This is a genomic window from Streptomyces sp. NPDC048462 (genome assembly GCF_043200175.1).
Taxonomy (GTDB): domain Bacteria; phylum Actinomycetota; class Actinomycetes; order Streptomycetales; family Streptomycetaceae; genus Streptomyces.
In genome coordinates, this window is the sequence record NZ_JBICXG010000024.1 from 1 (window position 1) to 112,639 (window position 112,639).

The 112,639-nt window shown below is 72.0% G+C and carries 99 protein-coding genes, 2 tRNA genes and 2 riboswitches (1 of these 103 cut by a window edge); of the genes, 44 read left to right on the forward strand and 57 right to left on the reverse strand.

The features are described 5' to 3' along the window. Nucleotides 1-262: 262 nt before the first annotated feature. The 4 genes from ACGFU6_RS30350 to ACGFU6_RS30365 all read left to right on the forward strand — a co-directional run bounded on the left by ACGFU6_RS30350 (nt 263) and on the right by ACGFU6_RS30365 (nt 3,305). Nucleotides 263-1,276, forward strand: a complete 1,014-nt coding sequence (locus ACGFU6_RS30350; protein ID WP_393615518.1) for an SPFH domain-containing protein — start codon at nt 263-265, stop codon at nt 1,274-1,276. Further along, nucleotides 1,273-2,172: a hypothetical protein gene (locus tag ACGFU6_RS30355; protein ID WP_393615519.1), complete on the forward strand. Its 900-nt coding sequence runs from the start codon at nt 1,273-1,275 to the stop codon at nt 2,170-2,172. Before ACGFU6_RS30350 ends, ACGFU6_RS30355 begins: the two co-directional genes overlap by 4 nt. Nucleotides 2,173-2,254: 82 nt before the next feature. After that, a complete protein-coding gene (locus ACGFU6_RS30360) occupies nt 2,255-2,761 on the forward strand; it encodes an NUDIX hydrolase (protein WP_393615520.1) in 507 nt (168 codons plus the stop codon). 49 nt (nt 2,762-2,810) lie between these two features. Beyond that, nucleotides 2,811-3,305: an FBP domain-containing protein gene (locus tag ACGFU6_RS30365; protein WP_393615522.1), complete on the forward strand. Its 495-nt coding sequence runs from the start codon at nt 2,811-2,813 to the stop codon at nt 3,303-3,305. Between the two features lie 96 nt (nt 3,306-3,401). On the opposite strand, the gene ACGFU6_RS30370 is transcribed toward ACGFU6_RS30365, so the two are convergent. The 5 genes from ACGFU6_RS30370 to ACGFU6_RS30390 are packed head-to-tail and all read right to left on the reverse strand — an operon-like array spanning nt 3,402 to nt 9,901. After that, nucleotides 3,402-5,729, reverse strand: a complete 2,328-nt coding sequence (locus tag ACGFU6_RS30370) for a DUF4838 domain-containing protein (protein ID WP_393615524.1) — start codon at nt 5,727-5,729, stop codon at nt 3,402-3,404. Continuing rightward, the gene (locus ACGFU6_RS30375; protein ID WP_393615526.1) at nt 5,726-6,757 is read right to left on the reverse strand and encodes an aliphatic sulfonate ABC transporter substrate-binding protein; all 1,032 of its coding nucleotides are present in this window, start codon (nt 6,755-6,757) and stop codon (nt 5,726-5,728) included. The genes ACGFU6_RS30370 and ACGFU6_RS30375 overlap by 4 nt, the downstream gene beginning before the upstream one ends. Beyond that, nucleotides 6,754-7,536: an ABC transporter ATP-binding protein gene (locus ACGFU6_RS30380; protein WP_393615528.1), complete on the reverse strand. Its 783-nt coding sequence runs from the start codon at nt 7,534-7,536 to the stop codon at nt 6,754-6,756. Before ACGFU6_RS30380 ends, ACGFU6_RS30375 begins: the two co-directional genes overlap by 4 nt. 2 nt (nt 7,537-7,538) lie before the next feature. Then, on the reverse strand, nt 7,539-8,405 hold the full coding sequence (locus ACGFU6_RS30385; protein WP_393615530.1) for an ABC transporter permease: 867 nt from the start codon (nt 8,403-8,405) through the stop codon (nt 7,539-7,541). Then, nucleotides 8,402-9,901 (reverse strand): sulfatase-like hydrolase/transferase, encoded by a 1,500-nt coding sequence (locus ACGFU6_RS30390; protein WP_393615532.1) that lies wholly within the window; start codon nt 9,899-9,901, stop codon nt 8,402-8,404. Before ACGFU6_RS30390 ends, ACGFU6_RS30385 begins: the two co-directional genes overlap by 4 nt. Nucleotides 9,902-10,105: 204 nt before the next feature. Between ACGFU6_RS30390 and ACGFU6_RS30395 the strand changes: the two genes are divergently transcribed. The 3 genes from ACGFU6_RS30395 to ACGFU6_RS30405 all read left to right on the forward strand — a co-directional run bounded on the left by ACGFU6_RS30395 (nt 10,106) and on the right by ACGFU6_RS30405 (nt 13,821). Beyond that, entirely contained in the window at nt 10,106-11,329 is a 1,224-nt protein-coding gene (locus tag ACGFU6_RS30395) for an ROK family transcriptional regulator (RefSeq protein ID WP_393615534.1), read from the forward strand. Further along, a complete protein-coding gene (locus ACGFU6_RS30400) occupies nt 11,326-12,291 on the forward strand; it encodes a formylglycine-generating enzyme family protein (protein WP_393615536.1) in 966 nt (321 codons plus the stop codon). The genes ACGFU6_RS30395 and ACGFU6_RS30400 overlap by 4 nt, the downstream gene beginning before the upstream one ends. Before the next feature lie 44 nt (nt 12,292-12,335). Then, nucleotides 12,336-12,430, forward strand: a riboswitch (TPP riboswitch). Beyond that, a complete protein-coding gene (locus tag ACGFU6_RS30405) occupies nt 12,421-13,821 on the forward strand; it encodes a purine-cytosine permease family protein (RefSeq protein ID WP_393615538.1) in 1,401 nt (466 codons plus the stop codon). (Overlaps the previous riboswitch by 10 nt.) A 24-nt stretch (nt 13,822-13,845) precedes the next feature. On the opposite strand, the gene ACGFU6_RS30410 is transcribed toward ACGFU6_RS30405, so the two are convergent. The 6 genes from ACGFU6_RS30410 to ACGFU6_RS30435 all read right to left on the reverse strand — a co-directional run bounded on the left by ACGFU6_RS30410 (nt 13,846) and on the right by ACGFU6_RS30435 (nt 20,451). Further along, entirely contained in the window at nt 13,846-15,561 is a 1,716-nt protein-coding gene (locus tag ACGFU6_RS30410; protein WP_393615540.1) for an MFS transporter, read from the reverse strand. A 117-nt stretch (nt 15,562-15,678) separates the two neighbouring features. Next, a complete protein-coding gene (locus ACGFU6_RS30415; protein WP_393615541.1) occupies nt 15,679-17,211 on the reverse strand; it encodes an ArnT family glycosyltransferase in 1,533 nt (510 codons plus the stop codon). Between the two features lie 168 nt (nt 17,212-17,379). Continuing rightward, nucleotides 17,380-18,066: a TetR/AcrR family transcriptional regulator gene (locus tag ACGFU6_RS30420; RefSeq protein ID WP_393615542.1), complete on the reverse strand. Its 687-nt coding sequence runs from the start codon at nt 18,064-18,066 to the stop codon at nt 17,380-17,382. Nucleotides 18,067-18,201: 135 nt separating this feature from the next. After that, the gene (locus ACGFU6_RS30425; RefSeq protein WP_393615544.1) at nt 18,202-18,636 is read right to left on the reverse strand and encodes a hypothetical protein; all 435 of its coding nucleotides are present in this window, start codon (nt 18,634-18,636) and stop codon (nt 18,202-18,204) included. Nucleotides 18,637-18,862: 226 nt separating this feature from the next. Beyond that, nucleotides 18,863-19,552, reverse strand: coding sequence for an SDR family NAD(P)-dependent oxidoreductase (locus ACGFU6_RS30430; RefSeq protein WP_393615546.1), 690 nt, complete (start codon nt 19,550-19,552; stop codon nt 18,863-18,865). Continuing rightward, a complete protein-coding gene (locus tag ACGFU6_RS30435) occupies nt 19,549-20,451 on the reverse strand; it encodes an NAD(P)H-binding protein (RefSeq protein WP_393615548.1) in 903 nt (300 codons plus the stop codon). The genes ACGFU6_RS30430 and ACGFU6_RS30435 overlap by 4 nt, the downstream gene beginning before the upstream one ends. Before the next feature lie 68 nt (nt 20,452-20,519). Between ACGFU6_RS30435 and ACGFU6_RS30440 the strand changes: the two genes are divergently transcribed. Next, the gene (locus tag ACGFU6_RS30440; protein ID WP_393615550.1) at nt 20,520-21,329 is read left to right on the forward strand and encodes a LysR family transcriptional regulator; all 810 of its coding nucleotides are present in this window, start codon (nt 20,520-20,522) and stop codon (nt 21,327-21,329) included. A 133-nt stretch (nt 21,330-21,462) separates the two neighbouring features. Here ACGFU6_RS30440 and ACGFU6_RS30445 read toward each other — a convergent pair whose 3' ends face one another. Beyond that, complete coding sequence (locus ACGFU6_RS30445) at nt 21,463-22,380, reverse strand: LysR family transcriptional regulator (RefSeq protein ID WP_393615552.1); 918 nt, start codon at nt 22,378-22,380, stop codon at nt 21,463-21,465. A 118-nt stretch (nt 22,381-22,498) separates the two neighbouring features. On the opposite strand from ACGFU6_RS30445, the gene ACGFU6_RS30450 reads away from it, so the two are divergent. Then, the gene (locus ACGFU6_RS30450) at nt 22,499-22,930 is read left to right on the forward strand and encodes a tautomerase family protein (RefSeq protein ID WP_393615554.1); all 432 of its coding nucleotides are present in this window, start codon (nt 22,499-22,501) and stop codon (nt 22,928-22,930) included. A gap of 367 nt (nt 22,931-23,297) precedes the next feature. Here the strand turns inward: ACGFU6_RS30450 and ACGFU6_RS30455 are convergent, their stop codons facing one another. From ACGFU6_RS30455 to ACGFU6_RS30465, 3 genes are all read right to left on the reverse strand, one after another. Beyond that, nucleotides 23,298-23,810, reverse strand: coding sequence for a hypothetical protein (locus tag ACGFU6_RS30455; RefSeq protein ID WP_393615556.1), 513 nt, complete (start codon nt 23,808-23,810; stop codon nt 23,298-23,300). A gap of 330 nt (nt 23,811-24,140) precedes the next feature. Further along, nucleotides 24,141-24,214, reverse strand: a tRNA-Pro gene (locus ACGFU6_RS30460). Between the two features lie 49 nt (nt 24,215-24,263). Then, entirely contained in the window at nt 24,264-26,897 is a 2,634-nt protein-coding gene (locus tag ACGFU6_RS30465) for an ATP-binding protein (RefSeq protein WP_393615557.1), read from the reverse strand. Between the two features lie 109 nt (nt 26,898-27,006). On the opposite strand from ACGFU6_RS30465, the gene ACGFU6_RS30470 reads away from it, so the two are divergent. Next, a complete protein-coding gene (locus ACGFU6_RS30470) occupies nt 27,007-27,549 on the forward strand; it encodes a DUF309 domain-containing protein (RefSeq protein WP_393615559.1) in 543 nt (180 codons plus the stop codon). A 93-nt stretch (nt 27,550-27,642) separates the two neighbouring features. Continuing rightward, a complete protein-coding gene (locus tag ACGFU6_RS30475) occupies nt 27,643-27,963 on the forward strand; it encodes a hypothetical protein (RefSeq protein WP_393615561.1) in 321 nt (106 codons plus the stop codon). Nucleotides 27,964-27,990: 27 nt separating this feature from the next. On the opposite strand, the gene ACGFU6_RS30480 is transcribed toward ACGFU6_RS30475, so the two are convergent. The 3 genes from ACGFU6_RS30480 to ACGFU6_RS30490 form a co-directional block, all read right to left on the reverse strand. After that, on the reverse strand, nt 27,991-29,217 hold the full coding sequence (locus ACGFU6_RS30480; protein WP_393615563.1) for an FAD-dependent oxidoreductase: 1,227 nt from the start codon (nt 29,215-29,217) through the stop codon (nt 27,991-27,993). Then, nucleotides 29,214-30,656 carry an NAD(P)/FAD-dependent oxidoreductase gene (locus tag ACGFU6_RS30485; protein WP_393615565.1) on the reverse strand — a complete coding sequence of 481 codons (1,443 nt, stop codon included), beginning with the start codon at nt 30,654-30,656 and terminating at the stop codon, nt 29,214-29,216. The genes ACGFU6_RS30480 and ACGFU6_RS30485 overlap by 4 nt, the downstream gene beginning before the upstream one ends. Nucleotides 30,657-30,737: 81 nt before the next feature. Next, nucleotides 30,738-32,171 (reverse strand): FGGY family carbohydrate kinase, encoded by a 1,434-nt coding sequence (locus ACGFU6_RS30490; RefSeq protein ID WP_393615567.1) that lies wholly within the window; start codon nt 32,169-32,171, stop codon nt 30,738-30,740. Nucleotides 32,172-32,492: 321 nt separating this feature from the next. Here ACGFU6_RS30490 and ACGFU6_RS30495 point away from each other — a divergent pair, with 321 nt between their 5' ends. After that, nucleotides 32,493-33,500 carry a hypothetical protein gene (locus ACGFU6_RS30495; RefSeq protein WP_393615569.1) on the forward strand — a complete coding sequence of 336 codons (1,008 nt, stop codon included), beginning with the start codon at nt 32,493-32,495 and terminating at the stop codon, nt 33,498-33,500. A gap of 54 nt (nt 33,501-33,554) precedes the next feature. Beyond that, entirely contained in the window at nt 33,555-35,084 is a 1,530-nt protein-coding gene (locus tag ACGFU6_RS30500) for an amino acid permease (protein ID WP_393615571.1), read from the forward strand. A gap of 90 nt (nt 35,085-35,174) precedes the next feature. Here the strand turns inward: ACGFU6_RS30500 and ACGFU6_RS30505 are convergent, their stop codons facing one another. Beyond that, a complete protein-coding gene (locus ACGFU6_RS30505) occupies nt 35,175-35,942 on the reverse strand; it encodes a sulfite exporter TauE/SafE family protein (protein ID WP_393615573.1) in 768 nt (255 codons plus the stop codon). A gap of 138 nt (nt 35,943-36,080) precedes the next feature. Between ACGFU6_RS30505 and ACGFU6_RS30510 the strand changes: the two genes are divergently transcribed. From ACGFU6_RS30510 to ACGFU6_RS30535, 6 genes are all read left to right on the forward strand, one after another. Then, on the forward strand, nt 36,081-37,238 hold the full coding sequence (locus tag ACGFU6_RS30510) for a substrate-binding domain-containing protein (protein ID WP_393615575.1): 1,158 nt from the start codon (nt 36,081-36,083) through the stop codon (nt 37,236-37,238). A gap of 102 nt (nt 37,239-37,340) precedes the next feature. Continuing rightward, entirely contained in the window at nt 37,341-38,699 is a 1,359-nt protein-coding gene (locus tag ACGFU6_RS30515; protein ID WP_393615577.1) for an ABC transporter substrate-binding protein, read from the forward strand. 85 nt (nt 38,700-38,784) lie between these two features. Continuing rightward, nucleotides 38,785-39,786, forward strand: a complete 1,002-nt coding sequence (locus ACGFU6_RS30520; RefSeq protein WP_393615579.1) for a carbohydrate ABC transporter permease — start codon at nt 38,785-38,787, stop codon at nt 39,784-39,786. After that, entirely contained in the window at nt 39,783-40,658 is an 876-nt protein-coding gene (locus tag ACGFU6_RS30525; RefSeq protein WP_393615581.1) for a carbohydrate ABC transporter permease, read from the forward strand. The genes ACGFU6_RS30520 and ACGFU6_RS30525 overlap by 4 nt, the downstream gene beginning before the upstream one ends. A 37-nt stretch (nt 40,659-40,695) precedes the next feature. After that, nucleotides 40,696-41,736, forward strand: a complete 1,041-nt coding sequence (locus ACGFU6_RS30530) for a hydroxyacid dehydrogenase (protein WP_393615583.1) — start codon at nt 40,696-40,698, stop codon at nt 41,734-41,736. Next, nucleotides 41,733-43,634 carry a DUF2264 domain-containing protein gene (locus ACGFU6_RS30535; protein ID WP_393615585.1) on the forward strand — a complete coding sequence of 634 codons (1,902 nt, stop codon included), beginning with the start codon at nt 41,733-41,735 and terminating at the stop codon, nt 43,632-43,634. The genes ACGFU6_RS30530 and ACGFU6_RS30535 overlap by 4 nt, the downstream gene beginning before the upstream one ends. A 40-nt stretch (nt 43,635-43,674) precedes the next feature. Here the strand turns inward: ACGFU6_RS30535 and ACGFU6_RS30540 are convergent, their stop codons facing one another. The 6 genes from ACGFU6_RS30540 to ACGFU6_RS30565 all read right to left on the reverse strand — a co-directional run bounded on the left by ACGFU6_RS30540 (nt 43,675) and on the right by ACGFU6_RS30565 (nt 49,134). Beyond that, the gene (locus tag ACGFU6_RS30540) at nt 43,675-44,307 is read right to left on the reverse strand and encodes a lactate utilization protein C (protein ID WP_393615587.1); all 633 of its coding nucleotides are present in this window, start codon (nt 44,305-44,307) and stop codon (nt 43,675-43,677) included. Beyond that, complete coding sequence (locus ACGFU6_RS30545; protein WP_393615589.1) at nt 44,304-45,848, reverse strand: LutB/LldF family L-lactate oxidation iron-sulfur protein; 1,545 nt, start codon at nt 45,846-45,848, stop codon at nt 44,304-44,306. The genes ACGFU6_RS30540 and ACGFU6_RS30545 overlap by 4 nt, the downstream gene beginning before the upstream one ends. Beyond that, on the reverse strand, nt 45,845-46,612 hold the full coding sequence (locus ACGFU6_RS30550; protein ID WP_393615591.1) for a (Fe-S)-binding protein: 768 nt from the start codon (nt 46,610-46,612) through the stop codon (nt 45,845-45,847). The genes ACGFU6_RS30545 and ACGFU6_RS30550 overlap by 4 nt, the downstream gene beginning before the upstream one ends. Nucleotides 46,613-46,790: 178 nt before the next feature. Beyond that, nucleotides 46,791-47,522 (reverse strand): FadR/GntR family transcriptional regulator, encoded by a 732-nt coding sequence (locus ACGFU6_RS30555; RefSeq protein ID WP_393615593.1) that lies wholly within the window; start codon nt 47,520-47,522, stop codon nt 46,791-46,793. 140 nt (nt 47,523-47,662) lie between these two features. Further along, nucleotides 47,663-48,706, reverse strand: coding sequence for a S66 peptidase family protein (locus ACGFU6_RS30560; protein ID WP_393615595.1), 1,044 nt, complete (start codon nt 48,704-48,706; stop codon nt 47,663-47,665). Nucleotides 48,707-48,756: 50 nt separating this feature from the next. After that, nucleotides 48,757-49,134, reverse strand: coding sequence for a DUF4440 domain-containing protein (locus ACGFU6_RS30565; RefSeq protein WP_393615597.1), 378 nt, complete (start codon nt 49,132-49,134; stop codon nt 48,757-48,759). A gap of 104 nt (nt 49,135-49,238) precedes the next feature. Here ACGFU6_RS30565 and ACGFU6_RS30570 point away from each other — a divergent pair, with 104 nt between their 5' ends. Next, nucleotides 49,239-49,937, forward strand: a complete 699-nt coding sequence (locus tag ACGFU6_RS30570) for a VOC family protein (RefSeq protein WP_393615599.1) — start codon at nt 49,239-49,241, stop codon at nt 49,935-49,937. A gap of 48 nt (nt 49,938-49,985) precedes the next feature. On the opposite strand, the gene ACGFU6_RS30575 is transcribed toward ACGFU6_RS30570, so the two are convergent. Beyond that, nucleotides 49,986-50,726, reverse strand: coding sequence for a class I SAM-dependent methyltransferase (locus tag ACGFU6_RS30575; RefSeq protein WP_393615601.1), 741 nt, complete (start codon nt 50,724-50,726; stop codon nt 49,986-49,988). A gap of 212 nt (nt 50,727-50,938) precedes the next feature. On the opposite strand from ACGFU6_RS30575, the gene ACGFU6_RS30580 reads away from it, so the two are divergent. From ACGFU6_RS30580 to fusA, 3 genes are all read left to right on the forward strand, one after another. Further along, entirely contained in the window at nt 50,939-51,874 is a 936-nt protein-coding gene (locus tag ACGFU6_RS30580) for a DUF2510 domain-containing protein (RefSeq protein ID WP_393615603.1), read from the forward strand. Between the two features lie 103 nt (nt 51,875-51,977). After that, on the forward strand, nt 51,978-52,343 hold the full coding sequence (locus tag ACGFU6_RS30585; RefSeq protein ID WP_393615605.1) for a hypothetical protein: 366 nt from the start codon (nt 51,978-51,980) through the stop codon (nt 52,341-52,343). A gap of 331 nt (nt 52,344-52,674) precedes the next feature. Continuing rightward, nucleotides 52,675-54,774 carry an elongation factor G gene (fusA, locus tag ACGFU6_RS30590; protein ID WP_393615607.1) on the forward strand — a complete coding sequence of 700 codons (2,100 nt, stop codon included), beginning with the start codon at nt 52,675-52,677 and terminating at the stop codon, nt 54,772-54,774. A gap of 68 nt (nt 54,775-54,842) precedes the next feature. Here the strand turns inward: fusA and ACGFU6_RS30595 are convergent, their stop codons facing one another. Then, nucleotides 54,843-56,288 carry a glyceraldehyde-3-phosphate dehydrogenase gene (locus ACGFU6_RS30595; protein WP_393615609.1) on the reverse strand — a complete coding sequence of 482 codons (1,446 nt, stop codon included), beginning with the start codon at nt 56,286-56,288 and terminating at the stop codon, nt 54,843-54,845. A 197-nt stretch (nt 56,289-56,485) separates the two neighbouring features. On the opposite strand from ACGFU6_RS30595, the gene ACGFU6_RS30600 reads away from it, so the two are divergent. Continuing rightward, the gene (locus tag ACGFU6_RS30600) at nt 56,486-57,229 is read left to right on the forward strand and encodes a GntR family transcriptional regulator (protein ID WP_393615698.1); all 744 of its coding nucleotides are present in this window, start codon (nt 56,486-56,488) and stop codon (nt 57,227-57,229) included. A gap of 16 nt (nt 57,230-57,245) precedes the next feature. Here ACGFU6_RS30600 and ACGFU6_RS30605 read toward each other — a convergent pair whose 3' ends face one another. Together ACGFU6_RS30605 and ACGFU6_RS30610 are read right to left on the reverse strand one after the other, a co-directional pair. Next, complete coding sequence (locus ACGFU6_RS30605; RefSeq protein ID WP_393615611.1) at nt 57,246-58,430, reverse strand: RNA polymerase sigma factor; 1,185 nt, start codon at nt 58,428-58,430, stop codon at nt 57,246-57,248. A 7-nt stretch (nt 58,431-58,437) separates the two neighbouring features. Beyond that, nucleotides 58,438-58,845 carry a YciI family protein gene (locus ACGFU6_RS30610; RefSeq protein ID WP_393615613.1) on the reverse strand — a complete coding sequence of 136 codons (408 nt, stop codon included), beginning with the start codon at nt 58,843-58,845 and terminating at the stop codon, nt 58,438-58,440. A gap of 319 nt (nt 58,846-59,164) precedes the next feature. Here ACGFU6_RS30610 and ACGFU6_RS30615 point away from each other — a divergent pair, with 319 nt between their 5' ends. After that, nucleotides 59,165-60,481, forward strand: a complete 1,317-nt coding sequence (locus tag ACGFU6_RS30615; protein WP_393615614.1) for a DEAD/DEAH box helicase — start codon at nt 59,165-59,167, stop codon at nt 60,479-60,481. Nucleotides 60,482-60,919: 438 nt separating this feature from the next. Here ACGFU6_RS30615 and ACGFU6_RS30620 read toward each other — a convergent pair. Further along, nucleotides 60,920-60,993 (reverse strand) — tRNA-Pro (locus ACGFU6_RS30620). 128 nt (nt 60,994-61,121) lie between these two features. Between ACGFU6_RS30620 and ACGFU6_RS30625 the strand changes: the two genes are divergently transcribed. Both ACGFU6_RS30625 and ACGFU6_RS30630 read left to right on the forward strand, forming a co-directional pair. Continuing rightward, nucleotides 61,122-61,823, forward strand: coding sequence for a transketolase (locus tag ACGFU6_RS30625; RefSeq protein ID WP_393615616.1), 702 nt, complete (start codon nt 61,122-61,124; stop codon nt 61,821-61,823). A 63-nt stretch (nt 61,824-61,886) separates the two neighbouring features. Then, on the forward strand, nt 61,887-62,789 hold the full coding sequence (locus ACGFU6_RS30630) for a transketolase family protein (protein WP_393615618.1): 903 nt from the start codon (nt 61,887-61,889) through the stop codon (nt 62,787-62,789). Between the two features lie 39 nt (nt 62,790-62,828). Here ACGFU6_RS30630 and ACGFU6_RS30635 read toward each other — a convergent pair whose 3' ends face one another. Continuing rightward, nucleotides 62,829-63,776 carry an NAD-dependent epimerase/dehydratase family protein gene (locus ACGFU6_RS30635; RefSeq protein WP_393615620.1) on the reverse strand — a complete coding sequence of 316 codons (948 nt, stop codon included), beginning with the start codon at nt 63,774-63,776 and terminating at the stop codon, nt 62,829-62,831. 181 nt (nt 63,777-63,957) lie between these two features. Between ACGFU6_RS30635 and ACGFU6_RS30640 the strand changes: the two genes are divergently transcribed. Beyond that, the gene (locus ACGFU6_RS30640) at nt 63,958-64,683 is read left to right on the forward strand and encodes a TetR/AcrR family transcriptional regulator (RefSeq protein WP_393615622.1); all 726 of its coding nucleotides are present in this window, start codon (nt 63,958-63,960) and stop codon (nt 64,681-64,683) included. A 95-nt stretch (nt 64,684-64,778) separates the two neighbouring features. Here ACGFU6_RS30640 and ACGFU6_RS30645 read toward each other — a convergent pair whose 3' ends face one another. The 5 genes from ACGFU6_RS30645 to ACGFU6_RS30665 all read right to left on the reverse strand — a co-directional run bounded on the left by ACGFU6_RS30645 (nt 64,779) and on the right by ACGFU6_RS30665 (nt 72,170). Further along, nucleotides 64,779-66,977: a right-handed parallel beta-helix repeat-containing protein gene (locus ACGFU6_RS30645; RefSeq protein ID WP_393615624.1), complete on the reverse strand. Its 2,199-nt coding sequence runs from the start codon at nt 66,975-66,977 to the stop codon at nt 64,779-64,781. Continuing rightward, nucleotides 66,974-68,440, reverse strand: a complete 1,467-nt coding sequence (locus tag ACGFU6_RS30650; RefSeq protein ID WP_393615626.1) for a M1 family metallopeptidase — start codon at nt 68,438-68,440, stop codon at nt 66,974-66,976. The genes ACGFU6_RS30645 and ACGFU6_RS30650 overlap by 4 nt, the downstream gene beginning before the upstream one ends. Further along, entirely contained in the window at nt 68,437-70,110 is a 1,674-nt protein-coding gene (locus ACGFU6_RS30655; protein ID WP_393615628.1) for an extracellular solute-binding protein, read from the reverse strand. Before ACGFU6_RS30655 ends, ACGFU6_RS30650 begins: the two co-directional genes overlap by 4 nt. 103 nt (nt 70,111-70,213) lie before the next feature. Continuing rightward, nucleotides 70,214-71,074: a carbohydrate ABC transporter permease gene (locus ACGFU6_RS30660; protein WP_393615630.1), complete on the reverse strand. Its 861-nt coding sequence runs from the start codon at nt 71,072-71,074 to the stop codon at nt 70,214-70,216. An 82-nt stretch (nt 71,075-71,156) separates the two neighbouring features. Beyond that, nucleotides 71,157-72,170, reverse strand: a complete 1,014-nt coding sequence (locus ACGFU6_RS30665; protein ID WP_393615632.1) for an ABC transporter permease — start codon at nt 72,168-72,170, stop codon at nt 71,157-71,159. Between the two features lie 339 nt (nt 72,171-72,509). Here ACGFU6_RS30665 and ACGFU6_RS30670 point away from each other — a divergent pair, with 339 nt between their 5' ends. From ACGFU6_RS30670 to ACGFU6_RS30690, 5 genes are all read left to right on the forward strand, one after another. Further along, entirely contained in the window at nt 72,510-73,496 is a 987-nt protein-coding gene (locus ACGFU6_RS30670; protein WP_393615633.1) for a hydroxyacid dehydrogenase, read from the forward strand. A gap of 62 nt (nt 73,497-73,558) precedes the next feature. Continuing rightward, on the forward strand, nt 73,559-74,653 hold the full coding sequence (locus ACGFU6_RS30675; RefSeq protein WP_393615635.1) for a LacI family DNA-binding transcriptional regulator: 1,095 nt from the start codon (nt 73,559-73,561) through the stop codon (nt 74,651-74,653). 158 nt (nt 74,654-74,811) lie between these two features. Beyond that, nucleotides 74,812-76,167 carry a M60 family metallopeptidase gene (locus tag ACGFU6_RS30680; RefSeq protein ID WP_393615637.1) on the forward strand — a complete coding sequence of 452 codons (1,356 nt, stop codon included), beginning with the start codon at nt 74,812-74,814 and terminating at the stop codon, nt 76,165-76,167. Nucleotides 76,168-76,213: 46 nt separating this feature from the next. After that, a complete protein-coding gene (locus ACGFU6_RS30685; RefSeq protein WP_393615639.1) occupies nt 76,214-78,625 on the forward strand; it encodes a polysaccharide lyase 8 family protein in 2,412 nt (803 codons plus the stop codon). A gap of 40 nt (nt 78,626-78,665) precedes the next feature. Further along, complete coding sequence (locus tag ACGFU6_RS30690) at nt 78,666-80,597, forward strand: DUF2264 domain-containing protein (protein ID WP_393615641.1); 1,932 nt, start codon at nt 78,666-78,668, stop codon at nt 80,595-80,597. Nucleotides 80,598-80,637: 40 nt separating this feature from the next. On the opposite strand, the gene ACGFU6_RS30695 is transcribed toward ACGFU6_RS30690, so the two are convergent. The 9 genes from ACGFU6_RS30695 to ACGFU6_RS30735 all read right to left on the reverse strand — a co-directional run bounded on the left by ACGFU6_RS30695 (nt 80,638) and on the right by ACGFU6_RS30735 (nt 89,095). Then, the gene (locus tag ACGFU6_RS30695; protein ID WP_393615643.1) at nt 80,638-81,225 is read right to left on the reverse strand and encodes a GAF domain-containing protein; all 588 of its coding nucleotides are present in this window, start codon (nt 81,223-81,225) and stop codon (nt 80,638-80,640) included. Next, nucleotides 81,222-81,998 (reverse strand): ATP/GTP-binding protein, encoded by a 777-nt coding sequence (locus ACGFU6_RS30700; RefSeq protein ID WP_393615645.1) that lies wholly within the window; start codon nt 81,996-81,998, stop codon nt 81,222-81,224. The genes ACGFU6_RS30695 and ACGFU6_RS30700 overlap by 4 nt, the downstream gene beginning before the upstream one ends. Next, the gene (locus ACGFU6_RS30705; RefSeq protein ID WP_185092623.1) at nt 81,976-82,347 is read right to left on the reverse strand and encodes a DUF742 domain-containing protein; all 372 of its coding nucleotides are present in this window, start codon (nt 82,345-82,347) and stop codon (nt 81,976-81,978) included. Before ACGFU6_RS30705 ends, ACGFU6_RS30700 begins: the two co-directional genes overlap by 23 nt. Before the next feature lie 2 nt (nt 82,348-82,349). Next, the gene (locus ACGFU6_RS30710) at nt 82,350-82,784 is read right to left on the reverse strand and encodes a roadblock/LC7 domain-containing protein (RefSeq protein WP_393615647.1); all 435 of its coding nucleotides are present in this window, start codon (nt 82,782-82,784) and stop codon (nt 82,350-82,352) included. Between the two features lie 7 nt (nt 82,785-82,791). Beyond that, the gene (locus tag ACGFU6_RS30715) at nt 82,792-84,687 is read right to left on the reverse strand and encodes an ATP-binding protein (protein WP_393615649.1); all 1,896 of its coding nucleotides are present in this window, start codon (nt 84,685-84,687) and stop codon (nt 82,792-82,794) included. Nucleotides 84,688-85,110: 423 nt separating this feature from the next. Then, the gene (locus ACGFU6_RS30720; RefSeq protein ID WP_393615651.1) at nt 85,111-86,127 is read right to left on the reverse strand and encodes an alpha/beta hydrolase; all 1,017 of its coding nucleotides are present in this window, start codon (nt 86,125-86,127) and stop codon (nt 85,111-85,113) included. Nucleotides 86,128-86,155: 28 nt separating this feature from the next. Continuing rightward, nucleotides 86,156-86,869, reverse strand: a complete 714-nt coding sequence (locus ACGFU6_RS30725; RefSeq protein WP_393615653.1) for a C39 family peptidase — start codon at nt 86,867-86,869, stop codon at nt 86,156-86,158. Nucleotides 86,870-87,054: 185 nt separating this feature from the next. Next, nucleotides 87,055-88,044 (reverse strand): ArsR/SmtB family transcription factor, encoded by a 990-nt coding sequence (locus ACGFU6_RS30730; protein WP_393615655.1) that lies wholly within the window; start codon nt 88,042-88,044, stop codon nt 87,055-87,057. A 184-nt stretch (nt 88,045-88,228) separates the two neighbouring features. Then, nucleotides 88,229-89,095, reverse strand: coding sequence for a class I SAM-dependent methyltransferase (locus ACGFU6_RS30735; protein ID WP_393615657.1), 867 nt, complete (start codon nt 89,093-89,095; stop codon nt 88,229-88,231). Nucleotides 89,096-89,142: 47 nt separating this feature from the next. Between ACGFU6_RS30735 and ACGFU6_RS30740 the strand changes: the two genes are divergently transcribed. Further along, nucleotides 89,143-89,721: a helix-turn-helix domain-containing protein gene (locus ACGFU6_RS30740; protein WP_393615659.1), complete on the forward strand. Its 579-nt coding sequence runs from the start codon at nt 89,143-89,145 to the stop codon at nt 89,719-89,721. An 83-nt stretch (nt 89,722-89,804) separates the two neighbouring features. Here ACGFU6_RS30740 and ACGFU6_RS30745 read toward each other — a convergent pair whose 3' ends face one another. Then, complete coding sequence (locus ACGFU6_RS30745) at nt 89,805-91,067, reverse strand: MBL fold metallo-hydrolase (RefSeq protein WP_393615661.1); 1,263 nt, start codon at nt 91,065-91,067, stop codon at nt 89,805-89,807. Between the two features lie 99 nt (nt 91,068-91,166). Next, entirely contained in the window at nt 91,167-91,607 is a 441-nt protein-coding gene (locus ACGFU6_RS30750) for a TIGR03618 family F420-dependent PPOX class oxidoreductase (RefSeq protein WP_393615662.1), read from the reverse strand. A 250-nt stretch (nt 91,608-91,857) separates the two neighbouring features. Here ACGFU6_RS30750 and ACGFU6_RS30755 point away from each other — a divergent pair, with 250 nt between their 5' ends. Then, entirely contained in the window at nt 91,858-93,066 is a 1,209-nt protein-coding gene (locus tag ACGFU6_RS30755) for a Glu/Leu/Phe/Val dehydrogenase dimerization domain-containing protein (RefSeq protein ID WP_393615664.1), read from the forward strand. 125 nt (nt 93,067-93,191) lie between these two features. After that, entirely contained in the window at nt 93,192-93,782 is a 591-nt protein-coding gene (locus tag ACGFU6_RS30760) for a TetR/AcrR family transcriptional regulator (RefSeq protein WP_123530502.1), read from the forward strand. Nucleotides 93,783-93,826: 44 nt separating this feature from the next. Here ACGFU6_RS30760 and ACGFU6_RS30765 read toward each other — a convergent pair whose 3' ends face one another. Beyond that, nucleotides 93,827-94,828 carry a DUF6745 domain-containing protein gene (locus tag ACGFU6_RS30765; protein WP_393615666.1) on the reverse strand — a complete coding sequence of 334 codons (1,002 nt, stop codon included), beginning with the start codon at nt 94,826-94,828 and terminating at the stop codon, nt 93,827-93,829. 99 nt (nt 94,829-94,927) lie between these two features. Next, a complete protein-coding gene (locus ACGFU6_RS30770) occupies nt 94,928-95,254 on the reverse strand; it encodes a hypothetical protein (RefSeq protein WP_393615668.1) in 327 nt (108 codons plus the stop codon). A 175-nt stretch (nt 95,255-95,429) separates the two neighbouring features. Between ACGFU6_RS30770 and ACGFU6_RS30775 the strand changes: the two genes are divergently transcribed. The 7 genes from ACGFU6_RS30775 to ACGFU6_RS30805 all read left to right on the forward strand — a co-directional run bounded on the left by ACGFU6_RS30775 (nt 95,430) and on the right by ACGFU6_RS30805 (nt 103,303). Continuing rightward, nucleotides 95,430-96,380 carry an STM4015 family protein gene (locus ACGFU6_RS30775; protein WP_393615670.1) on the forward strand — a complete coding sequence of 317 codons (951 nt, stop codon included), beginning with the start codon at nt 95,430-95,432 and terminating at the stop codon, nt 96,378-96,380. Nucleotides 96,381-96,387: 7 nt separating this feature from the next. After that, entirely contained in the window at nt 96,388-97,356 is a 969-nt protein-coding gene (locus ACGFU6_RS30780) for an STM4015 family protein (protein WP_393615672.1), read from the forward strand. Continuing rightward, on the forward strand, nt 97,337-98,494 hold the full coding sequence (locus ACGFU6_RS30785) for an STM4014 family protein (protein WP_393615674.1): 1,158 nt from the start codon (nt 97,337-97,339) through the stop codon (nt 98,492-98,494). The genes ACGFU6_RS30780 and ACGFU6_RS30785 overlap by 20 nt, the downstream gene beginning before the upstream one ends. A 37-nt stretch (nt 98,495-98,531) precedes the next feature. Further along, on the forward strand, nt 98,532-99,347 hold the full coding sequence (locus ACGFU6_RS30790) for an STM4013/SEN3800 family hydrolase (RefSeq protein ID WP_393615701.1): 816 nt from the start codon (nt 98,532-98,534) through the stop codon (nt 99,345-99,347). Then, nucleotides 99,344-100,705, forward strand: a complete 1,362-nt coding sequence (locus ACGFU6_RS30795) for an STM4012 family radical SAM protein (protein ID WP_393615676.1) — start codon at nt 99,344-99,346, stop codon at nt 100,703-100,705. The genes ACGFU6_RS30790 and ACGFU6_RS30795 overlap by 4 nt, the downstream gene beginning before the upstream one ends. A gap of 7 nt (nt 100,706-100,712) precedes the next feature. Continuing rightward, nucleotides 100,713-101,594: an STM4011 family radical SAM protein gene (locus ACGFU6_RS30800; RefSeq protein WP_393615678.1), complete on the forward strand. Its 882-nt coding sequence runs from the start codon at nt 100,713-100,715 to the stop codon at nt 101,592-101,594. 155 nt (nt 101,595-101,749) lie between these two features. Beyond that, a complete protein-coding gene (locus ACGFU6_RS30805) occupies nt 101,750-103,303 on the forward strand; it encodes an alpha/beta hydrolase (protein ID WP_393615680.1) in 1,554 nt (517 codons plus the stop codon). A 78-nt stretch (nt 103,304-103,381) separates the two neighbouring features. Here ACGFU6_RS30805 and ACGFU6_RS30810 read toward each other — a convergent pair whose 3' ends face one another. Beyond that, on the reverse strand, nt 103,382-104,227 hold the full coding sequence (locus ACGFU6_RS30810) for an SGNH/GDSL hydrolase family protein (RefSeq protein WP_393615682.1): 846 nt from the start codon (nt 104,225-104,227) through the stop codon (nt 103,382-103,384). A 218-nt stretch (nt 104,228-104,445) separates the two neighbouring features. Further along, on the reverse strand, nt 104,446-105,381 hold the full coding sequence (locus ACGFU6_RS30815) for a peptidoglycan DD-metalloendopeptidase family protein (RefSeq protein ID WP_393615684.1): 936 nt from the start codon (nt 105,379-105,381) through the stop codon (nt 104,446-104,448). Between the two features lie 3 nt (nt 105,382-105,384). Continuing rightward, nucleotides 105,385-105,574: riboswitch (cyclic di-AMP (ydaO/yuaA leader) on the reverse strand. Between the two features lie 412 nt (nt 105,575-105,986). On the opposite strand from ACGFU6_RS30815, the gene ACGFU6_RS30820 reads away from it, so the two are divergent. Further along, entirely contained in the window at nt 105,987-106,799 is an 813-nt protein-coding gene (locus tag ACGFU6_RS30820; protein WP_393615686.1) for a tyrosine-protein phosphatase, read from the forward strand. Between the two features lie 34 nt (nt 106,800-106,833). Here the strand turns inward: ACGFU6_RS30820 and ACGFU6_RS30825 are convergent, their stop codons facing one another. From ACGFU6_RS30825 to ACGFU6_RS30850, 6 genes are all read right to left on the reverse strand, one after another. Further along, nucleotides 106,834-107,010: a DUF6126 family protein gene (locus tag ACGFU6_RS30825; RefSeq protein WP_393615688.1), complete on the reverse strand. Its 177-nt coding sequence runs from the start codon at nt 107,008-107,010 to the stop codon at nt 106,834-106,836. A 47-nt stretch (nt 107,011-107,057) separates the two neighbouring features. Further along, entirely contained in the window at nt 107,058-107,666 is a 609-nt protein-coding gene (locus ACGFU6_RS30830; RefSeq protein ID WP_123530526.1) for a helix-turn-helix domain-containing protein, read from the reverse strand. Between the two features lie 67 nt (nt 107,667-107,733). After that, the gene (locus ACGFU6_RS30835) at nt 107,734-109,128 is read right to left on the reverse strand and encodes an aspartate aminotransferase family protein (RefSeq protein WP_393615690.1); all 1,395 of its coding nucleotides are present in this window, start codon (nt 109,126-109,128) and stop codon (nt 107,734-107,736) included. Further along, nucleotides 109,125-111,086, reverse strand: a complete 1,962-nt coding sequence (gene dxs / locus ACGFU6_RS30840; RefSeq protein WP_393615692.1) for a 1-deoxy-D-xylulose-5-phosphate synthase — start codon at nt 111,084-111,086, stop codon at nt 109,125-109,127. Before dxs ends, ACGFU6_RS30835 begins: the two co-directional genes overlap by 4 nt. 218 nt (nt 111,087-111,304) lie before the next feature. Next, nucleotides 111,305-112,324, reverse strand: coding sequence for an adenosyl-hopene transferase HpnH (gene hpnH / locus ACGFU6_RS30845; protein WP_311301975.1), 1,020 nt, complete (start codon nt 112,322-112,324; stop codon nt 111,305-111,307). Nucleotides 112,325-112,329: 5 nt separating this feature from the next. Further along, nucleotides 112,330-112,639, reverse strand: the 3' end of a protein-coding gene (locus ACGFU6_RS30850) for a 1-hydroxy-2-methyl-2-butenyl 4-diphosphate reductase (protein ID WP_393615695.1). Its footprint extends 350 nt past the window's final position; only the last 310 of its 660 coding nucleotides appear in the window; the start codon falls outside the window, past its right edge — the gene reads right to left on this strand; its stop codon occupies nt 112,330-112,332.

Sequence of the window (112,639 nt, forward strand, 5' to 3'; positions counted from 1 at the left end):
CCCGCCGGCGGCCGGGCCGCCCCCGCGCCCGGGTCCTGACTGCGGGGGGCCGCCCCCCCCGGGGATCAGGCCGGCCCGCCCGCGCCCCCCGGGGGGGCGGGGGGGGGCCCACCTCCGGGCGGCCGGTGACTTCTTCGGGAGTCACCGGCCGCCCGCTTTCGCACGCCGAACGCCACCGACACGGGACCCCTCCTTCTCGTCCTCTTGACGATATGACCCACTCCCTTTATCGTCTCAATGACGAGAACGAGGGGGTCCCATCATGGCCGACATCACCAGGCGCTTCGGCTGGCGCCATCTGCGCTCCGCGCCCACGGCCCACATCCGCCACCACAAGCGCGGTCTGCTCGCCCACGACGGGGCAGGGCTGAGCTTCTGGTACCGGTCGCTCAGCGCCGCGCTCTCCGAGGTTCCGGTCAACGACCGCGAGCTGGCCATGGCCTTCCACGCCCGCACCGCCGACTTCCAGGACGTCACCGTGCAGGCCACCGTGACGTACCGCATCAGTGATCCGGCCGAGGCCGCCGCGCGCCTGGACTTCTCCGTCGACCCGGACACCGGCGTCTGGCGCGGCGCACCGCTGGAGCAGATCGCGACCCTGCTCACCGAGACGGCCCAGCAGCACACCCTGGACGTGCTGGCCCGCACCCCGCTGGCCGGCGCGCTGGTCGACGGCGTCGCCGCCGTGCGCGAGCGGGTCGCCACGGGCCTGGCCTCCGAGCCCCGGCTGCCCGCCACCGGGATCGAGGTGGTGGCCGTGCGCGTCGTCGCCATCCGGCCCGAGGCCGAGGTGGAGCGGGCCCTGCGCACCCCCGCCCGTGAGCAGATCCAGCAGGAGGCCGACCGCGCGACGTACGAGCGGCGGGCCGTGGCCGTCGAGCGCGAGCGGACCATCGCGGAGAACGAGCTGGCCAGCCAGATCGAGCTCGCCCGCCGCGAGGAGCAGCTGGTCGAGCAGCGCGGTACGAACACCCGGCGCGAAGCCGAGGAGAACGCGGCGGCCGACGGCGTGCGCGCGGAGGCCGAGGCCGCGCGCACGGTGCGCCTCGCCCGCGCCGAGGCCGAATCGGCACGCGAGGTCGGCGCGGCGCGTGCCGAGTCCCAGGCGGCCTGGCTGCGGGTGCACGCAGAGGTGGAGGCCGCGACACTGCACGCCCTGGCCGTCACCCGGCTCGCGGAGAACCTGCCGCGCATCGACAGCCTCACACTCTCGCCCGACGTCCTCACCGGCCTGCTCACCAAGCTCGGCCGGCCCGCCCCGGAGAGCCGGGCGTGAGCCTGGCGCCGCGAGCGGTCCTGGTCCACCGCACCACCGAGTACGAGGAGCTGCTCGCGCGGCACGGCACCCACGGCCAGGCGGCGTTCTTCCTGACGAGCCGGGGCCGGTCCATCGAGGAGGTCGCCCGGCGGCACGAGCGGACCCGGCAGGCGCTCAGCGATGTGACGGCGGCCGTTCCGCTGCAGTGGCGGCAGTCCCGGGTGGAGCGCCAGGACCTGGACCGGTTCCTGTTCGCACCCGAGGACGTGGTGGTCGTGGTCGGCCAGGACGGCCTGGTCGCCAACGCCGCCAAGTACCTCTCCGGCCAGCCCGTCGTCGGCATCGACACCGATCCCGGGCGCAACCCCGGGGTCCTGGTCCGCCACCGGACCGCCGACGCGGCGGCGCTGCTGCGGGCGGCCGTGGCGCCGGGCGGCGCGGTGGACGAGCTGACCATGGTGGAGGCGGTGGCCGACGACACCCAGCGGCTGCTGGCGCTCAACGAGATCTACCTCGGCCCGCCGGGGCACCAGACGGCCCGCTACCGGCTCGGCCCCGACACGGCCGACTCCCCCGCAGAGTCCCAGGCGTCCTCCGGCGTCCTGGTCGGGACCGGCACCGGCGCCACCGGCTGGCTGCGCTCCCTGTGGCAGGAACGCCGCAGCCCGCTCACCCTGCCGGCGCCCACCGACTCCCGGCTGCTCTGGTTCGTCCGGGAGGCCTGGCCGTCCCCGGTCACCGGCACCTCACTGGTCTCGGGCGAGCTGGGGCGCGGGCAGGGGCTGCGGCTGACCGTGGAGTCGGACCGGGTGGTGGTCTTCGGTGACGGGATGGAGGCGGACGCGCTGGAGCTGACCTGGGGGCAGACGGTACGGCTGGGCATCTCACCCACGTCCCTGCGGCTGACCGGCTGACCGCAGCACTCCGGTCCCCGCCCGTAGGCTCGGCGCCTCACGGCGGTCACCGGCCGCCGACCAGCCCGAGGAGCAGACAGACATGGACAGCGAGACGGCGCGCATCCCGGACCGCAACTCCCGGCCGCCACAGGCGCAGGCCGCCCTGGGGGTGGGCGTGATCGTGCGGGACACGCAGGGGCGCGTCCTGCTCGGCCGGCACCACAGCGGCAGCTGGGAACTGCCGGGCGGGAAGGTCGATCCGACGCACGAGTCGATCGCGGCGGCGGCCGTGCGCGAGCTCCGCGAGGAGACGGGTCTGGAGGTTCGGGAGGACGACATGGGCGTCTTCGCGATGCTGCACGACGTGGCCGGCGGCATCAACCGGGTGACCATGGCCGCCCTGGTCACGGTGGAGTCGGGCAGCCCACAGGTCACCGAACCCCATCTCATCAGCGACTGGCGGTGGACCCGGCCCGAGGAGCTGCCGACGCCGTTGTTCGACCCCTCGGCACAGATCCTCGCGGCCTGGCGCCCCGATCTCGGCATCGAGCACCCGCCCGCCCACCGGCTGGCCGTACTGCCCGAGGCCACGCAGGTGAAACCCTAAACACTTATTCATTTGCCTAGGGGTCATAGGCAGAGTTAGCGTCGATGTCATGAAGGCCGTGACCGAGCAGGACATCCGCACATCGTTCGTCAACTGCTCCAAGGGGGAAGCCAAGCGTCTGCCGCTCCCCCGCGATCTCGAGGAGCTGCCGTGGGAGGATCTGGACTTCCTCGGCTGGCGTGACCTGTCCGCTCCCGGGCGCAGCTACATCGTCACCGAGCACGAGGGCAGGACGGCCGGCATCACGCTCCGCTTCCCCTCCCAGCAGCGCGGCTTCCTGCACCGGAGCATGTGCTCGCTCTGTCTGACCACACACCCCGGCAGCGGGGTATCCCTGATGACCGCCCGCAAGACCGGGCAGGCCGGGCGCGAGGGAAATTCGGTCGGCCTGTACATGTGCACCGATCTGGCCTGCTCGCTCTACGTCCGGGGGAAGAAGGCCGTGCCCTCGGGCGCCCGGTTCAAGGAGTCACTGACGGTGGAGGAGCAGATCGCCCGCGCCTCGGCCAACCTCTCCGCTTTCGTGGCCAAGCTCTACAGCTGAGCCGGGGATACGCGGCACCGGCCGGGGCGGCGGACGGCTGCCCCGTCCCCCTCGGCCGGATGCCGGGGCGGGACGGGCGCCGGGCCGCCGTGCCTGTCAGCGGATTTCGGTCTCCACCCTGGAGGGGACCAGCCGGGTCCCGTCGGCAAGGCGGAACTCCAGCGTGACCGGGTGTGCGCCGGCCGGCGCGTCCGCGGTGGCCCGTACGGCGACCCGGGCGGCGGCGCCCCGGGTGCCGCGCACCTTCAGCGTGCCGCTCGACGGCGCCAGGACGACGCCGTCGGGCGCGGTCGCCGTCCAGTGGACGGTGTGGCCGGCGAAGTCGGCGTCCTGGGCCTCCACGTCGAGCGGCACCGGGGCACCGCCCCGTTCGAGCACCAGGAACCCCGGGTCGCCGAACCCGGCCGCAGGGCTCGCGTACGTGTCGACGACGTCCTGGCGGATGCGGGCGTCGTCGTACGGCGACTGGCTGTCGGGGCCGTTCCAGCGCCCCCACGCCTGCATGTTGGGCAGGCACACGCCGTTGAACCGGTTGCGGTGCACGAGTGCCCGGTACTCCCGCCGCGCCGCGTCCAGTTCGGCGCTGCCCGCCGGTGCCAGGCCGATCCTCATGTCGGCCAGCGCGATGTCCAGGTTGCGGGTCAGCCGGTCGAGCAGGGTGCGGGGCGCGGGGTCCTCCGCCCGGCCGGCCGCCTCCTGGAGGGCGGCCCGCGCCTGCCCGTAGTTCGTGGTGAGCACACCGGGCCCGTGGGTGTCGGGGTCCAGGGCCGTCAGCTCGTAGTAGCGCCCCATCGCGTCGGCCCCGGCGGCGCCGAACCGGGCCTCCAGGTAGCCGTCCAGGTAGCCGCCGGCGTCAAGTGAGCTGTCCCAGGCCAGCGCGGCGACCAGGGACTGGACGTGCTCGTAGGTGATCCAGTCGCCCGGCTCGCTGTACATGCCGATGCCGTTCAGACCGAGCCCCGACTCGAAGACGGCGTCGGCCGCGATGGTGGTGAGCGGGTGGACCGGAAGGCTGCGCCAGCGGTACCGCCGGTAGTACTCGTACATCGCGAGCGGGCCCCGGTGCGTCGAGCGCCAGCCCCGCAGCGCCTTCGCCAGAGCGGTGTTGGCGCCCACCGAGGGGTCGCCCAGGTGGCCGTCGTAATTCCGGCCGTACGGGGCGAAGTCCACCACCACCTCGGGGTCGCAGGGGTACTGGGGGCCGGGGGGCTGCACGGTGGAGGCGTACGCGATCCGTTCGACCCGGACCCCGGGCAGTTCCTCGCGCAGCACCCGGGCGAGCTCGTTGACCACGACCGACTCGGCGTTGGACGCGGTGCCGTACCGGTCGAGGACGGGCTTCTGGAAGGCGCCGACGTCCGGTGGCCAGCAGCCGAAGAGCGTGATCTCGGGGCGCTCCCGCAGGAAGGCGACGACCTCGCTCACGTACGCGTCCAGGGCCTGCGGGTTGTAGATGTCGAAGACCGGGCCGCCGGACTCGTAGAACTGCGGGTAGTCGGCCTTCGGCAGGAAGCTGTCATAGCCGTGCCCGCCGGTCTCGACGCGGAGGGAGCGCTTGGCCGCCTCGCGGACCAGGACATCGCGCACCCCGTCGTACGTGGTGACGCCGAGGCCCAGGTAGTCCGTCGGGTAGACGAAGGTGTTCAGCCGGTTCTTGGCCATCCAGTCGAGCAGCGGGGGCAGGCTCGCGGCGGTGTGGCTGAACCCCTCCTCGGCGTACTGGCGCCGCAGGTCGGTGCCCGGCCGGCCGGTGAGGCGCACGGCCGGGAATTCGAGGGTGCGGCTGCTCGGTATCCGCTCGTGGTGGCCCTCGTACGCGGGGAAGGCCGGGGCGAAGAAGCGCACCCCGGCGCGCTCCAGGAGGGCGTACACGGCGTACAGCGGCGCGCGGTCGCCGCGCCCCGTCAGCAGGAGCAGGGCGTCGTCGCCCAGCAGGGTGAAGGAGTCCTCCGGCGCACCGTCGAGTTCCCGTCCGGCGTCCGCCAGCCGGCCGGCGCCGATGCCGCCCGTGCTGCCGGTGCCCGCGCCCAGGGCCACCAGGCCGGTGACACCGCCGGGTACGGGCGCGCCGGGGTCGGTCACGGCGCGCAGCGGCAGCCGGACCCCGGTGATCCGCCGGATGTAGTCGCGCAGTTCGGTGGCGGCGAACTCGGCGCTGCCCTCGCCCCACCAGAGCACGGTGGCCCGTGCCCGGCCGCCGGAGACCGCCCGGAGCGGGGCGCCGGCCGCCGCCGGGGTGCCGGCGGCGGCCCCGGTGGCGGTGATGGCGGGCAGCAGGGTCGCACCGGCCAGACCGGCCGCCCCCGCGAGGAATCCGCGCCGTCTCAGGACGCCGGATCTCAGGGCGCCCGGCTCGGTGGCGCCAGTGGTGGCGGCGAAGTCGCCGCGGTCCTCGGAGTCGCTGGAGCGGTTGGAGTCGTTCATGATCGGTCCGCCTTTCCGGCTTCGGCGTACAGGTCACCGAGGTAGTAGTCCTCGGCCTTGCCCGGATCGGGCAGTTTCCCCATCCGGCCGAAGACGGCGGCGAGTTCGTCGAACCAGCCGTCGACCGTGCCGTCCTTGCCGAGCTTCGTCAGCTCGGCGGAGGGAAGGATCTTCACGTAGTCGGTGGAGCCCTTGAGCTGCCCGGCCGGCAGCTTCAGGAAGCCGGCGGTGACGGTCTCCGACTCCCTGGGGTGTGCCTCGGTCCAGTCACCGGCCTCCTTGAGCACCCCGGTCACCTTCTTGACGAGTTCCGGGTCCCCGGAGGCCAGCTTCGGCTGGGTCACGAAGACATTCGGGAAGGTCAGCTTCGGGTAGTAGTCCTGGGTCCGGCTGATCTCCTTGAGACCGGGGACCTTCTTCTTCATCGTGTCGATCAGCGGGTACCAGGTGGCCGCCGCGTCGACCTGACCGGACGAGAACGCCGTGACGACGGTCGAGGCGTCCATGACGACCTTCTTGACGTCGCTCTGCTTCAGACCGGCCTCGCGCAGCGCCAGGTTGAGGATCATGTCGCCCGAGGTGCCCTCCGCGACGGCCACCTTCCGGCCCTTGAGGTCGGCGGGCTTCTCGATGCCCGAGCCTGGCCGGGCGATGACCCGGTCGGCCAGGCCCAGCATGTTGACGGAGACGATGGACGCGCGGCCCGAGGCGGGCAGCCACAGTGCGCCGGGACCGAGGTAGCCGAAGTCCAGGTCGCCGGAGCCGAGTGCCTGGACCTGGAGCGGGCCGTTGGTGAAGACCTTCAGCTCGGGGGTGAGACCCGCCTTCTTCCACAGTCCGCGCTTCTGGGCGACGGCCAGCGCGACGGAGCCGCTGTAGTCGGCGATGTAGCCGAACCTCACCTTCCGCGGTCCGCCGTCCGCGGCATCCGACGAGGAGTCGCCCCCGCAGCCGGTGGTGACGGACACGAGTGCCAGGGCCAGGAACAGGCCGGCCGTACGGCGGCCGACGGCACGGATCGACTTCATGACGCGATTCCTTCGAGCGGGGCGGGCTGGTGGTGGACGGCGTGCCACACCCGGGCACGCAACTCGGCGAACTCCGCGGACAGCCGCTGCTCCTCGGTACGCGGATAGGGCAGCGTGACCGGGACGACCGTGTGGATGCGGCCGGGGCGGGCCGCCATGACGACGACGCGGTTGGCGAGGAAGACCGCCTCGTCCACGTCGTGGGTGATGAACATGACGGTGCGCCGGTCCCGGCCCCAGGTGTCCAGGAGCGACTCCTGCATCCGGACCCGGGTGAGGGAGTCGAGGGCGCCGAAGGGTTCGTCCATCAGGAGGACCTTCGGGTCCACGGCGTAGGCGCGGGCGATGGCGCAGCGCTGCTTCATGCCTCCGGAGAGGGTCTTGGGCAGCGAGTCCGCGAAGTCGGTGAGGCCGACGAGTTCGATGACCTCGCGGGCCCGGCGGCGGCGCTCGGCCCTCCTGACACCGGCGACCTTGAGTCCGTACTCGACGTTGGCCGCGACGGTCATCCACGGGAAGAGCGCGTACTGCTGGAAGATGACGCCTCGTTCGGGGGCTGGGCCGCGTACGGGGACGCCGTCGACGGTGACCTCGCCGCCGGTGGCGTCGAGGAGTCCGGCGGCGATGTTCATCAGGGTGCTCTTGCCGCAGCCGGAGGGTCCGACGACGGTGACGAACTCGCCGTCGTCGATGTCGAGGGAGACCCGGTCAAGGGCCAGGAAGTCGCCGTCCTTGACCGCGAAGTCCCGGCTCACGTCACGGAAGTTGATGGTGGGCATGGTTACCGCCGTTCCTGCCAGTGGGTGAGCCGGCGCTCGGCGAGGAGCAGCAGCCGGTCCATGGCGAGGCCGATCGCGCCGATCGCGATGAGCTGGACGAAGATGGTCGGCAGGTCGTAGTAGAGCTGTGCCTGCTGCATCCGGAAGCCCAGTCCGCCCTGGGCCGCGATGAGTTCGGCGGCGACGACGGTCGCCCAGGAGGCGCCGAGCCCGATCCGCATGCCGACCAGGATGAACGGGGTGGAGGCGGGCACGACGACGCCGATGAAGACCTGCGGGTCACGGGCGCCGAGCACCCGGGCGGCGTTGACGAGGGTGACGTCGACGGCGACGACGCCCTGGAAGGTGGAGACGACGGACGACAGGAAGGAGGCCAGGAAGATCACGAAGATCTTCGGGGTCTCGTCGATGCCCATGAGGACGATGGCGAGCGGGATGATCGCGAGCGGCGGCACCATGCGGAAGAACTGCAGCCACGGTTCGATCAGCCTGCGGACGACCGGATACCAGCCCATCAGGAAGCCGACCGGGACCGCCAGGACGACGCCCAGCACGTAGCCGGTGAGGACGCGCTTGAGGCTGGCGCCCGCATCGGCGAACAGGGTTCCGTCCGCGCTGAGTTCACCCGCGCGGCGGGCCACGGCCACAGGCCCGGGGAAGCCGTCGATGCCGCTGTTGGCGAGGATGGCCCAGGCGAGCAGGCCGAGCGCCGCGGATGCGAGGCCGAGCAGCGCGGCGGTGAGCCGGCCGGTCCCGCGCGCCTTCCTTCCGGGGTTGCGGGCGGCCTTCGGAGCGGGGGGACCGCTCGTGCCCGCCGCGTCCGGGCGCCGATCCCGCTGCGGGGCGGGAGCTTCCGCCGGTGTCTTCATGCCACTTCCTCCGCTACCCCGTCGACGTCCGCCGCCCGGTCGCCGCCGATGTCGGCCATGTAGCTCATCCACGTGTAGGCGGGGTCGCCGCGGCGCAGCAGTTCGCGGTAGAGCCGCACGGTGAGGTCGCGCCTGATGTCCGCGTAGGCGGGCGCGTCGTACACGTTGTGCAGTTCGTGCGGGTCGGTCACCAGGTCGTACAGCTCGTGCACGCTCTCCGGGTTGTGGACCAGCTTGTGGCGCCGGTCGCGGAGCATGCGCTGCGAGTAGGGGAAGTGGTGGCCGTGGAACTCGGCGACGACCTCGTCGCGGGCACCCCCGGACGCGGCCCCGGCCCCCGTCCCGGTCAGCAGGGGCAGCAGGCTGATGCCGTCGCACTGGTCGGGCACGGGTGCTCCGGCCAGTTCGAGAATGGTCGGGTTGAGGTCGATGAGCCCGGCGAAGTCGTCACTGACCTGGGGCGGTGCGCCGGGAATCCGGGCGATGCCGGGGATCCGGTAGATGTCCTCGTACATCGCCGGGCCCTTGTCGTTGAGCCGGTGGGCGCCGGTGAACTCACCGTGGTCGGCGGTGAAGAAGACCGCCGTGTCGTCCCACAGGCCGTGTCCCTTGAGCGCCTCGATCAGCCGCCCGGCCTGGTGGTCGATCATCGTGACGTAGCCCCAGTAGACGGCGATCAGCTTGCGCCAGGCGGCGGCGTTGAATCCGTCCGACGACCAGTACGCGCTGTACTGGCGCTGCACCTCGGGCTTCCCGGCGAAGGTCTCGGCCATCGAGGCGGGCAGCGGGACGTCGTCGGGGTCGTACAGGTCGTAGTAGCTGTCGGGGATCAGATACGGCAGGTGCGGGCCGTACCAGTGGCAGGACAGCATGAACGGCTTGCGGTTCGCCTTCCATTCGCCGGCGTAGCGGTCCAGCAGGCCGAGTGTGCGGTCGGTGAGGTAGGCCTCCATGGTGGCCTCGGCCGGCTGCTGCAGCCGGCCCGCGATGAGGTGCCCGCGCCCCGTGCCGTTGGCGGCGGTCCCGAAGACGGCTTCGCGTACCGCGAAGGGCGGGAAGCCGTTGTCCCGGAGCCACTTCTCGTACGAGGGGTGGTGTACGGGGTTGAGGGCGCCGGGCAGGTGCTCGCCGTCCAGGCCGTAGAACTCGGGGCCCCGGTCACGGCCGATGTGCCACTTGCCGACATGGCCCACCGAGTAGCCCCGGTCCGCCAACTGCCCCCAGAGCGTGGGGTCGTCGTCGGAGAGCTCGTCCTTGCTCCCGCCGTTGCGCTCGGGGTTGTTCAGCATCCCGTGGCGGAAGGGGTGGAGGCCGGTGGCCAGCGAGGCACGGGCCGGGGTACAGATCGCGGTCGGGGTGTAGAAGCGGTCGAAGCGGGTCCCTCCGGCCGCGAGGGCGTCGAGGGCCGGGGTGTCGACGATTGGGTTGCCGTAACAGCCCAGGGTGTCGACCCGGTGCTGGTCGGTCATCAGGAACAGGACGTTGCGCGGAGCCACTCGGGCCGCCCTTTCGGTGGTCGCTCGGTGTGCTGCCGGGAACCCGGCCGATGCCGGTCCGCGGCGCTTCGGCAGGTGCCGGTGCAGTCGGCTGACCGGAACTGTAGGGACGCCGACTTTTTTACGTCAACCCTCGGGAATAAACATTGTGTGAATTCGTCCGGCGCATTGACAGAAAGCCCTGACCCGATCGACCATGCGTCCATGACGGAACGCACCGACGCCCTGCAACGCCTGCGCAGGGCCAATGAAGCCGCCGTACTCGGTGAACTGCGCAGGTCGGGCGCGCTGAGCCGAGGCGAGCTGAAGGAGCGGGTCGGGCTCTCCCGTACCACCCTGTTCGCGATCGTCTCCGATCTGCTGGAGCGCAAGGCCGTCGTCGAACAGCCGGCCCCCGACCCGGAGCAGCCGCGCGGCCGGGGCAGGCCGGCCCTGGAGATCTCCCTCAACTCCCGCGGGGCCGAGCTGATCGGCATCGACCTCCAGCGCCACCGCGTCCATGTCGTCGTGGCCAACTGCGCCCATGAGATCGTCGGCCGCTACAGTGCCCCCGTCCCCGCCGACAGCGGCGCCGCCGAGCGGGCCGCGCAGGCGATCCGCGGCGTCGAGGAGCTGGTGCGGCGCGAGAACATCAGCCTCGCCCCGGTCGAGGGCATCGGCCTCGGCCTCCCCGGCTTCGTACAGAACCCGGCCTCCGGCGACCCGCGCACGATGACGCCGTTCGCCGGCCACGTCGCCGCCGAACTGGGCAGGCACTTCGACGCCCCCGTGCTCACGGACAACAACTCCCGGCTCGCCGCACTCGCCGAGGTGACCTGGGGCGCCGCCCGAGGCTTCGACAACGCTGTCTATCTGCGCTGGTCGGAAGGGGTCGGTGGCGGACTCGTCGTCAACGGCTCACTCGTGCACGGCGCCCACGGCGCGGCCGGCGAGATCGGCCACACCAGCTGCGACCCCGAGGGAAAACCCTGCCACTGCGGCGGCCGCGGCTGCCTGGAGGGGCTCATCTCCGTCCCCGCGATGCTCACCGCCTGCGCCGATCGCGGGGTCACCGCGCACGACGCCGCGGAGCTGGTCGCGCTCGCCGCCGGGGGCCAGCCGGACGCCGCCGACGTGATCCGGACCGCGGCCCTCGTCGCCGGCCGGGTGCTCGCCGCCCTCGCCGCGCAGGTGGACCCCGAGTGCATCGTCGTCTACGGCGAACCGGCGGCCCTGGACGGTCTCGTCCTCGCCCCCATCCGGCAACAGCTCGCCGCGCTCTCCCTGCCGTCCGCCCCCCGCACCATCGAGGTGCGCGGCTCCACCCTCGGCGGTGAGGCCGCCGCGCTCGGCGGGGTCGCCCTGCTGCTGCGCACCACCGGCCAGGACCTGGCGGAGCTGCTCGACCGCCCGGCACCCGGCACGCCCGGCGGCGGGACCGCCCGGTGAGCGCCTGCTGCGGGCCCGCCCGCGAGGGCGCCCAGGCCGTGACCGCCGCTCCCCCGGCGGAGTTCGCCGTCCCCGTGCGCGGCCGGGCCGAGCTGCTGCGCGGCATGGTCGCCGTACCCGGCGGACCGTTCCTGATGGGCGGCGAGGACCAGGACGCGTTCCCGGACGACGGCGAGGGACCGGTGCGGGAGGTCACGACCGGGCCGTTCCACATCGACGCGGCCTGCGTCAGCAACGCCCGGTTCGCCGTCTTCGTCAAGGCCACCGGCTATCGCACCGAGGCCGAACTCATCGGCTGGTCGTATGTGTTCGGCGCCTTCGTCCCCCCGTCGGCGCGCCGTGCCGTACTGCCGGGCACCGTGCCCGGCGCCCCCTGGTGGCGGGCGGTGACCGGGGCGCACTGGCGGGCACCCGAGGGGCCCGGCACCTCGATCGGCGACCGCCGGGACCACCCGGTGGTCCATGTGTCGTGGAACGACGCGACGGCCTACGCCCGGTGGGCCGGCAAGCGGCTGCCCACCGAGGCCGAGTGGGAGAAGGCGGCACGCGGCGGCCTCGTCCGGGCCCGGTTCCCCTGGGGCGACGAGCTGACCCCGAACGGCCGGCACCGCTGCAACATCTGGCAGGGCGACTTCCCGGTACGCAACACCCGCGAGGACGGTTACGCGGGCACCGCCCCCGTCAAGGCCTACGCGCCCAACGGCTTCGGCCTGTACAACGTCTCCGGCAACGTGTGGGAGTGGTGCGCCGACCTGTTCAGCGCCGACTGGCACACCAACGGCCGCGCCGAGACCCGCACCGACCCCGCAGGGCCGCCGCACGGCGAGTACCGGGTACTGCGCGGCGGCTCGCACCTGTGCCACCGCTCCTACTGCAACCGCTACCGCGTCGCCGCCCGCACCTCGAACAGCCCGGACAGCACGACCGGCCACGGCGGCTTCCGCTGCGCGCTCGCCGTCTGACCCCCCGCACCGCGGCCCGCAGCCGCCCGGCTATCCTGGCCGCCGCACCGGACACGGGGTGCCCCTCGCAGGGGCTGAGAACACACCCGTCGAACCTGAACCAGTTAGCACTGGCGGAGGGATGTCTTCATGTCATTGCCGTATGCCCAGGACGAGCGCGCCGCCACGGACCGGCGGCCCGCGTTCGACGGGCGGATGCCCACCGCCCCCGGTGATCTGCGCGTGGAGGCGCACGGGATAGCGCCCGTTCCGGAGGACCGCCGCTACGGCGGGCCCGGCCGGCTGTTCACCGTCTGGTTCGCCCCCAACCTGACCATGACCGGGGTCTTCACCGGCACCGTCGGCATCGCGCTCGGCCTGGACTTCGCGACCGCACTCACCGCCGTCGTGCTCGGCACGCTCGTGGGCGCCGTGCCCACCGCGTATCTGGGCACCTGGGGCAGCCAGACCGGGGCCGGGCAACTTCCGCTCGCCAGGCTGGCGTTCGGGCGCGGTGTGGTGCTTCCGGGCACGCTCCAGTGGCTGTCGTCCATCGCCTGGGACGCGCTGATCGGGCTGTTCGGCGGGGAGGCGCTGGCCCAGTTGTGCGGCTGGCCCTTCTGGCTGGGGGTGCTGGTCATGATGGCCGCCCAGGGCGCGCTCGGCGTGCTGGGGTACGAGGTGATCCACCGGCTCCAGACCGTGATGACCTTCGTCCTCGCCGCCGCGTTCGCGGTGCTCGCCACCAAGCTCCTGCACGGGGTCCACCCCGCCGCGACCGGCACCGCGCACGGCGCCGACCGGGCCGGCGCGTTCGTCCTGACGTGCACCATCGCCCTGAGCCTGGCGCTGTCCTGGGCGCCGTACGCCAGCGACTTCAGCCGCTATCTGCCGCGCACCGCTTCGCGGCCCCGGATGTTCTGGTGCACGCTGCTCGGTGTCAGCGTCTCGTTCGTGGCGGTCCAGACGCTCGGCCTGTGGGGTGCGTCCGTCTTCACCGACCAGACCGCGCACGGCGTCGACGCCCTGCTGGGCGGTGGCGCGCTCGGAGCGTTCGGGCTGCTCGCCATCGCGCTCGCCGCGCTGTGCAGCAACGCCATGAACGACTACAGCGGATCGCTGGCGCTGCAGACCATGGGCGTCCGCCTGCCGCGCCCCGTCGCCGCCGCGCTCGCCGCAGCCCTCGGCTTCCCCCTCGTCCTGTGGATGCACGCGGCCGACACCACCGCCCGCTTCCAGAACGTGCTGCTGCTCGTCGGCTACTGGATCCCCGGGTTCGTCGCCATCGTGGCCGTCGACTGGCTCGTCCGCGCGCGGACCCGCGGCGGCTCCCCCGTCGACCTGGCCGCCGAGAGCTCCCGCGCTCAGCCGTGGTGGCCGGCGCTCACCGCCTTCGTCGCCGCGTTCGCCGCCGCGGTGCCGTTCATGAACACCAGCCTGTACGTGGGCCCGGTGGCGAAGGCGCTGCACGGGGCGGACCTCGCCTACGGGGTGGCGTTCCTCGCGGCCCTCGCCGTCTACGCACCGCTGCGGCTGCGCCGCCGCGCCTGACGGCTCCGGGGCGGACCTCGGGTGTCACGCCTTCGCGGTCACCGTCTCGCCGTGGACGTAGCGCCCGCCTCGGAGCAGCGAGACGACTGCGGCCACCAGGCACGCCGCGATGGCGAAGTCGAAGGCCACGGAGAGGCCCTGCTCGAACGGTCCGGAGATCAGCGTCGGGAAGAACGCCCGCCCGGTGAGGTAATCGGCGTGAGCGGTGGGCAGCTGCGCCAGGGTCTCCGGGCCCAGCAGGCTGCGTACCGGGTTGTATCCCAGGAGCGCCGCGAACAGCACGCCGACCGGTGGCAGGGCCGCGACGCGTGCCGCGTCGGCGGACGGCACGCCCTGCTCGGTGAGTCCGTGGGCCAGCGTGTGGGGCAGCGAGCTCGCCAGGCCGGCGATCATCAGCGAGAAGAAGATGCCGATGGAAAGCACCGTGGCCGAGTTCTGGAACGTGGTGCTGATCCCCGCGCCCACACCGCGCTGGTCCGGCGGCAGACTGTTCATGATCGCGGCCCGGTTGGGCGAGGCGAAGAGTCCCATGGCCAGCCCGTTGACGAGCAGGATCAGGGCGAAGAGCGGGTAGTCGAAATCGACCGGCAGTTCCTTGAGCGCCACGAAGGTCGCGGCTGCCAGGACCATGCCGCCGGAGGTGAAGAGCCGGGCGCCGTAGCGGTCCGAGGCCCATCCGGAGAAGGGCCCGGCGATCAGGAACCCGATCGTCAGCGGCAGCATGTAGATACCGGCCCACAGCGGGGTCTGCTCGAAGCCGTAGCCGTGCCGGGGCAGCCAGATGCCCTGGAGCCAGATGATCAGGATGAACATCAGGCCACCACGCCCCAGGGACGCCAGGAGACTGGCCACGTTCCCCGCGGTGAAGGCCCGGATGCGGAACAGCGCCAGGTGGAACATCGGCTGGGCGACCCGGGTCTCGATCAGGCAGAAGAGGCCCAGCACGGCCAGCCCGCCGGCGATCGCGGTGATGACCCAGGGGTTGGTCCATCCCATGGTGTCCCCACCGTAGGGCTGGATGCCGTACGTGATGCCGCAGAGCACGGCGATCAGGCCGACGGCGAAGGTCAGGTTGCCCCACCGGTCGATCCGGGCCGGGGTGCGGACGCCGGTGTCGTGCAGTTTCAGATAGGCCCAGACCGTGCCGAACAGCCCGATCGGTACGGAGACCAGGAACACCAGGTGCCAGTCGAAGGGGCCGAGCACTCCGCCGAGCACCAGACCCACGAACGACCCCGCGATGGCCGCGACCTGGTTGAGCCCCAGGGCGAGCCCGCGCTGCCGCGGCGGGAAGGCGTCGGTGAGGATCGCGTTCGAATTGGCCATCAGCATCGCGCCGCCCACACCCTGGAGGACCCGCATCCCGATCAGCCACAGGGCACCGGCGGTGCCGTGCATCCAGGTCACCGAGAGGAGTACGGAGAAGAGCGTGAAGACCGCGAAGCCCAGGTTGTACATCCGCACCCGGCCGTACATGTCGCCCAGCCGGCCGAAGCTCACCACCAGCACCGCGGTGACGACCATGTAGCTCATGATCAGCCAGAGCAGCAGGCTCGTGTTGCCCGGCTGCAGGGGGTCCACTCCGATGCCGCGGAAGATGTCCGGCAGCGCGATGAGGATGATCGACAGGTTGATCGTCGCGATCAGCACACCCAGCGTGGTGTTCGACAGGGCGATCCACTTGTAGCCGGGACCGAGTGGGTTGTCGGCGCCGCCGATGCGTGCGGCTGTGCTCTGCATCGGACCATCCCGCCCGTCGGAGGTGTCTCGGCCGCGTACGGGAGCCAAGCTATTGCCGGACCCCCTTGACGGCCAGCCCGGATACTCCGGTGAAGCGGGTGTTCGTCCGGACAGGCGTCACCCGTAGTGGCGCAGCTCCGGCCACATCTCTCCCCAGGGGCGGCGGGGGCCCGTAAGGACGTAGACGTGGCCGCCCCGTTCGACGTTGTGCACGCCGTAGGGGTTGGAGAGGGTGGCGGCCACCCGGACGTGCCGGAAGTACTCGTGCAGCCGGGCGGTGTACCCGGGGGCGTGGTCGGGTCCGGGGGCGATGGCCACCACGGTCGTGGCGTCCGGGTTGCCCGGACCCCACCACCAGTCGGTGTTCTGGGCGCTCACGGCGGTGGGCAGCCCGGTGCCCCGGCCGAGTTCGTTGACTGCGCCGGCCTCGCCGTAGTCCGCCGCGAAGATCACCGCGTTCGCGCGCTGCCCGGCCGGGAGCCCGTTCCACACCTGGCGCACGGTACCGACCAGTTGGGGCCAGCCCAGGGTCTCCCCCGAATTCGTGCTGATGCCGTACGTCCAGGCCACGCCGGACGGTGGCAGCACCGGCAGCACGATCATGGCGAACAGCGCGGTCGAGGCGGCGGTGCCGATCATCAGGTCGCGCAGCCGGCCCGGACGGGCGTACAGCCACCCGTCGAGTCCCACGGCCCCGGCCGCCAGCAGGCAGACGTACAGTCCGCCCAGGTAGTACACCTGGGCTCCGGTCGTCACGGCGAACAGCACGAACAGCACGGCGTACGCGGCTACCAGGCACTGCCACAGCGGCCGGCCGGAGCGCCACAGGAACCGCAGGCCCGCCGTCCACAGCACGGCCATCGCCAGGCAGGACATGCCGAGCTGCCCCACGATCCAGGTGGGAATGTTCCCCGGGCCCCCGTTCTCGCCGTTCAGCGCCCGTGTCATCTCGAACATGGCCCAGCCGTGCCGGGCCTGCCACCACAGGTCCGGCAGCACGAGCAGTACGGCGATGGCGGCGCCCGCGAGCAGCCGGCGGTCGGCCGCGGTGCGGCGGGCCGGGCCGAGGAGCACGGCGGCCAGCAGGACGGTGCCGAAGATGCCGGCGAGATGGTTGAACTCGGCGCCGAGGCCGACCAGCGCACCCACGGCGAGCCACCACCGCGTGTCGCCGGTGCGGCCGATCCGGACGACCACGAGGGCGATGGCCGCCCAGGCCAGCACTTCGTACGAGGTGGTGTTGGCGATGTGCGCGCCGCCGAGCAGCACGGGCATGGTGCCGGTCGCGAGGGCCGCGAGCAGCTGGGCCCGCCGCGCGCCGCCGAGCTCCCGCGCCGTCATGCCGCCCACGATCACCGTGCCCGCCGCGGCCAGCGCGGGCCACAGCCGCAGACCCGCCTCCGAGACCCCGAACAGCGCCAGCGAGACCCGGGCCAGCAGCGGCGCAAGCACCGGCTGGTCCACGTAGCTCGCCTGGAGGTGCCGGGCGGAGTCCAGGAAGTACAACTCGTCGATATGGAAGCCGTAGCGCGGGGACAGCGCCATCAGCAGGGCGAAGACCAGCCCCGCTACGGCGAACACCCTCCGGTCCGGCGGCGCCGTCCGCTCCCCGGCCTCGTCGGCCGCCGTGCCGCCCGCCCTGTCCGCCATCTCCGCAGCCCCCCGGTCTCGGCCCCCGGTCGCCTCGTCCGCGCCCGGCGCGACCCGGTGCGCACGGCTCCCGGGCCGCTCGTACCCTACGCACCCGGGCGGTGGGCGGCGAGGGCCCGGGTCGACAAGCGGCGAACAACACCGAGGGCTTGAGCGGTGCCGGGGTGATCAGAGGCCCACTGTGTCCGCCAGGCCGTCGGTGTGGGCACGGAGGAACTCTTCGGGATCGCTCAGCGTATCCGCCGCGTACTGGCCGAAGGTTTCGAAGAGGATGGCCCCGATGACCGCCGACCACAGTCCGTAGACCCGGGAGACGTTGCCCACCGGCATCTCGAACCCGAATGCTCCGCGCAGTCGCTCCATATCGGCACGCGCGGTCGGACTGAGCCGCGCCTCCACCGTTCTCAGCTCGCCCGCTCGCCAGGCGTCCTCGACCAGTCCGGCGAGAGCGAGGGCGAGTCGCGTGCCGGGCTCCACGGTCCGGTCACCGGGAGCCGAGTAGCCGGGCACCGGTGTGCCGTAGAGCATCGCGAACCTGGACGGTTCACGGACGGCCCACGCGCGGGCCGCGAGTACTGCCGCCTGAAGCCGCTCGCGGTGCGACAGACCCGAGGCCGCCGCGAGGGCCGAGTCGACCCTGTCGGCGAGTTCGTCGTACGCGTCGATGATCAGCAGAGTGATGAGGGCTTCGCGGTCGCGGACATAGCGGTAGAGCGCCGACGGTACGACTCCGATGTCCCGGGCCACCGCCCGCAGGGACAGGTCGGCCGGAGGTACGGTCGCCAGGTGCTCGCGTCCCACGCGCACGATGTCACGCATCATCCGCTCGCGCGCTGCTTGCCGTGAAGTGACCATGAACCCACCCTATAAGTCAACGATATTCCCTCCTGGACCAGCAGCGCCCCGTCCGGGAGCCGGATCGAATCCGCAGCGCGGGCCCGCCGAGGTGCCCCGGTCGGCCCGCAGACGGGGCGGCTCCCGACCGCGGCTTCAGGACACGTTCGCCGGGGTGTCCCCGAGCTGGACGACCCGCCACGACTGCCATCCGCGGCAGGCGATGTAGGCGAAGACCGTGAGCGCCGCGACCGAGGAATCGGTGATTGAGGACTGCGCACCCTCGGTGGTGTCCAGGATGGTGAAGGCAAGCACCGTTGCCGCAACCTTGTGGAGGATCACCAGCTCCCAGATCGCCGGAACGTGACGCGGCCGGTACGCGAGCATGGCCCACATCGCGCTGAACACGAAGTACCCGAAGGTTCGCCAGCCCTCCACCATCAAGCGGTCGTCGCTCGCGGCCGCCATCAGGAAGAACCCGTTGATGAACACCGCGAACGTGACTGCGGAGTTGAGGGCCATGAGACCTCGGCCGACAAGATCCCAGGGCCGGGACGGGGCACTGTGAGGCGTGATGATCGCTGTGCTCATGACGGACATCCTTTGCTGAGGCGGACGAGAAACGAGAACACTGTTCTCTGTCAAGGAAGAGCATGCCTCGCCGCCCCGGCAGAGTCAAGAACAGTGTTCTCTTCAGTGGTCGCCCCATGTGACCGCGAGCTTCGGCCCTACAGCCGGAGCGGCGCCCGAAGCCACCCCTCATGGCTTCGGGCGCCGCTCCTCGTGACGCGGTGTCGGGATGTCACTCCGGCGGCCGCTACCAGGGCACGGTCCGGTTTTGGTAGTTGACGAACCGCAGGCCCGGTTCACCGCTGTGGCGGTCGATCGTGTCCGCAACACCCGGAATGGACTGGCCGATGGCCAGCGGCGCGTCCGGCCCGCCCAGTTCGGTGCGGACATGGCCCGGGCAGATGAGCAGGAGCGTGTGCCCGGCGTCTGCGTACCGGGCGGCGTAGCTGCGCATCAACTGGTTGAGTGCGGACTTGGCGGCGCGGTAGACGTCCTGGCCACCGTTGGTGTTCAAACTGATGCTGCCCTGGCGTGAGGACATGACGCCGATGGTTCCGGTCGGCCCGACCAGTGAGCGGAGGGCCTCGACGACGCGCATGGGGCTGAGCGCGTTCGTGACCATGACCTCGGTGAACACCCCCTCCGGGACGTCGTGGATCGGGATGTCGCCTCTCGTGATGGCGGCGTTGACGAACAGCAGGTCGAGGGTGGACCGCGCGAGGCGCTCGCGCAGGGCGGCGAGCTGATCCGGCTCGGTCGTGTCCAGGTTCTCGACCGTGACCCCGCCCCCGGACGCCTCGGCCAGGTCGTGCAGAGCGGTGCGGCGACTGTCCCGGACGGTTGCGATGACCTCCCAGCCTCGGTGCGCGTACTCGGTGGCGAGTGCGAGCCCGAGGCCGCGGGACGCCCCGACGACGAGAGCGGTCCCGGCGCTCACGCCCGGCTCCGGACCGCCGGCTTCAGGACTTCCTCGCACCAGGTGCGGAACGTGGTCGGACTCGCGGTGCCAGGGGTACGCCGTACGCCGTCGTCGAGACCGTTGTCCTTGGCACGCATCATGTCGACGAAGCCTTCGATGATCGCGTCACCGAAAACGTGTCCGGTGAGCGCGGCACGGAAGTCGTCGAGCGACTGCCGCTCGTAGCGGACCGGCCGACGGAGCACTTCGGACATGACGCGCGCCATATCGTTCGCCGAAAGATCCTCGGGGCCCAGCACGGGGACCTCGCCCGCCCCCGCCCACGAGCGGTCGAGCAGCAGGCCGGCGGCGGCCGCGGCGATGTCGCCGGCGGCGGCCGCCGGTGCCACGCGGTCGGCGGCGACGGTGTCGGTGAACACGCCGTCATCGCGGATGGAGGCCACCTGCCGTAGCAGGTTGTCCATGAAACTGGGGTTCGCGAGCCCCCGGTAGGCCACGCCCGTACTCACGATCAGGTCGTCCATGGCCAGCGAAGCCGTGACATGTCCGGCCCGGCCGGCGACGGGTGTGCCGCGGCCGAGCGCCGAGACGCCGACCACGTGCCCCACCGCGTGAGCCGTGAACGCCTTCGCGGCAGCGCGGGTGAACCCGAGGTACGCGGCGTCCAGGCTCGGCGCCCGCGGGTCCGGCGGAACCAGCCAGAAGACGGCGTCCGCGCCGGCGAAGGCCCGGTCGACCACCTCGGGGTCGTCGTGCGAGCCGGTGACGACGTCGGCCCGGGCGCGGACCGGGCCGGGGAGTTTCCCGGGGTCACGCACGATGACGCGCAGTTCTTCCCCGCGAGCCGGAGCCTCGTCGAGCAGGATGTCCAGGAGCCGGCTGCCGATCCGGCCGGTGGGTGCGGTGATGACGATCATTCTTCGAGTCTCGGGGCGGCCGCCCGTGGGGTCCAATACCCTTCTCGGGGCGTTGATACCGTCAAGGCATGGATCTCGATCTGCGTAAGCTCCGCTACTTCGTCGCGGTGGCCGAGCACCGGCACTTCGGCCGGGCGGCCGGACAGCTCTACATCGCCCAGCCGGTCCTCAGCCGTCAGATCATGGCATTCGAGCGGGAGTTGGGGTGCGCACTACTGGTGCGCACCACTCGAAGTGTGGAGCTGACCGACGCCGGAAGACAGCTCCATGAGGAGGCGCGGGCGGTCCTCGGGGCCGTCGACACAGCCGTACGACGTGTGCGGGACGTCGACCGGGGTATCCCGAGGCTGACGGTCGCCTTCTCCCCCGGGCTGCACGTGTCGGACGCGATCCGGGCGTTCGCCGCGCGTCACCCTGCCATCGAGACCGACGTCGTCCCGGCGCACTGGTGGGAGCAGGACGCGCCACTGCGGGACGGCCGGGCACAGGTCGGCCACCTGCGGCTGCCGTTCGACGAATCGGGACTGCACACCATCCCCATCGGCCACGAGCCCCGGGTCGCCTGCCTGCCCGCGGCACACCCGCTGGCGCACCGCGCCGAACTCACCTCCGCAGACCTGGCCGACCAGCGGATGCTCGACACACCGGCCCGACGGACATCCTCGCTGGAAGAGAAGTTCGAACTCGTCGCCTCCGGGCAGGGCATCGCGCTCGTCCCGCTGAGCGTCGCGCGCTCCTACTCCCGCCCCGACCTCGTCCACCTGCCCGTCACGGACGCCCCGGGGAGCGAGACGTGCCTGGCCGTCCTCGCCGACCGGGACGAGGAACTGGTGCGCGACTTCCTGGAGATCGCCACCGCCGCACTGCTGCACAACTGATTGATCATCGGGCAGGCCCGCGGACGACTCCGAGTCCGTCCACGGTGGGCCGATCCGGCCGGGTGGCCCCCTCCCGTTCCAGGCGAGTGCCGGCTGCGGGGAACGGCGCGGCCGCGCATCGTTCCGGAACCGTTCAGTCGGGCCGACGGGCCGCTTCACGGTGCAGGACCTGGATGACTTGGGCGAAGACCGGCGGCAGCGGGCCGGGAAAACGGGCCAGAACGACCCGCCGGCGTTCGGCGGGTCCACCGCGGACCTCGACCAGGCGCACGCCCGTGGGAACCGCGTCGGCCAGGCCCGGCGGCACGGTGGTGATGCCGCAGCCCGCTGCGACCAGGTGAAGTTTGGTCAGCCAGTCGCGGGCGGTGTGGGTGATGCGTGGGCGCCCAGGCAAACCTGGCCAGACTCCCATCATCGGCTCGGCGGGGTTGGAGGTACTGGCGATCCATTCCTGATCGGCCAGTTCTTCCAGGCCCACCGCCGCTCTGTTGCCCAGCGCGCCGTCGGCGGGCACCGCGAGCAGCAGCTCTGTCTCCAGGAGGGTCTCGCACGCCAGACGTGGCGTCTGGTCGTCCAGGGGCCGGTAGGGCGGCCGGACCGCGAGGACGGCCAGATCTACCGTGCGTGCCCGCAGCGCGCGCACCAGCGCCGGGGTGGTGGCCTCGCGTGTCGTGACGCGGATGCCGGGTTGCGTGCGGCGCAGCACGGCGAGCGTGCGCGGCAGAATGAGCGCTCCGGCGCTGGCGAAGGTGCCTAGCCGCACCACGCTGCGTTCGGGTGCCAGTCCCTTCAGCTCGCGCTCGGCTTCGGCGAGCGCGTCCAGTGCGACAACCGCGTGCCGGAGCAGGGTCAAGCCCGGCCCGGTGAGGGCAACGCCACCGGGGCGGCGGTCGAACAGCTTCACCCCGGCCGCGCGTTCGAGGGCGGCGACCTGTCGCGAGACGGCGGACTGGGTATAGCCGAGGCCCGCGGCGGCGGCGGTGAAGCTGCCGCGTTCGGCGATCTCACGCAGGACCCGCAAGCCGGTCAACGAGGGCTCCATGACATTCATGCATACCCACCATGCCAGAGTTTCGCTGGCCGCATGGGCCGGGGCCACCTAGCGTTGGCCGTATCAGCCGCGCCGAACCACGCGGACTCCCAGCCCACTTCCGCCAAGGAGCACCCCCATGCCATTCGTCGAGATCTACCTGCGCAAGGGCAGGACACCGGAATTCCGCCAGGCTCTCTCCGCGGCGGTCCACGCCTCGATGCGGGAGGTGTTCCAGATCCCGGAGGACGACTTCTTCCATGTCGTCCACGACATGGAGCCCGGTGACATCCTGCACCCGTCGACGTTCTTCGGCATCGAGCGCAGCACCGACTCGGTGATCATCCGCATGACGTTCAACCACCGGCCTCCGGCCCAGAAGACAGCGCTCTTCGAAGCCGTCGCCGACCGCATTACGGCCACCACGGGGATGCGCCGGGCGGACGTCCTGATGACTGTTCTGGAGACCGCTTCGGAGAACTGGTGGGTGCACGGCCGGACCACCGATCCCGATACCGGGTTCGACACCCGGATGAGTCCCGAGGCCATGCGGGCCGGCCGGATCGCCTGACACTGACGCCCCGGGCGGCCATCGCCGACCAGGGCGGACGCGTCTCCACCGAGGTCCGTCGCGACGCAGCCCGGTGGGCCGGATTCGTCCCGGGGTTCCAGTCCGACCCCAGAAATGATCAAGGTCGGTCCGGAGCTGCTCCGAACCGGCCCTGGTTCACGACCGCCTTCCCATCCGGCCTCCTCGTCTCCGTGGAGGAGCAGTTCGGTGATCCTGGTCGATGGCCGGTCAGAACGACCGGCTCCGGGTCAACCCCGGCTGCGGCCCGATGGCCCGCGGCCGGCACGAATCCCGTGCCGCACCGGAAGGCCTCGTGACCGCCGCACGCCGCATCCGCACGGAGCCGGCCGTCGGCCACTCCTCACGGTCAGGCGCCCGGGCCGGACGCCTCACCTGACCGGCCCCTGCCCGCAGGCGCGTGGCCGTCCTCATCGGCCGGCGTGCCCGGTTCGTCCGCGGACGCGGAAGGCGCCCGCGCATCCGACCGGAGTTCGCGGCGCAGCGCGCGCACCGCTGCACGTTCGGTGCCGCGCCGCCGCAGCCGGGCCCGCCACCGTTTGCGGGTGGCGACGAGGACGGTGACCAGCACCGCCAGGCAGAGCGCGACGATGATGACGAGGAGCCAGGGGACGTACGTGCGCCGGACGGTGTTGCTGCTGAGCGTCTTCACCTCGCCGCCGGGCACGGTCGCCGTGACGGAGGCCGTGATCCGGTGGCGGCCGATGAGGGGGAGGTCGGTGAGTCGTCCGGTGACCGTGGCCGAGCCGCCCGGTATGACGTAGAGCCCCTTCGGGCTCAGCCGCACCGTCCGCGTTCCGCCGCCCGCGACGGCGAGGTGGCCGCTGAAGGTGTCCCGGCCCGAAGGGGCCGGGGTGGGCACCGCCCGAACCTGAGGTGCCGGGCCCCCGACCGTCAGGAGCAGGACCGCCGGCGCCGTGAGCGCCCGGGTCACCCATGCGGCCCGCATCAGCCGGTGATCGTGTACGTCGCAGTGCCCACGGCGGTTCGGGGGCGGCTCGGGTGCCGTGTCACAGACTCGGGGGCGGCTCGGTACCGTGCCGGAGACTCGGGGGGGGCGACTCGGGTGCCGTGCCGGAGACGTGGACACCGTCCGGTGGATACGGACCCACTGGCCCCTGCCGGCCCCTGGAAATGATCAAGGGCCGGTTTCGGATCTCCGAAACCGGCCCTGACCTGCGACTCTATCGAGTCGGGACGACAGGATTTGAACCTGCGACCCCTTGACCCCCAGTCAAGTGCGCTACCAAGCTGCGCCACGTCCCGTTGCGATTCCTCCCGGTGTCCCGGGCGGCTGCGCAGGACAAACATTACCTCACTCGGTGGACCGCATCGACGCCCGTGCCTGCTGGGCGCGGGTCGCCAGGGATTCCGCGCCGCAGGCCGTCGCCAGCTTGTGCGCCCGCGCGAGCTCTCGCGGGGAGCGGGCCGCGATGCCGTACTCGTAGAGGGCGAGGGCGAACTCGTAGCCGGAGGGGGATGCCTCCAGGTGGCGGACGGCCTCGCCCAGCAGCTGTGCGGCCTCCTCCGGACCGGCGAACAGCGCGACGCAGCGCAGTGCCTCGCCGATCGCGGTCTCCGTGCCGAAGCGCTCGGCGTGCACCCGGGCCGAGTTGGCGATCCGGGCGGCGCGGCCGGAGTCCTCGTCGGCCAGTGCGCGTGCCAGGTCGCCGGCCCAGGGGCCCCAGATGCCGTTGAACCTGCCGCGCGGTTCGAGGGCCTGTCCGGCGGCTTCCAGCTCGGTGACGGCTTCCTTCATACGGCCTTCGGCCAGCAGCAGGCGGCCCCGGACGCACGGCCCGTCGGGCAGCACCATGGCGCTGGGGTAGGGCGTGCCGAAGTCGTACTGGTCCGCGATCTTGCGGGCCTCGGTGACCCGGCCGCGGGCCAGCAGTGTGTCGATGAGCAGGCAGGCGGCGTCCCAGTGGACGGGCAGTCCGCTGCCGACGCGGTCGGCGAGGCGGAGCCCCTCGCGCAGGAAGCCCTCCGCCTCCGCGAGGCGGCCGCGACGGCGGTTGACCAGGCCGAGGAGCGTATGGGCGAAGGCCAGGTGGGCGCCGCTCCAGCCGGAGATCTCGAAGGCGCGCACCGCTTCGCCGAAGAGCTCCTCGGCTCGGTCGAGCCGGTCGGTGAAGGCGTAGGTGATGCCGAGCAGGGTGGGGAGCTCGAAGCCCCACTCCGAATCGGTCCAGCCGAGGCCCCGGGCGGGATGGCCGTTGACCAGGGCGCGTTCGCAGAGGTCGACGATCAGCTGGGAGTTCTCACCGCGCAGCATGGCGTCGAAGGCGCGCAGCGTGAGCAGGGCCCGCTCGGCGTTGTCCCGGCCGGTGAGGTGGTCGGCGTTGGCGGCGAGCCGGCGGGAGCGGCCCGGACCGTCGTCCTCGGTGGCCTGCATGCCCTCCCAGAGGAAGTGCGCGGCCTGGAGGCGCATCAGGCCGGGGCCTGGCGCCGTGCGCTCCGCCTCGGCCGCGAGGGCGAGCGCGGCCTCCTTCAGCTGGTTGTTGTGGGACAGCGCGGCGGCGAGCCGGAACGTGGCGTCGACCCGCAGGTTGTCGGCGAGACCCGGAGGGTCGAGCGCGGCACGCAGATGCCGAACCGTGGTGGGCGGCGAGCTGAGCAGCGTGGCGCAGCCCAGTTCGTAGAGCAGGGTGGCGCGCACGTCCTGGTGCGGCGGTTCCTGGAGGGCCCGTTCCAGACAGCGGCGGGCCGCCTCGGGGGCGCCGACCGCGAGGTGCTGTGCCGCGGCTGCCCGCAGTTGCTCGACCAGCTCCTGGTCGTCGTCCGGGTGGACCTCGAGCAGATGCCGGGAGGCCGCGGCGGGGCCGAGACCGGCCCGGGTGATGGCCCAGGCCGCCCGGCCGTGCATGGCGGTGCGGGTGGCGGGCGGAATCGAGCGGTAGACGGCGGTGGCGATCAGCGGGTGCACGAACTCCAGCGGGTCGAAGCCGCTGACGATACGGGCCTCGCGCAGCCGGGCCGTGCAGTCCGCCGCCTCCGCGGGGCTCATTCCGGCCAGCGTCGCGGCGAGGTCCTGGGAGATGTCGGTGCCGAGCACGGCGGCGGCCCAGGCGAAGCGGTTGGCGTTGGTGCCGAGCCGTTCGAGCCTGGCGACGAGTCCGCTGCCGCGTGCCGATGCGCCGAGTTCACGCAGCAGCCCGGCGGAGTCCTCCAGCGGGGCCAGCTCGCGGTCCTGGACCTTGGCGACGAGTTCGACCGCCTCGTACGGGTTGCCGCCGGTGACGGCCCAGACCTCGCGGCAGAACGGGTCGTCGGCGTGTTCTCCGAGGCCCGCGCGGACCAGTTCGGCGGTGGCGTCCGGGGTGAGGGCCCGCAGCGCGACCCGCACCTGTGCCGGATGTCCGCCCACGGCGGCGCGCGCCGGCTCCCGGGCGGCGAGTTCCTCGGGCCGGTGCGCCTGGACGACCAGGACGCGCAGCTCGCCGAGCCTGGCGGTGAACGAGGCCAGCCAGGCGAGGGATTCGCCGTCGGCCCAGTGCGCGTCGTCGATGAGGAGCAGCAGCGGGCGGTGGCTCAGCCGGGAGGCGAGCCGTGAGACGACCCAGTCGAGGCCGTCGCGCACACCCTGCGGGTCGGGCTGTGGACCGGTCGGCTCCACGAGGCCGAGGGCGGGCGCGGCGATCTCGTACCAGGACCCGAACAGGGCGCGTACGTCGTCGGCGGGGAGCTGTTCGAGTTCGGGCTGCAGCAGTTGGCGTACGACGTGGAACGGCACGGAGGTCACTGTCTCGCCGCCGCGTGCGGACCAGACGGTGCACCGGTCGGCCGCCATGGCCTGGATCTCGGCCAGCAGTGCTGTCTTGCCGATGCCGGCCTCTCCGCTGAAGATCAGCAGCCCGCCGGACGCCTGTGCGCCGCAGAGTGCGTCGACGGCTTGTGCGGCAGCGGCGATCTCCGGTTCGCGCTCGTACAGCGGCCGGGACGGTTGCATGCCTACCCTCCCCCAAAGTGGTGCGGACAACTGTCGAGAGTAGTCGTGCGCGGGGGCCCACCAACAGTGCTTCGGGGAGTTCGCCGCAGGTGCGGGGCACAATCGAGGGGTGGACGAGACACGTAGGGACCGCGACACCGAAGGCCGGGCGCACAACGCGCGCCCCCGGGACGGGCTGGGGCGCCCCCTGCCGTACGGCTCGCCGGGGGTGGAGCGGCAGCCCGAGGGTGTGGTCCGCGCCCCGGAGGAGACCGTGCGGGAGGCGCAGCGGCTGCTGGACGCCGGGATGCCGTTCCACGCCCATGAGGTATTCGAGGACGCGTGGAAGTCCGGGCCCGTGGCGGAACGGGAGTTGTGGCGTGGGCTGGCCCAGCTGGCGGTCGGGCTGACCCATGCCGCCCGGGGCAATGCGACGGGCGGGGCGCGGCTGCTGCGGCGGGGCGCTGCGGCGCTCACGGAGTTCACGGAGTTCACGCAGTCCGTGGAGCCCGCGGGGTTCACGGGGCGGGGCGGCGGGCCCCCGGCGCACGGGGTCGATGTCGGTGCGCTGGCCGGCTGGGGGCGGGAGCTCGCCGGACGGGTGGAGGCGCCGGACGCGGAGCCCGTCGATGCCGCTGCCGAGGCGCCGAGGCTGCGGGGCGGCGGCCGGTAGCGCGGACGGGGCGGGCGCCGCGGGCGCGTCCTTTCCCTGTCCTTGACCGAGAGCGGTGAACAGGGCCGCGCGAAGCTATTACCATCCCGCGTCATGAGCACTTCTGACCAGGACCAGGCCGTGGACACCCCGATAGCCGCACCCGACACCGGGGAACGTCGGCTGACCCCGCGTCAGGCGAGACGGCTGCGCATCGCCCTGTCCTCCGTCGGCATGGCCGCGATGGCGGTCGTCCTGGGCCTGCGGATCGCGAGCCGGTCCTCCGTCCTGGTGGTCGGGGTGTACGGGCTGGCGCTGATCCTGTGCGGGATCGTGATCGAGCTCAGCCGGAACGGCCGTACTCGGCTGGGCAGTTGGCTGCTGGGGATCGGGCTGGTCGCGGCGATCGGTTCGGACTGGCTGCTGATTCCGTGATCTGCGGGGCGCTGCCGCCAAGATCGGTCAGCGCAGCCGGATCCGTACGGTGGCGCCGTGCGGGTCCGCCCGGTCCAGCCAGTCCGCGGACAGATGGACGGGCAGGCCCGGCCTGGCGGGCAGCAGGAGCCGTTGCCGGTGCAGCAGCCGCCCGTTCTGCCGGACCTCGAACAGCGGGGTGGCCAGGCGCCGCCCGGTGCGCAGGACGAAGCGGTTGCCCAGCGGCCGGTCGTCGTCGGGGCCGATGAGATTGGGCGCGATCCACGTCAGCGGCGCCGCGACCACGAGCGCAGCCCGTCCTGCGGGCCAGGACCCGGTGACCAGATGGCGCAGTACGGGGGCGGCGACGGCCCGGCCCTCGGCGGCGGCTGTGCCCGCGCTCTCCACCGCGTGCAGCAGGTTGCCGATGGCGAAGACACCCCGTTCGCCGGTCCGGTACGAGGCGTCGTGGGCGGGTCCGCGGGTGCCGGGGTCAAGGGCGAGCGCGCCTCGCCGGGCCAGTTCGTGGTCGGGGATCCAGTCGCCCGTGAAGACCACGGTGTCGCAGCGCAGGGTCGTGCTCCGGCCGTCCTCGTGGCGAACCTTGACTCCGGCGAGCCTGCCGCGCCCGGTCAGGCCGGTCACGGTGGTGCGGCTGAGCACGGGCGCGCCGGGGCCCCGGCGCAGCACGGCGAGGGGCTGCGGCGGACGGCCGGTCACCAGGGCGGCGACCTCGACCCCGGCGACGCGCAGGGTGTCGGCCGCCGCGTGGCTCACGGGTTCGTCGCCGACGACCACCGCGCGGGTACCGATGTGCTGGTGGTGGAGGTGGACGGCCTGCTGGAGCTCCCCGGTGGTGAAGACGCCCGCGGGGCGGGTGCCGGGGACGAGCCGGGCGCTGCGGGGGCGTTCCCGGGCGCCGGTGGCGAGGAGGACCGCGCGGGCGGTGATCCGTTCCAGACCGCCCGGCCCGGTGGCGTCGAGCGTGCGGGGTCCGGCCCAGCCGGTGGCGGTGATGCCGGTGCGCAGGGTGGCACCGGCCCGTTCGGCGGCGGCCGTGCACCGCCTGGCGTACTCGGGCCCGCTCAGGCCGCCGGTGGTCCGGCGGCCGCCGAAGCCGTCGTGGTGGCAGTGGCGGGGGACGCCGCCCGCGTCCTGCTCGCGCTCCAGGACCTCCACCCGTACCCCGGACGCGGCGAGTTCGGCCGCCGCGCCGAGTCCGGCCGGGCCCGCACCGACGACCAGTACGTCGACCGTGCGCTCGTGGCGGATCATCCCGGGGCCCTCTCGGTCAGTGCGCGGAGCCGGGCCCCGCAGTAAAAGCCCTGGCAGCGCCCGTTGCCGGCCCGTGTCCTGCGGGCGAGGCCCTCGATCGAGGCGGGCGGCAGCACGGAGGCCAGGGCGTCGCGGATCTCGCCCTCGGTGACGCGTTCGCAGTGGCAGACCACGGTGCCGTAGGCGGGGTCCTGGGCGATGAGTCCGGCGTCCAGGTAGGGGCGGTCGGCCGCCTCCCCCAGGGCCGGCACGGTGACGGGCGGCAGCTCGGCCGGTGTGCCCAGGCCGAGCCCGGTCCGGGCGAGCAGATCGGTGACGTGCGCGGCGATGGCCATGGAGGCGGTCAGCCCGGTGGAGCGGATGCCGCCCACGGCGACGTAGCGCTGGTCCGGGTACGCCCTGATCCGGTAGTCCTCGTGGGCGGTGGCCGCCCGCAGCCCCGCGTAGACGGCGGTGACCTCCTCGTCGATCAGCCGGGGCAGGATCCTGCGGCCCTTCTCGCGCAACAGCGCGAGTCCTTCCCCGGTCGACTCGGTGGCGGCCCTGTCGTCGAGGTCCTCGGCGGTGGGGCCGAGCAGCACGTTGCCGAAGACGGTCGGTGCCACCAGGACGCCCTTGCCGGCCGGGGTGGGTACGGGGAGCAGGATGTGGTGGACGAGATCGCGGGCGAGTTTGTCGTAGACGATGAGCTGTCCGCGGCGCGGGGTGACGGTGAAGGCGTCGTGGCCGAGCAGGCGGTCGATCACGTCGGCGTGCAGTCCGGCGGCGTTGATCAGCCCCCGGGTGCGGAGCGTGCCTCGGGTGGTGGTCAGGGTATGGACGCCGGTGCCGGGCCCGTCGCCCGAGCCGGGCCCGTCGTCCGGCTCGATGGCCGTGACGCGGCAGTCCAGGTGCAGGTGGACGCCGGCCAGGACCGCCTGGGTGGCGAACGCGAGCGGGGTGGTCCAGGGACAGATGACGGACTCGTCGGGAATCTCCAGCGCGCCGAGCGCACCCGGGCCCAGGTGCGGTTCCAGCTCGGCGAGCCGGCCGGCGTCCAGCAGCCGGGCCGCGTGGTAGCCGTTCTTCTCCGCCTTCGCCAGCAGGCCCGGAAGCGCGTCGAGTTGTTCCTGGTCCCAGGCCACGAGGAGGGCTCCGACACGTTCTACGGAGATACCCGTCTCGGCGGCGTACGCGGCGAGCCTGCGCTGCCCGTCGCGGACCAGCCGGGCCTCGAGCGAACCGGGCACGGCGTCGAAGCCGGTGTGCAGGATCGCGGTGTTGGCCTTGGACGTGCCGTTGCCGATGTCGTCCGACGCCTCGACGACCGCGATTCGGACGGGGTGGCGGGCCAGTTCCCGGGCGATCGCGGTGCCGACCACTCCGGCGCCGATGACCGTGACGTCGTAGGGCGGGCCGTCGGGCAGCGGCTGTCCGGCCCTTGTGACCGTCCGGTTCATCGGCCGGCCCGGTTCATCGGACGGCCCCGGCAGCGGTCACGACCACTCCGGCCGGATAGCGACGGCGGGCCCGCACAACGGTCACGACCGCTCCAGCAGCGCGCCGACGGCCGCGCGGAATCCGGCGAGGCGCTCGGCGGCCTCGTCGGGGCCGATCCTCGGCTCGTACACCGCGGCCGGTGCCCAGTCCGGCACGGCCTGGCGGAGCGAGAGCCCGGGATCGAGGCCGAGCCGTGCCAAGGCTCCGACGCCGAGCGCGGTGACATCGGGCAGGGCGGACACCTCGACGGGGCGTTGCAGCAGGTCGGCCTGGGTCTGCATGAGCAGCGCGGAGCGGGTCAGCCCGCCGTCCACGCGCAGCACCCCGGGCCGCTCCCCCAAGTCGGCCGCCACCGCCTCGGCCAGCTCGACCACCTGTGCGGCGATGCCCTCGCACAGGGCCCGCACCAGGTGCCCCGCGGTGGTGTCCAGGCCGAGCCCGGTCACCGAACCCCGGAGGTCGCCGCGCCACCAGGGGGCGGCGAGCCCGGCGAGTGCCGGTACGAAGGTGACGCCCCCGGAGTCGGGGACCGAGCCGCCGACCGGGTCGAGGTCGGCGGCGCCGGAGATCACCTTGAGGTCGGTGAGCCAGCGCACGGCGGAGGCGGCCGTGTAGACCTGGCCGTCCAGGCAGTAGCTGGTCCGTCCGCCGAGCCGCCAGGCCACGCAGCTGACCAGTCCGGTGGAGCTGCGGCGGGGCACCGGGCCCGTCTGGGCCAGCAGGAACGCACCCGTGCCGTAGGTGCACTTGGCGGCCCCGGGTTCCAGCGCGCTCTGGGCGAGCAGGGCTGCCTGCTGGTCGACGAGGAGGCCGGTCAGCGGGAGCTCGCCCCCGAACGCGGTCGTCGTTCCGAACGAGCCGGCCGCGTCGACCACCGAAGGCAGTCGTTCGCCGCCCAGACCGAAGATGTCCAGTGCGTCGGGTGACCAGCCGACCCGGTCGAGATCGAGCAGTTGGGTGCGTCCGGCCGTCGCGGCGTCCGTGACGAATTCTCCCGTGAGCCGGTGGACGAGCCAGGAGTCGCTGGTGGTGACGACTCCCTCGCGGGTCAGTTCGCGGCGGATCCAGGCCATCTTCGGGGCCGCGAAATAGGGATCGAGGGGAAGTCCGGTGAGTTCCTTCAACTCGTCTTCGCGTTCGGCGATTTCGGCACACACACCGGCCGACCGCCGGTCCTGCCACACGATGGCGTCGGTGAGCGGCCGCCCGGTGTCCGGATCCCAGGCGAGCACGGTCTCGCCCTGATTGGCGAGGCCGACGGCGACGACCGGCTCGCCCGCCTCGGCCAGCGCCCGCCGCCCGGCGTCGACGACCGAACCGAACAGCTCGCCGGGGTCCGACTCGACCGCCCCGCCGGAGTGGAACCTCGGGCTCACCGGAGCCGAAGCGGAACCGATCACACCCCGCTCCGGACAGATCACCAGCGCCTTGGTGCCGGAGGTCCCCTGGTCCACGGCGAGTACCGGACCTGTCATCGGCTCTCCAGTGGTACGCAAGCTCCGGCGCTTGAACGGAATCGTGATCTTCGGTGGCGGCACCCAAGAGTGGTGCAGCCCAGCGGTTCCGTCAAGCACCGGTAAAGCGTATGTCCGGAACCCCCCTTTGACGCCCAACCTCCCATTTGCTGGAGCTACTTGAATACGATCCATGATTCATTCGGGGCTTGGGCGCAATGGGCTCTACACTCACCGCCGAGCAACAAGCGGACGCTTTACAGCAGTTCACATTTCAACAGCTGATTCACCCCCCACGTCCTTGAGGATCGATGAGACCGACACGACGCCCGGAGCACGTCCATGGCCAACAGTGATTTCCGGCCGGTCTACCACCCGGCCGGCCACGACAACGACCTCCGTACCGCGTTACAGGACTTACGGACAGGACGCTGGCTGTCCATGCGCAATCTGCTGGAGAGCACGCCGGACTGGACCCTGTGGACCCAGCGCACCCAGGTGCTCGGAGCGGTCGCCGCTGGTTCGGACGCCGTACAGGCCTGGCTGACCGAGGAGCCCAGGAGCGTCGCGGCCGCCGTGATGCATGCCCGGGTCGTCGTGGAGCGGGCCGTCCGGGCCCACCGCGAGGGGCACGCTCGCGCGCAGGAGCTGTGGCAGCAGGCCTGGGAGGCCTGCCGGTCGGCCGCCCACGCCTCGCCCGCGGACCCGGTGCCCTGGGTGTGCCTGCTGGCCCTCTCCCAGCTGGACGAGCGCCAGCGGCTGGAGGAGCACCGGCTGCACCCGCCGGGGCCCATGCTCTTTCCCGGCCCGTGGGGGCTCCTGGCGGAGGCGGACAAGCGCGATCCGTACAACCGCGAGGCATACCACCGGATGCTCCAGTTCGTCTACGCGCGCAAGGCCGGCGGCTCCCTCTCCGAAGCGGTCAACTTCGTGCAGTGGGCGGCCTCCTCGGCGCCGCAGGGGTCCGCACTCCATGTGCTTCCGCTGTATGTGCGGGTCGAGCGCTACCGGCGTGAACGCGGCCACGAGAAGGCCCTGGACCTTCACTGGGTCACCGAGGACGCCGAGCGCGACGCCGTCCGCGCTCTGGAGATCTGGTTCCTGCGCACCTCCGCGCCCAGCCACACGCTGCTCGACCTCAACCACCTGGCACACGCCCTGTGGGGAGCGCTGAAGTTCGCCGACGCCGCACCGGTGTTCAAGGAGCTCGGCCCCTATTTCACATCGGTGCCCTGGGCGTACCGCACCCGCACCCCCAAGGACCCCGGCGGCGCCGAGGAAGTGTTCCTGCGCGCCCGCACCCGCGCACTGGCCGCGGCCCGCGACCCCGCCAGGGGACCGCACGGCTGATCCGGCGCCCCCTCTCTGTCCCCCGCACCGTCACCGCTCACGGAGGTCCCCCGCATGTCCATATCCACCTCGCCCCACACGGGTTCCGAGGCCAACACGCCCAAGGACGAGGAGCAGCGGCTGCGCGAGCTCGGCTACCAGCCGGTGCTCGCACGCAGGATGGGCGGCTTCGGCAACTTCGCCATCAGCTTCTCCGTCATCTCGATCCTGTCCGGCTGCATGACCCTGTACGGCTTCGGCATGTCGACCGGCGGGCCCGCGGTGATGCTGTGGGGCTGGGCGGGCGTCGGTCTGTTCGTGCTCTGCGTGGGCATGGCGCTCGCCGAGGTCACCAGCGCGTACCCGACATCCGGGGCGCTGTACTACATGGCGGACCGGCTCGGCGGCCGCAAGTGGGGCTGGTACACGGGCTGGCTGAATCTGCTCGGGCTGCTCGGTGCGATCGCGGGCATCGACTACGGTGCCGCGCTGTTCACCGGTGCGCTGATGAACCTGCAGTGGGGGTTCACCCCCACGCCGGGCAAGACGATGGCCATCTTCCTGTGCATCCTGCTGCTGCACGCCGTGCTGAACCTGTTCGGCGTGCGCCTGGTCAGCGTGCTCAACTCGATCAGTGTGTGGTGGCACCTGGCCGGCGTCGCGGTGATCGTCTCGGTGCTGGCGATCGTGCCCTCGCACCACCAGTCGCCGACGTTCGTCTTCACCGAGTTCGTCAACGACACCGGCTGGGAGAACCCGCTCTACGTGGCGGCGATCGGTCTGCTGCTGGCCCAGTACACCTTCTGCGGCTACGACGCCTCCGCCCACCTGTCCGAGGAGACCTCGGACGCCTCGGTCTCGGCGCCGCGTGGCATCGTCCGTTCGATCTGGGTCTCCTGGGTGGCCGGTTTCGTCCTGCTGGCCGGGCTGACGTTCGCGATCCAGGACTACGCGGGCACCCAGGACAGTGCCACCGGAGTGCCGCCGGCCCAGATCCTGATCGACGCGCTGGGCACCTCGGGCGCCACGGCCATGCTGCTGATCGTGATCGCGGCGCAGCTGTTCTGCGGCAACGCCGAGGTCGCCGCGGCCAGCCGGATGGTGTTCGCCTTCAGCCGGGACAACGCGCTGCCCGGCTCCGCGCTGTGGCGCAAGGTGAGCGCCCGGACGCAGACGCCGGTGAACGCCGTGTGGCTGTCGGTCGTCGTCGCCGGGCTGCTGGCCGTTCCGTCGCTGTACTCCGCGACCGCGTACGGTGCGGTGACCGCGATCAACGTCATCGGCATCACGCCCGCCTACGCGATCCCGATCTTCCTGAAGCTGCGCGCCGGTGACCGCTTCGAGCGCGGGCCCTGGCACCTGGGCCGCTGGTCGAAGCCGGTGGGCTGGATCGCCGTGGTGTGGGTCTCGATCGTCACCGTGCTGTTCCTGCTGCCGCAGTCGTCCCCGGTCACGATCGACTCGATGAACTACGCCTCGATCGCCCTGGTCGCCGTGCTGGTCCTGGCCACCGTGTGGTGGTTCGTCGCGCGGGGTTCATACAGCACGCCGTCGGCGTACGGCAACGCCCGTGAGCAGGCGGAGATCGAGGAAGGCATCATCTGACCACTCGGCCGACCCGCCCGTCCTCGGCCTGTCCGGCCGCTGCCGTGTCCACCGGCCCTTCCGGATCACCGCGATCCGGGAGGGCCGCCGTCAGTTCAGCAGCAGTTGGAGGCCACCCAGTACGGTCGCCCCGATGACGAGGCGTTCGAAGAGGGTCTGGTTGATGCGGTCCACGCAGGTGCGGCCGATCCAGGCGCCGGGAAGCACGAACAGCAGCATGCAGGCGTCGAGCAGCAGGGACCGGGCGTCGATCAGTCCGAGGCCCACGCTGAACGGCACCTTGGACGTGTTGACGATCAGGAAGAACCACGCGGAGGTGCCGAGGAAGCCGAGCTTCCGGAATCCTGCGGACAGCAGGTAGAGCGACATGACCGGGCCGCCCGCGTTGGCGACCATGGTGGTGAAGCCGCCGAGCACCCCGTACGAGCGGGCCATGAGCCGCTCGCCGGCGGCCGGCGGACCCGCGTCCACGGCCGCCTCCTCGCTCCCGGCGGCACCGCGGCGCCGCCAGACAGTGACGCCCGCCATGAAGATCAGGATCGCGCCGATCGAGGTGCGTACGGCGGCGTCGCCGGCCCACATCATGAACAGCGTGCCCGCCAGCACACCGACGGCGACGGCGGGAAAGAGCCGCAGCAGCGTCGGCCAGTGAGCGTGGCGGCGGTAGGTCAGCACGGCGAGCACATCGCCGGCGATGAGGATCGGGAGCAGCACTCCGGTGGATTCGCGAGCCGGGAGGACGGCCGCGAAGACCGCGAGACTGATCGTATTGGCACCGCTGACGGCCGTCTTGGAGAAGCCGACGAGTGCGGATGCCGCGGCCAGTGCCGCCAATTGCCAGAGGGTGAGAGTGTCCATGCCAGGGAGAGATCGTAATCTGCCATGATTTCCGGCCTTCACCCAGCCGGGGAAGCTGCATGGCTATGCTGCGCTCCAAACGCTCGGACGAAGCGTTCAAACGCACAATGCGCAGCGGTACGGGCAGGGGGCCAGCACATGCGGGAGCCGGTTGAGCTCAGGCGTCAGCGGATCATGTCGGTGGTGGAGTCGCGGGGGGCGGTCAAGGTCAGCGTCCTCGCCGCCGAACTGGACGTCTCCGTGGTGACGGTGCGGCGCGACGTCGAGGAGCTGACCCGGGCCGGGCGGCTGCGGCGCGGTCACGGCGTGGCCAGGCCGTTGCGGGAACCGGCGGGCGCCGCGCCCGTGCCAGCCGCACGCGGCGGCGAACCGCCCGGTGAGGGCGGGGCGGTGGCGCTGGTCGTGCCGGAGCGGCACTCGTACCTGTACGAGACGCTGCACGGCGCGCGGAGCGTGCTGGAGGAGGCCGGGATCAGGATCGCGCTGCACATCGCACCGCAGTCGGCCGGCGCCGAACGACCGCTGGTGGAGCGGGCGCTGGCGGACGGGGCGCGCGGGCTGCTGATCGCCCCGCGATGGCGTCACGCGCTCTCCGAGGAGATGGACTACGGCTGGCTGGCGGACGTGGACGTGCCGACCGTGCTGATGGAGCGGCGGCCCCGGCCGGGCAGCGCGCTGCACGCCCTGGACTCCGTCTGTTCCGATCACTGGTACGGGGTGCACCTGGCCGTGGAGCACCTGGTGGCACTGGGCCACCGCAGGATCGTGCTGGCCGCCCGCGACGACAGCCCGACGGCCCGCACGGTGCGCGCCGCGTTCGCCCAGATCGCGGACGGGCACCCCGGGGTGGCGGACTGGACGGTGGTGCTGAGCTCGCCGGACGCGGTGCCCGGCCCCGGCCCGGACGAGGCGGGGCCGGCACCGGCCGCCTCCCCCGGAAGCGCCGGCTCCGCGCTCGACCTCGCCGCCCTGCTGCGCGAGCGGGGCGCGACGGCGGCGGTGCTGCACGGCGACGTGGACGCCCTGATGCTGGTGCAACGCCTGGCCGAGAACGGTGTGCAGGTGCCCCGGGACTGCTCGGTGGTGGCGTACGACGATGTGGTCGCGGCCCTCGGCAGCACGCCGCTGACCGCGGTGTCGCCGCCCAAGGCGGAGATCGGCAGGGCGGCCGCCGAGCTGCTCCTGCACCGGCTCTCCGGTACGGCCGGGGCGGCCGGACCGGTGCGCCGGACGGAGCTGCTGCCGGAGTTGAAGGTCCGCGGATCGGCCCAGGCGATCACCGTCACCACGGACTGATCGTTTGACCGCTTCAATTTTCTTCTGAGCGATCTATTGACCGTTACCGATCAGCCGAACAGGATTCCCCGTGTCCTCAATCAGGAGCCACGGGAGGCGCCCATGCCCGGTCGACAGAGCCGTCGATCCATGCTCGCCACGATGGCCGCAGTACCGCTGGCGGGCGCGCTGAGCGCGTGCAGCGGTGGCACATCGGGGTCGAACAGCACGAGCAGGTCCAGCACCGCCGGCAACAGGGCCGGCCGCAACGCCACGAACATCACCTTCTGGTCCGCCCTGCGTGGCAGCCAGGAGGTGGTGGACGCGTTCAACCGGACGCACGACACGATCCAGGTCGACTTCCAGCAGATCCCGTCCGGGGGCCAGGGCGGATACGCGAAGCTCAGCAACGCCTCACGGGCAGGCAACGCGCCGGATGTCGCGACGATCGAGTATCCCCAGATCCCCGGCTTCGCCATCGACGGGGTCGCCCTGGATCTCACCGACCTGATGAGCGCGAAGCTGCGGTCGGCACTGCTGCCGCAGGCCCTGGGCCTGACCACCTTCGAGAAGCGCGTCCTGAGCGTTCCGCTGGACGTCGAGCCGATGATGATGCACTACCGCACCGACCTCTTCGCCGAGTACGGCCTCGAAGTCCCGCGCACCTGGGACGAGTTCGAGGCGGCTTCCCGTACCGTCGTCAAGAAGACGCCGGGCCGGCGGCTGACGGCCTTCGCGACGGACGGCGGACCGCAGTTCGCCTCCTTCGCCTGGCAGGCGGGCGCCCGGTGGTTCGACACCGGCGGCGGCGCCTGGAACGTGTCGCTCGGCGACGCGCCGACCCGCCGGGTGGCGGCCTACTGGCAGCGGCTGATCGACGAGGACCTGGTCTTCGTGAACGCCGTGGACAGCCGGCAGTACGACGCCCAGGTCGGCGGCGACCAGGTCCTCGTCCGGCTCAGCGGCGCCTGGGACGCCGGGGCGCAGATGAACGCGCGCCCCGGCCAGAAGGGCAAGTGGGCCATCGCGCCGCTCCCCCGGTGGAGGGCGGGCGACGCCGCGCTCGGCACCCACGGCGGATCGACGTTCGCGGTCACCCGGGACAGCGAGAAGCCGGAAGCCGCGCTGGAGTTCATCGAGTGGCAGGTCTCCCACCCCGACGCGCTGCGCGCCCGGCTCTCCAGCGGGGCCAGCAGCCAGTACCCGGCCGTCCCCGGGCTCCTGCCCGTCTACCGCAAGGCCTTCGACCGCGCCTACTACAGCGGCCAGGACATCTACACCCTCTTCGACCAGGAGGCACGCACGATCCGGGACTGGACCTGGGGGCCCCGCATGACCGCCACCCTGAAGGTCATGCAGGACGGCTTCGCCCGGGTGGGCGGCGGCCAGGGCTCGCTGATCGAATCCGTGCGCGCGGCCCAGCGGGGCACCATGCCCGACCTCAGGGCGCTGGGCCTGTCCACCACCGAGCACAGCAGCTGACCGTGCCCCCGCCCCCGTCTCCACCGTCCCCGCAGCAGATCCCCCGGCAAGCAGACTCCCCAGCAGCAGAGAGGCAGGTGACACCATGACCAGCCCCCTGACCACACCGACGACCGCCCCCGTCAGCACCTCCGCGGCCGCCCCGGCGGCACGGCCCAGCACGTCCCCGCGCTCCACGCGCAAGTCCGCGCAGCGGCGTGAACTGGGCGCGTGCGGCGCGCTGATGACCCCCTTCTTCATCCTCCTGGTGACGGTCTTCCTGATCCCGGTCGGAACCGCCGTCTGGCTCAGCTTCTTCAGCGACGACCAGCCGGGCCTGGGCTTCGGCCCGGAGCGCCGGGTCTTCGTCGGTCTGCGCAGCTACACCGCCGTACTGACCGACCCGACGTTCCTCAGCGGGCTGGGCACCGTCGTCCTGTACTGCGTGATCTACATCCCGCTGATGGTGATCGGCGCGCTCGCGCTGGCCCTGCTGCTGGACTCGGGCGTGGTTCGGCTGCGCTCCTGGGCCCAGCTCGGGCTGTTCCTGCCGCACGCCGTGCCCGGGATCATCGCCGCCGTCATCTGGCTCTACCTCTACACACCGGGACTGAGCCCGGTCGTCGACCTGCTCGGCAAGGCCGACATCACGATCGACTTCCTCGGTGTGCACACGGTCGTTCCCTCGATCGTCAACATCGCCCTGTGGAGCAACCTCGGATACAACATGGTGGTCTTCTACGCCGCGTTGCAGGCCGTGCCGCGCGAGGTCATCGAGGCGTCCGTCGTCGACGGTGCCGGACCCGTCCGCACCGCGCTCCAGGTCAAGACACCCCTGGTGCGCTCCTCGATCGTGATGGTCGCGATGTTCACCCTGATCTTCGCGCTCCAGCTCTTCACCGAGCCGATGCTGCTGAGCCAGTCGACCCCGATGATCAGCTCACGCTTCTCGCCCAGCATGTACATCTACGACGCCGCGTTCACCCGTAACAACTACGGCCTGGCCGCCGCCGCATCGGTCGTCCTGCTGGTCTGCACCGTCGCGCTCTCCTACGGCGTGACCCGCTGGACCAATCGTTCCAACGCCGCCGAGGAGGAAGCCCGATGAGTGCGACGAGTCCCACCCGCACCACCGCCGTACTGCGGCCCCGGCTGCTGGGCCGCTCCGTGGTCAACCTGGTCGTCGGCATCTCCGTGCTGTACACGCTGCTGCCGGTGCTGTGGCTGGTGCTCGCCGCGTCGAAGGACCGGGACGCGCTGTTCGGCAGCGATGTGCTGTCGCTCGACCACTTCTCCTTCACGCAGAACCTCAAGGACCTGTTCGCGATGGACGGCGGCCTGTACGCGCGCTGGTACGGCAACAGCCTGCTGTACGCGGTCCTCGGCGCCGCCCTCGGGGCGCTGATCAGCATCGCCTGCGGGTACGCCTTCGACAAGTACCGCTTCGCGCACAAGGAGAAGCTGTTCGGCCTGGTGCTCGCCGCGGTCATGGTGCCGCAGACCGTGCTGGCGCTGCCGCTGTACCTGATGGCGTCCGGCACCGGTCTGGTCAACACCTTCTGGTCGGTGTTCATCCCGGTGCTCTTCAACCCGTTCGGTGTGTACCTGGGGCGGATATTCAGCCAGGGCTACGTGCCGAACGAGGTGCTCGAAGCGGCCCGGGTGGACGGGGCCGGCGAGCTGACCACGTACTTCCGGGTCGCGCTGCGGATGCTCGGGCCGGGGCTTGTCACCGTGTTCCTCTTCCAGCTCACCGCGATCTGGAACAACTTCTTCCTGCCCATGGTGATGCTCTCCGACCAGGACCTGTATCCCGTCAGCCTCGGGCTCTACACCTGGAACAGCGCCGCCACCGTCTCACCGGAGTACTACCCCGTGGTGATCATGGGTTCGCTGCTGGCGGTCCTGCCGCTGATCCTCGCCTTCGCGCTGCTCCAGCGCTTCTGGAAGTCGGGGCTCACCGCGGGCGCCGTCAAGTAGCCGGACCGGTCACACATCGTCGAGGACCAGGAGAAAGATGCCCAGCACCACCCCCACCACCCCTGCCGCACACCGCCGGCCGCGTGCCGCCGTCGCGATGAAACCGGATGCCTCGGACGCCTTGCTTGACGCCGCGTCGCTGGCGGCGCTCTCGCAGGTGTGCGACCTCGCGCCGCCGCCCGTGCTCGACGACTTCACCACCGGCCGGGCCCGCGCCGTGCTCGCCGAGACGGAACTGCTGGTCACCGGCTGGGGCTGTCCGCCCATCGACGAGGCCGCACTGGCCGCCGCGCCCCGGCTGCGCGCCGTCGTGCACACGGCCGGAAGCGTGCGCGGGCACATCACCGAGGCCTGCTGGGAGCGCGGCATCGAGGTGTCGTCGGCCGCCGCGGCCAACGCGCTTCCGGTGGCCGAGTACACCGTCGCGATGATCCTGCTCTCCGGCAAACGGGCGCTGGAACGGGCCCGCGACTACCGCGCCCAGCGCAGCCGCGGCAACTGGCTGGCCACCTCCCCCGACGTGGGCAACTACGGCCGGACCGTGGGCATCCTGTCCGCCTCGCTCATCGGCCGCCGCGTCATCGAACTGCTGCGCCCCTACGACCTGCGGGTGCTGCTCCACGACCCGTACGTCTCCGACGAGGAGGCGGCCGCACTCGGCGTACGTCCGGTGGGGCTCGGCGAACTGTTCGCCAAGAGCGACGTGGTGAGCGTCCACACCCCGCTGCTGCCCGCCACCCACAAGCTCGTCAGCCGTGAACTGCTCATGTCCATGCGGCCGGACGGGGTGCTCGTCAACACCGCGCGCGGCGCCGTCGTCGACCAGGACGCGCTGACCGACGTCCTGCTGCAGAACCGCATCCGGGCGGTCCTCGACGTCACCGACCCCGACACGCTGCCGTCCGGCCACCCCCTGTGGGAGTGCGAGAACGCCCTGATCACCCCGCATCTCGCCGGTTCCCAGGGCAACGAGTGGCGGCGGCTCGTCGATCTGGCCGTGAGCGAGACCGAACGCTGGGCCGGGGGCGACGGATTCGCCCATCCCGTACGACGCGAAAGGCTGGCTTTCCTCGCATGAACCGACCGCACCCCGCCTCCCCGCTGGAGCTCCCCGCCGACGACCGGGCGACGAGCCCGGTCACCGGCTACACCCGCGCGCACTGGGAGGCCGCCGCGGACGGACTGCTCAAGGCCGCCTGGCGGTGGGCCACTCCCGGCAGCGCGATGCTCGACCTGCCCGGCCGCCCCTCCGCTTCCGGGGTCCGCTCCGACGGGCTGGAGGGCTACGCGCGCACGTTCCTCGCCGCCGCCTTCCGGGTCGCGGGCGCGGGCGGCGAGGACCCGCACGGCTGGCTCGGCCGGTACGCGGACGGGCTCGCGGCCGGCACCCGTACGCCGGGCCGGGACGATGCCGAGTCCTGGCCGCTGATCCGCGACCACACCGTCTTCGGCCAGCCCATGGTGGAGTCCGCCTCGGTCGCCATCGGGCTGAGGCTCACCCGGCCCTGGCTCTGGGACCGGCTGGACCCGGCGGTGCAGGACCGGGCCGAGGAGTGGCTGCGCGGCGCCCTGCGGCACACCCCGGCGGCCAACAACTGGTACCTGTTCCCGTACTCGGTGGCCGGGTTCCTGGAGTCGGTGGGCCGGGGCGACGCGGAGACCGCGCGCGCCCGGGAGCGGGCCCGCGACCTGATGGAGGTCTGGTACCGGGGACAGGGCTGGTACGCGGACGGCGACGGCCGCGCCTTCGACCACTACAACGGCTGGGCGCTGCACATCTACCCCGTGCTCGACGCCCACCTCTCCGGCGACGCGGAGTTCGCCGCGCACTACGGGGCGCGCCTGCGCGAGCACCTGGAGAGCTTCGGGCTGCTGTTCGGCGGGGACGGGGCGCCGATCCACTTCGGCCGCTCGCTGACCTACCGTTTCGCGGCCGGCTCGGCGGTCGGGCTCGGTGCGCTGACCGGGCACACCCCGCTCACGCCGGGTACCTCGCGGCGGGTGATCAGCGGGGCGCTGCGCTACTTCCTGGACCGGGGCGCGACCGGCACCGACGGGCTGCTGAGCCTGGGCTGGCACGGGCCGCACGACGCGACGCTCCAGCCCTACTCGGGCCCGTCGTCCCCGTACTGGGCGTCCAAGGCGTTCGTGTCCCTGCTGGCTCCGGCGGACCATCCGCTGTGGACGGCGACCGAGGAGCCGGCGCCCAGTGAGGGACCGGACCGGGTCCTGGCCCTGCCGGCTCCGGGGCTGCTGGTCCAGTCGACCCGGGTGGACGGGATCGTCCGGCTGCACAACCACGGCAGCGACCATGTCCGGCCGCACGAGGGCGAGTCGGCGGCGCAGGACGATCCGCTGTACAGCCGCCAGGCGTACTCGACGGTCACCGGCCCCACGGCCCCGGCCAACGCCGCGGACAACCATCTGGCCGTGGTCGTCGGCGGTAACCGCAGCCGCCGCCGAGCCATCCGTCCGCTCGGCGCGGGCGGCGGCGAGGGCTGGGGCTGGGCCGCCTCGTGGCACCGCCCGGTCTTCGCGAGCGGCGCGGCCACGGAGCCGGGACTGCGGGTGGAGAGCGTGACCGTGGTCCGCGGGCGGTACGAGCTCCGGGTGCACCGGGTGCTCGGCGCGCCTCCCGGCGCCCGGGTCGAGGAGACGGGCTGGGCGACCGGATCCGGCTCCGGGGTCATGTCCGCGCTGCACGGTCTGCACGGCTGGGAGTCGCGGGACGAGGTGCGCGCCCCGCAGGGCACCGCGTACACGCCCTGGGCGGTGCTGCCCCGGCTGGGCGCCGGCGCGGAGGGCACCGTGGTGCTGGCCGCGCTCGCCTCGCTCACCGCGGAGCCCGGCGCGGCCGCGCTCGACACGGTGGTGAGCGGGGTGAACGTCGACGGGGACACGGTGGAGGTGTGCTGGGCCGAGGACGCCGCGACGACCCGTGTCGCCTTCGGCCCGGTGACGGTCGAGCACGGGTGACGGCGGGGGCGGGGGCGTGCTCCGGCGCGCCCCCGCCCCGTCAGGCGTCGGTGCGGATGACGACGGCCAGGGTGCGCGGGCCGTGCACGCCCTCCACCCGTTCGAGCTCGATGTCGGAGGTGGCCGACGGGCCGCTGATCAGGGTCGTCGGCCGCGTCGGCACCAGCCGGGCCACCGCCTCCGGTACGCCCACCTCCACGGCCGACAGGTCGACGACGCAGACATGGAGGTCGGGCACCAGCGACAGCGCCCGCCGGCCCTGGTCGGGTGAACCGTCCAGGAAGATCGTGCCGGTCTCTGCGCAGCCGGCGGCCGACGCGGTCACGACACCGTCGAGGGCGTCGAGCCGGGGTGCCGGAATGTCGGCGGAGTCCTGCTGAACCTGGCCGTCGTACGCGGCGAGCCACCGGAGGTCGAGTCCGGCGGGCACCCCTATCCGCCGGGCGCCGCGCTCCCGGAGTACCTCGGCGACGGCGTCGGCCGTGCGGTCGGCCGTGCAGGGGTGGACCTGGGCCTTGTAGTCGAGGAGCCGGTCGGTGAACAGGGCCAGGCGCTCCGCGTCGGGGAGGGTGCGCCCGGTGCGGTAGTCGCGCGGGATCGGGGTGTCGGCGGCGGGTGCGAGGGCCAGGGCGTCCCGGACGCGGCCGAGCACCGTTTCGCGAGCGGTCGTCACTTCTCCTCCTCCTGCTGCTGCTGGTCACGCGTGTGCTCGTCGGCGGCCGCCCGCATCGTCGCCGCGCCCTCGGCCGAGGCCAGCCAGGATCGGAAGGTCTGCCTGGGCGGGGCCGGGGTGTCACGGCTGTCGCTCCAGCCGGTGAACGGGGGCGGCAGGTGGGAGATCTTCTTGTCCCGCCCGGCGATGACGCGGCCGAGCCCGGACGCCTTCTGCGCGGTGGTGAACAGTTTCGGCCGGCTCATCACCGCGGCCGCCGCCTTCATCGCGAGCTTCTCCGCCGTGGTGCCGGCCTGCTCGGTGTGCTGGTGGCGCAGCTCGACCAGCATCGACGGGATGTCGATCTTGACCGGGCAGGCGTCGAAGCAGGCCCCGCAGAGGCTGGAGGCGTACGGCAGCGAGCTGTTGGGGTCGTCCTTGGCGGCGTGCATGCCGGCGAGCTGCGGGGTGAGGACGGCCCCGATCGGCCCGGGGTACGTCGATCCGTAGGCGTGACCGCCGGCCCGCTCGTACACCGGGCAGACGTTGAGGCAGGCCGAGCAGCGGATGCAGTTGAGTGCCTCGCGGCCGATGCCGTCCGCGAGGGCGGCGGTGCGTCCGTTGTCGAGGAGCACCAGGTGGAAGGTCTGCGGCCCGTCGCCGGGGGTGACTCCGCTCCACATCGAGGTGTACGGGTTCATCCGCTCGCCGGTGGAGGAGCGCGGCAGCAGCTGGAGGAAGACCTCCAGGTCCTGGTAGCGCGGCAGCACCTTCTCGATGCCCATGACGGTGATCAGTGTGTCGGGCAGGGTCAGGCACATGCGGCCGTTGCCCTCCGACTCGACGACGGACAGGGTGCCGGTCTCGGCGATACCGAAGTTGGCCCCGGAGACGGCGACCTTCGTCGTCATGAACTTCTCGCGCAGATAGGCGCGGGCGGCGGCGGCGAGGTGGGCGGGGACGTTGTCCAGCGAGGGGTCGACGCCGGGGATCTCCTTGAGGAAGATCTCCCGGATCTCGTCCCGGTTGCGGTGGATGGCGGGCACCAGGATGTGCGAGGGCTTGTCGTGGGCGAGCTGGACGATGAGCTCGGCCAGGTCGGTCTCGTGCGGGGTGATGCCGATGGACTCGAGGTGCTCGTTGAGACCGATCTCCTGGGTGGCCATCGACTTGACCTTGATGACCTCCTTGCTCCCGGTCTCCTTGACCAGCCGCGCGACGATCTCGTTGGCCTCGGCGCCGTCCCGGGCCCAGTGGACGGTGCCGCCGCGTTCGGTGACCTTGCGCTCCAGCTCCTCCAGGAGTTCGGGGAGCCGGTTCATGGTGTCGGTCTTGATGGCCGCGCCCGCGTCGCGCAGCTCCTCCCAGTCGGGCAGTTCGCCGGTGACGTTGAGGCGTTTGGCGCGGATGGTGTGGGTGGCCTTGCCGAGATTGCGGCGCAGCTGTGCGTTGCCCAGGTCGTCGTGGGCGGCCGCGGGGAACTTCCGGTCGCCGCGCAGGTTGCCCGTGCCGTACGGGGAGCGGGGCGGCGTCGCGGGCATGCCGAGAAAGGTGCTGCTCATCGGGCGGCCTCCGTCGGGACGTGCGGCGAGGTGCGGGTGGCGGAGAGGATCTGGGCCAGGTGCAGGGTGCGGGTGCCGGAGCTGATCCGGGAGAGCCCGCCGCCGATGTGCATCAGACAGGACGAGTCGCCGGCGGTGCACACATCCGCCCCGGTGGTGGCGATGTTGCGCGTCTTGTCCTGGAGCATCGCGGTCGAGGTGTCGGCGTTCTTCAGTGCGAAGGTGCCGCCGAACCCGCAGCAGGCGTCGGCCTCGGGCAGCTCGGCCAGGTCGATCGAGTCGACGGCCCGCAGCAGCCGCAGCGGCTTCTCACCGACCCTCAGCATGCGCAGCGAGTGACAGGTGGGGTGGTAGGTGACCCGGTGCGGGAAGTACGCGCCGACATCGGTGGCGTCCAGCACGTCGACGAGGAACTCCGACAGCTCGTACGTCTTCGCCTTGACGGTGGCCACCCCCGCGCGCAGCGCCGCGTCGCCGTAGCGTTCGGCGATGAGCCCGTGCTGGTGGCGGACCGAGCCCGCGCAGGATCCCGACGGCATGACGACGGCCTCGATGGAGGAGTCACCGAACTGCTCGGCGAAGTTGCGCACCAGCGGGACGGGCTCGCGCTGGTAGCCGGTGTTGACGTGCATCTGGCCGCAGCAGGTCTGCCCCGGCGGGAACACCACCTCGTGGCCCAGGCGGGCGAGCAGCACCGCGGTGGATTTCACCGCCTCCGGGAAGAGCGTGTCTCCCAGACAGGTGGCGAAGAGTCCGATGCGCATGGGTCTCCCCGATCGTTTCTCTGCACGTGAACGTCATGATCCGGCCAGGTCGCGGCCATGATCCCGGTCCTGATCCCGCTCGTGATCCGAGCAGGATCGCGAACCATTGTATGGTCGGACCATAGTACGCGGATTCCGCCGGCGGAAGGGCGCGGGGCGGAACCGGATCAGCCTGCGGTCAGGACGCGGGCGTCTCGTCGACGAGCGTTCCGTGCAGTCCCCGGATGTGCGCCTCCACCAGATCGGCGGCCCGCGTCCCCTCGCCGGCGCGCACCAGGCGCAGCAGTTCGGTGTGGTCGGCGTTGAGCGCGGCGGCGGTGGCCCGCCAGTCAGGGGCGGCCTCCAGGGCCCGCAGGATGAGCGGCCGGACGGACTCGCGGACGGCCGAGGTGAGCGTGGAGGTCAGTTCGTTGCCGGAACTGCGCGCGATCTGTACGTGGAACCTGGTGTCCAGGTCGTTGAACTCGGGCACGCCGATGCCCGGCGCCCCCATCCGTACGAGCAGCGCGCCGGCCTCGTCCAGGTCCTCCGCGGACGCGTGCCGCGCGGCCGCCTCGAAGCTGGAGCGCTCCAGCACGACGCGTGCCTCCAGTACGTCCTCCAGGCTGTAGCTGCCGAGGGCGAAGTGGAGCCGGAGCAGCCGGCCGAGGGCGTCGTCGGGGTTGCGCACGATCCGCGCCCCGGCGTCCGGCCCCCGGCCCGGCTGTGCGACCAGGACCCCGATGGTCTCCAGCACCCGCAGAGCCTCGCGCAGGGCGGACCGGCTGACTCCGAGCACCGGGGCGAGCTCGCGTTCGGGCGGCAGCCGGTCGCCGGCCCTGAGCTCACCGGCGAACACCCGCTGCTCGATGCTCTGGAGCACCAGCTCATGGGTGCGCGACTGCCGCACGGGCTGCCATTCGACGGGCATCCGCCACTCCCTGCCTCGACCGGCGCCGCTCCCCTGCCGGTCACGGTTTGTCCGAACATCCAACTATGTCACACACGACATGTGGTCGGACCAGAACGGATGCCCTCATCCGCCCTCCGCCCTGTCCTCCAATGCGGTGCTCAGTACGTGACGACGATGCGCCGGGCCGGTCCGTCCACCCGCACCTGACCGCCGTAGGGAATGATCACCTGCGGATCCGTGTGGCCGAGGTCCACGTCGAAGACGGCCATCGTCCCGGGCGCGTACTCGCTCAACGCCCGCAGGACGGACTGCCGTTGGAGTACCCGGTACTCCTCGCCCTCCTTCGCCCCCAGCGGCCTTTCGAAGGACCAGTTCCTGGCCCGTCCCATCAGAAGTGCGGGGAACCGCTCCAGCAGCCCCCGCTCCCCCATGTTCCGCAGGATCCGGTACACCTGGTCGGCGCCGGGCATCTCCTCCGACGTCTCGAGGAACAGGACCCGGCCCTCGTACTCGGCCGCCGGCCGTATCTCCCGGTCCGCCATCAGCATCCAGGACAGGATCTCCAGCTCACCGCCCCAGCTCGCACCCTCGACGACGCGGTCGGCGTTGTGCCAGGTCCAGCCGTCGGCGGGCAGCATCGCGGGTTCGGCGTCGAAGGTCCGCGGGTCCTCCCAGCGGCCGTTCACGCAGCCGCTCTCCCTGGCCGGGACGAGCTCATGGGCACCGTGGGTGAACAGCGCCGCCCGCAGCGATTCGGCGGTCAGCGGGTGCATCGCCCCCGGGCGTCCCAGCTCGACCATCACGGATCCGCCGTGGTAGCCGACGATGCCCAGGCGTTCGAGGAACACCAGGAGACTGGTGTTGTCGCTGTAGCCGAAGAACGGTTTGGGGTTGGCCCGCAGCAGCTCCCGGTCCAGATACGGGAGCACGGTGATCTGGTCGTCCCCTCCGATGCTGGCGACAACGGCCTTGACCGCGGGGTCGGAGAACGCCGCGTGGATGTCGGCGGCCCGCTCCCGGGGCGTGGAGCCCATCTTCCGGGTGCTCGGGTACTCCACCGGCACCAGGGCGAACTCCTCGCGGAGCCTGCGCAGTCCCAGTTCGAACGGGAGCGGGAGGATCCCGGGGAGCCCGGACGAGGGGGACAGCACGGCGACGCGGTCGCCGGGCCGGGGCTTGGCGGGGCTGCTGGGGTTCGTCATCGCTGGAGCCTAGACGGCACACCGGCGGCCGTCGTTCGAATTCCCCCGGGTCAGCGGGCGTTGACCGGCGTGCCCTGGTGGAAGTACAGCCGCCAGCGCGCCCCGGTGCGGCGCCAGATCGAATTGCGCCGCACCCTGCGCCCGTCCCTCTCCGTGACGAACGTCAGATGGACGAGGCCCGGGGCCAGCAGCCTGCCGGACATGTCGGTGGCCGCGGCCGGGACGGGCGTCCCCTCGCCGTCGGCGGAGGTGATGGCGAGAATCGACGTCCTGTCGTACCGCCGCCCGGACGCGCCGAACTCGGTGAACTCCGGGTCGAGGAGTTCGGTCACCGCGTCGGGCAGGGCCCGGACCGCCGGATCGAGCAGCCGCAGCTCACCCTCGACAGCGGCCCGCACGGACCGCTCCTCCTCATCGTTTCCGTTCATGCGGAGACCTTAGGGCCTGTCGTGCCCGGCGGAGACCTGAACGAGCAGTACCGAAGTACCGATTGACCCGCAGGGCCGTCGGACCTGCACGCTACGTTGATCGCATGACCTACGCAGACAGCACGACCGAACGCATCAGGCCGCAGCGGTTCCACGAGTCCGCCGGTGTGGAGGACTGGCGTGTCGTGGGTGAGGGGGCGTGTGCGTACTTCCACACCGGATCGTTCGCGGTCAGCGCCCGGTTCGTGCAGGCAGTCAGCGAGATACCGGGAGTCGGGGACGAGCACCCGGACGTCGACATGAGGCAGAAGGGCGTGCTCGTACGGCTGATCACGGTCACGGACGACTACTACGGGCTGACCGGACAGCACATCGAGCTGGCCCGGCAGATCTCGGCGGTGGCCCGCGCACTGGGCGTACCGGCCGACCCGTCCGCCGTGCAGACCGTCCAGGTCACCATCGATGCCCTCGCAGGCCCCGCCGTGGTGGCGTTCTGGCGTGCCTTGCTCGGCTACCAGGACCGCGCGAACAGCGCCGAGGACCTGATCGACCCGCAGCGCCGCGGGGCACCGTTCTACTTCCAGCAGATGGACGCACCGCGCCCGCAGCGCAACCGGGTGCACATCGACGTGTGGGTGCCGTACGACCGGGCCGAGGCCCGGATCGCCGCGGCGCTCGCGGCCGGCGGCCGCCTGGTGAACGACACCGACGCGCCGTCGAACTGGGTGTTGGCCGACCCCGAGGGCAACGAGGCGTGCGTCGGAGTGGCCGGCCCGCCGGCGCAGGCCACCGACTGCCCGTGAAGGCTCCTGCCCGCCCAGGCGGTGGGCGGGCAGGCCCAGTTGTACGGGTCAGGCCAGGACCAGCAGGTCCATCCAGCTGACGGCCGGCAGGTCGGGCTCCTGCGCAGCGGCCTGTCGCAACCGCCGCATCCCGGACGTGAACTCCTCGTCCGTGAGGCCCCGGAGCTTCGCGTCGGTGTCCCGGCGGATGCGGTCGGCGAAGTCGGACAGGGTCGGCGCGCTCTCCTGCGGCACGGCGTGCAGTGCGACCCGGGCGAAACCGGCTGCGGCGAACGCCGCGCAGGTCTGCTCGACGGTCGGGTACGCGTCGACGATGCGCGCGGTCCCGGGGAAGAACCGCACCCGCAGGTCCCGGGTGCAGCGGCCGGGGAAGGAGTTACGGATCAGTACCGGCGCCCCCGGCTTCAGGGCCCGGCGTATCTCGCGCGCCGCGGCGGGCAGGTCCTCGATGTGGTGGACTACCGAGCCCAGCCAGGCCGCGTCCGCGCATCCGTCCGGCACGGGCAGCACCTCGGCCCGGCCGTCCAGCACCTCGATGTCCTTGGTCCCGGGGATCAGCGCGCGCATGGCGGCAGCCGGCTCGACCGCCAGCACCCGGGCCCCGAACCAGTCGGCGAACGCGGCCGCGAACGCCCCGGTACCGGCGCCGACATCGAGCACGACCGCCCCAGGCTCCAACGGCACCTCGGCCGCGACGGCCGCGCGCCACGCGGTGAGTCCGTCGCGCGGAATCTCCCGGGCGATCCGGTAGTCCTCGGCGAACCTACGGTCCGGAGCGGTCGCTTCCATATGCCCTCAATCCTGCCGTGGCCGAAGGACCGGGCGGACCGCTGCCGCGCACCCACCGCGCTCCGTCGCGGATGCTAGCGAGCCACGTCATCAATTGTCTAGACCATAACCGGATATCCGGGACGGCCGGAACGGGACCGGAACCGACCGCCCAGCTCATCGAATTCATCTGATTCATAGGATTCTCACGCAACCCGGCTACGGTGGCTGCCGTGACGCAGACGAGCCCGCCCGGCTGGCATCCAGACCCCGGGTACACAGGATTTGGCCCCATCCAGGAACGCTGGTGGGACGGCAGCCAGTGGACCGATCACCTCCGCGTGCCACCAGCGGCCGTCCGCAGCCGCCGGATACGCATCGGCGCAGGCATAACCGCCGGTGTGGTGGTGCTCGCCGCCATCAGCGGTGGCGTCTACCTGCTGACCGACGACTCCGGCAAGAAGTCGGAGAACACGGCCACCGCACCGTCCGGTACGCCCTCGCACGCACCCAGCCGCCAGCCCGGAGCACCGGGCGGCAGCGGTGGCAGCGACGGAGGTGGCGGTGGCGGCAACGGCGGAGAAAGCGACGGCGGCGGCGACCAGAGCCCGGAGCAGCAACTGCCGAAGACCGAGGACGGCTACGCGACGGACCTGGCGAGCGGGATCAGCATCCCGGTCCCGGACGGCTGGAAGGGCGAGTCGGGCATGGGCGCGGGCGTGACCACGGGTTCGTACGCCTGCCCCGGGGACACCAAGGAGAAGTGCGTCCGAGGCGGCGTGTTCTCCGTCCCGGCCGAGGCGCTGAAGCTGAACACCAAGACCGCCAAGGCCACCGCCGAGAAGGACATCGCCGCCAACGCGAAGGAATCGTACGGCGAGAAGATCTACGGCGGCATCACCTCGCACCAGGAACTGAAGTCCGAGGCGGTCACGGTGGCCGGCCGGCAGGGCTACCGGGTGCGCTGGAAGGTCGTGACGAAGAAGGGGGACGACGGGTACGTCGAGTCGCTGGCCTTCCCCTCCCCGCACGCGGAGAACATGCTGATCGTCGTGCGTTCGGGCTTCGACATCAACAGCAAGGCTCCCGCCCTGTCCGTCCTCGATGACATCACCAAGGGCATCAAGGCCGCCTCGGGCACCGGTTCCGGCCCCGGCACCACGGCGTAGCCGCTTCAGCGGGGGCGCCGGGCGGCCGGGTTGAGTACCCGGGCCGCCCGGACTGAGTACCCGACCCGATCCCGTACGGGTTCTCCGCCGGTCGAATGGAGTCATGGCTCCCGACGCACCGCGCCCCCGCATGCAGCACGTCACCAGTGCCGGCACCACGCTGGCCGTCACTCTGGCCCCGCTGGTGATCGGGGTCCTGCTGGCCCGGACGATGGCCCTGGATCCCCACGGCCCGGTGAACGCCCTGATCACCCGGGGCGGCCGGGGAGCGGGCGTCTCACCCGCCGAATGGCGCGGCTGCGGCCGCAGGGCGCTGCGACGGTGCCGTACGGCGTGCCGCCCCCGCGGCCGGTTCGCGAGTCTCGGTTCCCTCGGGTGCGGCACGGCCCCGTCCCGGAACGGCCACGGCCCGGCAACGGCCCACGCTGCGGCGGAAAACAGGTTCCCCCGGCCGTACCCTCCTGCCTAGACTCGCCACGAGAGCACGCGCCACTGTCACTTCAGGGCGCGCACCGTGACCAGTGAGGGGAGACCTGCCGTGCGCCACCGCACCGCTGTCGTCGTTCCCCTGTCGCGGTACGAGGTGATCCTGGTGTCTACCTCCGCCCGGCGCCGGCTGCGCGGCCGGCCCCGGACACCCGTGACGAACACCTGATCCCTGCAACCTCTCTGACTGCCCGTCATCGCTGCGGCGCCCTGTGTGGCGCGCCGCGTGCAGAGGGTCCGCAGACCTGGGAACAGGCCACTTCGTCCGGGGATCGCGCCGTCTTCTTCCGGATCACCCCGAAGGGCCACGGACCGTGCGTACCGAACCGAACCGCCAGCTCACCAGCACCCTCGACCGCGTTCGCAACCTGGGCATCCTCGCCCATGTCGACGCCGGCAAGACCACCGTCACCGAGCGGATCCTCTACGCCACCGGCACCACCCACAAGCGCGGCGAGGTCCACGACGGGACGACCATCACCGACTTCGACTCCCAGGAACGCGACCGGGGCATCACCATCTTCGCCGCCGCGGTGAGCTGCACGTGGGCGGACCACCGGATCAACCTGATCGACACCCCGGGGCACGTCGACTTCGCCGACGAGGTCGAGCGTTCACTCCGGGTTCTCGACGGTGCGATCGCCGTGTTCGACGCGGTCGCGGGTGTGGAGCCGCAGAGCGAGTCGGTGTGGCGTCAGGCCGACCGGCACGCCGTTCCGCGCATCGCCTTCGTCAACAAGCTCGACCGCGTCGGCGCCCGCCTCGACAGCGCCGTGGCCTCGATCCGGGAGCGGCTGCACACGGTGCCCCTGGTGGTCCAGCTTCCCATCGGGGAGGAGGAGCGTTTCACCGGAGTCGTGGATCTGCTGCGCATGCGCGCACTCATCTGGGCCGACGGCAGTGACACCTACGAGGAAGGGGAGGTGCCCGATGGCCTGCGGGAGGAAGCGCTGCGGCGCCGACGACTGCTGGAGGAGACGGTGGCGGAGCTCCACCCGGTCGCCCTGGAGGAGTTCTGCGCACGCTCCACGCTCTCCGCGGCGACGCTGGCCGGGTCCCTGCGCGATCTGACCCGCACCGGCGAGGGCGTCGTCGTGCTGTGCGGCTCGGCCTACCGCAACCGAGGTGTCGAACCGCTGCTGGAGGCCGTCGTGGCCTATCTGCCCTCGCCGCGGGACGTGCCGCCCGTACACGGCACGCTCGGCGGCGAAGTGGCGGAACGGGCCGCCGATCCGGCGGCTCCGCTGGCCGCGCTGGCGTTCAAGGTGACCGTGACCGCGACGGGCCGGCTGACGTATCTGAGGGTGTACTCGGGCACGCTCGGGAAGGGGGAGACGGTGCTGGACGCGGGCGCGGGGCGCAGCGAGCGCGTCGGCCGGATCCTGCGGGTCCAGGCCGACCGCCATGTCGATGTGGACGAGGCGGTGGCCGGGGACATCGTCGCGGTGATCGGCCTCAAGTCCGCCCGCGCGGGTGCCACCCTGTGCGCGCCGGGTGCCCCGCTGGTCCTCGAACCGCCCACCGTGGCCGACCCGGTCGTGTCGGTGGCGGTCGAGGCCGGCCGGAACAGCGACACGGAGCGGCTGATGGCGGCGCTGGCGCGGCTGGCCGAGGAGGACCCGTCGCTGGCGGTGCGGACGGACCCCGAGACGGGTCAGACGGTGCTCTCGGGCATGGGCGAGCTCCATCTGGAGGTCGCGGCCGAGAAGATCCGCCGGGCCCACGGTCTCGAGGTCCGGGTCGGCCGCCCGCAGGTCGCCTTCCGGGAGACGGTCGTGCGCGGTGTGTCGGCTCTGGTGTACCGGCACGTCAAGCAGGACGGCGGGGCGGGCCAGTTCGCCCATGTCGTGCTCGATGTCGAGCCGTTGGGGGATGCCGGAGGGCAGGGCGGTGAGGGCGGGGCGGAGTTCGTGTTCCTCTCGGCCGTCGTCGGCGGCCGGGTTCCGCAGGAGTACGTCCGGGCGGTGGCGGCCGGCTGCCGGGACGCCCTGGCCGAGGGTCCCGTGGGCGGACATCCGGTGACCGGGGTACGGGTGACGCTGACCGATGGCGCCACGCATCCCAAGGACTCCTCGGAGATGGCGTTCCGCACGGCCGGGCGGTTCGCGCTCCGGGAGGCGCTGCGCTCCTGCGCGATGGTGCTGCTGGAGCCGGTGGCCGAGGTGACGGTCACCGTGCCTGACGACGCCGTCGGCGGGGTGCTCGGTGATCTGGCCGCCCGGCGTGGCCAGGTGTCCGGCTCCACCGCGCGGCCCGGTACGGCGGTGATCACGGCGACCGTGCCGCTGGCCGAGCTGTTCGGCTACGCGACCCGGCTGCGCAGCCGGACCCAGGGCCGGGGGACGTTCACCACCCGGGCCACGGGCTACGCCCCGGCGCCGAACACGGTGCCGGGTCCGGCGGCGGCCCGGTAGCCGGCGCGTTCCGACCCCGGGTACGGGCAGCCTCCGGGCTGCCCGTACCCGGGGTCGGTGCCGCGTGGTCAGAGCACGGGTACCGGGAAGGTCGGGTACTCGACCCCGGAGACGTGCTGGACGACGCGGACGACCTGGCAGGAGTAGCCGAACTCGTTGTCGTACCAGAGGTAGAGGATCGCGTTGTCGCCGTCGACCTGGGTGGGTCCGGCGTCGACGATGGAGGCGTGGCGCGAGCCGATGAAGTCGCTGGAGACCGCGTCCGGGGCGGTGGTGAAGTCGATCTGGCGCTTGAGCGGCGAGGTGAGAGACACCTCGCGGAGGTGGTCGAGCACCTCGGCGCGGGTGGTTTCGCGCCCGAGCTTCAGACTGAGGATCGCGATCGAGACGTCCGGCACCGGGACCCGGATCGAGCTGCCGGTGATCGTCGCGTCGAGGTCCGGGAGCGCCTTGGCGACGGCGGACGCCGCACCGGTCTCGGTGATGACCATGTTGAGCGGCGCCGAGCGGCCGCGCCGGTCGGAGCTGTGGTAATTGTCCAGCAGGTTCTGGTCGTTGGTGAACGAGTGGATCGTCTCCACGTGACCGCGCAGGACGCCGTACTCGTCCGCCATCGCCTTCAGCGGCGGGACGATCGCGTTGGTGGTGCAGGAGGCGCAGGAGATGATCTGCTCGTCCGGCTTGATCATGTCGTGGTTGACGCCGTGCACGACATTGGGGACGTCGCCCTTGCCGGGTGCGGTGAGGACGACCTTGGCGACGCCGGGACGCAGGTGCTGGGACAGCCCCTCGCGGTCGCGCCACCTGCCGGTGTTGTCGATGAGGACGGCGTTTTTGATCCCGTACGCCGTGTAGTCCACCGTCGTCGGGTCGTCGGAGTAGATCACCTTGATCTCGTTGCCGTTGGCGATGATCCTGTTGTTCGCCTCGTCGACGGTGATCGTGCCCTGGAACTGGCCGTGGATCGAGTCGCGGCGCAGCAGCGAGGCGCGCTTGACGATGTCCTGTCCGGCGGCCTTGCGGACGACGATGGCCCGCAGCCGCAGGCCGTTGCCGGAGCCGGCCTTCTCGATGAGCAGCCGGGCCAGGAGGCGGCCGATGCGGCCGAATCCGTAGAGGACGACGTCGCGCGGCTCGGCGCGCTCGATCTTGTCGGCACCGGTGGCGCCGGCGACGGCCCCGGCGGTGAACTCCGCCTCGCTGAGGCCGCGGTCGTCGGTCCGGTACGTCGCGGCGAGCATGCCGATGTCGATCTGGGAAGGGCCGAGATCGAGGGTGGTGAGCGCCTTCAGGAACGGCAGCGTCTCGGTGACCGAGAGCTCCTCACCGGCGATCTGCCGGGCGAACCGGTGGGTCTTGAGGATGCTGACCACCGACTTGTTGACCAGGGAGCGGCTGTGCAGCAGGACAGTGACGTCCCGCTCCCGGTGCAGCTTCCCGATGATCGGGATCATCGACTCCGCGATCTCTTCGCGGTTCTTCCAGTTGGTGAACGAGTCGTCATTGACAGTCACAGGTTTATCTTTCGAGCTAGGAGGCGCTCATATGGTAACCCGCTGATGTTCTGGTCATTCAGAGGGTGCCGCTCCCCCGCCGCACCTTCGCGGAATCGCCCGGCGTCAGGTATTTGTTCTGACATATATACGTACAGAGCTTGAGCCGAACGTGCGGCATACTGAACCCCGTGGCCGAACGTCTTGAGGAGCCCGACATGGAGTCGATCACCAGGCTGATCACCATCGACCGGAGCAGCCCGGTGCCGCTGTACTTCCAGGTCGCACAGCAGCTTCAACAGCTCATCGAATCAGGCACGTTGGCCCCGGGGACGCGGCTGGAGAACGAGATCGCCCTGGCCGACCAGTTCGGGCTCTCCCGCCCCACCATGCGCCAGGCCATGCAGCATCTGGTGGACAAAGGACTGCTCGCCCGCAAGCGGGGGGTGGGCACCCAGGTCGTCAACAACCGGGTGCGCAGGCAGATCGAGCTGACCAGTCTGTTCGAGGACCTCAAACGCGACGGCCGGCGGCCGCGCACCGAGCTGCTGTCCATGCGCACCGTGCCCGCCTCCGCCCTGATCGCCGCCGCCCTCAAGGTCGAACCCGGCGCCGAAACCGTCGCCCTGCGCCGGCTGCGGTACGCGGACGACGAACCCATAGCGGTCATGGAGAACCACCTGCCGGCAGAGCTCCTGGGCCTGACCGAGGAGGACCTCGCCGGTCACGGCCTGTACGAACTGCTCAGGCGGGCCGGCATCGCCCTGCGCACCGCCGACCAGACCATCGGGGCACGCCGGGCCACCGCGGCGGAGTGCCGGCTGCTAGGCGAACCCCGCGGCGGCACCCTGCTCACCATGGAGCGCACGGTCCTCGGGGACGCGGGGCGCCCGGTGGAGTTCGGCTCGCACCTGTACCGGGCGTCCCGGTACTCGTTCGAGATGACGCTGACCGCTCAGTGAACGGCCCGGCCGGGCATCAGCCGGAGCGCCGGGTGTTGAGGCGGGCGGCCTGACGCGTCAGGTGGTCCCGCTCAGCCAGGTCGGGAGCCTTCCGGGCCGCCTCGGCGTACAGCCGTGCCGCAGTCGCGTGATCACCATCGCGCTCGTGGAGGTACGCCGCCACGGCGGTGTACCGGGGCAGTGACTCGTCCAGCGCGGCGAGCGCCGCCAGCCCGGCCCTCGGCCCGTCTGCCTGGCCCACGGCCACCGCACGGTTGAGCCGGACCACCGGGCTGTCGGTCAGCCGCGCGAGCTCGTCGTACCACTCCACGATCTGCACCCAGTCGGTCTCCTCGGCGGTGGGCGCGTCGGCGTGGAGCGCGGCGACGGCGGCCTGGGCCTGGAACTCGCCCAGCCGGTCACGGGCGAGGGCCGCCTGGAGGATCCCGACGCCCTCGGCGATCGACGCGGTGTCCCACCGGCTCCGGTCCTGCTCGGCCAGCGGCACCAGACTGCCGTCCGGCGCGGTCCGGGCGGCTCGCCTGGCATGGTGCAGCAGCATCAGGGCGAGCAGCCCCGCCACCTCGGGCTGGTCGATCCCGGCCGCGAGCTGCCGGGTGAGCCGGATGGCCTCGGCGGCCAGGTCGATGTCGCCGGAGTACCCCTCGTTGAACACCAGGTAGAGGACGCGCAGCACGGTCGCGACATCGCCGGGCCGGTCGAACCTTCCCCCTGCTCCCGGCTTCGCCCCAGCACGGGACACCCCATGGCCGGAGACGGTCCGTTTCGCCCGGCTGATGCGCTGCGCCATGGTCGCCTCGGGCACCAGGTAGGCCCGGGCGATCTGGCGGGTGGTGAGTCCGCCGACGGCGCGCAGCGTGAGCGCGACGGCGGACGACGGGGTCAGCGACGGGTGGGCGCACAGGAAGTAGAGCTGGAGGGTGTCGTCCACCGAGGTCACGGGTCCGGGCCCCGGCTGCTCCTCGACGAGGTCCTCGCGCCGCCGGCGGGCGGTGTCCGCCCGGGTGGCGTCGAGGAACCGCCGCCAGGCGACGGTGACCAGCCAGCCCTTCGGGTCCTGCGGCCGGTCGGCCGGCCAGACCCGGACGGCCTCGGCCAGCGCGTCCTGAACCGCGTCCTCGGCCGCCGCGAAGTCGGCTCCGCGGCGGACGAGGATCGCGAGCACGCCCGGCGTGAGGCTCCGCAGCGTGACGTCGTCCATCACGAGGTCACTCCGTGATGGTGTGCGACGCGGTCAGGAACGGGCGCAGCTCCAGCCACTCGTGAATCGGCTTCCCGCCCGCCCCGGGGGCGGCCGACAGCTCCCCGGCCAGCTCGACCGCGCGCTCGTAACTGTCGACGTCGATCACCATCCAGCCGGCGATCAGGTCCTTGGTCTCGGCGAACGGGCCGTCGGTGACCGGCGGGCGCCCCTCGCCGTCGTACCGGACGAACGTGCCCTCGGGGGCGAGCGCCTGGCCCTCGACGAACTCGCCGGTGCCCTCGAGCCGGGCGGCGAAGTCGTTCATGTACTTCATGTGCGCGGAGATCTCCTCCGGGGTCCACTGGTCCATGCACACGTCGTTGACCGCGGCCGGGGCGCCGCGGTAGTGCTTCAGAAGCAGGTACTTGGCCATGGTGTTCTCCTCGGCGCCTGTGCGAGCCGTTCTGGGTCGCTCTCACTACGGGGACGGAGCAGGGTCCGGGTTCTCGACATCGTCGGCAAGAAAAGTTTCCCACTCCGGGATCCGCTGATCATCCTGATCTTCGCCGGGGCCTCGGCGGGCCTTCCCCGGGGCCTGGAAACCACCCGCCTGCGGCACTGTCCGGCGCCGGGACCGGGCTCCCGCGCCCGCTGGTAAAATGGGCCGGAAGCTTGCGACATCGCCGGGGCCCGTGCCGAGGAGCACGGGCCCCGGCGCGTTACGGAGGCCCCCACCCGAGGAAGGTTCCCCCATGAACGCGAAGCCGCCCGCCACAGGATCCTTCGCGGAGCTGGGCCTGCCAGACGCGCTGCTGACGGCGATGACCGGCCTCGGGGTCACGGAGCCCTTCCCCATCCAGGCGGCCACGTTGCCCGACGCGCTGGCCGGCCGGGACGTACTGGGGCGGGCGCGGACCGGTTCGGGCAAGACGCTTGCCTTCGGCCTCGCCCTGCTCGTCCGGACCGCCGGGCAGCGCGCGGAGGCGAAGCGCCCCCTCGCGCTGGTGCTCGTCCCGACGCGGGAGCTCGCCCAGCAGGTGGGCGACGCACTGGAGCCGTACGCGCGCGTGCTCGGGCTCGGTCTGACGACGGTGGTGGGCGGGCTGTCGATGAACCGGCAGGCGGCCGCGCTGAAGGCGGGTACCGAGGTGGTCATCGCGACGCCGGGACGGCTCTGCGACCTGATCGAGCGGCGCCACTGCCACCTGGACCGGGTGGGGATCGCCGTACTCGACGAGGCGGACCAGATGTGCGACATGGGCTTCCTGCCGCAGGTCTCCGAGATCCTGGACCAGGTCCGCCCCGGCGGCCAGCGGCTGCTCTTCTCGGCCACGCTCGACCGCAACGTCGACCAGTTGGTGGAGCGCTACCTCGACGAGCCGGTGCTCGCCTCGGTCGACCGGGACCGTGCCTCGGTCACGACGATGGAGCACCACGTCCTGAACGTGCACGCGGCCGACAAGTTCGCGGCGGCGACCGAGATCGCCGCCCGGGAGGGGCGGGTGCTGATGTTCCTGGACACCAAGGCATCGGTGGACGCCTTCACCCGGCATCTGAAGACCAGCGGAATCCCGGCGGCCGCCCTGCACAGCGGGAAGTCGCAGCCGCAGCGCACGCACACGCTGGAGCAGTTCAGGAACGGCGGCGTGACGGTTCTCGTGGCCACGAACGTGGCGGCCCGCGGCATCCATGTCGACGACCTCGACCTGGTGGTGAACGTGGACGCGCCCACGGAGGCCAAGGACTACCTGCACCGCAGCGGCCGCACCGCGCGGGCCGGCCGGTCGGGCAAGGCCGTCACGCTCGTCACCCCGGGCCAGCGCCGGGACGTGAGCAAGATGCTGTCCGAGGCCGGGGTACGCCCGACGGTCACTCAGGTCCGTTCGGGCGAAGCCGAGTTGACGCGGATCACCGGCGCGAAGCGACCGCCGACGACCAAGCCCGTACAGACCGGCAGGCGCCCGTTCCGCGGCATGGGGGCCCAGGCCCCGAAGGAGAGCCGCCGCGCAGCCCAGTCCCGCAAGGAGGCGGAGGCCCGCCGGGCGTCGCAGGTGCGCAAGGGCCGCTGACCTCCTCGTTCTGGAGCCGCGCCCTCGGCACAAGCCGAAACCGGCCTCCATGCCGAAAGCGACGAGCAACACGCAGAGGACTTCCTGCTACTGGAACCCCACTACCGAAACCCAGCCGCCTGTCGCCGAATCGACCAGGGCCTCGGCCTGGTCCGTGCGCGCTGAATCGCCTCTACAGCGATCTGTCGGAACTCGGTCATTCACAGCAGAACCGATCGGGACGACCCTTTGGGGAACCCCCTGCAGCGAGCTCGCGCCCGGTGGGTGTGCCGCGCGATCACGGAAGCGGGCCGGGGACGCCGGCGCGAGGTATCGACCGGCGTTTCGCCGACCGCGTCGGCCTCGGCCAAGGGCGCCGACCCCAGCCGGTCCCCGGAAACGAGTCAGGGCCGGTTTCGGATTTCTCCGAAACCGGCCCTGAACTGCGACTGTCTCCAGTCGGGACGACAGGATTTGAACCTGCGACCCCTTGACCCCCAGTCAAGTGCGCTACCAAGCTGCGCCACGTCCCGATACCCGTCTGACCTGGGGTTTCCCCCTGGCTGAACGCGCATGAGAACAATACCGCACTTCAACGGGTGGTTACGAACACCTTTGGGCGCTTGACCTCAACCATGGTTGATGTTGAAGGCTGTGGCACATGACGCAAACGACCGCCGCACCCGCTCCCGCCTACCGCGATCTGCACCGGCTGATGAGCCTGATGACCGGCGACGAGAAGCACGGCCCCGCCGCCACCTCCACGCTCGACGCCCTGTGGGTGCTGTACGACCGGGTGCTGCGGGTGTCGCCGCAGACCGTGGACGCCCCCGACCGCGACCGCTTCCTGCTGTCGAAGGGGCACGGGCCGATGGCGTACTACGCCGTCCTCGCGGCGCACGGGTTCTTCGACGAGGAGCTGCTCGCGGGCTTCGGCTCGTACGAATCGCCGCTCGGCCACCACCCTGACCGGCTGCTGGTGCCCGGCGCCGAGATCGGCAGCGGCTCACTGGGGCACGGGCTGCCGCTGGCCGTGGGTACCGCACTGGGGCTGCGGGCCCAGGGCCTGACCGGTCCACGCGTCTGGGTGCTGACCGGGGACGCGGAACTGGACGAGGGCAGCAACCACGAGGCGATCGCTTACGCGGCCCCGGCGGGCCTCGACCGGCTGCACACCGTGGTGATCGACAACGCCTCGGCGTCGTACGGCCGCCCCGGCGGCATCGCGGACCGGTTCGGGACGGCGGGCTGGTCGGTGGCTTCCGTGGACGGGCGGGACCACGCGGAGCTGTACGCCGCCTTCACCGCGCCGCACCCCGGGCAGCCGCGTGCCGTGGTGGCCCGGGTCGCCCCCAAGCGCTGAGCTCTCCGCCCCGCCGCACGTCAGCACACCGCAACCACGCACGGAAGAAGAGGAAGACCCCAGATGGACACGATGCGCGACCGATTCATCGCGACCACCTCGCGCATGCTCGACGAGGACCCCCGGCTCGCACTCGTACTGGCGGAAATCAGCCGGGACGGCTTCGAGCGGGCCGAGCGCACCCACCCCGACCGTGTCGTCAACGTCGGCATCCGGGAGCAGCTGCTCATCGGGGCCGGTGCCGGAATGGCGCTCACCGGGCTGCGGCCGATCGTGCACACCTTCGCCAGCTTCCTGGTGGAGCGCCCCTTCGAACAGGTGAAGCTGGACTTCGGCCATCAGGGCGTCGGCGGAGTGCTGGTCAGCGCCGGAGCCTCCTACGACTGGCCGGCCGGCGGGTTCACCCACATGGCGCCCGGCGACGTCGCCCTCCTGGACACCCTCGACGGCTGGACCGTGCACGTTCCGGGGCACCCCGACGAGGCCGAGGCGCTGCTGCGGGAGGCAGTCACCGGCGACGACCGGGTCTATGTGCGGTTGTCGCTGCAGTCCAACGAGCGGGCGCGTCCGATCGGCGGGGCGGGCGGGTTCACCGTCGTGCGCGAGGGAACGGGCGGCGTGGTGATCGCCGTCGGGCCGATGCTCGACAACGTCCTCGCGGCGACCGAGGGCCTCGGCACGACTGTGCTCTACGCGACTACGGTGCGGCCCTTCGACGGGGACGGCCTGCGCCGGGCGGTGGGCGACCGGCCGGCCGCCGACGTGGTCGTCGTCGAGCCGTATCTGGCGGGCACGTCCACCGCGGCGGCCAACGACGCGCTCGCCGGCCTCCCGCACCGGATCCTGGGCCTCGGCGTCGCCCGTGAGGAGCTGCGCCGGTACGGGCGGATGGACGAGCACCTGACCGCTCACGGCCTGGACCCGCGGGGCCTGCGGCAGCGGATCGGCGCGTTCCTCGGGCAGTGACGCCCGACGGCCGGTGCCGGCTGTTCGCGGCGGGCGCACTCAGCGCGCCGCCAGCAGGCCGCCGTACCACGCGAGCGTGGCATCGACCGTGGCGGGGAGCGGGGTCGGCACCAGGCCGTAGGCCTTCTCGATGGCCGAGGAATCGACGATCTGCGCCTCCGTGTGCTGGTAGAACATCTCGGCGTACGCCTCCATGAACACCTCGTCGAACGGCCCGAACGCCCTGGGCTCGGAGACGACGGTCAGGGTCAGCGGGCGGCCGACGCGCTCACCGATCATGTCCAGGATCCGGCGCGTGGTGAGCGCGGGGGCCGTGGGCAGGTGCCAGACCCGGCCGTCGCCGTCCGGGTTCTCTCCCAGCGTCGCGAGGCCGGCCGCCACATCACCGATGTACGTGTAGCTGTGCGGCAGGTCGATGTCACCAAAGGCCGGGACCTCTCCCCCGGTCAGCGCGGCCGGGAACACCGCGCCGCCGAGCGTGGAGTTGAGGACACCCGGCCCCACGAAGTCGGCCGACCGGCCCAGCACGACCCGCAGCCGGCCCTCGGCGTGCGCGGCGAGGTAGCGGGCGTCGAGTTCGGCGCGCATGACGCCCTTGTCGGTCGTCGCGTTCCACGGGGTGTCCTCGGTCATGACCGCACCGTGCGTCTCGCCGTACGGGTAGAGCGTGTCGAGGACGACGAGCCGGGCGCCCTCGGCCTCGGCCGCCGCCAGTACGGCCTGCTGGATCCGGGGCATGGCCTCGACCTGGAGGTGGTACGCCACGTTCACGCAGTGGTACACGACCCCCGCGCCCTCGACCGCCGCGCGGGCGCCCTCGGGAGTGGCGACATCGGCGGCGAACCGGCCGACGCCTTCGAGTGCCGGGCCGGTGCCCGCCCGGTCGACGAGCCGGACCGGGTGGCCCCGGCGGACGAGTTCGGCGGCGAGTGCGGTGCCGGCGGGGCCGGCTCCGAGGACTACCTGAAGATCACGTGTGGCTGTCATGGGGACTCCCTGTGATTCGAAGGGGCGTGGAGCGATGGGCGCCCCGCTTCAGCCGGCCGGGACCGGATTTCGTTAGGGCTCGTCGCTTCTGTTAGAGACAGTAACTCTTGCGATGCGTCGCCGCAAGCCTCGCTGTTAGACTCCGTAACTAAAGTGAGCTTGCTTAAGAAAGGGGCTCGGGATGGCCGAGGCACAGCAGGGACCGCGGGCCCGGTACCGGGAGCAGACCAGGGCGGAGATCAAGGTAGCGGCACTGCGGCAGCTGGCCGACGGGGGTGTGGCGGCGCTCGCGCTCACCCGGATCGCCAAGGAGATGGGTCTGTCGGGTCCGGCGCTCTACCGCTACTTCGCGAGCCGCGACGACCTGTTGAACGCGCTGATCAGGGACGCCTACGACGATGCCGCGTCGGCCGTCGCGGCAGCGGCGGACCGGTCGGTCGCGGATGCGCGGAGCCCGCGCGAGCGGCTGCGCTCGCTCGCGGCGGCGTACCGGGCCTGGGCGGTCGGGGAACCGCACCGCTACCTGCTGCTCCAGGGCTCCCCGGTGCCCGGATACGTCGCGCCCGCCGACACGCTGGACCGGGCCCGCGCGGTGCTCGGGCCGTTCCTGCCGGTGTTCGCGGGCGGGGCGCCGGGCGCGGGTGTGGCCCCGGTGGTTGCGCAGATGTCCGACTGGCTCGGCGCGGACCCGGCCGTGGGCGGCTGGGTCGCCGAGTACGCGCCGGAGGCGGCCGCCGACAGCGCGGCGTGCGCGCGGGCGCTGGCCGGCGCACTGCTCACCTGGACGCAACTGCACGGGTCGGTGGGCCTGGAGGCGGCGGGCCAGTTCACCGGGATGGGCCACAGCGTGGACGCCCTGCTCGACGCGCAGACCGGGATGCTGGCGGACGCCTTCGGGCTGGAGTGACCGGACGTCCCGCAACGCCGATCGCCGGACGGGCCCTGGGGCCGGTCCGGCGATCAGTGTGCGTATGCGGTGCGGCAGATGCGGCGCCGCGGGTGTCAGGGGTGGACGAGGACCTGGGAGAGCGCCACCCGGCCCGTGCCGGAGGACACGATCCGCACCGTGCGGGTCCGGCTGTCCAGGTTCACCAGCGTGGGGCGGAGCGCCTTCCCGCTGACGTGCACCGTGCCGTCGTCGGTGACGACGTCGAAGTCGGCCGTCGTGGCGGAGGCGTCGTTCCAGATCTCGACCTGCCGGACGCGGCGGACGGCGCCGAGATCCGCCTGCCACCAGGCACCCGCCTCGGAGAGCGTGCGGGTGTCCGTGTTGGTGTCGGCGTCCAGGGCGAGCGCCGCCGTAGCCGTTCCGTCCGTCGATGACTGGGTGGCCGTGCCGGTGCGGGCCAGGTCGGTGCGCAGCTGCTCGACCGGGCCGCCCCGGGCGCCTGCCCGTGCGGCGACGGCGAGCGCCTCGGCGGGCAGCCGGTCGAGGCCCGTCAGGTTGTCCGTCATGACGGAGCCGGCGCCGCCGAGAGCGGGGGCGGCGGTGTCGGTCCAGTTGCCGCGCGCGGTGTTCCGGATTCCGTAGTCCGCCCAGTTCGAGACCCACTTGTAGCCGATGCGGGTGATGACGTTGCGCTCGACGGTGATGTGCGAGGACTGTTCGTCGAGGTAGATGCCGTTGCCGTCGCGTTCGGTGTTGCCGTACGCGGAGCGGTTGATGTAGTTGCCGCTGAGGACCGTGCCGGGCTGCGCGCCCTGGGTGTAGATCGCGCCGCCGTCGTGCTGCTGCTGTGCGACCTCCATGACGTCGGTGATGCGGTTGGCCGTCACCTTGTTGTCCCGCAGTACGGACTTCTGGGCCTCGGGCTGGTTCCAGCCCCAGCCGACCGAGATCGCGGAGTACGGCAGGTGGTCCAGGCTGTTGTGGTCGATGCTCAGACCGGCCTCGTAACCGGCCCAGATGCCCACCGAGTCGGTGTACTCGACGCCGGAGCGGCTGATGGTGTTGTACGCGACGGTGTTGCGCTCCCCCGCCAGGGACGCCTGGGGCATCGGTTCGGTGTCGCCGACGTACACGGCGCCCGAGGACAGGTCGGTGAAGGACGACCGGGTCAGGGCGCTGTCCTTGGTGCCGGCCTCCAGGATCGCTCCGGCCCCGCCGAGGTGGCTGAACCGGCCGCTGTCGATGCGCACCTGCCGTCCGCCGCGGACGGTGACCGCGGCGGACGGCTTGGTGTAGTAGCGGCCCGCGTGGTCGACGGGGCCGGTGGCGCCGGTCAGGGTGAGACCGGCCTGCATTCCCGCGTAGCCCTCGTCGGTGCCGGGCTGGCGGTACGCCGCGTACGCGAAGCCGATCCCGCTGACGGTGACGTCGTGGGCGCCGTCGATGACGAGCAGTTGTTCGGTGTGCGGGGTGACGGTCCGCGCGCGGCGCATGTCCTCGCCCTTGCGCGGCAGGTAGGTGACGGTGCGCGTCTTCGAGTCCCAGGTGAACTCGCCCGGCTGGTCCAGGAGTTCGGGGGCGTTCTCGAAGAAGGCGACGCCGCTGTAGCGGGTGGAGTCGACGGCGGTGGAGTCCCAGGCGGGTCCGGTGCGGTCGGTGCCGCTCGCCGAGTTGGTCCAGCAGGGCTGGACGAAGGTCATGGTGTCGCCGCTGACGCCGGCGATCCGGCAGTGGTAGTTGCGCCAGCGGACCCGGATGACGGCTTCGGCGTCGGTGGGGCGCTGCCAGTGGTCGATCCCGGTCGCGGTGGCGCCGGTCATCGCGGTGGCGGTGGCGTCGCAGGTGCTCGCCGGGCAGGCCTCGCCCCGGGCGCGGGTGGCACGCCTGCCGTCGACGAAGAGCTGGCGCGGGGTGGTCCCGGCGGGGACGCGGGCGCTCCAGGTGCCGTCGGCGTCGCGGTGCCAGCCGGTGATGTCCTGTCCGCCGGAGAGGACGGGGTGGGCGCCGGGCGCGGCGGACCAGGTGGTGCCGGAGTCGTCCGGGCCGAGCTGCAGCGGCGCGTCGAGCCGGTAGGTGCCGTCCTTGAGGAGTACGCGGACATCGCGCCCCTGCTCGGTGCGGGCCAGGTCGCGGGCGCCCTGCGGGGTGCAGGGGCGGCCGGCGGTGCAGGAGGCGCCCCGGCCGTCGGGGGCCGCGTACAGGGTGCGGGTGCCGGGCGCCGCCTGGGCGGCCGGGGCGGCGAGGAGTGCTGCCAGGAAGACCGCGGTGGCCGTGGCGGCGGTTCCTCGCAGGGCGTTCAACGGGCGGTTCACGCGGTGGCCTTCCAGTCGGGGTGGCCGGGCATGGGCGGGTTGACGGCCCCGAAGAGCCAGTCGCGCAGGAACGGGTCCAGGGACCGGTCGCCGGTGACGTCGACGGCGTGCCGGATGAACTGTTCGCTGGTGTAGGTGGAGTCCTTGAACCGCTTGACCCACTCGCGCATGACCGTGTCGAACTTCCGTTGCCCGGCCCGCAGGCTCAGGGCGTACAGCACGAGTGCGCCGCCGTCGTAGATGTTGGTGCCGCCGAGTGCCTTCGGCAGTCCGGGCGGGCCGTCGGCCGCGCGGACTGCGTCGAGCTTCTCGTACGTCGCCCTCATCTTGTCCTCGAAGACGGACCAGCCGCGCTCCTCGCCGTACAGGCCGGCGTAGTAGACGGCGGGGCCCTCGTTGAGCCAGGCCTGCTGCCAGTCGTTCGGGGTGACGGAGTCGCCGAACCACTGGTGGACGAGCTCGTGGACCATGGTGGTCTCGTAGCCCGGCTGTCCGGCGGGGTTGAGCTTGAACCAGTTGGTGGAGAACAGCGACAGGGTCTGGTTCTCCAGGGCGTCGGTGTAGCCGTCGTAGATGTGGAGTCCGTAGACGGAGAACGGGTAGCGGCCGAACTTCGCCTCCAGCCAGGCGAGATGGTCGGGGGTACGGGCCACGATGGGACCGTACCTCTCCTCCTGTCCCTGGGGCACGATGTGCCGCAGCGGCAGACCGCGGTGGCTGGTGCCGTAGAGGTAGGTGCCCTTGACGACGGCGATGCCGATGAGTTCGGTCGCCATCCGCTCGCGCAGCGCGAAGTGCCAGACCGCTGAGCCGTCGGCGCGGTGGGTGCGGTGGGTGAGTTCGCCGTTGGCGGTGGCGACGAAGCCCTTGGGCGCGCTGATGTGGAAGGTCCAGGTCGCCTTGTCGGACGGGGTGTCGTTGCACGGCAGGAAGGTGTCGGCGCGCGAGGACTGGGCGGCCGAGGCGAATCCGCCGTCGGTGCCGAAGTTCCAGCCGGTGAGGCCGAGCCGGGGCGCCTTGCCGTTGCCCCGGTAGCCGATCTCGACGGTGAAGGACTGTCCTTCGTGGAGCGGGTGCGCCGGGGTGACGGTCAGCTCCTGGCCGCTCTGGCCGGGGCTGAGCTGCCAGGTGGCGGGGCGGCCGGAGACGGTGACCGCGTCGATGGTGTGGCCGTCGGTGTCGAGGTTGAACGCGGAGAGGTCCTGGGTGGCCCTGGCGTTGATCTTCACGGTGCCGGTGAAGTCGTACGTGACCGGGGTGAAGTCGAAGGTCAGGTCGTAGTGGAGGACCTGGTAGCCGCCGTTGCCGAGGGTCGGGAAGAGCGGGTCCCCGACGCCGTTCGAGCCGGGCTTCGGGTCGAAGCGGTGCGGCTGTGCGACTGCGGCCGGGCCGAGGGCCGGTACGGCCACGGCCGCGACGGCCGCCGCGCCGCCGAGTCTGAGGGCTGTGCGCCGGGTCGTCACTTCTTCCCCTTCTGGGCGGCTTCCTCGAACTCGCCACGGGCCTGCTCGGCGCCCTTGGCGAGGTAGTCCTTGACCAGCCGGTCGTAGGCGGACATGGGCTTGCGGCCGGAGATGATGTCCTTGAGCGCGTCCTGCTTCAGCGAGTAGAGGCTGCCGGAGCCCTTGGAGTCCCAGGTGGGCGAGGAGTACTGGAGCGTCGGGTCCTGCTCCATGATCGGGATCATCTTGGTGAACGCCTCGTGCACATGGCGCACGCCGTCCTGCGAGTCGGCGCTGAAGATGGCCGGGACGGCGGAGGAGATGAACTTCCAGGGCACGGTGACGTCCTGGGTGCCCTGCTTGGTGAGCGCCGGGTTGCCCTTGGCGTCGCGGGTGAAGTCCTTGCCCTCGACGCCGTAGTTGATGAGCGTGTACTCCTCGCTGCCGAACGGGGAGGCGGCGAAGTCGGCCAGGGCCAGGATCTGCCGCACCCGTTCCCCGGACGCGCTCTTCACATAGGTGTTCTCCAGCTTGACGTTGTCCATCCAGGCGACGGGCGAGGAGCCGAACGGCACGAAGGGCCTCGGGTCGTACTTCTTGTCGATGGCCTTCATCGCGGCGATGTAGCCGACCCCGGGCGCCAGGTAGGTGGGCATGCCGTCGTAGACGTACGCGCCCTTGCCGTTCTTGAACATGTCCGTGTACTGGGCCTTCTGCGCCCCGGACATCTGCAGGGTGCCCGGGTAGTAGCAGCCCGCCTTGTACAGCGACCGTGCGGTCTCCACGGCCTGACGGAACTGCGGGGTCTCCAGGTCGGTGGTGAACTTGCCGGTCTTGGCGTCCATCCGCCAGGCGTACGGTGCGCCGGCCGACATCGCGAGGACGTTGGTGGCGCCCGCGATGATCGCGTACTGGTCCTTCTTGGGGCGGGTCAGCTCCTTGCACACCTCGATGAACCGGTCGAGGTCGGTGATCTGGTCGAGGCTGGTCACGCCGACTTCCTCGAACAGGTCGTGACGGTAGACACCCGCACCGCCGGTGCCGGTTCGCGCGATCGGGATGCCGTAGAGCTTCCCGCCGAAGATCGCGGACTGCCAGGCGCCCTTAGGTATCGCGGCGAGGTTGGGGTAGTCCTTGACCTTGTCCCCGGCGAGGTACGGGGTCAGGTCGGCGCACTTGGCCCGCAGGAAGGCCGCCTTGTTGTCGACGCCGCCGACCTCCGGGTACATGAAGAGGTCCGGCAGGCTGTCGCTGGCGATCATGGTCGAGAACTTGGTGCCGTAGTCGTCGGCCGGTACGGCGGTGATGTCGACCTGGCCGCCGAGCAGCTTCTCGATCTCCTGCCAGGCGGCGTTCCGGCCGCGCGAGGGCGGCGGCGGCGAGAAGGTCTCCATCGTCGCGCGAATCGTCTTCGCGCCCTTGAGCGGCGCGCCCTTGGTGGCCCGCAGCGGCTTGGCGGGGTAGCTGAAGAAGCCCTGCGGGACACCGGCCGCTGTGCCGGCCAGGTCGGGCTTGAGACCGATGTTGCGGATCGCGGTGTCGGGGAGCAGCGAGGCGCTCTTGGCCTCGGCCTTGGCGGTCGTGCCGCCGTCGCCGCAGGCGGCGAGCAGCGGGGCGGCGGCCAGTCCCAGACCGATGCCCGCACCCATGCGGAACAGCGCTCTGCGGTTGACGGGGGTAGAGCTCGGCACCTGAGTCTCCTTGGGAGAGGGGAGGGAAGGAGTTGGAGGACGGCGGTCGCGCTCGGAGGGTGCCGGGCCGCGTCCGCCCGGTCGGAGATGGCCCGGCACCCTCTCAGCCCTTGACGGCGCCGGTGAGCACGCCCTTGGTGAAGTAGCGCTGGAGGAACGGGTAGACGCAGAGGATCGGTACGACGGCGATCACCAGGACCGCCATCTGGACGGCCTGCTGCGGGGCGAGCACCTCGCCGGCCGAGGCCGAGTTGAGGCTCTGGCCCTGGAGGACGTAGGTCCGCAGCACCATCGGCAGCGGCCATTTGTCGGAGTCGTTGAGGTACAGGAGCGAGTTGAAGAAGGCGTTCCAGTACGTCACGGCGTAGAAGAGGCTGATCACGGCGAGGACGGCCTTGGACAGGGGCAGGACGATGCGCACCAGGATGCGGAAGTCGCCGGCGCCGTCGACCTTCGCCGCGTCGTACAGCTCGTCCGGCAGGCTCATGAAGAAGGACCGCAGGACGACCAGGTTGAAGGCGCTGACCAGGGTGGGCATGACGAGCGCCGCGTAGGTGTCGTACAGGCCGAGCCCCTTGACCAGCAGGAAGTTCGGGATGATGCCCGCGTTGAACAGCATGGTGAACAGGGCGATCATCAGGATGGGCCGGGAGCCGGTGACGTCGCGGCGGGAGAGTCCGTAGGCCATGCCGACGGTGACGAGCAGGCTGGCGAGGGTCCCGAAGACGGTGATGCCCACGGAGACGAGGAGCGCCCGGGTGACGACGCCGCCCGTGAAGATCGTGCGGTAGGCGTCGAGGCTGGGGTGGTCGGGCCACAGGACGAGACCGGAGGCCTTGATGATGTCGGTCTGCGAGGCGAAGCTCGTGCCGATGACGCCGACCAGTGGATAGGCCACGGCGAGGACGACCACGACGACGGCGACGGCCTTGGCGGTCTGTCCCATCCGGGTCGGGCGTTCCATCCACGGCGGCCTGCCGTCGGTCCTGCTCTTCCGGGCCGGCCGGGGCGCGGGTGCGGTGGTCGCCGTAGTGGCGCGAGTCTTCTCAGCGGTCAGCACCGCGGTACACCCCTTCGTGGCCGAGCCGGTGGGCGAACTTGTTCGCGCCCAGCACGAGTACGGTGCCGATGACGGCCTTGACGAGTCCGACGGCGGCGGCGACGCCCCAGTCGTTGTCCTTGATGCCGTGGTAGTAGACGTAGGTGTCGAGTACCTCACCGGCGTCCGGGCCGACCGCGTCGCGCTGGAGCAGGATCTGCTCGAAGCCGACGGAGAGGATCTGCCCGAGGTTGAGGATCAGCAGCAGGATCAGTACGGGGGCGATGCCCGGCAGCGTCACGTGCCAGAGCCGGCGCCGGGGCCCCGCGCCGTCGATCGCCGCGGCCTCGTAGCTCTGCCGGTCGATGTTGAGGAGCGCGGCGAGGATGATGATCGTGCCCCAGCCGGCGTCCTTCCAGGCCACCTGGAGGGTCAGCAGCCAGGGGAAGGCGTCGGGGTCGCTCATCATGTCGTAGCGGGGCAGCCCCAGACCGCCCAGTACGTCGGGCAGCACCCCGGCGCCGCCCAGGATCTGCTGGAAGATCGAGACGATGATGACCCAGCCGATGAAGTGCGGCAGGTAGACGACGCTCTGCACGAAGCGCCTGATGCGGTCGCTCGCGATGCTGTTGAGCAGCAGGGCGAGGGCGATTGGGATCGGGAAGAAGAACACCAGCTGGACGAGGGCGATCTCCAGGGTGTTGAACGTCGCGCTCCAGAAGGCGGGTTCACCGAACGCGGAGGAGAAGTTGGCGAAGCCGACCCAGACGCTGTGCATGTAGCCGAGGTAGGGCTGGTAGTCCTGGAACGCCACCACGTACCCGAGCAGCGGCACGTAGTGGAAGACGACGAAGTAGAGCAGGCCGGGCAGGGTGAGCAGCAGCATCACCCGGTCGCGCTTGATCCGCTGCCCGAGCGTCAGCCGGTGTGGCGTGGCAACGGTCCGGGCTTCGGGCGGGGCGGGTTCATCGGCCCGCTGCCGCCGTTTTTCCCGCGGCAGCGGGGGTGCTGTGTCAGCCATGGTGCGTCCTGTTCGGCCGGGTGGCGCGTAGTGAGCCTTCTGCGGCCGCAAGTTAGTAAGCGGTTAACCCAAGCGTCAAGGGATCCGAGCGAACGTCTTTGTTTCGCAGTGCTCTCCGGAGGAAATCCAAGCCGGAAAATCGCCTTATTACGCCTCAATAAGGCCAGTTGTATGCGGAGAGAGCTTGACGGTCGACCGTCACGCTCCCTAGCGTGCCGGTCATTCCATAGAACGCGATTACTGTCCGGAGGCAGGGTGCGAACCACCGAAGAGGCACCGGCTCAATCCGGTACCGATGCCGCGAACCCGCCCGGAAGGCGGCCGCGCACGGTACTGGTCATGAGCCCCGGACTGCTGGACGAGGTCTTCCCGCCTCCCGTCCGGGCCCGGCTGGAGGAGGCGGCGGACCTCCTCGACCCGTCCGTGATCAGCGAGTTCGACTCCCCCGCCGCCACCTCGGCGCTCTCCACCGCCGAGGTGCTGCTGACCGGCTGGGGCTGCCCGCCCGTGGACGCCGCGCTGCTGGCGAGGGCGCCCGCACTGCGGGCGGTGATCCACGCGGCCGGCACGGTGAAGACGTTCCTGTCCCCGGACGCCTTCGACCGGGGGATCACCGTCTCCTCGGCAGCCGCCGCCAACGCGGTGCCGGTGGCGGAGTTCACCCTGGCCGCGATCATCATGGGCGCGAAGCGGGTGTTCCCCCTGGCGGGGCTCTACCGGCAGCGCCGCACCCACCGCACCGGCGCCGACCTCGACCGGCAGCACTGGCTCGGCACGCACGGGCTGACCGTCGGCGTGGTCGGCGCCTCCCGGATCGGCCGCCGCGTCATCGAGCTGCTGCGGGTCCTGGACGCGCAGGTGCTGCTGTACGACCCGTACGTGAGCGCCGCCGAGGCCGCGCTGCTCGGTGTCACCCCGGCCGACCTGGACACCCTCGTGGCGACCAGCGACGTGGTGACCGTGCACGCCCCGGACACCCCGGAGACCCGGGGGATCATCGACGCCCGCCGGATCGGCCTGATGCGTCCCGGCACCCTCCTCGTCAACACGGCGCGCGGCCCGCTGGTGGACACCGAGGCGCTGACCGGGCACCTGGTCAGCGGGCGGCTCGACGCGGTCCTGGACGTGACCTCGCCCGAGCCGCTGCCGGCCGGCCACCCGCTGTGGGACCTGCCCAACGTCTTCCTGACCCCGCACCTCGCGGGCGCCCAGGGCAACGAGGTGGGCCGCCTCGGCGCGCTCGCCGTCGACGAGCTGGTGCGGTACGCGCGGGGCGAGCCCTTCGGCCACCCGGTGCACCGGGCCGACCTGGGGAGAATCGCATGAGCTCCGTCCCGCCACAGGGCCTAGGCTCGGCGTCACACAACAGCCACCAGGGGGTGAGCCGGATGCGCCGGCAGAGCACGGCCGCGGACGGACAGCGGCGCGCGACGGTCACCGACGTCGCCCGGCGCGCAGGGGTCTCGACGGCCACCGTCTCCCGCGTCCTGAACCGCAACTACCCCGTCGCCGAGGCGACCCGGGAACGCGTCGAGTCGGCCATGCGCGAGCTCGGATACGTGGTCAACGCGCACGCCCGCGCGCTGGCCGGGGTCTCCAACCGCACCGTCGGCATCATCGTCAACGAGGTCATCGACCCGTTCTACGCCTACATCGCCCGGGGTGTGGAGCGCGAGGCCGCGCTCGGCGGACGGCTCTGCCTGGTGTGCTGCACCCAGGGCGACCCGCAGCGCGAGCTGGCCTTCATCGACCTGATGCACGAGCGCAGGGCCGACGCGGTGGTGGTCGTGGGCGGCTCCATCGCCGACCGGGGCTACACCTCCGAGCTGGCCCGCCGGGCGCGCGAGCTGGACGCGGGCGGATCCAAGCTGGTGCTGTGCGGCAGGCCGCCGCTGGGCGAGGCGGCGCCGACCGCCGCGGTGGAGTACGACAACGAGGGCGGCGCCTTCGCGATCACCGACCACCTGCTGATGCAGGGCCACGAGCGGATCCTCTACCTCGGCGGTCCGCCCAAGCTCTCCACCACGCGTGACCGGCTGGCCGGGCACCGACGCGCCCTGGAGCTGCGCGGGCTGCCCGCCGATCCCGAACTGGTCCAGTCGGGCGCCTTCAGCCGCAACTTCGGCTACCGGCGGATGGCCGAACTGATCCGGGACGGGCTCGACTTCACGGCCGTCTTCGCGGCGAACGACGTGGTGGCCGCCGGTGCCGCACAGGCGCTGGAGGAGGCCGGGCTGCGGGTGCCCAAGGACATCTCACTGGTGGGCTACGACGACATCCCGGTCGCCCAGGAGCTGCGCCCCCGGCTGACCACGGTCCACGTGCCGCTGGAGGAGATGGGACGTCAGGCCGTGCGGCTGGCCGTCTCCGGCGGCGACGAGGACGACTGGCGGGAGCCGACCACCGGCGCGCTGCGGCTCGGCACCCACATCGTGGTACGCGATTCCGTCGGTCCCCGGGCCGGCAGGTCCACGCGAGGTTGACCGGTTACTTCCTGCCTGTCCGCAGTTGGCCATAGAAAAAGACAGTAACTTCCCGACTCCCCTTGCGGCTCGACAGCAACCGCTTACATGCTGACGGCACGTCCCACCCCGTTCCGCACGCTTCCGCCCCTCATTCGTTTCTGCAGGGAGAGTTCCGCATGCGTAAGCACATCTCCTCCGCCGCCCCGGTCGCCCGCCGCTCCGTACTCGCCGCCGCGGCCGGCGCCGCGGCGGTGGCAGCAGTCGGCGCCACCGCCTCCTCCGCGCAGGCCGCCCCCGGCCGGCCGCTCGCCCGCCCCGTCTCCCTGACCGTCACCGCCCGCCCCGGCGCCGAAGCCGAACGGCTGCGGCTCGCCCAGGCGCTGCGCGGCTCGGAGTTCCAGCCGACCGGCCTGTACGTCCCCGCCGGCACCCCGCTCTCGCTGACCGTCCGGCCGCACGACGGCCTGCTGCCCACGCTCTGGATCGGCGCCTGGGACTACTACGGCGAGATCACCGAACCGCGCGCCCACCCGCTCACCGCGGGCGCCAACACCGTGACCGACCCGCACGGCGGCCCGGTCTACCTGACGCTCACCGGGAACGGCGAACGGGCCTCGGTGCTCATCCGCTCCGGAGCAGTCCCCATGCCGGTCTTCACCCTGGGCCGCACCACCGAGGCCGACTACCAGCGGCAGCTCGACACCCTGACCACCTCGCCCTGGGTCGAACTCCACGGGCCGGACACGATCATGACGCTGACCCGGGACGGCGCACTGCAGTACCGGGACGAGGACCACGCCGCACTGCTCCGGCTGGTCGGGACGATCATCGACTCACATGCCCGGATCAGCGGCCTGGACGGATCACGCCCTGTGCACCGGCGCAAGGCGGGCCCGTACCACTTCACCGAGGTCAGCAAGGTGCCGACCGGCGTCGGCGCGTACGCCACGCACGGCTACAACGGCTTCCCGCGCGCCTATCTCGACCGTGCCACCACCGTCGAGGGACTGCGCACCCGCGGCTGGGGGCTTTACCACGAGCTCGGCCACCTGCACCAGCAGATGGCGTACAAGCCGGGCGGCCTCACCGAAGTCACGGTGAACATCTACTCGCTGGCCGCCCAGCGCACCCTGGACCAGCCGTCCAACCTGCTCACGGTCGACCCGGCGACCGGGCTGACCGCCTTCCAGACCGCACGCGCCAAGTTCGGCACGGCCGGGCTGACGTACGAGAAGTCGTTCGGCGCCTACGAGAAGCTCGTGCCGCTGCGCCAGCTGGAGCTGGCCTTCGGGGACGACTTCTGGCCCCGGCTGCACAAGCTGGTGCGCGAGGAGAACCCGCAGTCCGACGCCACGGAGAACGACAAGCGCTACCGGGCCCTGGCCACCTACTCCAGCCGCGTCGCCGGCCGCGACCTCACGGACTTCTTCGTCGGCACCTGGGCCTTCCCGATCGACGCCGTCGGCCGGGCGGAGCTCGCCGCCCTGAACCTGCCCCGACCGGACGTCGACCCGAGCACGCTCACCGACTGAGCGGCACCGACATGGACGACGCAACCGCACAGGACAGGGAGTCATCGTGCAACTGAGCAGAAGGACCCTCCTCGCCGCGAGCGGCGCCACCGCCGTCGGCGCGGCGCTCGCCCCGGCGGCGGGCACGGCACAGGCCGCGGACACCGCACCCGGTACGGACCAGGACTTCGACGGGCTCCTCCAGCGGGCGGAGACCCTGATCACCGGAGGCGGGTTCGACCCGTCCGACCCCGACTTCGCCGCCGCCCTCGCGGCCCTCGACAGCACCGCGAAGGAGCTGTGGGACACCCTGGAGCGCGGCACCGGACGGACCGCGCTGTGGGCCGACCTCTCCCCCGTCACCGATGCGGGCAACTTCGGGCAGAGCTACACCCGGCTGCGCACCCTCGCCACCGCATGGGCCACGCCCGGCGCCGCCCTGTCCGGTGACGCGGCGACCGCCGACGCCCTGCTCGGTGCGCTCCGCTTCACGTACGACGCCGCCTACCATCCGCAGGCGGGCGAGAGCGGCAACTGGTGGTTCTGGGAGATAGGCGCCCCCCGCGCGTTGATGGACTGCTGCGTCCTGCTGCGCGGCCTGCTGCCCGAGGACGACCTCACGGACTACCTGGGCGTCGTCGACCGGTACTGCCCCGACGCCGACCGCAGGACCAACTCCCCCACACTGTCCGAGACGGGCGCCAACCGCACCGACAAGGCCGTGATCGTGGCGCTGCGCGGGCTGCTCGGCAAGGACGCGGACAAGGTCGCATCGGCCCGCGACGCCCTCTCCGACGTGCGCGACTCAGGACGCAACAGCCTCTTCCGGTACGCGGGTTCGGGTGACGGCTTCTACGAGGACGGCTCGTTCGTCCAGCACGAGGTGGTCGCGTACACCGGCTCGTACGGCACCGTGCTGCTGGGCGGCGCCGCCTGGCTGATCTCGCTCCTCGCGGACTCGCCGTGGGCGGTCGCGGACCCGAAGGTGTCGGTGATGTACGAGGCCGTGGAGCGCAGCTTCGCACCGGTGGTCTTCGACGGGCTGATGATGGACTCGGTGCGCGGGCGGGCCGTATCCCGGGAGCGCGCGGGCGACCACCGGGACGGCGCCTCGGCCCTCGCGGCGATCCTCCTCCTGGCGTCCGGCACTCCCGCCTCCTACGCGGACCGCTGGCGGTCGCTGGTCAAGGGCTGGCTGACCCGCAACCGCACCACCCCGTTCGCGGCCCTCGCCACACTCCCCCAACTGGCCCTGGCCAAGGCCGTGCTCGAGGACCGCGCCATCCGCGCGGGGGCCCGTACGACGGGCAGCTTCGTCCTCGCGGACATGGACCGCGTGGTGCACCGCCGCCCCGGCTGGGCCTGCGCGCTGTCGCTCTCGTCCAAGCGGATCTCCGCGTACGAGGCGGGCAACGGCGAGAACCTGCACGGCTGGTACACCGGCGACGGCATGACGTACCTGTACGACGGTGACGACCTCGGGCAGTACAACGACGGCTTCTGGCCGACCGTCGACCCCTACCGGCTCCCCGGCACCACGGTCGACACCCGCCACCGCGACGACCTCGGCACCGGCGCGGGCACCTCCACCTACCTGCCGTCGAACGGTGTCGCGGGCGGGGCCGTCCTGGACGGCCGGTACACGGTGGCCGCGATGGAGGTGGCCGGCGCGCCGGGCAGCACGCTGCGGACCAGGAAGGCGTGGTTCCTGCTGGACAACGCGGTGGTCGCGCTCGGCGCGGGCATCACCGCGAGCGACGGCCGCGCGGTCGAGACGATCGTCGAGAACCGCAACCTCGGCGCACGCGGCCGGGACCGGCTGCTGGTCGACGGAGTGCCGCTGCCCGTGGAACAGGGCCGGGCCGACGAGTTCCGCCGGGCCCGGTGGGCGCATCTCGACGGAGCCGGCGGCTATGTCTTCCCCGACGGCGCCGCGCTGCACACCCTGCGCGAGGAGCGCACCGGGACGTGGCGGGCCATCAACACGGGCGCGGACACCGGCGGCAGCACCGATCCGGTCACCCGGCGCTATGTCACCCTCTGGGTGGACCACGGCGTCTCGCCCACCGACGACGGCTACGCCTATGTGCTGCTGCCGGGCGCGTCGGCCGCCGCCACCGCGATCTGGGCGCACTCCCGGCCCGTACGGATCGTCGCGAACGACGCCGTCGCGCAGGCCGTGGAGGACCGCAGGACCGGGCTCAGCGCCGCGCACTTCTGGGGTGCCGGCTCCGCGGCCGGGATCACCTCGTCGGGGCCGGCGTCGGTGCTCGTGCGGCGAAGGGGTTCCCAGGTGTCCGTCGCGGTCGCCGACCCGGGCCGGACGCAGACCTCGCTCACGGTCGAACTCCCCTTCCGGGTGCGGTCGGTGGCGCACGCCGATGCCACCGTGCGCGTCATCCCCGGCCGCAGGACCGTCCTCACTGTCGAGACCGGCGGCTCCCGAGGCCACACCCACCGCACCGAACTCGTCCAGTAGCCACCTCTTCCGAGTATCGATCCCGAGGAGCAGCGCCACCATGCCCGTCACCCCGTATCTGCAACTGCCTCCCACCGACCGGGTCCTGTCCTCGCGCACCGGCTGGACCCGGGCGCACTGGGAGGCGACGGCCGACCGGATGCTGGACGCGCTGACGCCGTACGCCTCACCCGGTTTCGCGCAGTACCGGCTTCCGGGACGCGGCAGTTGGTCGGGGGTCGTCTCGGACGGCCTCGAGGGCTTCGCCCGCTCGTTCCTGCTCGCCGCCTGCCGGATCGCGGGCGCGGGCGGGGCGGTCGACCCCTCGCTGACCGAGCGGTACGCGGCGGGTCTCGCGGCCGGAACGGATCCCCGTAGCGGTGAGGCCTGGCCGCGCCTGACGGACTGTTCGCAGCAGATGGTGGAGGCGGCGTCGGTCGCGGTCGCGCTGCACGAGACCCGGCCGTGGATCTGGGACCGGCTGGACGCCGGGGTCCAGGAGCGGGTCGTCGACTGGTTCTCCGGGTTCGTCGGCGGCCGCACCTGGGACAACAACTGGCGGCTGTTCCAGGTGGTGTCCGAGCAGTTCCTCGCCTCCGTGGGCGCCCCGTACAGCCGGTCCGACATCGAGGACGGGCTAGACAGGATCGAGGACTGGTACGTCGGTGACGGCTGGTACACCGACGGGGACGGCCGCAATTTCGACTACTACATCGGCTGGGCGATGCACCTGTACCCGCTGCTGTGGGCGCGGATCGCCGGACCGGAGGGCGACGGCGGCCGGGCGGCGGTGTACCGGGAGCGGCTGAGCCGGTTCCTGGAGGACTACCAGCACTTCTTCGGTTCCGACGGCTCCCCGGTCCACCAGGGCCGTTCGCTCGCCTACCGCTTCGCCGCGCTGGCCCCGGTGTGGATGGGGGCGCTCGCCGACTGCACTCCGCTGGCTCCCGGACTCACCCGCCGGCTCGCCTCGGGCACGCTGCGGCACTTCGCGGAGCGCGGCGTGCCGGACGAGCGGGGGCTGCTGACGCTCGGCTGGTACGACACCTTCCTCCCGTCCACCCAGCCGTACTCGGGTCCGGCCTCCCCGTACTGGGCGAGCAAGGGTTTCCTCGGGCTGCTGCTCCCGGCCGACCACGCGGTGTGGACGGCGCGCGAACTCCCCCTGCCGGTCGAGGAGTCGGACACGTACACCGCGCTGCCCGCACCGGGCTGGCTGCTGCACGGCACCCGGAACGACGGGATCGTCCGGCTGGTCAACCACGGCAGCGACCACAACCCGCCCGCGCCCGAGGCCAGTACGTCCGAGGACGATCCGGACCGGGGCGCGGGCGAGGACGACCCGCACTACGCGAAGCTCGCGTACTCGACGACGACCGCGCCGCAGTCCGCACCGCACGCCGCGGCCCGGAACATCGACAACCACCTGGCCCTCATCGCACCGGACGGCACCCCGTCGCGCCGCCGCCGGATCCATCCGCTGCGCTGCGAGGGCCGCGTCGCCTCCTCCTGGTCGGCGGCCCGGCTGCCGGGCGACGAGCGCGCGTACCGGATCGGGACGACGAGCGTGCTGCACGGCCCGTGGGAGATCCGGGTGCACCGGGTCGAGTCACCCGAGGGCGCGGTGGTCCGCGAGGGCGGCCACGCGGTCGCCGGCGCGGTGAGCCCGTTCGCCTCGTCGGGTCCCGACTGGGCGCTCGCCCGCACGGCCGACGGGCTGACCAGCGCGGTGGTCGCGCTGTACGGCTGGGACGGCGGCGCCGACGGGGCGTCGGTGGCGCGCGACGTGGAGTCCAACGCGTACGGACCGCACTCGGCGGTCCCGTATCTGCGCGGCGCGCCCCGTCCGGGCGGCCGGAGCGTTCATGTGTCGCTCGTCGTGCTCTCCCGGGACAGCGTCCATCCGGAGGCGCTGCGGACGGCGGTGCGGGTGCGGGTGGACGGCGACGCGGTGGTGCTCACCTTCCTGGACGGCAGCCGGGTGGAGGTCTGACCTGCGGCCCCGGGCCCCGACCCGGGCCGGCGGGGCGGGCTCAGATCCCGATGCTGTTGTCCTCCCGGCTGTGGATGTGCCCGATCAGCTCCTGCGCCAGGGACTTGATGGTGTCGAGCCCGGCCCGCCCCCACGGGCGGGGCACGGTGTCCACGGCGCAGACCGCGCCCAGGGCGATCCCCGTGCGGTCGATGAGCGGCGCCCCGAGGTAGGAGCGGATGCCTATGTCGTCGACCACCGGGTTCCCGGCGAACCTCGGGTAGTCGCAGACGTCCTCCAGGACCAGCGCCCTGCGCCGGACCACGACGTGCGGGCAGTAGCCGTGGTCGAGTGCGACGTAGCGGCCGCTGCGGCCGCTGCCCGCCGCCGTGGCGCCCAGGTCGGCGCCCTTGCGAGTGCCGGCGGGGGTGTGCAGTCCGGCGTAGAACTGCCGGTTGCCGTCGATGAAGTTGACCATCGAGAAAGGCACTTCGGTCACCTCGGCCACCCGGTCCGCGAAGGCGTCGAAGTTGTCGAAGGAGGCATCGGACCGCTCCCCCAGACCTAGGCTGCGCAGCCGCTGGGTCCGGACGGGGGCGTCGCTGTCGACGGGAGTCAGCAGCATCCGCCCGATGGCGTGCGGGATCACGTATGGGCTCCGAAACTGCCGTGGCCGGAGAGCGGGGCCGGCTCGGCGGTGGCGTTGATGAGGTGCTGGACGAGGGTGACCAGCGCGCCGGTTCCCGAGCTGGCGATCCGGGCGTCGCACAGGACGACGGGCACCGCGGGCGCCAGGTCGAGTGCGGCCCGCACCTCCTCGGGGCCGTAACGGAAGGCTCCGTCGAACTCGTTGACGGCGACGATGAATCCGATACCGCGCCGTTCGAAGAAGTCGACGGCGGCGAAGCACTCCTCCAGCCTGCGGGTGTCGGCGATGACCACGGCTCCGAGCGCGCCCTGCGAGAGCTCGTCCCACATGAACCAGAAGCGTTCCTGGCCGGGGGTGCCGAACAGGTAGAGCACGTGCTGCTCGTCCAGCGTGATCCGGCCGAAGTCCATGGCCACCGTGGTGGAGGTCTTGGACTCGATGCCTTCGAGGCTGTCGGTCGCCGCGCTGACCTGGGTCAGCAGCTCCTCCGTGCTCAGCGGCGCGATCTCGCTGACCGCGCCGACGAAGGTCGTCTTGCCGACACCGAAGCCACCGGCCACCAGCACCTTGAGCGCGACGGGGAAGCCCTCGGGGCCGCTGGGCCCCTGGGCGTGCCCGAGGGAGCCGGGGGCGTCCTCGTATCCCCCGTTTCCCGGGACCCCGGCGTGACCAGCGCTCCCGGGGCCGTCCGCGTAGCCGACGTTTCCTGGGCTCCCGGCCCCCGGGTACGGGGCGGAGCCGTCGAAACCGTCAGAGCTGTCGTCGTAAGCCATCGAGCACTGCCTCCAGCAGGGATCGGTCAGTGGGCATGTCATGGAAGGCGGGCGGGTGCGCGGTGACCGCTCCGCAGTCGACCAGGTCGGAGAGGAGCACCTTGGTGACGACTGCGGGCAGTCGCAGGTGTGCGGCGATCTCGGCCACCGACGTGGGTCCGCCGCACAGTCCAAGCGCGACCGAGTGCTCGGGGCCGAGGTGGACCTGCGGGACGGTCCCGGTGGCCATCACCAGGGAGAGCAGGTCGAGCACGGTGGTGGGGCGTGTGCGGCCGCCGCTCACCGTGTAGGGGCGGATGAGGCGGCCCGCCGCATCGTCGAGCAACGGCGCGTCCTGCGTGGCCGACACGCTCACAGCCCCGTGGCGCCCGGCGCTCCGGCCGCTTGTCTGGTCGGGGTCATCAGATAGGGCCGGACGCTCTTGACCAGCATGGTCATCTCGTAGCCCAGCACGGCGGCATCGGCGCTCCGCCCGGCGAGCACGGCCAGACAGGTGCCGGAACCGGCGGTGGCCACGAACAGGAGCGTCGAGTCGAGCTCCACCACCACCTGGCGGACCTCCCCGTTGTCCCCGAACCGCGCCCCGGCGCTGCGGCCGAGCGAGTAGAGGCCGGCCGCCAGCGCCGCCATGTGGTCGGCGCTGTCGGCGTCCATGCCGTGGAGGGATTTCACCAGCCCGTCGGCGGACAGCAGGACCGCGCTTCGGGTGTACGGCACGCGCTGTACCAGCCCGCTCAGCAGCCAGTCGAGGTCCGAGACCTGACCGGACGGCGTATCGGTCGCCATGGTGCATCTACTCCTTGGAGGTGTTCACGTCGAGTGGGTTTTGGTCGCTGTGGTAAGAAGCGGTCCGCAGGAGCTGCCCCGGGGCCGCTGCGCCGCGCACCGGAAGCGGGGCCGGCGGCGCCCCGGCGGCTGCCACCGCTGCCGGATCCGCTCCGGAGCCGGACTCCGCCCCGGGTTCCGTCTCGGCGCGGGCCTCCGCGAGGTCGATGCCGCGGCGGAAGGCCGCCACCAGACCCGGGTCGTGCAGGGTGGGTTCGTCCTCGGTGCGCGGGGCCGGGGCTTCCCTGAGCTGGGGAACCAGGTGCTCCTGGTTCGCGCGCCGGGGAAGCTGCGGCCGGCCCATCGTGCCGCGGACGACTCCGGTCTCCGGCGGGAGCGCCGGTACCGCGTCGTCGGCCGGGCGGATACCGGGGCGGGCCTCGGGGGGCGTGGGCCGGTCGAGGCGTTCGGCGCGCAGCGGGAGGGGCGGGCCCTCGCCCTGACGCCGGGTCTGCTGCGGCTGGTGCATGCGCAGTGCCTGCTGCTGCGGGACGTAGGGCCGGCGCTCCCGCTCGGGGGCGGGCGTCGTACCCGGGCCGAGGTCGCGGGGGGCGGGGGCCTCGTCCAGCGGCGGCGGGCGGTGCACGGGGCCGGGGGGCGGGGCCGGGGCCTCGCCGGCCCCGGTGTCGCCCTCGGCCCCGAGCAGGGACTGCGGAAGCACCAGCACGGCCTGCGTACCGCCGTAGATGTTGCTCTGCAGCCGCACGGCGATGCCGTGCCTGCGGGCCAGTGAGGCCACCACGAACAGCCCGATACGGCCGTCCTGGAGCAGCCGGGCGACATTGACCTGGTCGGGGTCGGCGAGCAGGGCGTTCATCCGCTTCTGCTCGTTGCCCGGCATGCCGAGGCCCCGGTCCTCCACCTCGAGGGCGAGGCCGGCCGTGACGTGCTGGGCGCGCAGCAGGACCTGCGTCTGGGGGGCGGAGAACACCGTGGCGTTCTCGACCAGCTCGGCCAGCAGGTGGATCACGTCGGCCACGGCGTGGCCGCGCAGGGTGCCGTCGATCGGGGGCACCAGCTTGACCCGCGGATACTGCTCGACCTCGGCGATCGCGGAGCGCAGCACCTCGGTCATGGTGACCGGGTTGCTCCACTGCCGCCGGGAGACGGCGCCGCCCAGGACCGCGAGGTTCTCGGCGTGCCGGCGGATCCGGGTGGCCAGGTGGTCGACGTGGAAGAGGCCCTTGAGCAGATCGGGGTCCTCGACCTCGTTCTCCAGCTCGTCGAGCAGCTGGATCTCGCGGTGCACCAGGGACTGCAGCCGGCGGGCGAGGTTGACGAAGACCTCGACCTTCTGGTCCTCGCCGGTGTGCTCCGAGAGCCGGGAGGCCTGTACGACGGCGGCCACGGCCGCCTCCTGCTGCCGGCCGAGCTCCTGTGCCAGCAGCTCGAAGGCGTCGCTGCCGGGGGCGATGGTCTGCGGGGCCCTGCGGGTGGGTACGGGTTCGCCGTTGCGGAGCTGTTCCACCACCTGCTGCAGTTCGGCCTGGCCCTGGGCGCTGGCCCGGCGCAGGGCGAAGCAGCGGCCGAGGACGGTGGTGGCGACGCGGTTGGCGGCGAGGAAGGCCGCCGCCACGGCGGCGAGCGCCAGGGCCGCCGCCGCGCCCAGCGCGGTCCAGAGCTCGGTGGACGGCGCGGTGCCGGTGGAGCGGACCGTGAGGATGACGGCCGCGGCTCCGGTGAGCATGACGGCGACGGCCGGCAGCACGGCGGTCCGCAGGAGTTGGGGGCGTATACGCGCCTCGGGGGACGGCTGGGCAGCGCGCGGTCTGGCCGCGGCCGAGTGGGAACGGGCACCCGGTCGGCCGTGCCGCCCGCCCTCTCGGCGTTCCGGTCGCGCGTCGGGTGCGCGAAGTTGAGACATCAGCGTCCTCGGTACGTGGGGCCCCAGGAATCGGTATCCATGTGGTGGCACCTACGGTGGTCGGTCATTCTCGGATCATCGGCCGGGCGGGCACGGGAATATGAGCCCACCGTTGATCACCGGACACACACGGTAGTCGCCCGGAGCGAGGCCGCGGCGGGCAGTTGCGGAACTTGCCCGCTATCCGTCCCGCTCTGGTATGACCTCTCGCACGAGCGACCGAATAGGCAGGTCCGGTCAGTGCGTCATGCGAGGGGGCGGGCGCTGGCCGTCGTCCCCGGCGGCACGCGAGAAGCCCCCTCGAACACTGCCGAGGGGGCTTGCCGGGTGTGCGGGGGGCCGGTGTCCCGCTCCCCGCACGGCCTGTCCGCCGGACCGGGCCGGGCGGGGAGCGATCCTACGGGCGCCGCTTCCGTGGGGCCCTCAGGCCTTACGGAGCCGGGCGACGATGCCGTCGAGGTCGCGGCGGACCAGGTAGTCGCGGATCATGTGCCCGCCCGGCTCCTCGTACCACTCGTGCGGGATGCCGGCGGCGCCGAGGAGGGCCCGGAACTCCCGCTGGCCGGCCAGCACCTGGGTCTCGTTGACCGTGTCGAACCAGTTGACCGGGTCGGGGCTGGTGCCCGCCACCAGGAACACCCGTTTGTTCCGGTAGCTCTCGACCCGCTCGACCGGGTTGTCGGCGCTCACCCTGGCCTCGTCCCACAGCGGTACGCCGTAGACCGTGCCGCCTCCCAGGTCCAGGGCGGCGGAGGAGGCGTTGGCCCAGTGGGTGACCAGTCCCGCGTCGCGACGCAGACTGGCCGGGCCCGAGTGGGCGCTCACCGAGGCGAAGTGGCCGTAGTACTTCGCCGCGTACTTCAGTGCGCCGAAGCCTCCCATCGAGAACCCGGCGACGGCCCGGCCGTCGTACTCGGCGTAGGTGCGGAAGTTGGCGTCGACCCAGGGAATCAGCTGGCCGATGTGGAACGTCTCCCAGTTCCGGGGGCCGGAGTTGGTGCTGACCGGGTTGGAGTACCAGCCCGCGTGCCCGCCGTCGGGCATCACGACGATGACGGGCTTCCCGGCCGTCCAGTCCCGGATGCCCGCGCGGTCGAAGGTGATGAAGTCCTGGTCGGTGCCGCCGCCGTGGAGGAGGTAGAGGACCGGGTAGGTGCGTGCACCGGTGTGGTAGTTGTCGGGGAGCAGGACGTTGACGCCCGGATTCCAGCCGATCGCGTCGGTCGCGAACCGGTAGAACCACATCCGCGGATCGCTCTCGTCGTGCTCCACGACGCGCAGCCCGAAGCCGTCTCCCGCCGCACCGGCCGGGGACGCGGCCGCGAGGATGCCCCCGGCGCCCAGGGCCATCGCGGCGGAGAGTCCGCCGGCGGCCCTGATGATGTTCCTGCGGGTGGGACCGTGGCTGGGGTGGCTGCGGTAGCTGGGGTGGCTGCTCAACACGGCCTCCTGGTGGGAAGGGAGCGGGTCACGCCGAGTAGCCCTTCGGCGGGATCAGCGTGGCGAGCTGATCGAAGGAGATCCAGTAGATCTGGTTGCCGCTGAAGGAGGCGGGATCGGCTATGAGGACCGTGCGGTCCACGTCGTCGTAGCCGAACACGGTGAAGTAGTGGTAGATCGTCTGGTCCGAGGGGTAGCCGGGCGGTTGGTTGCCGGGCGGGGCCACGATGTTGGCCACCAGCGGGTAGTTGCGGTCGATGTCGAAGACGATGTCGTTCCACAGCAGGTCGCGCTGACCCTGGGTGGGCGGGTCGTTCGGCATCTCCTTGGTCTCGTACCAGCCGCCGCCCAGGTTCGAGTTGAGTACGCCGGTGACCTGGCCGATGTGGTCGGTACCGGCCTCGGTCGTGCCGAGCTGGCCGGCCAGGGCGGCCTGGCTGGGCGGGGCGGTCCTCGCCGAGAGCGCGATGCGGGTGGCGGCCGGTCCGCACCAGTAGCCGGTCTCCTGCACCTGGTAGTCGATCGCCAGCCAGTGCCCGCTGCTGGTACGGCCGGAGGCGACCTTCAGCCGGGTGCCGGGCGCGTTGTGCCCGCTGACGACGGCCGTGCCGGCCTCCGTGCCGTGGGCGAGCACGGATACCGACGGGGTGTGCGGTGCGGGCGAGGCCTGGGCCGTGCCGGGGTGGAGGAGAACGCCGACGGCGGCTGCGGCGATCGCTGAGGACACGAGTCTCCTGCGCATATAAGGCTCCTGAGGGTGGGGGGACGGGCCTTGCGGGAAGAACGTCCGCCGGGGAACGCTCCCGGCCGGCGCACACGAAGGATCCGCGCGGCACGGCCGGTTCCGGCGGCGGGAACCAGCGTCCTTCCCGGCTCAAGAACGGCGCAAGGAAAGAAAGTTCAGGCTTACGGGCCAGGCCGCTCCCGCTACCGCTTCGCCCGCTCAGCGGCGGCCAGCAGCGCCCGGCCCTCCGCCGTCGCGACGTGGATGGACCGGCCGGCCTTGCGCACGGTGGCGACCAGCCCGACCGCGCGCAGCACGTTCAGGTGCTGGCTGACGGCGGGGTGGGTCACGCCCAGGAGCCGCGCGGCCTCGACCGTGGAGCATCCGGTGCGGGTCGCGCGCAGGAGACCGGCCCGGGTGTGACCGAGCAACGGGCCCAGCGGTCCCGCGCCGGTCGTGCGGTCGGGGGCGGGTCCGGCCCAGTCCTCGGCGTGGTGGATGGGGTAGACGAGAACGGGTGGCAGGTCCCCGTCGGCCAGCGTGATCGGCGTGGGCCAGCAGAAGAACGACGGCTGCAGCACAAGCCCCCGCCCCTGTAAGCGGAGTTGCTGGTCGACGGGGTACGTCACCTCCAGTACGGGCGGGCGCCAGCGGAACTGCGGCCCGAGCCCGGCCAGCAGCCCCTCGGTGCCGCCGTCGAGGAGGCTGCGCAGGCGCAGGGCCCGGTCGGCGTCTATGTGCGCGTGGACGCGCTGCCAGTACGGTGCGAGCGCCTCCAGCTGGTAGGTGCGCAGCGCCTGGCCGAGCTGCCGGAGGGTGTCGGCGTCACCGCCGGCCAAGGAGCTCACCCAGCCGGGGAGTTGGAGCGTGGCCGCCAGTTGTGTCAGATCGGTCCGCAGCCGTGGTCGCGGAGTGCTCATCAGGGTGTCGACGGCCGCGTGCAGGGTGGCCCGGTCGCCGGTGGTGGGGGTGAGGAAGTCCGGCGAGTAACCGCGTGGCGGCAGCAGTGCGGACAGCAGTCGGGGGCTCGCGGAGAGGCGCGGCCGGACCCAGCGGCGCCAGACGCCGAACTCCCTTTCACCGTCGCGGCGTTGCAGGGTCTGCACACTGTTGCTGATCTCCCAGAGGAAGTCCGGCCCGGGGGCCACCCGGACCCGCCCCAGATCCTCGGCGGTGAAGTGCACCCGCAGCATGGCCGCTCCTTGGAAGGTGGAGGCACACCGATGCCGTCCTCGGCCGGTCAGCGAGCCCGGCGGATCAGCGGGCAGGTGGACGGGGGTGCACCGGGAAGCCGCCGCACCGTACCCGCTTCCCGACGGCAGCGTACCGCCGTTCGACGCCCGCCCGGCCGTGCGAACGCCGCCGCTCTCCGGGCGGTCAGGGGCGGCGGCCCACCCAGGTGGTCCTGGTCGTCCGGACCGTGAGGTCGTCGCGCCGCAGGACGCTGTGCGGGCCCTCGTCGTCGGTGACGGCGTCGAGGGCGGCCAGGTCCTCGGCGGCGAGCTGCCCGTCGAGGTGGGAACGCAGCTTGCGCAGACAGAGCTGGGCATAGCGGGCGGTGGCGGGCGGCAGCGGGGCGGGCAGGTCGATCACGAAGGGGCGCTCGGCCTCCGGCACGAAGCCCGCGCGGACCAGGTGGCCCGTCCAGCCGGCGGCGGGTTCCGCGTTCAGGGCGGCGTGGAGGCGGGCCTCCAGGCCCGGCCGGCCCACTTTGATGTCGTCGGGCAGGAAACGGGGGAAGAAGTCCATCTCGGTGACGGCGAGGAGGCCGCCCGGCCGCAGTGCGCCGAAGACCTGGGACAGCACCCGGCCGGGATCGACCATGTGGTGGAGAGCGGCGGCCGCCCAGACCAGGTCGCCGGTGTCGAGGGCCGGCCACTCCCGGTCCAGGTCCGCCTGTACGCCGCGGACCCGGTCCGCGAGTCCCAGCTCGGCCGCCTTCACCGACAGCCGGTGCAGCATCCGCGGGGAGCGGTCCACCGCCGAGACTCCGGCCCGGGGGAAGCGCCGCGCGAGGGCGATGGCACCGGTGCCGGTTCCGCTGCCCAGGTCGATGATGCGGCCCGGTTCCCGGTCGGACAGTTCACCCAGCCAGGTGGTGAGCTCCGACAGGTACGTGCTCAGGACCTCGGCGTCGAGCTCCAGGATCTCGGCCATGGCGGCGGTTCCGTCGTCGGCGTGGGTATCGGCGTGGGCCGGTCGGGAGGTGTTCGGGCGTGAGGTATTCGGGTCTGCGGCGTTCATGTACCGACCGTAACGTCGCCTTGCGTACCTCGCGTAAACTCTTGCGCATGACGCAAGAAAGCGATCTGGACAGCACGGTGCGCATGCGGATCAGGAGGCTGCGGAAGGCCCGCGGCTGGTCGCTCGACAGCCTCGCCGAGCGCGCCTTCCTGAGCCCCTCCACCCTGAGCCGCATCGAGACCGGTCACCGGCGCATCGGGCTCGACCAGCTCACGGCGCTGGCCCGCGCCCTGGGAGTCTCGCTCGACCAGCTGGTGGAGAGCGTCAGCGACGATGATGCCGCGATCAGGCCGCGGCGCGACGAGCAGCGCGGACTGACCACCTGGATGCTGAACCGCGGCTCCGGCCCGGCCGGCGCCACCGTCGCCAAGATGCGCATCACCGACGAGGCCGGGGGCCCGGGGGCCGACCGGCTGGGGGTGCACCCCGGCAGGGACTGGTTCACGGTGCTGTCGGGAACCGTCACGCTGCTCCTCGGTGAGCGCGCCGTGCGGGTCGGGACGGGCCGGGCCGCCGGGTTCTCCACCATGATCCCGCACGCCATCAAGGCGCACGGCGGGCCGGCCGAGATCCTGTGCATCCTCGATCACGACGGGCAGCGCGGGCACCTCCGCCCCCGGGCCTGAGCCCCGGAGCCCGACCCCCGCCGGGCACGGGACGCGGTGCGGTGTCCGCGGAACGGCTGTACCGCCCCGCGGACACCACGCCGTCAGGCCTGGGCGGCCCGGTCGCGGTCCCGGTCGGGAGCGGGCGTCACGGCTCCGCCGGGCAGCGGCACGTGGACCGGGGGCCAGTTGCCCCAGCCCGCCACCGGTTCCGCGGCCACGGCGCGCCACCACGGTTCGACCGCCGGGGGGTCGGCCGGCTCGAACGGCCGGCCGGGGTGCGGAGCCACCAGCGTCACCCCTGCGACCTGGGTGGCGCGCATCGACCATTCGGCGGGCTCGGCCCACGGATGCAGTGCGAGGTTGAACGTCCCCCAGTGGATCGGCAGCATGATCCCCGCCGCCGGATCGTTGCCCTGGAGGTCCAGATGGGCCTGGACCCCCTCGTCGGGGCTCATGTGGATGTCCGGCCAGGCGCCGGGCTCGGGCCGGCCGTCCGTGTGGTCCTTGGGCCAGTACTGACTGTAGGCGCCGATCTGGATCATGGTGGCGTCGAACGGGCCGTGTTCGGCGCCGATCTCCTTGAAGCCGGGGAAATAGCCGGTGTCGCCGCTGTGGTAGATCCGGTGCTCCGGTCCCGCCACGACCCACGAGGCCCAGAGGGTGTGCTGCTGGTTGCGCAGGCCCCGGCCGCAGAAGTGCCTGGCCGGGGTGGCCGTCAGGCTGATCCCGGCGACCTCCGTGCTCTCGTTCCAGTCGAGCTCACGGATCCGGTCCGGGGCCACGCCCCAGCGCTCCAGGTGCGCTCCGACGCCGAGCGGCACGGCGAAGGCCGTGTCCGTGCCGGCCAGCGCCCGGATGGTCGGAAGATCGAGGTGGTCGTAGTGGTCGTGGGAGATCACCACCACATCGACCGGCCCCAGTACGCCCAGCGGCAGCGGTGCGGGGTGCAGCCGCTTGGGGCCCGCGAACGCGAACGGCGAACAGCGGTCGCCCCAGACCGGGTCGAACAGCACCCGTCGGCCGTCGATCTCCGCGAGCACACTGGAATGCCCCATCCAGGTGAGCCGCAGCCCCGAGGCGGGCGGGGTGGCGAGATCGGCCAGCGTGGTGGCATGGACCGGAATGTCACCGGTCGGCGATCTCAGTACCCGCTCCTCCTTGCGGAAGTACGTCTTCGCGAACTCCAGGGCGGACCCCGACGGCCTGATCCGTGCCCCCACCGGGTTCTGGAACACCCCGTCGACGAAATTCGGGGAACGCCGGATGCGCTCCATACGGGGGCCGTCCGGGTCGGCCCCGAAGTCTGCGGGCCGCAGCGCGCGCAGCCTGGTACGGAGCGAGAACGTGGAGTCAGCGCCGGTCACAAGATCTCCTGAGGGAGTCGGTGTCATCTCATTATGGACGGGGGGTACGACAGTGCGAGAGCAGAACACCCAACAGGATGGTGGCCCGCAGGGCCCGCCTCAGCCACGCGGCTGCCCGTACGCGTGCTCGACGTGCAGCCGCACCACGACCCGGCGGTCCCTGACCATGGCCCGGCGGTAGTCGTCCCAGTCCGGGTGCTCGCCCTGGACGTCGCGGTAGAGCGCGACCAGCTCCGCGACGGTGGCGTCGTCGGGGTCCGCCGCCGGCGGGGTGAGGTCGGCGGTGCCGTCGGCGACCGTCCAGGCCCAGCGGTCCTCGCTGGTCACGTGGTAGCCGGCCCTCGGGTCGCGGCGCAGGTTCCGGGTCTTCGCCCGGTCCTCGGTGACCGAGACCCGGACGATGCGCTCGTCGGGGTAGTAGAAGTGGTTCACATTGGACAGCTGGGGCCTGCCGTCGCGCTTGAGCGTGACCAGTACACCGCTGTTGCCTTCGGAGAACAGCCGAAGGAGCGCATCCTGCTGTGCGTCGATTCCCGTCATGACGGATCCAACGTCCGGACCCCGCGCAGGATTCCGCGTCCGGCGTCCGGCATCCGCTCCGAGGCGCCGTGCGACCGCATCCGGCCACCGGGCCACGATTCGGGGCGAGCGGCGTTGACAGCGGCACCGAATCGTCCCAATACTGAATGGTCGTTCAGTAAAAGACCATGGGGCCGACAGGCCCCGGCCCGCACGGCCCGGGGTGCAGCCCCCGGGCCCGCCCCGACCGCAGTGACCGAGGAGAACCCCGATGACGACGCCCGCGGTGTCCCCGCCCGCCCCGCTGATCTCCCTGACCTGGACGGACCACGTCACCGGCCACCAGGGGCACCTGGTCGTCGACCGGCTGGTGCGCGGGGTGTCCAGCGGCGGACTGCGGATGCGGGCGGGCTGCACGCTCGACGAGGTGACGGGACTGGCCCGCGGCATGACGATGAAGGAAGCGCTCCACTTCGACGCGGACCGCACCGGGGCCCGCTACGTGCCCCTCGGCGGCGCCAAGGGCGGCATCGACTGCGATCCCCGCGACCCGGCCGCCTACGGCGTCCTGGTGCGCTACCTGCGCGCCGTGCGTCCGTACGTCGAGAACATCTGGACGACCGGCGAGGACCTGGGGCTCAGCCAGGACCTGGTCGACCGGGCGGCCGCGGAGGCCGGGCTCGTCTCCTCCATCGAGGCCGTCTATCCGCTGCTCGACGACGAGGCGGCCGCCCGGCAGCGGCTGGCCGACGCCTTCGCCGTCGAGGTGGACGGCATCGGGCTCGACGAGCTGGTCGGCGGCTGCGGGGTCGCCGAGTCGGTGCTGGCCGCACTGGACCGGGACGGGGTCGGCCACGCGCGGGCGCGGGTCGCCGTGCAGGGTCTCGGCACCATGGGCGGCGCGACGGCCCGGTTCCTGTCGCGGGCCGGGCTCCGGGTGGTCGCCGTGGCCGACGTCAAGGGGACCATCGCCAACCCGGCCGGCCTCGACATCGAGGCCCTGCTCTCCGCCCGGGACCGTCACGGGACGGTGGACCGCGGCGCACTGCGCGACGCCGACCGCGAGCTGCCCGCAGGGGCCTGGCTGGACCAGGACGTGGACGTACTCGTGCCCGCCGCGGTCTCCTACGCCATCGACACCGGGAACCAGGCCCGGATCAGGGCCCGCTGGGTGGTCGAGGCAGCCAATATGCCGGTGCTGCCGGAGGCCGAGGCCCTGCTCGCGGAGCGCGGGATCACGGTGCTGCCCGATGTCGTCGTCAACTCCGGGACCAACGCCTGGTGGTGGTGGACCCTGTTCGGTGACATACGCGCCGACGCCGACGAGGCCTTCGCCCACACCCGCAGCTCGATGCGCGCGCTCGTCGAACTGGTGATGAACCGGGCCGCGGTGGAGAACTGCACCCCCCGGGCGGCGGCCCACGCGGTGGTCGCGGACCGGTTGCCGGTCATGGCGGAACGCTTCGGCTGGTACCGCTGACCGGGCATGTGACGGCGGCATGGACGTACGCCACCGGACCCGGCGGCCGACGGCCGGGCCGTGGTCCCACCCCGCCGCGGCAGGGCCGTTGTTAGGGTGACGCCGTGGGCAGAGTCCGGTTGAGTGTGGCGGAGCGACGCGAGGAGCTGCTGCGCGCTGCCGTGGAGCAGATCGAGGTACGGGGTGTCGCGGCGGTACGGATCGCCGATGTGGCCTCCGTCCTCGGCGTCAGCAACGCACTCGTGCTCTACCACTTCTCCACCAAGGAGAAGCTGGTCGCCGCCGCGTTCGCGCACGCGGCCGAGGCCGATCTCGCCCATCTGCGCAAGCTGTTGACCCGCCGGACCACGGCGGTGCGCAGGCTGCGCGCCGCCGTCCGCTGGTACGCGCCGACGGGCCAGGCCAAGGGCTGGCGGCTGTGGATCGAGGGCTGGGCCGCCTCGCTCCGGGATCCCGCGCTGCGTACCGTGGCGGGCGATCTCGACCAGCAGTGGAAGGCGGAGCTGGCCGAGGTCATCGAGGAGGGCGCGGCCGGGGGCGAGTTCCACTGCGACGACCCGATGTCCGTGGCCTGGCGGCTGACCGCGCTGCTGGACGGCCTGGCGGTGCAGATGACCTCGTACGCGGGCCCGCTCTCCCGGGCCACGATGCTGGAGTGGACCGAACAGGCACTGGCCCGTGAACTCGGCATCGACCACGAGACGCTGACGGCCTGACCGTCCGGCCATCCGCCCGGCGGCCGCCCCCGCGGCCCCTTCCGTCAGGTCTGGCGCAGAGGCGTGTAGGCCTCGCCCCGCAGGCCGAACGTCCAGGCGACGCCCTCCTTCGCGGTCCGGATCGCGGGCGGTACCCGCAGCCAGTAGGTGCGGTGCGTCCCGTCCGGCTCCGGGGTGGCGTTGACCACCTCGACCATGACCACATCCTCGTCGCCGTCCAGCGCGATCCGCCACAGGATGCCCGTCTCGTCCCGGTGGACCGGTTCGGCGCGCGACTCCGTGAGGTAGCGGTCGTATCCGTAGAACTCCAGCATCACGCGACGCAGTTCCGCGTTCTCCTCGGCCCGGATCCGCTCGGGGGTGAGCGCGGTCAGCTCCGCCAGGAATTCGGCGGGCACCGGCATGCCGCGCCAGGCGTACAGCCCGAACCCGTCCCGGTACGAGAGCGCCGGGCCGTCGCCCCGGTCGAGCCGGCCCGCCTCGTCGCGGTACAGCTCCCCCGGGCGGTCGCTGATCACCACGGTGCGCTCGTAGGGCCACCACCAGCCCGCGTTCCTGGCCACCGCCGCCAGTCCGTCGAGCCGGTCGCCCCGGCCGTCGAACGCGGCGAGCCAGGCCGCGTCGTGCTGGCCGAGGACCGCGTCGAGGAGGAGCAGCCGCACATCCGGCTCGTCCTCGGGCCGATCGGCCGCCTCGGCGACGACGGCGGCCCGTATCCGGTCGGCGAGCGCCGCCGTGGTCTCCCACAGCTGGGCACCGGTGGCGGACCAGAGCGCGGACCAGCCGGCCGGGCCCAACTCGTCGTACATCCGGCGCCGTTCGTCCGCCCAGGGCCGGGTCCTGACCTCCTCACGGACCGAACGGCCGGCGTCGGTCAGCTTCTTCAGGATGCCGACGGCCTCCCTGGGCGAATCGGCCCAGACGAACTCCTCCGGCTCGGCCAGCCCCGCGCTGCGGTAGGCGAGCCGCACGCCGTCCTCGGCCGCCGGCCGGTCCGCCGCACCGGTCGCCGCCGCCACGGCCCGCCATGAGTCCACGTACTGCATTTTCTTCCCCGTCCCCTGTTTCCTGTGCCGTTCCCCGTTTTGGGCGTTCTCGGATCGCGCATCGCCGCCGGCCCTCGCGGCCCGGCCGGCGAAGGCGGCTCAGTCCGCGACGATGCGGATCGTCCCCGGTGCGTACTCCCGCTGGCGCACGACGCGGAACCAGCCCTTCGGCAGCGGGATGACCGCGTGTTCCTCGTGCACCACCCGTCCGCCGTCGGGGAGGTGGAGGAGCATCGGGCCGAACACCCCGGCCTCCCGGATCAGCCGTCCCGGTCCGGGCACCGCGTGCGCGTGTCCGGTGACCTCGCCGAGCGCGAGCACCAGCCGGCCCCGCCCGTCGCGCAGTTCGCCCGGCGCGTCCAGGAGGTTCGACGGCACCTCGGACTCCTTCAGCGCCATGATCAGCACATCGCCCTGCCGGTACACAGACGTCTCCCCTCCGGACCGGCACCCGCTGTGCCGGCCACGAGGAAAACGCTACGGCGGGGGTCTGACAATCGGCCCCGGAACACAGGGCGGTGGGCCCGGTGCTCCCGTTGTCAGTGGCTGTTGATAGACCTTGCGGACATCAATCCGTCACCGTCATCAGGAGCCCAGGGCCATGTCCGATGTGGACCACCTGCACGAGCTGCTCGGCCTTCCGGCCGTCGACTTCCAGCACGACGCGAGCGACGGGGCCCGGCCGCCCGCCGGTGCGGCGGCCTGGCGCGTCTTCGTCGAGCCCTACGAGGACGACCGCACCTGGGAGCAGGAGTTCGACTCGTTCCTGGCGGCCGTCGATCCGGCCGGGGTGCGCGCGCTGGTCATCGGGCAGTGGGGGGAGGCGTACGAGGAGAACTCGTCGTACCCGATCGGTCTCGTGGTGGCCGCCGCCGACCGGCTGACGTCGCTCGAGGCGGTGTTCGTCGGGGATCTGACGATGGAGGAGGCGGAGATCTCCTGGATCCAGCAGAGCGATGTCACCGCTCTGCTGGCCGCCTACCCCGCGCTGGTGGAGCTCGGGGTGCGCGGTGGAAGCGATCTCGTCTTCCCGCCCACCCGGCACGAGCGCCTTCGTTCGCTCACCGTCGAGACGGGCGGGCTGCCGGTCGAGGTGGTCCGCGGGGTGCTGGACAGCGAGCTGCCCGCGCTGGAGAAGCTCGATCTCTGGCTGGGTGTCTCCGCCTACGGCGGCGACGCCGATGTGGCGGACCTCGCGCCGCTGCTGTCCGGCACCCGGTTCCCGGCCCTGCACCATCTCGGCCTGCGCAACAGTGAGGTGGAGAACGAGATCGCGGCGGCCATCGCCTCGGCGCCGCTCGTGGCCCGGCTGCGTACGCTCGACCTGTCGTGCGGCACGCTCGGGGACGAGGGCGCGGCCGCGCTCCTCGAGGGCCAGCCGCTGACCCATCTCGACGTGCTGGACCTCCACCACCACTTCCTCAGCGAGCAGGTGGAGCGCCGGATCTCCGACGCCCTGGTACCGCACGGGGTGCGGGTCGACCTGTCGGACCGCTGCGAGCCGTGGGACGACGGCGGGCCCGAGGGCCGTTACACCACGGTCTCGGAGTGAGGGGACGTTGAACAGCATCGAACACCCAGAGGTGTTTTACGGCCTGCCCGTGCTGACCCTGCCGGCCGGGGACGACGCGGGCGCGCCGGCTCTGCCCCCGGCCGGGTCGGTGGCCTGGCGGCTGGACTGCGGACAGGACGGGGTGCCGTTCCCGGAGCTCTGGCAGCACTTCCTCGACACCGTCGACCCGGCGGGGGTCCGGGCCCTGCTGATCGGCCCCTGGTGGGAGGACGACTACTCGGTTCTCGCCCCGGTCGTCGAGCGGCTCGTCGCCGAGGCCGGCCGGTTCCCGGATCTGCGCGCGCTGTTCCTCGCCGATGTTGCCGGTGAGGAGTGCGAGGTCTCGTGGCTCGCCATGTGCGACATCACTCCGGTCCTCGAAGCGTTTTTGCTCCTGGAGGAGCTGACCGTGCGCGGCGGCGGGGACAGCGTCCTCGATGAGGCGAAGCTGGAGCTGCGCCCGGTGCGGCACGAGGCGCTGAAGTCGCTGAGGTTCGAGTCCGGCGGTCTGCCGGGGCATGTCGTGCGGGCGGTCGGGTCCTGCGAACTGCCCGCGCTGGAAAGTCTGGAGCTCTGGCTCGGCGTCGGCTGGTACGGCGGTGACGCCACGGTCGAGGATCTGCGGCCGGTCCTGGCGGGCGGTGGCCTTCCGCGCCTTCGCCATCTCGGCCTGCGGAACAGCGAGTTCCAGGACGAGATCGCCGCGGCGGTGGCCGGCGCACCGGTGGTCGCCCGGCTGGAGTCGCTCGCCCTCTCCATGGGCACCCTCGGCGACGCGGGGGCCGCCGCCCTGCTCAACGGTCAGCCTCTCACCCACCTCACCTCGCTGGACCTGTCTCACCACTACCTCACCGATCCGCTGACGGACCGCCTCCGGGAGCTGTTCGCCAGGTCGGGCACCCGGATCGATCTCGACGGGGCGGACTACTGGGATCCCGAGGGCGACGAGCCCCGCTATGTCGCGGTCAGTGAATAGCGCGCCGCCGCGCTTCGCGGTCGTGGGCAATCCCGGCAACCGCCGCGTCGGCCTCTTCCAGAAGGCCGTGCGGGCCGCCGGGCTGCCCGCGGCCCGCCCCGTCTCCTGGCTCGACGTGCTGGACGGGGCGGCGGTCTTCCTGCCCGGGGAGACCGTGCGCATCGACTCCCCCGGTGAGGACGCCGAGGTCGAGCGGCTGCTGCGGGACGTCGAGGACCCGACCAGGGTGGAGGGGTCGTCGCGCTGGTACGCGCGGTTCACCTCCGCCGTACGGGAGGTGGCGCGGGCCGCGGCCGAGGCCGGTGCGGTCCTGCTGGACGGCCCCGGTGACCTCGCGGTGCTGTTCGACAAGCGGCTGTGCCACGGCGTGCTGGACGCGGCGGGCGTGCCCGTGCCCGCCTCGCCCACGTCCGGCCCCGCCGCGCCACCCGTACGCGGCTGGGCGGATGTGCGCGGCCTGATGGCCGACCGCCGGATGCCGAGGGTGTTCGTGAAACCCGCGCACGGGTCCTCCGCCTCGGGGGTGCTCGCCGTGGAGACGGCCGGTCCCGGCCGCGTGCGGGCGACCACCTCGGTCGAGCGGGACGGGGCCGGCCGGCTCCACAACTCGCTCCGGGTGCGCCGGCTCACGACGGAGGGCGAGGTCGCGGCGATCGTCGACGCGCTGGCGCCGGACGGTCTGCACGTCGAACGCTGGCTGCCGAAGGCCTCGCAGCGCGGCCGGGCAGCGGATCTGCGGGTCGTGGTGGTGGACGGCCGCGCCACCCACGCCGTCGTCCGCACCAGCCGCTCCCCCATGACCAATCTGCACCTCGGGGGTGTTCGCGGCGATCTGGACGAGGCGCGGGCCGCCACCGAGGCGGCGGGCGGCAGCTGGCGCGAGGCCCTGGCGGTGTGCGAGCGGGCGGGCGCCGCCTTCCCGGACACGCTGTGCGTGGGCGTCGACCTGCTGCCCGCGACCGGCTGGCGGCGGTTCGCCGTCGGCGAGGTCAACGCCTTCGGTGACCTGCTGCCACGTCTGACAGGTCTGCCGGGCAGCGGCGCCGAGGGCCTGGACACCTATGCCGCGCAGGTCGCCGCCGTACTGGACAGAGCACAGAACAGAGCAGGGAACCACCGTGTCGACGCAGCATCCTGAACCCCCGTCCGGCGTCCTGGACGCCCCGAACCCGGATATGAGCGAGGTCGTCGGCCGCGATGACCTGCTGCTCGTCACCCTGGACACCCTGCGGTACGACGTGGCGGCGGAGCTCGCCGCCGCCGGCCGTATCCCGAACCTGGCCCGGCACCTGCCGGCCGGCGGCTGGGAGCGGCGGCACGCCCCGGGTAGCTTCACGTACGCCTCGCACCAGGCGATCTTCGCGGGGTTCCTGCCCACACCGGCCGCTCCGGGGCCCCATCCGCGACTGTTCGCCGCCCGGTTCGCGGGCAGTGAGACCACCGCGGAGCCCACCTTCGTCTTCGACGCCCCCGACCTGGTCTCGGGTCTGGCGTCGGCCGGGTACCGCACGGTGTGCATCGGAGGCGTCGGGTTCTTCAACCGGCAGGGTGCCCTGGGCTCGGTACTGCCCGGGATGTTCCAGGAGGCGCACTGGGAAACCGAGTTCGGTGTCGCGTCCGAGAGGTCCTTCGAGGCGCAGGTGGCCCGTGCCGAGCGTGTAGTCGAGCGGCTCCCCGCCGAACAGCGGCTGTTCCTGTTCGTCAACGTCTCCGCGCTGCACCAGCCGAACTGGTTCCACCTGCCGGGGGCCACCCGGGACGCCGGCGACAGCCGCGCGACCCACGCCGCCGCGCTGGAGTACGTCGACGCCCATATCGGCCGGCTCTTCGCCGCCGCGAGCAGCCGCCGCCGCGCCTTCGCCATCGTCTGCTCCGACCACGGCACGGCGTACGGCGACGACGGATACACCGGTCACCGGCTCGGGCACGAGTCCGTCTGGACCGTTCCTTACGCCCATTTCTTCCTGGAACCGGGGGCCACCGCCCGATGAACAGCCCGTACTCGCCCCGCCCCTACCAGAGTTACGTCTACGCCTACCCGCACAAGACGGCGTACGGCAGGCTGTCCGATGACCCCGGCGGGCGGCCCGCGCTGAGCGAGCTGTGGGCCGGGGAACGCAAGGACGCGCTCTCGCTCTACCTCCACATACCGTTCTGCGAGGTCCGCTGCGGCTTCTGCAACCTCTTCACCCGGGTCGGCGCCCCCGACGAGCTCACCACCCGCTACCTCGACGCGCTGGACCGGCAGGCGACGGCCGTGCGGGACGCGCTGGGCGACGCCGAGCCGGTGCGTTTCGCCGCGGCGGCCTTCGGGGGCGGTACCCCGACCTTCCTGACGGCAGGTGAGCTGGAGCGCCTGTGCGACATAGCGGAGAAGCGGATGGGCGCCGATCTCCGGTCGGTGCCCCTGTCGGTCGAGACGTCACCGTCGACCGCGACCGCCGACCGGCTGGCCGTGCTGGCCGAGCGGGGGGCGACCAGGATCAGCATCGGTGTGCAGAGCTTCGTCGAGGACGAGGCACGCGCGGCGGTCCGTCCGCAGCGCCGGGCGGACGTCGAAGCCGCCCTGGGGCTGATCCGGGACGCCCGCATCCCGGTCCTCAACATCGACCTGATCTACGGCATCGACGGGCAGGACGAGGCGAGCTGGCAGACCTCCCTGGACGCGGCGCTCCAGTGGCGTCCGGAGGAGCTGTACCTCTACCCGCTGTACGTGCGTCCGCTGACCGGCCTCGGCCGCACCGGCGCGTCGGCGGCGGAAGCGGAATCCGCCTGGGACGAACAGCGGCTGCGGCTGTACCGGTCCGGGCGCGATCATCTCCTGGCGCACGGCTACGAGCAGGTGTCGATGCGGATGTTCCGGCGAGCCGGTGCCCCGGCCGCCGGGGGTCCCGACGACTACGCCTGCCAGACCGACGGGATGATCGGGCTGGGCTGCGGCGCCCGCTCGTACACCTCGCGGCTGCACTACTCCTTCGACTACGCGGTCCAGATGCGGGAGGTGCGGTCCATCATCGACGGCTACACGGCGACCGAGGACTTCACCCGCGCGGAGGTGGGCCGGTACACCGACGGCGACGAGGCGCGCCGCCGTCACCTCCTGCAGTCGGTCCTCCAGGCCGGCGGGCTGCGGCTGTCGGAGTACCGCGAGCGGTTCGGCAGCGGCCCCGAGGAGGACTTCCCCGCTGAGCTGGCTCTGTTCGAGGAGCGGGGCTGGCTCGATCCGGACGCTCCGGCCGCCGGGCTGCTGCGCCTGTCCCCCGAGGGGCTGGCGCACTCCGACGCGCTGGGTCCCGACCTCTTCTCCCCTGCCGTGCGGGCCGCGATGGCCTCGTACGAGCTGAAGTGAGCCCCGGATGGACCTGACGATTCTCTACCGGGGCCCACTCGCCTCGTGCGACTACGACTGCCCGTACTGCCCGTTCGCCAAGCGGCGCGACAGCCGGGAGCAGCTGCGGGCCGACCGGGCAGCGCTGGAGCGGTTCACGGCGTGGGCGGCGGCGCAGCGGGGTGACCGGATCTCGGTGCTGTTCACGCCGTGGGGCGAGGGGCTGGTGCGCTCCTGGTACCGCCGGGCGATGGTCGAGCTGGCCGGGCTGCCGCACATCCGCCGGGTGGCGATCCAGACGAACCTGAGCGGGCGCACGCAGTGGCTCGCCGAGGCGGGAACCGCGGGCCGGGACAAGGTCGCGCTCTGGTGCACCTACCACCCGGGCCAGACGCCGTACGAGCGTTTCCTGGCCAGGTGCGGGGAGTTGAGGTCCCTGGGGATCCGGCACAGCGTCGGTGTGGTCGGTCTGGAGGACCATCTCGACGAGGCCCGGCGGCTGCGGGCGGCGCTCCCCGGGGAGGTGTACCTCTGGGTCAACGCCGCGGAGGGGCACACCTATACGGACGAGGAGGCCGGCCGGTGGACGGAGATCGACCCGCTGTTCCCGTACAGCCGCCATCCGCACCGTTCGGCCGGGCTGCCCTGCCGCACCGGTGAGTCCGTGATCTCGGTGGACGGGGAAGGCACGGTGCGCCGCTGCCACTTCGTCCGGGCCGAGCTCGGCAATCTGTACGACGGCAGTTACCGTGACGCGCTGGGCCCTCGGGCGTGCCCGCTGGCGGTGTGCGACTGCCATATCGGCTACGTCCATCTGGAGACGCTGCCGCTGTACGACGTCTTCGCCGGCGGAGTGCTGGAGCGCGTACCGGCCCGGCCGTTGCTCGGCATCGGGCGGGCGCGGGCGTAGCCCCCCGGGCGCGGATCACCGGCCCCTGGCTGCCGTGGGCGCCACTGCCGGTCCCGGGCAGCGGCCTGTAATCTGCACCCGTTCGATGATCGGACGATCACGGGTACGGGGATGCGGGCACGGGGCGGGCGTCCAGGGGGAGCGCGGGAATTTCGATGAGTGACGGATATCCGATACGAAGCCGCAGACCGGGTCTCTCGGCCGGCGCGTACATCGTCGCCGGGATCCTCCTCGTCGCGGTGGGGTTCGTCGGTGCCTGGCTCCAGCGCGACGCTCCCGCAAAGAAGGCGGAGCCGCGTACGGAGTTGACCGCGGACAACCCGCCCGCCGGTCTGCCCGCGGCGTTCACCACCGGCCAGCGCCTCCACTGGTCCCGCTGCACCTCGCCCGCCACCGCGCGCACGGGCTATGACTGCGCCACCATGAAGGCCCCCCTGGACTACCGGAAGCCGGACGGCAGGACGATCGACGTCGCCCTGATCCGCCACAAGGCCACCGGCCCGAACGCCCGGCGCATCGGCTCGCTCGTCCTCAACTTCGGCGGCCCCGGGGAGCCCGGTGTGAGCGGGCTGCCCGCATTCCTCAGCCAGTACCAGCCGTTGCTCGACCGCTACGACCTGGTCTCCTTCGATCCGCGCGGCACCGGCGTGACCATCCCCGTGCGCTGCGGGAAGACCGAGGACGACACCGGCTACGGCGGGGCCGGTGCCTGCGCCAAGCACTCAGGGGCGCTCCTGCCGTACATCGGCACCTCGCACACCGCGCGCGACCTCGACCTGATGCGGTACCTCCTCGGCGACAAGCGGCTGCACTACTTCGGCGTCTCGTACGGAACGGCGCTCGGCGCGGTCTACGCCCACCTGTACCCGTCGCACGTCGGACGGCTGGTCCTCGAAGCGTCCGTCGATCCGACCGAGGACCACACCGAGAAGAACTTGTCGCAGGTGAAGGCGGTCCAGGCGGCGTTCGACCGGTTCGCCGTGCACTGCGCGGCCCGTATCCGCCACTGCCCGACCGGTGACGGGCCCGAGGAGGCCGCGCGGCGCATGGCGCACCTGGCCGACCGTCTGGAGAAGAAGCCCGCCCCGGCCGGCTCCGGAAACAAGATCGACGCCGCCGAGCTCGCGTACGCCGTCAGCGACCATCTCGACCGCGGCACCGACGGCTGGTCGCCGCTCGCCAAAGCCCTCACCGCGCTGATCGACCACAACGACGGCCGTCTGCTGAGCAAGGGCGCGGACACCATCGGATCCGCCGACCGCACGGCGACCCCGCCCGGCAACACCCGCGCGGCCAGGACCGCGATCACCTGCGCGGACTCCAGCCTGCGCCCCGGCGTCGAGCGCCTCAGCAAGGACGAGGCCCGCGTCAAAGCGGCCTCACCCGTCTTCGGCGCTGCCTGGTCCACCGGCGTCTACCTCTGCTACGGCTGGCCGTTCGACGGCGAGAGCGCCACGCTCCAGGTGAACGCCGACGGCGCGGCCCCCGTCCTGGTGGTCGGCGGCACCGGCGACCCGACCACCCCCTACCCCGGCGCCCGCCGCATGGTCCGCGCCCTGGGCGACGGTGTCGGCGTCCTCCTGACGGCCGAGGAAGAGGGCCACGGCACATACCCGAACAACCGCTGTGTCACGGAGAAGATCGACCACTACCTCCGCACGGGCCGCACCCCGGCCCCGGGGACGGTATGCCGGGGCAGCATGTCCTGAGCTCTGCCGACGCGCACTGCTGCCAAGATGCACGGCTCTGTGGGGACGGCCGTCCCGGGGTCCGGGCGGCCGGGCCCCTCAGAGCGGCAGCAGGTCCGGCCGCTTCGCCGCCACGTGGTCGCCGGAGGACTCGCCGCGCAGGCGCCGCCCGATCCACGGCACCAGGTACTCGCGGGCCCAGTGGATGTCGTCGCGCCGGACCTCGAAAGTTCCCCGGATCGGCTGCGGCGGCCACTCCTGGTCCGGGTCGGCCGGCACGTCGAGACCGAGGACCTGGGCGGCGCGCAGCGCGACGCGGGTGTGCCCCTCCGGTGACAGGTGCAGCCGGTCGCCGTCCCAGGCGCGCCGGTCCTGCACGGAGCGCAGCGACCACAGGTCGAGCACCGGGCAGTCGTAGCGGTCCGCGATGGACCGCACATGGGCGGTGTAGGTGGCGATCTTGCCGCGCAGATGGCGCAGCACCGGAACGCCGCGGGTGTCGAAGCCGGTGGTGACCATGACGGTGCCGACCGACCGGGTCAGCTCGGCGACCGCGCGCTCGAAGCGCTCGGCGACGTCGTCGGGGTCGGTGCCCGGCCGGATGATGTCGTTGCCGCCCGCGCAGAAGCTCACCAGGTCGGGGGCGAGTTCCTTGGCGCGCGGTACCTGCTCCTCGACTATCTGGTCGAGGAGGCGTCCTCGTACGGCGAGATTGGCGTACCGGAAGTTTCCGTGCGCGGCACCCGTGGTGTCCTGCGCCGTTTCGAGGTCCGGGAGCTGGTCGGCGAGGATTACCGCCAACCGGTCGGCCCAGCCGACGAATGTCCCGTCCGGGCCCAGGTCGCCGACTCCCTCGGTGAAACTGTCGCCAATCGCCGCGTACGACTCGATGGCGCCCTGTCGGTTGATGACGCCCTGTCGGATGTTTCTCGAATCGTCTGCCACAAGGGCATATCCTGCACCGTCGATTGTGACCTACGCGACCGTAATACGGGGTTGACGGGTGGTGAGATAGACCACCCAGTCAGATTTCGGTAAAGGGGGAATAAGTGCGACCGTCCTCCGAACACCGGCCGCACATAAGCGGAGGGACGGTGCGCCGCCGCGCACCGCCCCTCCGCTGTATTGCTCAGGTCCGGGTCACCGGACCGGTACCGCCTGGATCAGACGTTGATCCCGTGCGACGCCAGGTAGGCGATCGGGTCGATGTCCGAGCCGTACGCCGGACCCGTGCGGACCTCGAAGTGGAGGTGCGGGCCGGTGGCGTTGCCGGTGGCGCCGGAGAGGCCGACCTGCTGGCCCGCGGTCACGGTCTGGCCCGCCGAGACGGAGAGCGAGGACATGTGGCCGTACTGCGAGTAGTGGCCGTCGGCGTGCTTGATGACGACCTCGTTGCCGTACGCGCCGCCCCAGCCCGCGGTGACGACGGTGCCGGAGGTGATCGCCTTCACGCTGGTGCCGGTGGAGACGGGGAAGTCGATGCCGGTGTGGCTGCCGCTGGACCAGCTGGCGCCGGAGGCACGGTAGGCGGTGGTGTGGTTGCCGGGGACCGGGTGGACGTAGCCGGAGGACGAGCCCTGGTCGGCGGAGGCGGTGTTGGACGCCTGGGTGTCGGTGGAGGCCGCGGGGGCCTTCGACTCGGTCTTGGCCGGAGCCTTCGACGGGGCCTTCGACGGGGTGGTGTCACCCGTGGAGGTGTGCGAGCCGGTGGCCGGGGCGTGGCCCCAGGCCTTGCCGCCGAGGGTCAGCTTCATGCCCGGGAAGATCAGGCTCGGGTCGTCGCCGACGACCTTGCGGTTGTCCTGGTACAGCTTCTCCCAGCCGCCCTTGAGCTTGTGCTCGGCAGCGATCTTCGACAGGTAGTCGCCGGAGACCACGGAGTAGGTCTTGGTGCCGGACTGCTTGTCCGCGACCGGCTTGGCCGGGGTGGCGTGCGCGGCGGCCGACTGCGCGGTGGCGGGAGCGGCCTGCTCCGCGGCGTTGGCACCGGTGGCGCCGAGCAGCGGAAGCGCGATGACGGCTCCGCCGGCGCTCGCGACGACGACGCCGCGGGCGATGGTGGCGGACTTGGGACGGCGGTGCTTACCCGGGATGGGCATGAAGAATTTCCTCTCCGGCGCCTACGAGGTGAGCTGTCGGGTTCGGGCTGGAGATGCCCGGTCGCGCCTGGCGCGACTTCACCCCGAGCCGGCCGGATCTCTCCGGTCGGCGGCTTACCTGGTTCCCCCGCTCCTGCCACACGGTGAGTGGGTGCGAATTCCGGACGGCGGCAGGATTAGGCGTTCCATCCGGATTGACATGGAACGTAAGCGAGCCGGGACGGCGGAAACAAGCCACGGGTTCCGCTCCGGATTCCGCCCCGGGAAATCGGCACGGAATTACGGTGACACTCCGTGGATTATGGATCTTGGCATTCCGCGCGGCGTACGGATTACCCAACGGGCCCGCCGCCACACACCGTCACGGATATGATCCCGCTCACGAGCGGGTGACCATCTCCCGCATAAGCACGGCATGTTCGACTAAAAGCCTCAATACGGACATGTCATGCCCATCGTCCCCGCCGGCGCTCCACGAAGAGGCGGCGCACGGTGGCGGCATCAGAGCCGCCGCCGGGATGATCGGCTGAATATCCGATGTCGTATCGTCACGGGAGTGGACCCGTCGGCGACACGCGTCGGCGGCAGAGCCTCCAGGAGTGACCGTGACGCAGCAGCTGCCGCAGACCCCGTCGACGGAACCCGAGCTGGCGGGGGTCCGTAACTTCCGCGACGTGGGCGGACTGCCCACCACGGACGGCCGCCGGGTTCGCTACGGACGGCTCTTCCGCAGCGGTCACCTGGCGGGCGCCACCCCCGAGGACGCGGCGTTCCTCGGCGGCCTCGGGCTGCACACGGTCTTCGACTTCCGCAACGCGGCGGACCTCAAGCTGGACGGGGCGGACGTGGAGCTGCCCGGCGTGCGCAATGTGAACATCCCGCTCACCGACCCGGCGGACGGCAGCGAGTTCTGGCGGATGGTGCGCGACGGCGAGATGGACGAGCTGCGCGGGATCCTCGGCGACGGCCAGGGCACGGCGCGGATGGTCTCCTCGTACCGCTCGATCATCCTGGACCGCACCGCCGAGCACAGCCGGGTGCTGCACGCCCTGGCCGAGGACAGCGTCCCGGCCCTGATGCACTGTGCGGCGGGCAAGGACAGGGCGGGGCTCTCGATCGCGGTCTCGCTGCTCGCGGTGGGCGTCGGCCGCGAGGCCGTCGAGGCGGACTACCTCAAGTCCAACGACGCCCACCGCCGCTACCGGGTCCGCCGCAGCGACACCTCGGCGGCCGGCATGTCGCCCGAGGTGATGGAGCTCCTCAGCCCCCTCTTCGGCGCCCACAGCGAATACCTCGCCGCGGCCTTCGCCACGATCGACGAGACCTGGGGCGGCACCGAGCGCTACCTCTCCGAGGGGCTGAGGATCACCCCCGCGACGCGGGAGCGGCTGCGCGAGCGGCTCCTCGAAGAGGCGTGAGCGTCCGCCGGGCCAGGGGCCACGGGGTTGGCGGCTACTGGTTGTGCATCCCCACCGCGAACAGCAGGTAGAGGAAGCCCGCGATGACGTGCCCGGCCACCAGGTAGGCGAACAGCCTGATGACGAGCCCGCGCGGCATCTTGCGTTCCTGGGTGTCGGCGTCCTTGCGCCCGGCCGGGGTGAGCGGGTCGTAGTTCTCGGAATCGGACATGACAGTCCTCTCTGGCGACCGGCCGGGCCGGTGGCGGGGACGGCGTCTCAGCGACGGTGGATTCCGCTGCCGAGGCACAGCTCGGCGGCGGGGCTCTGCAGCAGGGTGTGGACGAAGAGCAGCTCGGCGCCCTCGCGCTCCGGTGCCGCGATCCGGTGCGGGGTGAGCGAGTCGAAGTGCGCGCTGTCGCCGGGGCCGAGGTCGTGCACCGTCTCGCCGAGGGTCACCCGGAGGTTCCCGGCCAGGACGTACAGCCATTCCTCACCGGGGTGGACGCGCACCAGGTCGCCCTGCGCGCCGTACGGGACCCTGACGCGCAGCGCCTGCATCGCCCGGCCCGGACCACCCGCCTGCTGGTACATCCAGCCGTCGGCCTCGGCCCCCTCGAACTTCCGGGCGCGGACGATCGCGTCACGTTCCGGGGGGATCTCGCCGAGCAGTTCGGAGACCGTCGTACCGTAGATCCTGGCGAGTCCGAGCAGCATCGGCAGCGAGGGCTGGCGCCGGCCCGTTTCGAGCCGGGACAGATGGGCGGGCGAGAGCCCGGCGCGCTGGGCGGCGGTCTCCAGGGTGAGCCCTCGGCCGCGGCGCAGATCACGCAGGCGCGGTGCGACACCGGGCAGCTCGTCGGCCACCCCTCCTTCTGGAGGATTCATGTGTCCATTGGGCCAGGGTCTTTCCTGGGAGGCAAATTTATTGCCTCCCAGGCAAAACCCCCGCTGATCAGCGGTTGGCGACGGCCTGCTTCACCAGGGTCCGGCCGAAGTCCCACATCAGCCCGCCGTTGTGCGCGTCGTCCATCACCGCTGTGAACGCGGTCACAAACCGGTCCACGTCCGCCTCGTCGATGACGAGCGGCGGAATCAGCTTGATCACTTCGAGGTGGTCGCCGGAGACCTGGGTGAGGATGCGGTGCTTCTGGAGCAGCGGTACGACGACCATCTGCGCGAAGAGGCCTTTGCGGGCCGCCTGCAGCATGGTCCAGCGGCTGCGCAGCTTCAGCGAGGACGGCCGGCCGAACTCGATGCCGATCATCAGTCCGCGTCCCCGCACCTCGTGCAGCAGCTCGTAGCGGCCGACCAGCGCGGCCAGCCTCTCGCGCAGCAGATCACCGGTGCGGCGGGCGTTCGCCACGGTCTCCTCGTCCTCCATCACGGCGAGGACCGCCAGCCCGGCGGCCATCGCCTGGGCGTTGGAGCCGAAGCTGGCCGAGTGGACCAGCACCCGGTCCATCGAGGAGTAGACCCGCTTGAAGATCCAGTCCTTGCCGAGCGTCGCCCCGACCGGCACATAGCCGCCGGAGAGCGCCTTGGCGACGCAGACCAGATCGGGTTCGACGCCCTCCTCGTGCTGGTAGGCGTAGAAGTCACCGCTGCGGCCCAGCCCGGTCTGCACCTCGTCGGCGATGAGCAGCGCCTTGTGCTTGTGCAGCAGCTCCTGGGCGGCGCGCAGGAAGCCGGGCGGCGAGGCGTGCACGCCCTTGCCCTGGATCGGCTCGACGACCAGAGCGGCCACATCGCCGCGCTTCAGCTCGCGCCGCAGCGCGTCGAGGTCGCCGAGCTCGATGGCGGTGTCGGGCAGCAGGGGCGCGAAGCCGTCCCGGAAGCCGTCCTCGCCGTTGACCGAGAGCGAGCCGGTGGTCAGTCCGTGGAAGGCGTGCGTGCAGTACAGGATCCTCGGCTTCCCGGTCGCGTAGCGGGCGAACTTGAGCGCCGTCTCGACGGCCTCCGTACCGCTGTTGCCGAAGAACACCCGGTCCAGGTGAGGGCTGTGCGTGAGCAGCTTCTCGGCCAGGAGCCCCGGCAGGGGCTGGCAGTCGAAGCGGGTGAGGTCGGCGAGCGAGGCGTCCAGGACGTCGTGCAGCGCCTTGCGTACGACGGGGTGGTGCCGGCCGAGCCCCATCACGCCGAAACCGGCCAGCATGTCCAGGTAGTCGTTGCCCTCCGCGTCCCAGAAGTGCGCGCCCTCGGCCCGTTCGTAGACCTTGTCGAAGCCGATGGTGTGCAGCATGCGCGGGAGCTGGTGGTTGAGGTGCTTGGTGTGCAGCTCGTAGCGCTCGGCGCCGCGCTCCGCGAGGAGCTGCGCCAGGTCGAAGCCCCCCGGCCCGTCGTCCTTCATGCCCCGCTCTCCTTGTGCCCGTTGTCCAGGGCGTGGCGCTCGTGGTGTCCGTCGCCCGGCGGGAGTCCGTGCCCGGCGGCCCCGGCCGGGCCGCGGGTGGCCAGGGTGGCGCTGATCCGGCCCGCGATCTCGACCGGGGTGAGCCCGATGTCGGCCAGCACCTCGGCGCGCTTGCCGTGGGCGAGGAACTGCTCGGGGATCCCGAAGGTGCGCAGTGGTACGTCGGTCCCCGCGTCCCGCAGCGCCTGCCCGACCGCCGATCCGACGCCGCCGGCCCGGCTGTTGTCCTCGACGACGGCGACGAGCCGGTGCCGCGCGGCGAGCGGGGCCAGCTGCTCGTCGACCGGCTTGACCCAGCGGGGGTCGACGACGGTGCAGCGGAGGCCGGCGCCCGCGAGCAGATCGGCGGCTCGCAGGCAGACCGGGGCCATGACGCCGACCGCGACCAGCAGCACATCGGCGTCCTCGTCGCGGTGCAGTACGTCCATGGCGCCGATCCGGCCGATGGCGGGGACCGGCTCCCCCACCGACTCCTTGGGGAACCGGATCATGGTCGGGGCGTCGTCGACGGCGACGGCCTCGCGCAGCTGGGCCCGCAGCTGGCCGGCGTCGCGCGGTGCCGCGATCCGCAGTCCCGGTACGACCTGGAGCAGGGACAGGTCCCACATGCCGTTGTGGGACGCGCCGTCCGGCCCGGTGACGCCCGCCCGGTCCAGGACGAAGGTCACGCCGCACCTGTGCAGCGCGACGTCCATCAGGAGCTGGTCGAAGGCCCGGTTGAGGAAGGTGGCGTAGACGGCGACGACGGGGTGCAGTCCGCCGGTGGCCAGTCCCGCCGCCGAGACCGCCGCGTGCTGTTCCGCGATGCCCACGTCCCAGACCCGGTCCGGGAACGCCTCGGCGAACTTCGTCAGCCCCACCGGGTGCAGCATCGCGGCCGTTATGGCGACGACGTCGGGCCGCTCCGCCCCGATCGCGGCGAGCTCGTCCCCGAAGACCGAGGTCCAGGACGGACCGGCCGCCGGGGCGAGCGGGGCGCAGGTCAGCGGGTCCATCGCGCCGACGGTGTGGAAGCGGTCGGCCTCGTCCTGGAGGGCTGGCTGATAGCCGCGGCCCTTCTCGGTGATGCAGTGCACGAGTACCGGGCCGTGGAAGCGCTTCGCCCGCTGCAGCGCGGACTCGACGGCGGCGGTGTCGTGGCCGTCGATGGGGCCGACGTACTTCAGGCCGAGGTCCTCGAACATGCCCTGCGGGGCGAAGGCGTCCTTGAACCCCTTCTTCGCGCCGTGCAGCGATTCGTAGAGCGGCTGTCCGATGACGGGGGTCTGCTGGAGGACGCCCTTGCCCCAGGAGAGGAAGCGTTCGTAGCCGTCGGTGGTGCGCAGGGTGGCCAGGTGGTTGGCGAGGCCGCCGATGGTCGGCGCGTAGGAGCGCTCGTTGTCATTGACGACGATGATCAGTGGCCGGTCCCTGGCGGCGGCGATGTTGTTCAGCGCCTCCCAGGCCATGCCGCCGGTCAGGGCTCCGTCGCCGATGACCGCGACGACGTGGTCGGGGCGGCCGAGTACCTGGTTGGCCTTGGCGAGGCCGTCGGCCCAGCCGAGCACCGTGGAGGCGTGCGAGTTCTCGATGACGTCGTGCTCGGACTCCTCGCGGGAGGGATAGCCGGAGAGGCCGCCCTTGCCGCGCAGCTTGGAGAAGTCCTGCCGCCCGGTGAGGAGTTTGTGTACGTAGCTCTGGTGGCCGGTGTCCCACAGGATGCGGTCCACGGGCGAGTCGAAGACCCGGTGCAGGGCGATGGAGAGCTCCACGACGCCGAGGTTGGGTCCCAGGTGGCCGCCGGTCCTGGCCACCGCCTCGATCAGGAACTTCCTGATGTCCTCGGCCAGTTCGCCGAGCTGTGGTTCGTTGAGCGTCTTGAGATCGTGCGGCCCCCGGATGCTCCGCAGAAGCGTCATACCGGGCCCCCTCTCTAATCCTGTCTCAGCTCACGTTGACGGCGGGGACCCCCGGTGGTGACGCCTGGGTCCTCGTCGTCGGCTGCACCGGAACCGCTGCGTCCCGGCCGGCCGCCGCCGGCCCGGCCAGGACGCGCCGCGCACGGCGACGCGTCGCGAGCGGCCGGGCCGACGGCTCACGGAGAGCCAGTACCACTGGTTCTCCGGCGGTCATCAGCTCACCGGTTCCCGCCGATGGTCTCCCGCGCGGCACGCAGGGATTCCTTCAGCGACCCCATGGTGGCCAGTACGGCGGTGGGCTCGTAGCCGCAGTGCGCCATGCAGTTGGCGCAGCGCGGGTCCTTGCCCCGGCCGTACTTGTCCCAGTCGGTCTCCTCGATGAGTTCCCGGTACGTCGGCACGTAGCCGTCGCTCATCAGATAGCAGGGCCGCTGCCAGCCGAAGAGCGAGTAGTTGGGAATGGCCCACGCCGTGCACGAGAAATCGGCCTTGCCCTCCAGGAAGTCCAGGAAGAGCGGCGAGTGGTTCAGCCGCCACCTGGCCCGGTTGCCGCCCGCGAAGGACTTCTTGAACAGCTCGCGGGTCTGCTCGACTCCCAGGAAGTGCTCCTGGTCGGGCGCCTTCTCGTATGCGTAGGCGGGCGAGATCATCATCTCGTCGACCTTCAGCTCGTCATTGAGGTAGTTCAGGACCTCGATGATCGTCTGCGGGGTGTCGGTGTTGAAGAAGGTGGAATTGGTGGTGACCCGGAAACCTCGGCGCTTGGCCTCCTTGATCGCGGCCACCGCCTCGTCGAATACTCCTTCCTTGGCGACCGATTCGTCGTGCCGCTCCCGCAGCCCGTCGATGTGCACGGCGAACGCGAAGTAGGGCGACGGCGTGAACTTCTCCATCTTCTTGCGCATCAACATCGCGTTGGTGCAGAGGAAGACGTACTTTTTCTTCGCCACCAGCTGCCGAACGATTTCGTCGATCTGCGGATGCATCAGCGGCTCACCGCCCGCGATGGAAACCATCGGGGCGCCGGATTCGAGCACCGCGCCGACGGCCTGGGCCACCGGCATCCGCTGCTTGAGAACTCCGGCCGGATGCTGAATCTTCCCGCAGCCTTCGCAGGCGAGATTGCAGGCGAACAGCGGCTCCAGCTCGACAATCAGCGGGAACTTCTCCCGCTTGCGGAGCTTCTGTTCAGCAAGGTACGTCGCAATCTTGATGGTCTGACGGAGTGGCATGGCCATCTAGCTCACCTCCTGGGGAGCAGCAGAGATCGGTGCCATTCATAGAAAGCCGGTAGGACGGCACGGAGAACGCGGAATGCCGATATTCCACCGCGGACCGTGCCGATGCGGACGAGCTCATGCTGTGGAGCGTCCACGACCACCCGTACGGCCGCAACCGGGCGGGGCCCGGCGCGCAGGGCGGTGCGCAGAGTGGCGGCGGACTCCATGTCCACCGCGATCGCTCCGGTGGTCCGCAGCCCGGCCCGCTCATGCCCGTGTACGACATGGTCGGAGCCGGTCAGCGGACCGGTGTGGACGGTGCGTCCCGGTACT

Bases quoted from the DNA above. Each gene is read 5' to 3' on its own strand.
- ACGFU6_RS30505 (WP_393615573.1), bottom strand. From the start codon at position 35,942: ATGGACACTCTCACCCTCTGGCAATTGGCGGCACTGGCCGCGGCATCC.
- ACGFU6_RS30525 (WP_393615581.1), top strand. From the start codon at position 39,783: ATGAGTGCGACGAGTCCCACCCGCACCACCGCCGTACTGCGGCCCCGG.
- ACGFU6_RS30385 (WP_393615530.1), bottom strand. From the start codon at position 8,405: ATGAAGACACCGGCGGAAGCTCCCGCCCCGCAGCGGGATCGGCGCCCG.
- ACGFU6_RS30725 (WP_393615653.1), bottom strand. From the start codon at position 86,869: ATGCGCAGGAGACTCGTGTCCTCAGCGATCGCCGCAGCCGCCGTCGGC.
- ACGFU6_RS30360 (WP_393615520.1), top strand. From the start codon at position 2,255: ATGGACAGCGAGACGGCGCGCATCCCGGACCGCAACTCCCGGCCGCCA.
- ACGFU6_RS30535 (WP_393615585.1), top strand. From the start codon at position 41,733: ATGAACCGACCGCACCCCGCCTCCCCGCTGGAGCTCCCCGCCGACGAC.
- ACGFU6_RS30530 (WP_393615583.1), top strand. From the start codon at position 40,696: ATGCCCAGCACCACCCCCACCACCCCTGCCGCACACCGCCGGCCGCGT.
- ACGFU6_RS30365 (WP_393615522.1), top strand. From the start codon at position 2,811: ATGAAGGCCGTGACCGAGCAGGACATCCGCACATCGTTCGTCAACTGC.
- ACGFU6_RS30565 (WP_393615597.1), bottom strand. From the start codon at position 49,134: ATGAACGGAAACGATGAGGAGGAGCGGTCCGTGCGGGCCGCTGTCGAG.
- ACGFU6_RS30495 (WP_393615569.1), top strand. From the start codon at position 32,493: ATGGCCAACAGTGATTTCCGGCCGGTCTACCACCCGGCCGGCCACGAC.
- ACGFU6_RS30735 (WP_393615657.1), bottom strand. From the start codon at position 89,095: ATGAACGCCGCAGACCCGAATACCTCACGCCCGAACACCTCCCGACCG.
- ACGFU6_RS30435 (WP_393615548.1), bottom strand. From the start codon at position 20,451: ATGATCGTCATCACCGCACCCACCGGCCGGATCGGCAGCCGGCTCCTG.
- ACGFU6_RS30520 (WP_393615579.1), top strand. From the start codon at position 38,785: ATGACCAGCCCCCTGACCACACCGACGACCGCCCCCGTCAGCACCTCC.
- ACGFU6_RS30740 (WP_393615659.1), top strand. From the start codon at position 89,143: ATGACGCAAGAAAGCGATCTGGACAGCACGGTGCGCATGCGGATCAGG.
- ACGFU6_RS30785 (WP_393615674.1), top strand. From the start codon at position 97,337: ATGTCGCGGTCAGTGAATAGCGCGCCGCCGCGCTTCGCGGTCGTGGGC.
- ACGFU6_RS30500 (WP_393615571.1), top strand. From the start codon at position 33,555: ATGTCCATATCCACCTCGCCCCACACGGGTTCCGAGGCCAACACGCCC.
- ACGFU6_RS30395 (WP_393615534.1), top strand. From the start codon at position 10,106: ATGACGGAACGCACCGACGCCCTGCAACGCCTGCGCAGGGCCAATGAA.
- ACGFU6_RS30610 (WP_393615613.1), bottom strand. From the start codon at position 58,845: ATGGCCAAGTACCTGCTTCTGAAGCACTACCGCGGCGCCCCGGCCGCG.
- ACGFU6_RS30375 (WP_393615526.1), bottom strand. From the start codon at position 6,757: ATGAAGTCGATCCGTGCCGTCGGCCGCCGTACGGCCGGCCTGTTCCTG.
- ACGFU6_RS30835 (WP_393615690.1), bottom strand. From the start codon at position 109,128: ATGAAGGACGACGGGCCGGGGGGCTTCGACCTGGCGCAGCTCCTCGCG.
- ACGFU6_RS30480 (WP_393615563.1), bottom strand. From the start codon at position 29,217: ATGATCCGCCACGAGCGCACGGTCGACGTACTGGTCGTCGGTGCGGGC.
- ACGFU6_RS30635 (WP_393615620.1), bottom strand. From the start codon at position 63,776: ATGACAGCCACACGTGATCTTCAGGTAGTCCTCGGAGCCGGCCCCGCC.
- ACGFU6_RS30675 (WP_393615635.1), top strand. From the start codon at position 73,559: ATGCGCCGGCAGAGCACGGCCGCGGACGGACAGCGGCGCGCGACGGTC.
- ACGFU6_RS30545 (WP_393615589.1), bottom strand. From the start codon at position 45,848: ATGAGCAGCACCTTTCTCGGCATGCCCGCGACGCCGCCCCGCTCCCCG.
- ACGFU6_RS30445 (WP_393615552.1), bottom strand. From the start codon at position 22,380: ATGAATGTCATGGAGCCCTCGTTGACCGGCTTGCGGGTCCTGCGTGAG.
- ACGFU6_RS30550 (WP_393615591.1), bottom strand. From the start codon at position 46,612: ATGCGCATCGGACTCTTCGCCACCTGTCTGGGAGACACGCTCTTCCCG.
- ACGFU6_RS30625 (WP_393615616.1), top strand. From the start codon at position 61,122: ATGACGCAAACGACCGCCGCACCCGCTCCCGCCTACCGCGATCTGCAC.
- ACGFU6_RS30790 (WP_393615701.1), top strand. From the start codon at position 98,532: ATGAGCGAGGTCGTCGGCCGCGATGACCTGCTGCTCGTCACCCTGGAC.
- ACGFU6_RS30440 (WP_393615550.1), top strand. From the start codon at position 20,520: ATGGATCTCGATCTGCGTAAGCTCCGCTACTTCGTCGCGGTGGCCGAG.
- dxs (WP_393615692.1), bottom strand. From the start codon at position 111,086: ATGACGCTTCTGCGGAGCATCCGGGGGCCGCACGATCTCAAGACGCTC.
- ACGFU6_RS30585 (WP_393615605.1), top strand. From the start codon at position 51,978: ATGGCTCCCGACGCACCGCGCCCCCGCATGCAGCACGTCACCAGTGCC.
- ACGFU6_RS30405 (WP_393615538.1), top strand. From the start codon at position 12,421: ATGTCATTGCCGTATGCCCAGGACGAGCGCGCCGCCACGGACCGGCGG.
- ACGFU6_RS30485 (WP_393615565.1), bottom strand. From the start codon at position 30,656: ATGAACCGGACGGTCACAAGGGCCGGACAGCCGCTGCCCGACGGCCCG.
- ACGFU6_RS30370 (WP_393615524.1), bottom strand. From the start codon at position 5,729: ATGAACGACTCCAACCGCTCCAGCGACTCCGAGGACCGCGGCGACTTC.
- ACGFU6_RS30665 (WP_393615632.1), bottom strand. From the start codon at position 72,170: ATGGCTGACACAGCACCCCCGCTGCCGCGGGAAAAACGGCGGCAGCGG.
- ACGFU6_RS30670 (WP_393615633.1), top strand. From the start codon at position 72,510: ATGAGCCCCGGACTGCTGGACGAGGTCTTCCCGCCTCCCGTCCGGGCC.
- ACGFU6_RS30415 (WP_393615541.1), bottom strand. From the start codon at position 17,211: ATGGCGGACAGGGCGGGCGGCACGGCGGCCGACGAGGCCGGGGAGCGG.
- ACGFU6_RS30755 (WP_393615664.1), top strand. From the start codon at position 91,858: ATGACGACGCCCGCGGTGTCCCCGCCCGCCCCGCTGATCTCCCTGACC.
- ACGFU6_RS30730 (WP_393615655.1), bottom strand. From the start codon at position 88,044: ATGCTGCGGGTGCACTTCACCGCCGAGGATCTGGGGCGGGTCCGGGTG.
- ACGFU6_RS30700 (WP_393615645.1), bottom strand. From the start codon at position 81,998: ATGGCTTACGACGACAGCTCTGACGGTTTCGACGGCTCCGCCCCGTAC.
- ACGFU6_RS30560 (WP_393615595.1), bottom strand. From the start codon at position 48,706: ATGACGAACCCCAGCAGCCCCGCCAAGCCCCGGCCCGGCGACCGCGTC.
- ACGFU6_RS30825 (WP_393615688.1), bottom strand. From the start codon at position 107,010: ATGTCCGATTCCGAGAACTACGACCCGCTCACCCCGGCCGGGCGCAAG.
- ACGFU6_RS30555 (WP_393615593.1), bottom strand. From the start codon at position 47,522: ATGCCCGTCGAATGGCAGCCCGTGCGGCAGTCGCGCACCCATGAGCTG.
- ACGFU6_RS30425 (WP_393615544.1), bottom strand. From the start codon at position 18,636: ATGAGCACAGCGATCATCACGCCTCACAGTGCCCCGTCCCGGCCCTGG.
- ACGFU6_RS30475 (WP_393615561.1), top strand. From the start codon at position 27,643: ATGAGCACTTCTGACCAGGACCAGGCCGTGGACACCCCGATAGCCGCA.
- ACGFU6_RS30830 (WP_123530526.1), bottom strand. From the start codon at position 107,666: ATGAATCCTCCAGAAGGAGGGGTGGCCGACGAGCTGCCCGGTGTCGCA.
- ACGFU6_RS30605 (WP_393615611.1), bottom strand. From the start codon at position 58,430: ATGGACGACGTCACGCTGCGGAGCCTCACGCCGGGCGTGCTCGCGATC.
- ACGFU6_RS30710 (WP_393615647.1), bottom strand. From the start codon at position 82,784: ATGGCGACCGATACGCCGTCCGGTCAGGTCTCGGACCTCGACTGGCTG.
- ACGFU6_RS30815 (WP_393615684.1), bottom strand. From the start codon at position 105,381: ATGCCCATCCCGGGTAAGCACCGCCGTCCCAAGTCCGCCACCATCGCC.
- ACGFU6_RS30630 (WP_393615618.1), top strand. From the start codon at position 61,887: ATGGACACGATGCGCGACCGATTCATCGCGACCACCTCGCGCATGCTC.
- ACGFU6_RS30615 (WP_393615614.1), top strand. From the start codon at position 59,165: ATGAACGCGAAGCCGCCCGCCACAGGATCCTTCGCGGAGCTGGGCCTG.
- ACGFU6_RS30450 (WP_393615554.1), top strand. From the start codon at position 22,499: ATGCCATTCGTCGAGATCTACCTGCGCAAGGGCAGGACACCGGAATTC.
- ACGFU6_RS30640 (WP_393615622.1), top strand. From the start codon at position 63,958: ATGGCCGAGGCACAGCAGGGACCGCGGGCCCGGTACCGGGAGCAGACC.
- ACGFU6_RS30380 (WP_393615528.1), bottom strand. From the start codon at position 7,536: ATGCCCACCATCAACTTCCGTGACGTGAGCCGGGACTTCGCGGTCAAG.
- ACGFU6_RS30420 (WP_393615542.1), bottom strand. From the start codon at position 18,066: ATGGTCACTTCACGGCAAGCAGCGCGCGAGCGGATGATGCGTGACATC.
- ACGFU6_RS30410 (WP_393615540.1), bottom strand. From the start codon at position 15,561: ATGCAGAGCACAGCCGCACGCATCGGCGGCGCCGACAACCCACTCGGT.
- ACGFU6_RS30680 (WP_393615637.1), top strand. From the start codon at position 74,812: ATGCGTAAGCACATCTCCTCCGCCGCCCCGGTCGCCCGCCGCTCCGTA.
- ACGFU6_RS30805 (WP_393615680.1), top strand. From the start codon at position 101,750: ATGAGTGACGGATATCCGATACGAAGCCGCAGACCGGGTCTCTCGGCC.
- ACGFU6_RS30510 (WP_393615575.1), top strand. From the start codon at position 36,081: ATGCGGGAGCCGGTTGAGCTCAGGCGTCAGCGGATCATGTCGGTGGTG.
- ACGFU6_RS30350 (WP_393615518.1), top strand. From the start codon at position 263: ATGGCCGACATCACCAGGCGCTTCGGCTGGCGCCATCTGCGCTCCGCG.
- ACGFU6_RS30765 (WP_393615666.1), bottom strand. From the start codon at position 94,828: ATGCAGTACGTGGACTCATGGCGGGCCGTGGCGGCGGCGACCGGTGCG.
- ACGFU6_RS30660 (WP_393615630.1), bottom strand. From the start codon at position 71,074: ATGGAACGCCCGACCCGGATGGGACAGACCGCCAAGGCCGTCGCCGTC.
- ACGFU6_RS30465 (WP_393615557.1), bottom strand. From the start codon at position 26,897: ATGCAACCGTCCCGGCCGCTGTACGAGCGCGAACCGGAGATCGCCGCT.
- ACGFU6_RS30800 (WP_393615678.1), top strand. From the start codon at position 100,713: ATGGACCTGACGATTCTCTACCGGGGCCCACTCGCCTCGTGCGACTAC.
- ACGFU6_RS30575 (WP_393615601.1), bottom strand. From the start codon at position 50,726: ATGGAAGCGACCGCTCCGGACCGTAGGTTCGCCGAGGACTACCGGATC.
- ACGFU6_RS30715 (WP_393615649.1), bottom strand. From the start codon at position 84,687: ATGTCTCAACTTCGCGCACCCGACGCGCGACCGGAACGCCGAGAGGGC.
- hpnH (WP_311301975.1), bottom strand. From the start codon at position 112,324: ATGGCCATGCCACTCCGTCAGACCATCAAGATTGCGACGTACCTTGCT.
- ACGFU6_RS30600 (WP_393615698.1), top strand. From the start codon at position 56,486: ATGGAGTCGATCACCAGGCTGATCACCATCGACCGGAGCAGCCCGGTG.
- ACGFU6_RS30750 (WP_393615662.1), bottom strand. From the start codon at position 91,607: ATGACGGGAATCGACGCACAGCAGGATGCGCTCCTTCGGCTGTTCTCC.
- ACGFU6_RS30515 (WP_393615577.1), top strand. From the start codon at position 37,341: ATGCCCGGTCGACAGAGCCGTCGATCCATGCTCGCCACGATGGCCGCA.
- ACGFU6_RS30775 (WP_393615670.1), top strand. From the start codon at position 95,430: ATGTCCGATGTGGACCACCTGCACGAGCTGCTCGGCCTTCCGGCCGTC.
- ACGFU6_RS30795 (WP_393615676.1), top strand. From the start codon at position 99,344: ATGAACAGCCCGTACTCGCCCCGCCCCTACCAGAGTTACGTCTACGCC.
- ACGFU6_RS30490 (WP_393615567.1), bottom strand. From the start codon at position 32,171: ATGACAGGTCCGGTACTCGCCGTGGACCAGGGGACCTCCGGCACCAAG.
- ACGFU6_RS30570 (WP_393615599.1), top strand. From the start codon at position 49,239: ATGACCTACGCAGACAGCACGACCGAACGCATCAGGCCGCAGCGGTTC.
- ACGFU6_RS30690 (WP_393615641.1), top strand. From the start codon at position 78,666: ATGCCCGTCACCCCGTATCTGCAACTGCCTCCCACCGACCGGGTCCTG.